The sequence below is a fragment of the Serratia sp. LSHTC3 genome, from assembly GCF_057197125.1.
This window is the reverse complement of record NZ_JBXUNP010000005.1, coordinates 1-112,286: the sequence shown is the minus strand read 5'-3', so window position 1 is coordinate 112,286 and position 112,286 is coordinate 1. Positions and strand designations below refer to the sequence as shown.

General features: G+C 60.5%; 112 protein-coding genes (1 of these 112 running past the window's edge). 44 read left to right on the top strand and 68 right to left on the bottom strand.

Annotation, left to right across the window (positions count from 1 at the left end; all coding sequences use genetic code 11):
• The 5 genes from lon to bolA all read right to left on the bottom strand — a co-directional run.
• Positions 1-1,055: the 5' end (the start) of an endopeptidase La gene (gene lon / locus AC2CGI_RS18835; protein ID WP_076740503.1), read on the bottom strand. Its footprint begins 1,300 nt before the window's first position; only the first 1,055 of its 2,355 coding nucleotides appear in the window; its start codon is at positions 1,053-1,055; its stop codon lies beyond the left edge, outside the window.
• A gap of 194 nt (positions 1,056-1,249) precedes the next feature.
• Positions 1,250-2,521, bottom strand: a complete 1,272-nt coding sequence (clpX, locus tag AC2CGI_RS18830) for an ATP-dependent protease ATP-binding subunit ClpX (RefSeq protein WP_004940354.1) — start codon at positions 2,519-2,521, stop codon at positions 1,250-1,252.
• A gap of 143 nt (positions 2,522-2,664) precedes the next feature.
• On the bottom strand, positions 2,665-3,288 hold the full coding sequence (clpP, locus tag AC2CGI_RS18825; protein ID WP_015376845.1) for an ATP-dependent Clp endopeptidase proteolytic subunit ClpP: 624 nt from the start codon (positions 3,286-3,288) through the stop codon (positions 2,665-2,667).
• Between the two features lie 438 nt (positions 3,289-3,726).
• Entirely contained in the window at positions 3,727-5,031 is a 1,305-nt protein-coding gene (gene tig / locus AC2CGI_RS18820) for a trigger factor (protein WP_031300019.1), read from the bottom strand.
• 367 nt (positions 5,032-5,398) lie between these two features.
• Positions 5,399-5,713 (bottom strand): transcriptional regulator BolA, encoded by a 315-nt coding sequence (bolA, locus tag AC2CGI_RS18815; RefSeq protein WP_004940361.1) that lies wholly within the window; start codon positions 5,711-5,713, stop codon positions 5,399-5,401.
• A gap of 314 nt (positions 5,714-6,027) precedes the next feature.
• On the opposite strand from bolA, the gene AC2CGI_RS18810 reads away from it, so the two are divergent.
• From AC2CGI_RS18810 to AC2CGI_RS18775, 8 genes are all read left to right on the top strand, one after another.
• The gene (locus AC2CGI_RS18810; protein WP_076740504.1) at positions 6,028-6,606 is read left to right on the top strand and encodes a lipoprotein; all 579 of its coding nucleotides are present in this window, start codon (positions 6,028-6,030) and stop codon (positions 6,604-6,606) included.
• Positions 6,607-6,657: 51 nt separating this feature from the next.
• Positions 6,658-8,136 (top strand): muropeptide MFS transporter AmpG, encoded by a 1,479-nt coding sequence (gene ampG / locus AC2CGI_RS18805; RefSeq protein WP_015376843.1) that lies wholly within the window; start codon positions 6,658-6,660, stop codon positions 8,134-8,136.
• A 440-nt stretch (positions 8,137-8,576) separates the two neighbouring features.
• On the top strand, positions 8,577-9,527 hold the full coding sequence (cyoA, locus tag AC2CGI_RS18800; RefSeq protein ID WP_076740505.1) for a cytochrome o ubiquinol oxidase subunit II: 951 nt from the start codon (positions 8,577-8,579) through the stop codon (positions 9,525-9,527).
• A 3-nt stretch (positions 9,528-9,530) separates the two neighbouring features.
• Positions 9,531-11,522: a cytochrome o ubiquinol oxidase subunit I gene (gene cyoB, locus AC2CGI_RS18795; RefSeq protein ID WP_004940366.1), complete on the top strand. Its 1,992-nt coding sequence runs from the start codon at positions 9,531-9,533 to the stop codon at positions 11,520-11,522.
• Entirely contained in the window at positions 11,512-12,126 is a 615-nt protein-coding gene (locus AC2CGI_RS18790; protein WP_004940367.1) for a cytochrome o ubiquinol oxidase subunit III, read from the top strand. Before cyoB ends, AC2CGI_RS18790 begins: the two co-directional genes overlap by 11 nt.
• Positions 12,126-12,464, top strand: a complete 339-nt coding sequence (locus tag AC2CGI_RS18785; protein ID WP_004940369.1) for a cytochrome o ubiquinol oxidase subunit IV — start codon at positions 12,126-12,128, stop codon at positions 12,462-12,464. The genes AC2CGI_RS18790 and AC2CGI_RS18785 overlap by 1 nt, the downstream gene beginning before the upstream one ends.
• Positions 12,465-12,481: 17 nt before the next feature.
• A complete protein-coding gene (cyoE, locus tag AC2CGI_RS18780) occupies positions 12,482-13,372 on the top strand; it encodes a heme o synthase (RefSeq protein WP_015376842.1) in 891 nt (296 codons plus the stop codon).
• 198 nt (positions 13,373-13,570) lie between these two features.
• The gene (locus AC2CGI_RS18775) at positions 13,571-14,935 is read left to right on the top strand and encodes an MFS transporter (protein ID WP_076740506.1); all 1,365 of its coding nucleotides are present in this window, start codon (positions 13,571-13,573) and stop codon (positions 14,933-14,935) included.
• Between the two features lie 34 nt (positions 14,936-14,969).
• Here the strand turns inward: AC2CGI_RS18775 and AC2CGI_RS18770 are convergent, their stop codons facing one another.
• Positions 14,970-15,461 (bottom strand): YajQ family cyclic di-GMP-binding protein, encoded by a 492-nt coding sequence (locus tag AC2CGI_RS18770; protein WP_004940373.1) that lies wholly within the window; start codon positions 15,459-15,461, stop codon positions 14,970-14,972.
• 182 nt (positions 15,462-15,643) lie between these two features.
• Here AC2CGI_RS18770 and panE point away from each other — a divergent pair, with 182 nt between their 5' ends.
• Together panE and yajL are read left to right on the top strand one after the other, a co-directional pair.
• Positions 15,644-16,555, top strand: coding sequence for a 2-dehydropantoate 2-reductase (gene panE, locus AC2CGI_RS18765; RefSeq protein ID WP_004940375.1), 912 nt, complete (start codon positions 15,644-15,646; stop codon positions 16,553-16,555).
• A complete protein-coding gene (gene yajL / locus AC2CGI_RS18760; RefSeq protein ID WP_004940376.1) occupies positions 16,518-17,108 on the top strand; it encodes a protein deglycase YajL in 591 nt (196 codons plus the stop codon). The genes panE and yajL overlap by 38 nt, the downstream gene beginning before the upstream one ends.
• A 66-nt stretch (positions 17,109-17,174) precedes the next feature.
• Here the strand turns inward: yajL and thiI are convergent, their stop codons facing one another.
• On the bottom strand, positions 17,175-18,623 hold the full coding sequence (gene thiI, locus AC2CGI_RS18755; protein WP_015376839.1) for a tRNA uracil 4-sulfurtransferase ThiI: 1,449 nt from the start codon (positions 18,621-18,623) through the stop codon (positions 17,175-17,177).
• A gap of 160 nt (positions 18,624-18,783) precedes the next feature.
• Here thiI and xseB point away from each other — a divergent pair, with 160 nt between their 5' ends.
• The 4 genes from xseB to AC2CGI_RS18735 all read left to right on the top strand — a co-directional run bounded on the left by xseB (position 18,784) and on the right by AC2CGI_RS18735 (position 22,955).
• A complete protein-coding gene (xseB, locus tag AC2CGI_RS18750; RefSeq protein WP_015376838.1) occupies positions 18,784-19,047 on the top strand; it encodes an exodeoxyribonuclease VII small subunit in 264 nt (87 codons plus the stop codon).
• A gap of 5 nt (positions 19,048-19,052) precedes the next feature.
• Entirely contained in the window at positions 19,053-19,973 is a 921-nt protein-coding gene (ispA, locus tag AC2CGI_RS18745) for a (2E,6E)-farnesyl diphosphate synthase (protein ID WP_076740507.1), read from the top strand.
• Positions 19,974-20,007: 34 nt separating this feature from the next.
• A complete protein-coding gene (gene dxs, locus AC2CGI_RS18740) occupies positions 20,008-21,873 on the top strand; it encodes a 1-deoxy-D-xylulose-5-phosphate synthase (protein WP_033642060.1) in 1,866 nt (621 codons plus the stop codon).
• A gap of 107 nt (positions 21,874-21,980) precedes the next feature.
• A complete protein-coding gene (locus AC2CGI_RS18735; RefSeq protein ID WP_075684440.1) occupies positions 21,981-22,955 on the top strand; it encodes an aldo/keto reductase in 975 nt (324 codons plus the stop codon).
• Between the two features lie 32 nt (positions 22,956-22,987).
• On the opposite strand, the gene pgpA is transcribed toward AC2CGI_RS18735, so the two are convergent.
• The 6 genes from pgpA to nrdR all read right to left on the bottom strand — a co-directional run bounded on the left by pgpA (position 22,988) and on the right by nrdR (position 27,103).
• Positions 22,988-23,482 (bottom strand): phosphatidylglycerophosphatase A, encoded by a 495-nt coding sequence (gene pgpA, locus AC2CGI_RS18730; protein ID WP_004940382.1) that lies wholly within the window; start codon positions 23,480-23,482, stop codon positions 22,988-22,990.
• A complete protein-coding gene (gene thiL / locus AC2CGI_RS18725) occupies positions 23,475-24,467 on the bottom strand; it encodes a thiamine-phosphate kinase (RefSeq protein WP_015376834.1) in 993 nt (330 codons plus the stop codon). Before thiL ends, pgpA begins: the two co-directional genes overlap by 8 nt.
• Before the next feature lie 51 nt (positions 24,468-24,518).
• Positions 24,519-24,935, bottom strand: a complete 417-nt coding sequence (gene nusB, locus AC2CGI_RS18720; protein WP_004940384.1) for a transcription antitermination factor NusB — start codon at positions 24,933-24,935, stop codon at positions 24,519-24,521.
• Positions 24,936-24,955: 20 nt separating this feature from the next.
• Positions 24,956-25,426 (bottom strand): 6,7-dimethyl-8-ribityllumazine synthase, encoded by a 471-nt coding sequence (gene ribH / locus AC2CGI_RS18715; RefSeq protein WP_004940385.1) that lies wholly within the window; start codon positions 25,424-25,426, stop codon positions 24,956-24,958.
• A gap of 107 nt (positions 25,427-25,533) precedes the next feature.
• Positions 25,534-26,643 (bottom strand): bifunctional diaminohydroxyphosphoribosylaminopyrimidine deaminase/5-amino-6-(5-phosphoribosylamino)uracil reductase RibD, encoded by a 1,110-nt coding sequence (gene ribD / locus AC2CGI_RS18710; RefSeq protein ID WP_076740508.1) that lies wholly within the window; start codon positions 26,641-26,643, stop codon positions 25,534-25,536.
• A 10-nt stretch (positions 26,644-26,653) separates the two neighbouring features.
• Entirely contained in the window at positions 26,654-27,103 is a 450-nt protein-coding gene (gene nrdR, locus AC2CGI_RS18705) for a transcriptional regulator NrdR (protein ID WP_004940387.1), read from the bottom strand.
• A gap of 174 nt (positions 27,104-27,277) precedes the next feature.
• Here nrdR and AC2CGI_RS18700 point away from each other — a divergent pair, with 174 nt between their 5' ends.
• Positions 27,278-27,838 carry a SadB/YajI family lipoprotein gene (locus AC2CGI_RS18700; RefSeq protein WP_015376832.1) on the top strand — a complete coding sequence of 187 codons (561 nt, stop codon included), beginning with the start codon at positions 27,278-27,280 and terminating at the stop codon, positions 27,836-27,838.
• Between the two features lie 65 nt (positions 27,839-27,903).
• On the opposite strand, the gene secF is transcribed toward AC2CGI_RS18700, so the two are convergent.
• From secF to queA, 5 genes are all read right to left on the bottom strand, one after another.
• Complete coding sequence (gene secF, locus AC2CGI_RS18695; RefSeq protein ID WP_004940389.1) at positions 27,904-28,872, bottom strand: protein translocase subunit SecF; 969 nt, start codon at positions 28,870-28,872, stop codon at positions 27,904-27,906.
• A 10-nt stretch (positions 28,873-28,882) separates the two neighbouring features.
• A complete protein-coding gene (gene secD, locus AC2CGI_RS18690) occupies positions 28,883-30,730 on the bottom strand; it encodes a protein translocase subunit SecD (RefSeq protein WP_076740509.1) in 1,848 nt (615 codons plus the stop codon).
• A gap of 24 nt (positions 30,731-30,754) precedes the next feature.
• Positions 30,755-31,087 (bottom strand): preprotein translocase subunit YajC, encoded by a 333-nt coding sequence (gene yajC, locus AC2CGI_RS18685; protein WP_004940391.1) that lies wholly within the window; start codon positions 31,085-31,087, stop codon positions 30,755-30,757.
• A gap of 33 nt (positions 31,088-31,120) precedes the next feature.
• On the bottom strand, positions 31,121-32,245 hold the full coding sequence (gene tgt / locus AC2CGI_RS18680; protein ID WP_004940392.1) for a tRNA guanosine(34) transglycosylase Tgt: 1,125 nt from the start codon (positions 32,243-32,245) through the stop codon (positions 31,121-31,123).
• 72 nt (positions 32,246-32,317) lie between these two features.
• Positions 32,318-33,388 (bottom strand): tRNA preQ1(34) S-adenosylmethionine ribosyltransferase-isomerase QueA, encoded by a 1,071-nt coding sequence (queA, locus tag AC2CGI_RS18675; RefSeq protein ID WP_004940394.1) that lies wholly within the window; start codon positions 33,386-33,388, stop codon positions 32,318-32,320.
• A 120-nt stretch (positions 33,389-33,508) separates the two neighbouring features.
• Here queA and AC2CGI_RS18670 point away from each other — a divergent pair, with 120 nt between their 5' ends.
• The 3 genes from AC2CGI_RS18670 (at position 33,509) to ggt (ending at position 36,921) form a co-directional block, all read left to right on the top strand.
• The gene (locus AC2CGI_RS18670; protein WP_015376830.1) at positions 33,509-34,090 is read left to right on the top strand and encodes an ACP phosphodiesterase; all 582 of its coding nucleotides are present in this window, start codon (positions 33,509-33,511) and stop codon (positions 34,088-34,090) included.
• Positions 34,091-34,320: 230 nt separating this feature from the next.
• Positions 34,321-34,923 (top strand): peroxiredoxin C, encoded by a 603-nt coding sequence (locus AC2CGI_RS18665; protein ID WP_004940403.1) that lies wholly within the window; start codon positions 34,321-34,323, stop codon positions 34,921-34,923.
• A 234-nt stretch (positions 34,924-35,157) separates the two neighbouring features.
• Positions 35,158-36,921 (top strand): gamma-glutamyltransferase, encoded by a 1,764-nt coding sequence (gene ggt / locus AC2CGI_RS18660; RefSeq protein WP_015376829.1) that lies wholly within the window; start codon positions 35,158-35,160, stop codon positions 36,919-36,921.
• Between the two features lie 53 nt (positions 36,922-36,974).
• Here ggt and malZ read toward each other — a convergent pair whose 3' ends face one another.
• On the bottom strand, positions 36,975-38,798 hold the full coding sequence (gene malZ / locus AC2CGI_RS18655; RefSeq protein WP_015376828.1) for a maltodextrin glucosidase: 1,824 nt from the start codon (positions 38,796-38,798) through the stop codon (positions 36,975-36,977).
• 246 nt (positions 38,799-39,044) lie between these two features.
• Between malZ and AC2CGI_RS18650 the strand changes: the two genes are divergently transcribed.
• Together AC2CGI_RS18650 and AC2CGI_RS18645 are read left to right on the top strand one after the other, a co-directional pair.
• Positions 39,045-40,301 (top strand): mechanosensitive ion channel family protein, encoded by a 1,257-nt coding sequence (locus AC2CGI_RS18650; protein WP_076740510.1) that lies wholly within the window; start codon positions 39,045-39,047, stop codon positions 40,299-40,301.
• A 132-nt stretch (positions 40,302-40,433) separates the two neighbouring features.
• Complete coding sequence (locus AC2CGI_RS18645; RefSeq protein WP_049242823.1) at positions 40,434-40,697, top strand: hypothetical protein; 264 nt, start codon at positions 40,434-40,436, stop codon at positions 40,695-40,697.
• Positions 40,698-40,729: 32 nt separating this feature from the next.
• Here the strand turns inward: AC2CGI_RS18645 and proY are convergent, their stop codons facing one another.
• The 5 genes from proY to phoB form a co-directional block, all read right to left on the bottom strand.
• Complete coding sequence (gene proY / locus AC2CGI_RS18640; RefSeq protein ID WP_004940425.1) at positions 40,730-42,136, bottom strand: proline-specific permease ProY; 1,407 nt, start codon at positions 42,134-42,136, stop codon at positions 40,730-40,732.
• Between the two features lie 73 nt (positions 42,137-42,209).
• Complete coding sequence (gene brnQ, locus AC2CGI_RS18635) at positions 42,210-43,526, bottom strand: branched-chain amino acid transport system II carrier protein (protein ID WP_015376824.1); 1,317 nt, start codon at positions 43,524-43,526, stop codon at positions 42,210-42,212.
• A gap of 485 nt (positions 43,527-44,011) precedes the next feature.
• Entirely contained in the window at positions 44,012-44,974 is a 963-nt protein-coding gene (locus AC2CGI_RS18630; protein ID WP_004940432.1) for a PstS family phosphate ABC transporter substrate-binding protein, read from the bottom strand.
• 14 nt (positions 44,975-44,988) lie between these two features.
• Positions 44,989-46,305, bottom strand: a complete 1,317-nt coding sequence (gene phoR, locus AC2CGI_RS18625; protein WP_004940434.1) for a phosphate regulon sensor histidine kinase PhoR — start codon at positions 46,303-46,305, stop codon at positions 44,989-44,991.
• Positions 46,306-46,329: 24 nt separating this feature from the next.
• The gene (phoB, locus tag AC2CGI_RS18620; protein WP_004940438.1) at positions 46,330-47,019 is read right to left on the bottom strand and encodes a phosphate response regulator transcription factor PhoB; all 690 of its coding nucleotides are present in this window, start codon (positions 47,017-47,019) and stop codon (positions 46,330-46,332) included.
• 215 nt (positions 47,020-47,234) lie between these two features.
• Between phoB and sbcD the strand changes: the two genes are divergently transcribed.
• The 3 genes from sbcD to licT all read left to right on the top strand — a co-directional run bounded on the left by sbcD (position 47,235) and on the right by licT (position 52,795).
• Positions 47,235-48,467 (top strand): exonuclease subunit SbcD, encoded by a 1,233-nt coding sequence (gene sbcD / locus AC2CGI_RS18615; protein ID WP_076740511.1) that lies wholly within the window; start codon positions 47,235-47,237, stop codon positions 48,465-48,467.
• Positions 48,464-51,715 (top strand): exonuclease subunit SbcC, encoded by a 3,252-nt coding sequence (sbcC, locus tag AC2CGI_RS18610; protein ID WP_076740512.1) that lies wholly within the window; start codon positions 48,464-48,466, stop codon positions 51,713-51,715. Before sbcD ends, sbcC begins: the two co-directional genes overlap by 4 nt.
• A 231-nt stretch (positions 51,716-51,946) precedes the next feature.
• Positions 51,947-52,795, top strand: a complete 849-nt coding sequence (gene licT, locus AC2CGI_RS18605) for a BglG family transcription antiterminator LicT (protein WP_015376821.1) — start codon at positions 51,947-51,949, stop codon at positions 52,793-52,795.
• Here the strand turns inward: licT and AC2CGI_RS18600 are convergent.
• The 3 genes from AC2CGI_RS18600 to mak form a co-directional block, all read right to left on the bottom strand.
• Positions 52,792-53,178 carry a type II toxin-antitoxin system VapC family toxin gene (locus AC2CGI_RS18600; RefSeq protein WP_015376820.1) on the bottom strand — a complete coding sequence of 129 codons (387 nt, stop codon included), beginning with the start codon at positions 53,176-53,178 and terminating at the stop codon, positions 52,792-52,794. The genes licT and AC2CGI_RS18600 overlap by 4 nt on opposite strands.
• Positions 53,175-53,408, bottom strand: coding sequence for a type II toxin-antitoxin system Phd/YefM family antitoxin (locus AC2CGI_RS18595; protein WP_004940455.1), 234 nt, complete (start codon positions 53,406-53,408; stop codon positions 53,175-53,177). The genes AC2CGI_RS18600 and AC2CGI_RS18595 overlap by 4 nt, the downstream gene beginning before the upstream one ends.
• 102 nt (positions 53,409-53,510) lie before the next feature.
• Positions 53,511-54,425 (bottom strand): fructokinase, encoded by a 915-nt coding sequence (mak, locus tag AC2CGI_RS18590; protein ID WP_031300025.1) that lies wholly within the window; start codon positions 54,423-54,425, stop codon positions 53,511-53,513.
• Between the two features lie 217 nt (positions 54,426-54,642).
• On the opposite strand from mak, the gene rdgC reads away from it, so the two are divergent.
• Complete coding sequence (rdgC, locus tag AC2CGI_RS18585) at positions 54,643-55,554, top strand: recombination-associated protein RdgC (RefSeq protein ID WP_004940461.1); 912 nt, start codon at positions 54,643-54,645, stop codon at positions 55,552-55,554.
• A 65-nt stretch (positions 55,555-55,619) separates the two neighbouring features.
• On the opposite strand, the gene ppnP is transcribed toward rdgC, so the two are convergent.
• The 14 genes from ppnP to AC2CGI_RS18515 all read right to left on the bottom strand — a co-directional run bounded on the left by ppnP (position 55,620) and on the right by AC2CGI_RS18515 (position 70,362).
• Entirely contained in the window at positions 55,620-55,910 is a 291-nt protein-coding gene (ppnP, locus tag AC2CGI_RS18580; protein ID WP_004940463.1) for a pyrimidine/purine nucleoside phosphorylase, read from the bottom strand.
• A gap of 211 nt (positions 55,911-56,121) precedes the next feature.
• Positions 56,122-56,799 carry an AroM family protein gene (locus tag AC2CGI_RS18575; RefSeq protein WP_004940465.1) on the bottom strand — a complete coding sequence of 226 codons (678 nt, stop codon included), beginning with the start codon at positions 56,797-56,799 and terminating at the stop codon, positions 56,122-56,124.
• Between the two features lie 4 nt (positions 56,800-56,803).
• Entirely contained in the window at positions 56,804-57,733 is a 930-nt protein-coding gene (locus AC2CGI_RS18570) for a DUF1177 domain-containing protein (protein ID WP_076740513.1), read from the bottom strand.
• A gap of 34 nt (positions 57,734-57,767) precedes the next feature.
• Entirely contained in the window at positions 57,768-59,324 is a 1,557-nt protein-coding gene (locus tag AC2CGI_RS18565; protein WP_044031846.1) for an OPT/YSL family transporter, read from the bottom strand.
• A gap of 219 nt (positions 59,325-59,543) precedes the next feature.
• Positions 59,544-60,317 carry an IclR family transcriptional regulator gene (locus AC2CGI_RS18560; protein WP_076740514.1) on the bottom strand — a complete coding sequence of 258 codons (774 nt, stop codon included), beginning with the start codon at positions 60,315-60,317 and terminating at the stop codon, positions 59,544-59,546.
• Between the two features lie 253 nt (positions 60,318-60,570).
• Positions 60,571-61,362, bottom strand: a complete 792-nt coding sequence (locus AC2CGI_RS18555; RefSeq protein WP_076740515.1) for an energy transducer TonB — start codon at positions 61,360-61,362, stop codon at positions 60,571-60,573.
• Between the two features lie 2 nt (positions 61,363-61,364).
• Positions 61,365-62,696 (bottom strand): HlyD family type I secretion periplasmic adaptor subunit, encoded by a 1,332-nt coding sequence (locus AC2CGI_RS18550; RefSeq protein ID WP_015376814.1) that lies wholly within the window; start codon positions 62,694-62,696, stop codon positions 61,365-61,367.
• Complete coding sequence (locus AC2CGI_RS18545; RefSeq protein WP_076740516.1) at positions 62,693-64,471, bottom strand: type I secretion system permease/ATPase; 1,779 nt, start codon at positions 64,469-64,471, stop codon at positions 62,693-62,695. Before AC2CGI_RS18545 ends, AC2CGI_RS18550 begins: the two co-directional genes overlap by 4 nt.
• Positions 64,472-64,543: 72 nt before the next feature.
• Positions 64,544-65,110 (bottom strand): heme acquisition protein HasA, encoded by a 567-nt coding sequence (locus AC2CGI_RS18540; protein WP_004940479.1) that lies wholly within the window; start codon positions 65,108-65,110, stop codon positions 64,544-64,546.
• Positions 65,111-65,188: 78 nt separating this feature from the next.
• Positions 65,189-67,876, bottom strand: coding sequence for a TonB-dependent receptor (locus AC2CGI_RS18535; protein ID WP_076740517.1), 2,688 nt, complete (start codon positions 67,874-67,876; stop codon positions 65,189-65,191).
• 156 nt (positions 67,877-68,032) lie between these two features.
• Positions 68,033-68,986 (bottom strand): FecR family protein, encoded by a 954-nt coding sequence (locus tag AC2CGI_RS18530; RefSeq protein WP_076740518.1) that lies wholly within the window; start codon positions 68,984-68,986, stop codon positions 68,033-68,035.
• Positions 68,987-69,062: 76 nt separating this feature from the next.
• Positions 69,063-69,563 carry an RNA polymerase sigma factor gene (locus AC2CGI_RS18525; protein WP_021504701.1) on the bottom strand — a complete coding sequence of 167 codons (501 nt, stop codon included), beginning with the start codon at positions 69,561-69,563 and terminating at the stop codon, positions 69,063-69,065.
• A 146-nt stretch (positions 69,564-69,709) separates the two neighbouring features.
• Entirely contained in the window at positions 69,710-69,910 is a 201-nt protein-coding gene (locus AC2CGI_RS18520) for a YaiA family protein (protein WP_004940491.1), read from the bottom strand.
• Between the two features lie 47 nt (positions 69,911-69,957).
• A complete protein-coding gene (locus AC2CGI_RS18515) occupies positions 69,958-70,362 on the bottom strand; it encodes a nuclear transport factor 2 family protein (protein ID WP_048322316.1) in 405 nt (134 codons plus the stop codon).
• Positions 70,363-70,458: 96 nt separating this feature from the next.
• Between AC2CGI_RS18515 and AC2CGI_RS18510 the strand changes: the two genes are divergently transcribed.
• Entirely contained in the window at positions 70,459-71,202 is a 744-nt protein-coding gene (locus AC2CGI_RS18510) for a helix-turn-helix domain-containing protein (protein WP_076740519.1), read from the top strand.
• A gap of 36 nt (positions 71,203-71,238) precedes the next feature.
• Here the strand turns inward: AC2CGI_RS18510 and aroL are convergent, their stop codons facing one another.
• The 4 genes from aroL to AC2CGI_RS18490 all read right to left on the bottom strand — a co-directional run bounded on the left by aroL (position 71,239) and on the right by AC2CGI_RS18490 (position 75,676).
• Positions 71,239-71,763 carry a shikimate kinase AroL gene (gene aroL, locus AC2CGI_RS18505; RefSeq protein ID WP_004940499.1) on the bottom strand — a complete coding sequence of 175 codons (525 nt, stop codon included), beginning with the start codon at positions 71,761-71,763 and terminating at the stop codon, positions 71,239-71,241.
• Between the two features lie 109 nt (positions 71,764-71,872).
• Complete coding sequence (locus tag AC2CGI_RS18500) at positions 71,873-72,391, bottom strand: GNAT family N-acetyltransferase (protein ID WP_004940503.1); 519 nt, start codon at positions 72,389-72,391, stop codon at positions 71,873-71,875.
• A 53-nt stretch (positions 72,392-72,444) separates the two neighbouring features.
• On the bottom strand, positions 72,445-74,568 hold the full coding sequence (locus tag AC2CGI_RS18495) for a TonB-dependent siderophore receptor (protein WP_076740520.1): 2,124 nt from the start codon (positions 74,566-74,568) through the stop codon (positions 72,445-72,447).
• Positions 74,561-75,676, bottom strand: coding sequence for an ABC transporter substrate-binding protein (locus tag AC2CGI_RS18490; protein WP_015376806.1), 1,116 nt, complete (start codon positions 75,674-75,676; stop codon positions 74,561-74,563). Before AC2CGI_RS18490 ends, AC2CGI_RS18495 begins: the two co-directional genes overlap by 8 nt.
• Positions 75,677-75,895: 219 nt before the next feature.
• On the opposite strand from AC2CGI_RS18490, the gene AC2CGI_RS18485 reads away from it, so the two are divergent.
• Positions 75,896-76,357, top strand: coding sequence for a GNAT family N-acetyltransferase (locus tag AC2CGI_RS18485; RefSeq protein ID WP_021504707.1), 462 nt, complete (start codon positions 75,896-75,898; stop codon positions 76,355-76,357).
• On the opposite strand, the gene AC2CGI_RS18480 is transcribed toward AC2CGI_RS18485, so the two are convergent.
• Positions 76,358-76,915: a class I SAM-dependent methyltransferase gene (locus AC2CGI_RS18480; protein WP_015376804.1), complete on the bottom strand. Its 558-nt coding sequence runs from the start codon at positions 76,913-76,915 to the stop codon at positions 76,358-76,360.
• Between the two features lie 241 nt (positions 76,916-77,156).
• Positions 77,157-77,441: a YdgH/BhsA/McbA-like domain containing protein gene (locus AC2CGI_RS18475; RefSeq protein WP_004940519.1), complete on the bottom strand. Its 285-nt coding sequence runs from the start codon at positions 77,439-77,441 to the stop codon at positions 77,157-77,159.
• 309 nt (positions 77,442-77,750) lie between these two features.
• Here AC2CGI_RS18475 and AC2CGI_RS18470 point away from each other — a divergent pair, with 309 nt between their 5' ends.
• Positions 77,751-78,926: a low temperature requirement protein A gene (locus tag AC2CGI_RS18470; RefSeq protein WP_033634036.1), complete on the top strand. Its 1,176-nt coding sequence runs from the start codon at positions 77,751-77,753 to the stop codon at positions 78,924-78,926.
• 198 nt (positions 78,927-79,124) lie between these two features.
• Here the strand turns inward: AC2CGI_RS18470 and AC2CGI_RS18465 are convergent, their stop codons facing one another.
• Entirely contained in the window at positions 79,125-80,486 is a 1,362-nt protein-coding gene (locus AC2CGI_RS18465; protein WP_076740521.1) for an esterase-like activity of phytase family protein, read from the bottom strand.
• A 426-nt stretch (positions 80,487-80,912) separates the two neighbouring features.
• Between AC2CGI_RS18465 and aqpZ the strand changes: the two genes are divergently transcribed.
• Positions 80,913-81,608: an aquaporin Z gene (gene aqpZ / locus AC2CGI_RS18460; protein WP_004940529.1), complete on the top strand. Its 696-nt coding sequence runs from the start codon at positions 80,913-80,915 to the stop codon at positions 81,606-81,608.
• 57 nt (positions 81,609-81,665) lie between these two features.
• Here the strand turns inward: aqpZ and AC2CGI_RS18455 are convergent, their stop codons facing one another.
• Positions 81,666-82,436, bottom strand: coding sequence for a class I SAM-dependent methyltransferase (locus AC2CGI_RS18455; RefSeq protein WP_015376801.1), 771 nt, complete (start codon positions 82,434-82,436; stop codon positions 81,666-81,668).
• A 117-nt stretch (positions 82,437-82,553) separates the two neighbouring features.
• On the opposite strand from AC2CGI_RS18455, the gene AC2CGI_RS18450 reads away from it, so the two are divergent.
• The 3 genes from AC2CGI_RS18450 (at position 82,554) to AC2CGI_RS18440 (ending at position 84,849) form a co-directional block, all read left to right on the top strand.
• Positions 82,554-83,357 carry a helix-turn-helix transcriptional regulator gene (locus tag AC2CGI_RS18450; RefSeq protein ID WP_075684456.1) on the top strand — a complete coding sequence of 268 codons (804 nt, stop codon included), beginning with the start codon at positions 82,554-82,556 and terminating at the stop codon, positions 83,355-83,357.
• 107 nt (positions 83,358-83,464) lie between these two features.
• On the top strand, positions 83,465-84,205 hold the full coding sequence (locus AC2CGI_RS18445) for a DUF2076 domain-containing protein (RefSeq protein ID WP_004928461.1): 741 nt from the start codon (positions 83,465-83,467) through the stop codon (positions 84,203-84,205).
• Between the two features lie 95 nt (positions 84,206-84,300).
• Entirely contained in the window at positions 84,301-84,849 is a 549-nt protein-coding gene (locus AC2CGI_RS18440) for a GNAT family N-acetyltransferase (RefSeq protein WP_015376798.1), read from the top strand.
• Here AC2CGI_RS18440 and AC2CGI_RS18435 read toward each other — a convergent pair.
• The 5 genes from AC2CGI_RS18435 to AC2CGI_RS18415 form a co-directional block, all read right to left on the bottom strand.
• Complete coding sequence (locus tag AC2CGI_RS18435) at positions 84,840-85,091, bottom strand: hypothetical protein (protein WP_004928468.1); 252 nt, start codon at positions 85,089-85,091, stop codon at positions 84,840-84,842. The two genes, AC2CGI_RS18440 and AC2CGI_RS18435, sit on opposite strands and share 10 nt — an antisense overlap.
• Positions 85,092-85,177: 86 nt before the next feature.
• Complete coding sequence (locus tag AC2CGI_RS18430; RefSeq protein WP_130054876.1) at positions 85,178-85,630, bottom strand: thiol-disulfide oxidoreductase DCC family protein; 453 nt, start codon at positions 85,628-85,630, stop codon at positions 85,178-85,180.
• 75 nt (positions 85,631-85,705) lie between these two features.
• Positions 85,706-86,035 (bottom strand): hypothetical protein, encoded by a 330-nt coding sequence (locus tag AC2CGI_RS18425; RefSeq protein ID WP_015376796.1) that lies wholly within the window; start codon positions 86,033-86,035, stop codon positions 85,706-85,708.
• Positions 86,036-86,189: 154 nt separating this feature from the next.
• Positions 86,190-86,816, bottom strand: a complete 627-nt coding sequence (gene ycaC / locus AC2CGI_RS18420; RefSeq protein WP_004928476.1) for an isochorismate family cysteine hydrolase YcaC — start codon at positions 86,814-86,816, stop codon at positions 86,190-86,192.
• A gap of 118 nt (positions 86,817-86,934) precedes the next feature.
• Positions 86,935-87,816, bottom strand: a complete 882-nt coding sequence (locus AC2CGI_RS18415; protein WP_015376795.1) for a pirin family protein — start codon at positions 87,814-87,816, stop codon at positions 86,935-86,937.
• Positions 87,817-87,941: 125 nt separating this feature from the next.
• Between AC2CGI_RS18415 and AC2CGI_RS18410 the strand changes: the two genes are divergently transcribed.
• Complete coding sequence (locus tag AC2CGI_RS18410; RefSeq protein WP_015376794.1) at positions 87,942-88,850, top strand: LysR family transcriptional regulator; 909 nt, start codon at positions 87,942-87,944, stop codon at positions 88,848-88,850.
• On the opposite strand, the gene AC2CGI_RS18405 is transcribed toward AC2CGI_RS18410, so the two are convergent.
• Both AC2CGI_RS18405 and AC2CGI_RS18400 read right to left on the bottom strand, forming a co-directional pair.
• Complete coding sequence (locus AC2CGI_RS18405) at positions 88,851-89,234, bottom strand: VOC family protein (protein ID WP_031300031.1); 384 nt, start codon at positions 89,232-89,234, stop codon at positions 88,851-88,853.
• A gap of 2 nt (positions 89,235-89,236) precedes the next feature.
• Positions 89,237-90,019, bottom strand: coding sequence for a DeoR/GlpR family DNA-binding transcription regulator (locus AC2CGI_RS18400; RefSeq protein WP_021504716.1), 783 nt, complete (start codon positions 90,017-90,019; stop codon positions 89,237-89,239).
• A 171-nt stretch (positions 90,020-90,190) separates the two neighbouring features.
• Here AC2CGI_RS18400 and AC2CGI_RS18395 point away from each other — a divergent pair, with 171 nt between their 5' ends.
• Positions 90,191-90,808 (top strand): hypothetical protein, encoded by a 618-nt coding sequence (locus AC2CGI_RS18395; RefSeq protein ID WP_076740523.1) that lies wholly within the window; start codon positions 90,191-90,193, stop codon positions 90,806-90,808.
• 36 nt (positions 90,809-90,844) lie between these two features.
• Here the strand turns inward: AC2CGI_RS18395 and AC2CGI_RS18390 are convergent, their stop codons facing one another.
• From AC2CGI_RS18390 to AC2CGI_RS18375, 4 genes are all read right to left on the bottom strand, one after another.
• Complete coding sequence (locus AC2CGI_RS18390) at positions 90,845-91,108, bottom strand: putative hemolysin (RefSeq protein ID WP_004940597.1); 264 nt, start codon at positions 91,106-91,108, stop codon at positions 90,845-90,847.
• A gap of 50 nt (positions 91,109-91,158) precedes the next feature.
• A complete protein-coding gene (locus AC2CGI_RS18385) occupies positions 91,159-91,647 on the bottom strand; it encodes a YjjA family protein (protein WP_015376789.1) in 489 nt (162 codons plus the stop codon).
• Between the two features lie 126 nt (positions 91,648-91,773).
• Entirely contained in the window at positions 91,774-92,364 is a 591-nt protein-coding gene (gene pagP, locus AC2CGI_RS18380; RefSeq protein WP_015376788.1) for a lipid IV(A) palmitoyltransferase PagP, read from the bottom strand.
• A gap of 156 nt (positions 92,365-92,520) precedes the next feature.
• The gene (locus AC2CGI_RS18375; RefSeq protein WP_015376787.1) at positions 92,521-93,000 is read right to left on the bottom strand and encodes an adenine nucleotide alpha hydrolase family protein; all 480 of its coding nucleotides are present in this window, start codon (positions 92,998-93,000) and stop codon (positions 92,521-92,523) included.
• Between the two features lie 675 nt (positions 93,001-93,675).
• Between AC2CGI_RS18375 and AC2CGI_RS18370 the strand changes: the two genes are divergently transcribed.
• Positions 93,676-95,355 carry an alpha-keto acid decarboxylase family protein gene (locus AC2CGI_RS18370; RefSeq protein ID WP_076740524.1) on the top strand — a complete coding sequence of 560 codons (1,680 nt, stop codon included), beginning with the start codon at positions 93,676-93,678 and terminating at the stop codon, positions 95,353-95,355.
• Between the two features lie 55 nt (positions 95,356-95,410).
• Here AC2CGI_RS18370 and AC2CGI_RS18365 read toward each other — a convergent pair whose 3' ends face one another.
• On the bottom strand, positions 95,411-96,514 hold the full coding sequence (locus AC2CGI_RS18365; protein WP_050501289.1) for a DUF1615 domain-containing protein: 1,104 nt from the start codon (positions 96,512-96,514) through the stop codon (positions 95,411-95,413).
• A 178-nt stretch (positions 96,515-96,692) separates the two neighbouring features.
• Here AC2CGI_RS18365 and tehB point away from each other — a divergent pair, with 178 nt between their 5' ends.
• On the top strand, positions 96,693-97,556 hold the full coding sequence (tehB, locus tag AC2CGI_RS18360; RefSeq protein ID WP_076740525.1) for an SAM-dependent methyltransferase TehB: 864 nt from the start codon (positions 96,693-96,695) through the stop codon (positions 97,554-97,556).
• On the opposite strand, the gene AC2CGI_RS18355 is transcribed toward tehB, so the two are convergent.
• Both AC2CGI_RS18355 and ada read right to left on the bottom strand, forming a co-directional pair.
• Entirely contained in the window at positions 97,551-98,264 is a 714-nt protein-coding gene (locus AC2CGI_RS18355; RefSeq protein WP_076740526.1) for a 2OG-Fe(II) oxygenase, read from the bottom strand. The genes tehB and AC2CGI_RS18355 overlap by 6 nt on opposite strands.
• Entirely contained in the window at positions 98,261-99,316 is a 1,056-nt protein-coding gene (ada, locus tag AC2CGI_RS18350; protein WP_049242853.1) for a bifunctional DNA-binding transcriptional regulator/O6-methylguanine-DNA methyltransferase Ada, read from the bottom strand. Before ada ends, AC2CGI_RS18355 begins: the two co-directional genes overlap by 4 nt.
• Positions 99,317-99,553: 237 nt before the next feature.
• Here ada and leuE point away from each other — a divergent pair, with 237 nt between their 5' ends.
• Together leuE and AC2CGI_RS18340 are read left to right on the top strand one after the other, a co-directional pair.
• Positions 99,554-100,192 (top strand): leucine efflux protein LeuE, encoded by a 639-nt coding sequence (gene leuE / locus AC2CGI_RS18345; protein ID WP_004940625.1) that lies wholly within the window; start codon positions 99,554-99,556, stop codon positions 100,190-100,192.
• A 159-nt stretch (positions 100,193-100,351) separates the two neighbouring features.
• Positions 100,352-101,851: an aldehyde dehydrogenase family protein gene (locus AC2CGI_RS18340; protein WP_004940628.1), complete on the top strand. Its 1,500-nt coding sequence runs from the start codon at positions 100,352-100,354 to the stop codon at positions 101,849-101,851.
• Between the two features lie 33 nt (positions 101,852-101,884).
• On the opposite strand, the gene feaR is transcribed toward AC2CGI_RS18340, so the two are convergent.
• The 3 genes from feaR to AC2CGI_RS18325 all read right to left on the bottom strand — a co-directional run bounded on the left by feaR (position 101,885) and on the right by AC2CGI_RS18325 (position 104,077).
• Positions 101,885-102,784: a transcriptional regulator FeaR gene (gene feaR / locus AC2CGI_RS18335; RefSeq protein ID WP_021504724.1), complete on the bottom strand. Its 900-nt coding sequence runs from the start codon at positions 102,782-102,784 to the stop codon at positions 101,885-101,887.
• A gap of 139 nt (positions 102,785-102,923) precedes the next feature.
• The gene (locus AC2CGI_RS18330) at positions 102,924-103,565 is read right to left on the bottom strand and encodes a DsbA family protein (protein ID WP_076740527.1); all 642 of its coding nucleotides are present in this window, start codon (positions 103,563-103,565) and stop codon (positions 102,924-102,926) included.
• Between the two features lie 107 nt (positions 103,566-103,672).
• A complete protein-coding gene (locus AC2CGI_RS18325; protein WP_015376778.1) occupies positions 103,673-104,077 on the bottom strand; it encodes an Exc2 family lipoprotein in 405 nt (134 codons plus the stop codon).
• 193 nt (positions 104,078-104,270) lie between these two features.
• Here AC2CGI_RS18325 and AC2CGI_RS18320 point away from each other — a divergent pair, with 193 nt between their 5' ends.
• Entirely contained in the window at positions 104,271-104,519 is a 249-nt protein-coding gene (locus AC2CGI_RS18320) for a hypothetical protein (RefSeq protein WP_004940639.1), read from the top strand.
• Here the strand turns inward: AC2CGI_RS18320 and AC2CGI_RS18315 are convergent.
• Complete coding sequence (locus tag AC2CGI_RS18315) at positions 104,516-105,283, bottom strand: NAD(P)H-dependent oxidoreductase (RefSeq protein ID WP_076740528.1); 768 nt, start codon at positions 105,281-105,283, stop codon at positions 104,516-104,518. The genes AC2CGI_RS18320 and AC2CGI_RS18315 overlap by 4 nt on opposite strands.
• Before the next feature lie 84 nt (positions 105,284-105,367).
• Between AC2CGI_RS18315 and AC2CGI_RS18310 the strand changes: the two genes are divergently transcribed.
• Complete coding sequence (locus AC2CGI_RS18310) at positions 105,368-105,748, top strand: winged helix-turn-helix transcriptional regulator (protein WP_004940645.1); 381 nt, start codon at positions 105,368-105,370, stop codon at positions 105,746-105,748.
• On the opposite strand, the gene AC2CGI_RS18305 is transcribed toward AC2CGI_RS18310, so the two are convergent.
• A complete protein-coding gene (locus AC2CGI_RS18305) occupies positions 105,745-106,326 on the bottom strand; it encodes a flavin reductase family protein (protein WP_076740529.1) in 582 nt (193 codons plus the stop codon). The two genes, AC2CGI_RS18310 and AC2CGI_RS18305, sit on opposite strands and share 4 nt — an antisense overlap.
• A gap of 207 nt (positions 106,327-106,533) precedes the next feature.
• On the opposite strand from AC2CGI_RS18305, the gene AC2CGI_RS18300 reads away from it, so the two are divergent.
• The 5 genes from AC2CGI_RS18300 to AC2CGI_RS18280 all read left to right on the top strand — a co-directional run bounded on the left by AC2CGI_RS18300 (position 106,534) and on the right by AC2CGI_RS18280 (position 112,139).
• Complete coding sequence (locus tag AC2CGI_RS18300) at positions 106,534-108,102, top strand: ABC transporter substrate-binding protein (RefSeq protein WP_076740550.1); 1,569 nt, start codon at positions 106,534-106,536, stop codon at positions 108,100-108,102.
• 279 nt (positions 108,103-108,381) lie between these two features.
• On the top strand, positions 108,382-108,906 hold the full coding sequence (gene cybB, locus AC2CGI_RS18295; protein WP_015376774.1) for a cytochrome b561: 525 nt from the start codon (positions 108,382-108,384) through the stop codon (positions 108,904-108,906).
• A 53-nt stretch (positions 108,907-108,959) separates the two neighbouring features.
• Positions 108,960-110,246, top strand: coding sequence for a hypothetical protein (locus AC2CGI_RS18290; RefSeq protein ID WP_015376773.1), 1,287 nt, complete (start codon positions 108,960-108,962; stop codon positions 110,244-110,246).
• Positions 110,243-111,418: a hypothetical protein gene (locus tag AC2CGI_RS18285; protein ID WP_076740530.1), complete on the top strand. Its 1,176-nt coding sequence runs from the start codon at positions 110,243-110,245 to the stop codon at positions 111,416-111,418. The genes AC2CGI_RS18290 and AC2CGI_RS18285 overlap by 4 nt, the downstream gene beginning before the upstream one ends.
• A gap of 16 nt (positions 111,419-111,434) precedes the next feature.
• Positions 111,435-112,139 carry a hypothetical protein gene (locus AC2CGI_RS18280; RefSeq protein WP_004940661.1) on the top strand — a complete coding sequence of 235 codons (705 nt, stop codon included), beginning with the start codon at positions 111,435-111,437 and terminating at the stop codon, positions 112,137-112,139.
• The last annotated feature ends 147 nt before the right edge of the window (positions 112,140-112,286 follow it).

The window sequence follows — 112,286 nt, the reverse complement described above, 5'->3', positions numbered from 1 at the left end:
AGGATCGGCCCCTTGATTTTGCTGACGCGGCTCTGTACCGCGAGGTACTCGAGGATGCGATCTTTCACGCGCTCCAGGCCGTAGTGATCGGTATCGAGCACTTCCTGCGCCTTGTTCAGGTCTTTTTTCACCTTGCTGCGCGCATTCCACGGCACCTGCAGCATCCAGTCGATGTAGCCGCGCACCACGGTCGCTTCCGCCGACATCGGCGACATCATCTTCAGCTTTTGCAGTTCCGCTTCGGTTTTTTCGCGCGCCTCTTTCGGCATTTTCGCCGCATCGATCTTGCGCTTCAGCGCTTCGTGCTCGTCCGGCGCGTCGTCCATCTCGCCCAGTTCTTTCTGAATCGCCTTCATCTGCTCATTCAGATAGTACTCGCGCTGGCTCTTCTCCATCTGCTTCTTGACGCGGTTACGGATGCGTTTCTCAACCTGCAGCAGGTCGATCTCCGATTCCATCATCGCCATCAGGTATTCCAGACGCTCGGTGATGTCGGACATCTCGAGCACCGACTGCTTGTCGCTGAGTTTCAGCGGCATGTGGGCGGCGATGGTGTCCGCCAGGCGCGCGGCGTCGTCGATGCTGTTGAGTGACGTCAGCACCTCCGGCGGGATTTTTTTATTCAGTTTGATATAGCCTTCAAACTGATTGATCGCGGTGCGCACCAGCACTTCCTGCTCGCGCTCGTCGATAGCCGGCGACTCAAGGTATTCCGCCTGCGCGGCGAAATGCTCACCGCTGTCGGACAGCGTAGTGATGCGTGCGCGCTGCAGCCCCTCGACCAGCACTTTTACCGTGCCGTCCGGCAGCTTCAGCATCTGCAGGATCGACGCTACGGTGCCGACCGAGAACAAGTCGTTAATGCCAGGTTCATCCGTTGAGGCCTCTTTCTGTGCCACCAGCATGATCTTCTTATCGTGATCCATTGCGGCTTCGAGGCACCGAATCGATTTTTCCCGGCCAACAAATAACGGGATCACCATGTGCGGATAAACCACCACGTCGCGCAATGGCAAAACGGGGATTTCAATGCGTTCGGAACGCTCAGGGTTCATAGAGCTCTCTCTTAGTTTAATTTCCGCCAGGTTGAGGGGGAATCTCATGAGACGCAAGCATCTAACGTTTCATAAAATCTGGTTAATGAGTATATGGGGATGAATCTCTTACATTCAACGGCAAGAATGCAGGAAAAAGAAATGGGGGATGAAATCCCCCATTTTGCTGATAACGCGCTGGTTTAACTGGCTAATTATTCGCCAGACGCCTGGGCTTCAGGCTTGCCGTAAATCAGCAGCGGTTTGGATTGGCCGGCGATCACCGACTCGTCGATCACCACTTTGTCTACGCTGTCCATCGACGGCAGATCGTACATGGTGTCGAGCAGCGCGCCTTCCACGATGGAACGCAGGCCGCGGGCGCCGGTTTTGCGCGCCATGGCTTTCTTGGCGATGGCGTTCAGCGCTTCGTCGCGGAACTCCAGCTCCACGCCTTCCAGATTGAACAGCGCCTGATACTGCTTGGTCAGGGCGTTCTTCGGCTCTTTCAGGATCTGAATCAGCGCGTCCTCGCTCAGCTCGCTCAGGGTCGCCACCACCGGCAGACGGCCGATGAACTCAGGGATCAGACCAAACTTGATCAAATCTTCCGGTTCGGCCTGCAGCAGCAGTTCGCCTTCGGTGGCCTTCTCGGACTCGCCCTTGACGGTCGCGCCGAAGCCGATGCCGGAGCCGGTGTTGACGCGTTGACCGATCACCTTATCCAAGCCGGCAAATGCGCCGCCGCAGATAAACAGGATCTTGGAAGTATCGACCTGCAGGAATTCCTGTTGCGGATGCTTGCGCCCGCCCTGCGGTGGAACCGCGGCGATGGTGCCTTCAATCAGCTTCAGCAGCGCCTGCTGCACGCCTTCACCCGAGACGTCACGCGTGATCGACGGGTTGTCAGACTTACGGGAAATCTTATCGATTTCATCGATATAAACGATGCCGCGCTGCGCTTTCTGCACGTCATAGTCACATTTTTGCAACAGCTTCTGGATAATATTTTCCACGTCCTCGCCCACGTAACCGGCTTCGGTCAGCGTGGTGGCGTCGGCCATGGTGAACGGCACGTCCAGGAAGCGCGCCAGCGTTTCCGCCAGCAGAGTCTTGCCGCTGCCGGTCGGGCCGATCAGCAAGATGTTGCTCTTGCCCAACTCGATACCGTTGCTGGTATCGCCGTTGCGCAGGCGTTTGTAGTGGTTGTACACCGCAACCGCCAGCACTTTCTTCGCCTGCTCCTGGCCGATGACGTAGTCATCCAGGTGGTGGCGAATTTCGTGTGGCGTCGGCAGCGCACTGCGCTCACGATGCGGGGCAACTTCTTTAATCTCTTCGCGAATAATGTCGTTACACAGATCGACACATTCATCGCAGATATACACTGACGGCCCGGCAATCAGCTTACGCACTTCATGCTGGCTTTTGCCGCAAAAAGAGCAGTACAGCAGCTTTCCTGAACCGTCTTTGCGCTTATCTGTCATCAGTCAAACCTCTTCTTTAGTCTTGTCCCGCAGGAAAATCACGGCGGCAGTGCGCCCAAACTCATATCGGGAACGCCGAGGGGCTACAACAGAACGAGCCCCTGCCCACTCTGATTACTATAGTCCATCGGCGCCGCGTGGTTCTAGCTGCGGTGTGTCAGAATGCCGTCAACCAGGCCGTATTCCACGGCTTCGTCCGCGGTCATAAAGCGATCGCGCTCGGTATCGCGCTCGATCTGCTCCAGCGGCTGGCCGGTATGCTCGGCCATCAGTTCGTTCATGCGCGCTTTCACCTTGAGGATTTCACGCGCGTGGATTTCGATGTCCGTCGCCTGGCCCTGGTAGCCGCCCAGCGGCTGGTGAATCATCACGCGCGAGTTCGGCAGGCAGAAACGTTTGCCTTTGGCGCCCGCGGTCAGCAGGAAGGAGCCCATCGAGCACGCCTGGCCCATACAGATGGTGCTGACGTCCGGCTTGATGAACTTCATGGTGTCGTAAATTGACATGCCCGCGGTAATTACCCCACCCGGCGAGTTGATGTAGAGGTAAATGTCTTTTTCCGGGCTTTCCGCTTCGAGGAACAACATTTGCGCCACGATCAGGTTGGCCATGTGATCTTCCACCTGGCCGGTCAGGAAAATGATGCGCTCTTTCAGCAGGCGGGAATAAATGTCGTAAGAACGCTCCCCGCGTGAAGTCTGCTCTACCACCATCGGCACCAGCGCCATGTTCGGTGCAAATTGATCTCGTTCGCCACTGTATGACATTACCGTCTCCTAATAGAAATTGCCTTGGCGGCCAGGGTGTCACCCTAATACGCCGATTCTACTTGAGAACGGCCATGATGACTATGCTCAAGCATTCGACCCGCGCCGCACGTACCCGACGGTTGTTTTATCCCGCGCACTTTGGCAAACAGCCCCAGAATCATTCTTTACAGATGGGGGGAGCCCGGCGCGATTTCAAGCCCAGAGGCCGATTTTCTCCGCGCGCCGGAAACGATGCCGTTATTCTGACCTTTATCATGCCAGCCAGTTCCCCAGGCAACAGGGTAAATATAGTGCATATTATCCCGCTTAACCTGAGATTAATCAGCAACGTGGCAAAAAGAAAAGCCCGCAACCTGAGGTTGCGGGCTTTTTCATCGTGCGCCGGTTCGCCAGGCGAAACCGGGGGCGCCGTTCATCGCGCCCGACACGCCGGCATTACGCCTGTTGAGTCTGGTTCATCAGCTCGCTGAAGGTAGTGGCTTTTTCAGTCACTTTCGCTTTCGCCAGCAGTGCTTCAACCGCTTGCTCTTCCAGAGCCACGTTGCGCATGTTGTTCATCAGCTCTTTGTTTTTGCTGTAGAACTCGATGACTTCGCTCGGATCTTCGTAGGCGGAGGCCATTTCTTCGATCAGCGTCTTCACGCGGTCTTCGTCAGCTTTCAGGTCGTTGGTGCTGATCACTTCACCCAGCAGCAGGCCAACCACTACGCGGCGTTTCGCTTGCTCTTCGAACAGTTCACGTGGCAGTTCCAGCGCTTGCTTCTCGTTGCCGCCGAAACGCTGTGCAGCCTGACGACGCAGCACGTCGATTTCGCCGTCGATCAGGGCAGCAGGCACGTCGATTTCGTTCGCGCTCACCAGGCCTTCGATCGCCTGAGACTTGATGCGGTTACGCACGGCGCCTTTCAGCTCGCGCTCCATGTTCTTGCGAACCTCGGTGCGCAGGCCGGCAACGGAACCGTCCGCCACGCCGAAACGCTTGATGAACTCTTCGGTCAGTTCCGGCAGCTCGCGCTCTTCAACTTTCTTCAGCACGATAGCGAATTTGGCCGCTTTGCCCTTCAGGTTTTCCGCATGGTAGTCTTCCGGGAAGTTCACGTCGATGGAGAACTCTTCGCCCGCTTTGTGACCGACCAGGCCTTCTTCGAAGCCTGGGATCATGCGGCCCTGGCCCATTGCCAGCACGAAGTCGGACGCTTTGCCGCCTTCGAACTCTTCACCGTCGATAGAACCGGTGAAGTCAACGGTCACGCGATCTTCAGCTTCCGCCGCGCGATCGGTTTCTTTCCAGGTGGCCTGCTGCTTGCGCAGGGTATCCAGCATCGCGTCGACGTCTTCGTCGTTCACTTCAACTACGGGTTTTTCGACTTCGATGTTTTCCAGGCCTTTCAGCTCAACTTCTGGATACACTTCGAATTCAACGGCGAAAGTGAAGTCTTCACCTTCTTTGTACTCGCCCGGCACGTAGTTTGGTGCGCCGGCCGGATTAATCTTTTCTTTGATGATCGCGTCAACGAAGCTGCGCTGCATCGCTTCGCCCAGCACGTCCTGACGAACAGAGGCGCCGTAACGCTGTTCCACGATGTTCATCGGCACTTTGCCTTTGCGGAAGCCGTCGATACGCACGCTTTTCGCTGCGTTGATCAGCTCTTTCTTCACCGCCTGCTTGATAGTATCAGCCGGTACAGTAATAGAGAGACGGCGCCCAAGGCCTTGAGTGGTTTCTACTGAAACTTGCATCTTGTTACCTCAAAAAAATCACAGTGCTCGGTCAACTCCGTTCCAAGAACCAGGACGGCTACAGATAAGAACCGAGTTCCCTGATGACAGAAGCGTCCCGAAACCATTCCGGAAAAATAAGACGCGACATTATAGCGGCGCATGCGTGGCGAGTCGAGGAAAGCTAGGCGGCGCAGGCGCGCTAAAACTCACACTTTTGCCGATTCGATCGCCCAAAGGCCGCCAAAACAGACCGAACGTTGGCCACATTGCGCGTCGGCCGTGTCGTCGTCAAAAACAGAAACGGCCCGCAGGCCGTTTCAAAATTCGTCAGTAGTAATACCCTAATTCAAGGGCAAAGTTCCACTGATACCTGAAAATTTCCCCCTCAGGCCAGCGTGCCGGCGCCGCGGCACGGCGGCGAGGCCGGCACGGTATCCTGCAGACCTTCCCACTCTTTGAGCGTATAGGTGTGCAGCGCCAGCGCGTGTACGCCGTCCGCCAGCTCCTCCGACAATACGCCGTAGATGGAGCGGTGGCGCGTCAAAAAACGTTCGCCGACGAAGCGATCGCTGACCAATACCACTTTGAAATGGCTTTCTGAACCCGCCGGAACGTTATGACGATAGCTTTCATCAACGACTTCCAGATACGCGGGCTCAAACGCCGCCCTTAACTTTGCTTCTATTTGCTCGCGAATCATAGGATCTCCTTACAACACCGGCAGAGGACCGTGCCCATCTAGTTCAATATTAGCCGGTTTTCCCCCGTTTAGACCATCGCCGGGACAAATTTCTCTTTTCTGCGGTCAAATGATGAGCGCCATCCCCGCCGCTTGGGGGATTATCCGATTGAGCGGGCCAAAAAAGCGTGTTTTTATCAACGGCAGGTAAAAATTTGTCACTCAGGCGCCTTCCGCGCTTCCACCGCACGGCGGCGATGCTATGATGTCGGCAATTTGTTGTCGGCTATCCCGCTCTGATTATTACTAAATCCATCGAGAATGAGACAGAAAACATGTTAAAGAAACTTTGTCTTCCTTTGCTGGCCGCCCTGCTGCTGGCCGGCTGCGCGACCAGCAGCAACACCCTGAACGTCACGCCGAAAATCGTTCTGCCGCAGCAGGATCCTACCCTGCAGGGCATCACTGTCAGCATCAACGGCGCGGATCAGCGCGCCGACCAGGCGCTGGCCAAGGTGAACCGCGACGGCCAGTTGGTCACGCTAACGCCATCGCGCGATCTGCGTTTCCTGCTGCAGGAAGTGCTGGAGAAACAGATGGGCGCACGCGGCTACATGATCGGTGCCGACGGCCCGGTGGCGCTGCAAATCGTCGTCAATAACCTGTACGCGGACGTCGCCGAAGGTAACCTGCGCTACAACATCACCACCAAAGCCGACATCTCGATCATCGCTCAGGCGAAGAACGGCAACAAGCAGGTGAAGAATTACCGCTCGACCTATAACGTGCAGGGCGCCTTCACGGCGACCAACGAGAAGATCACCGACGCCGTCAACTCCGTGCTGGGCGACGTGATCGCCGACATGGCTCAGGACACCAGCGTCAACGATTTCATCAAGCAAAACGCGCGCTAATCGGCGCGCCTGGCGCCGCCCGGCGGATCGGGCGGCGCAGACAGGGAACTCATGTCGAAACACTATCTGAACATCTTCACCCAGCGTAACTCCGCCATTCTGCTGCTGCTGGGCTTCGCGTCGGGTCTGCCGCTGGCATTGACCTCCGGCACGCTGCAAGCCTGGATGACCGTCGAAAATATCGATCTGAAAACCATCGGCATCTTCTCGCTGGTAGGCCAGGCCTACGTCTTCAAATTCCTCTGGTCGCCGTTCATGGACCGCTATACCCCGCCGTTTCTCGGGCGGCGGCGCGGTTGGCTGCTGATCAGCCAGCTGTTGCTGGTGGCGGCGATTGTGGCGATGGGCTTTATGCAACCCGCGCAGCACCTGTGGTGGCTGGCGGCGTTGGCGGTGCTGGTGGCGTTCTGCTCCGCCTCGCAAGATATCGTGTTCGACGCCTATAAAACCGATCTGCTGAAAGCCGAAGAACGCGGCACGGGCGCGGCGATCTCGGTGCTGGGTTATCGGCTGGCGATGCTGGTTTCCGGCGGCCTGGCGCTGTGGCTGGCGGATCGCTATTTCGGCTGGCAAGCCACCTACTGGCTGATGGCCGGATTGATGCTGATCGGCGTGGCCGCCACGCTGTTGGCGCCGGAGCCGGATGAAAGCATCCCGGCGCCGCGCACCATGGAACAGGCGGTCGTCGCGCCGCTGCGCGATTTCTTCGGCCGCAACAACGCCTGGCTGATCCTGCTGCTAATCGTGATGTACAAAATGGGCGACGCCTTCGCCGGCAGCCTGAGTACCACCTTCCTGATCCGCGGCGTGGGGTTCGACGCCGGTGAAGTCGGGCTGGTGAACAAAACCCTCGGCCTGTTCGCGACCATCGTCGGCGCCCTGTTCGGCGGCGTGCTGATGCAACGTCTCAGCCTGTTCCGCGCGCTGATGCTGTTCGGCGTCCTGCAGGCGGTCTCCAATCTCGGGTATTGGATCCTGGCGGTGACCGACAAGAGCCTGCTCACCATGGGCAGCGCCATCTTCCTCGAAAATCTGTGTGGCGGCATGGGCACCGCGGCCTTCGTGGCGCTGCTAATGACGCTGTGCAACCGGTCGTTCTCCGCCACCCAGTTCGCGCTGCTGTCGGCGCTGTCCGCCGTAGGGCGCGTCTATGTCGGCCCGATCGCCGGCTGGTTCGTTGAAGCCCACGGTTGGCCGTTGTTCTACCTGTTCTCTATCGCCGCTGCCCTGCCCGGCTTGCTGCTGCTCGGTATCTGTCGTCAGACGCTGGAGCACACCCAGCAGCATGGCAATTTTATGCCGCGCACTGAGTTTTCAGAATCTTACCGTTGGGCGCTGCGCTTACTGACGCTAGGCTGTTCGCTGTTGGGCCTGTGGTTGCTGTTGCTTATCACCAATGCGCTGGATTGGACTCAGGCCCCGCAGTTGGCCGATCGGCTGCTGCAGGTCGGCGCCGCGTTGAGCCTGCTCGGCGTCGCCATGGGCAGTACGTTGGATTACCTCGCCCTGCGCCGCACCCGTTTGGCATAATCTGACCGGCCGGTGATTTCACCGGCCGAAAAAAAAGCGATCCGGGGATATATTTATTTCGGTAAAAAAAGATAATCGGCGCGGAAATTATTTTTTTATCCGACTGCCGCACTCGGAAATAAAATTAAATTCACCTTTAAGACACAATTATTTTACATTAAATAAACCTTTTCTGCGTATTTCCCCGCCGCGCATTTCTTCGCCAAATTCATCATACCTTTAGTTTTCCTTAACATACGGGCTGCTCGTCACGATTCAGCGTGCCAACGCGTTGTTGTCATTGGTAAATTGTCACGCAGGGTTACATCTGTGACCCCCTTAACAGAAAGTGTCAACAAGCCGCTGACACTCCCTTAAGCATGTTTACAGTACTGCAACCTTCCCGTAAAATGCCCGCACACATGAAACGACAATTGAGCCTTTGTTATTGAGGTCGTTAGATGAGACTTAAGAAATACAATAAAAGTATTGGGATGCTGTCATTAATCGCAGGCACTGTATTGCTCAGTGGCTGCGATATGGTTTTGATGAATCCCAAAGGAGCAATTGGTGTTGAGCAACGGACACTGATTATCACTGCAATCGCATTGATGTTGATCGTAGTGGTGCCAGTTATCTTCATGGCGTTCGCCTTTGCCTGGAAGTATCGCGCTTCCAACAAAGACGCCAAGTACAGTCCGAACTGGGCCCACTCCAACAAGATCGAAGCGGTCGTCTGGACCATTCCTATCATTATCATCGCCATCCTTGGCACCATTACCTGGAAGACCACCCACGAACTCGATCCGTTCAAGCCGATTGTCACCGACAAGAAGCCGATGACGATCGAAGTGGTGTCGCTCGACTGGAAATGGCTGTTCATCTACCCGGAACAAGGCATTGCGACCGTTAATGAGCTGGCTTTCCCGAAAGATGTTCCAGTCGAATTCAAGATCACCTCTAACTCGGTAATGAACTCGTTCTTTATCCCGCAGTTGGGTGGACAGATTTATGCGATGGCCGGCATGCAGACCAAACTGCACCTGATCGGCAACGAAGCCGGTGCCTACAAAGGCATCTCCAGCAGCTACAGCGGCGCAGGCTTCTCCGGTATGAAATTCACCGCGATCGTTACCCCGACCGAAGGCGACTTCGATCAGTGGGTGGCCAAGGTGAAGGCATCGTCTAAAAACCTGAACACCACCGACGACTTTAACAAACTGGCAGAGCCGAGTGAAAACAACCCGGTTGAGTACTTTGCCGCTGTCAAACCGAATTTGTTCAAAGAAACAATTGCCAAATTCATGGGCGACATGGATATGCACAAGGGCGCTGGCGCGCACGAAGGCATGGAAATGAGCCAAGGTATGGACATGGGTGAACATGCTGCTCACGCCGGAGCCGAGGAATAACTGATGTTGGGAAAATTAACACTTGATGCGGTTCCGTACCACGAACCGATCATCATGGTCACCGTAGCCGCAATTATTGTCGGGGGCCTGGCAGTGCTGGCGCTGCTGACGTATTTCGGTAAATGGAAGTGGCTGTGGAGCGAATGGCTGACTTCGGTCGACCATAAAAAAATTGGTATCATGTACATCATCGTGGCGATGGTCATGCTGCTGCGCGGCTTTGCCGACGCCATCATGATGCGTAGCCAGCAGGCGTTGGCGTCCGCCGGCGAAGCCGGGTTCCTGCCGCCGCACCACTACGACCAGATCTTCACCGCGCACGGCGTCATCATGATTTTCTTCATGGCGATGCCTTTCGTGGTTGGCCTGATGAACGTCGTGGTGCCGCTGCAAATCGGTGCGCGCGACGTCGCCTTCCCGTTCCTGAACTCCCTGAGCTTCTGGTTCTTCGTGGTGGGCGTGGTGCTGATCAACATCTCCCTGGGGGTCGGTGAGTTCGCTCAGACCGGTTGGCTGGCGTATCCGCCGCTGTCGGGTAAAGAGTACAGTCCTGGCGTCGGGGTCGATTACTGGATCTGGAGTCTGCAGATTTCCGGTCTGGGTACCCTGCTGACCGGCGTGAACTTCTTCGCCACCATTCTGAAGATGCGTGCCCCTGGCATGCCTATGATGAAGATGCCGGTGTTCACCTGGGCGGCGCTGTGTACCAACGTCCTGATCATCGTTTCTTTCCCAATTCTGACCGTCACCATCGCGCTGCTGACCCTGGATCGCTATCTGGGCACCCATTTCTTCACCAATGATATGGGCGGCAACATGATGATGTACATCAACCTGATTTGGGCCTGGGGTCACCCAGAGGTGTATATCCTGGTTCTGCCGGTGTTCGGCGTGTTCTCCGAAGTCACCGCGACCTTCTCCAGAAAACGCCTGTTCGGCTATACCTCACTGGTATGGGCAACCATCGCGATCACCGTTCTGTCGTTCATCGTCTGGCTGCACCACTTCTTCACCATGGGGTCCGGCGCGAACGTTAACGCCTTCTTCGGTATCGCCACCATGATCATTTCCATCCCGACCGGGGTGAAAATCTTCAACTGGCTGTTCACCATGTATCAGGGCCGCATCAAGCTCAACTCCGCAATGCTGTGGACCGTTGGCTTCATCATCACCTTCTCCGTGGGTGGTATGACCGGCGTTCTGCTGGCAGTGCCGGGCGCGAACTTCGTGCTGCACAACAGCCTGTTCCTGATCGCGCACTTCCACAACGTCATCATCGGCGGCGTGGTGTTCGGTTGCTTCGCGGGCCTGACCTACTGGTTCCCGAAATCCTTCGGCTTCACGCTGAACGAAAAATGGGGCATCCGCGCGTTCTGGTTCTGGATCATCGGCTTCTTCACCGCCTTCATGCCGCTGTACGCATTGGGCTTTATGGGCATGACCCGTCGTATCAGCCAGAACATCAACCCTGAGTTCCACCCTCTGCTGCTGGTTGCAGCCGGCGGTGCGGCGCTGATCGCCTGCGGCATCCTGTGCCAGCTGACCCAGATCTTCGTCAGTATCCGTGACCGCGAACAGAACCGCGATCTGACCGGTGACCCATGGGGTGCTCGTACTCTGGAGTGGTCAACTTCGTCTCCACCGCCGTTCTATAACTTTGCCGTAGTGCCGCAGATTCATGACCGTGACGAATTCTGGGACATGAAAGAAAAAGGTGAAGCCTATAAGAAACCGGCTAAATACGAACCGATTCATATGCCTAAGAACACCGGCGCCGGCGTTATCATCGCCTTCTTCAGCCTGGTATTCGGTTTCGCAATGATTTGGGAAATCTGGTGGATGGCTCTGGCCGGCTTCATCGGTATGATCGTTGTCTGGATCGGCAAGAGCTTCGATCACGATGTTGACTACTATGTGCAGGTTGATGAAATCGAGCGCATTGAGAACCAACACTACGAACAAATCCGTAAAGCAGGCGTGAACCATGTCAACTGAAACTCTGACCAATCATAACGCAGCCCATGCAGAGCATGGGCACCACGACGCGGGAGAGACCAAAGTCTTCGGATTCTGGATCTACCTGATGAGCGACTGTATTTTGTTTGCGAGCTTGTTCGCGACTTATGCAGTCCTGGTGAACGGGACCGCTGGCGGTCCCTCAGGCAAAGACATCTTCGACCTGAAGTTTGTTCTGGTCGAAACTTTCCTGCTGTTGTTCAGCTCCATCACCTACGGCATGGCGATGATCGCCATGAACAAGGGTAAAGTTGGCGGTGTAAACACCTGGTTGTTCCTGACCTTCCTGTTTGGTCTGGGCTTCGTGGCGATGGAAATCTATGAATTCCATCACCTGATCGCCGAAGGCTTCGGGCCAGATCGCAGCGCGTTCCTGTCCAGCTTCTTCGCGCTGGTCGGCACCCACGGTCTGCACGTGACTTCCGGCCTGATTTGGATCATCGTGCTGATGATTCAGGTGAGCAAGTTCGGCCTGACCGCGACCAACAAAACCCGCCTGATGTGCCTGAGCCTGTTCTGGCACTTCCTGGACGTGGTCTGGATCTGCGTATTTACCGTTGTCTACCTGCTGGGGGTTATGTAATGAGCCATTCATCCCATGAAACCTCTCACGGCGGCGCAAGCCACGGCAGCGTGAAGTCATACCTGATCGGCTTTATCCTGTCGATCATCCTGACGGTAATTCCATTTGCGATGGTAATGAACGGCACTGCCTCTCATTCCACCATCCTGGCGGTTGTTGTCGGTATGGCGGTTATCCAGGTGATTGTTCACCTGGTTTACTTCCTGCACATGAACACCTCATCGGAAGAGCGCTGGAACCTGGTGGCATTGCTGTTCACCGCTATGATCATCGGTATCGTTGTTGTAGGTTCACTCTGGATTATGTACAACCTCAACATCAATATGATGGTCGATTAAGAGCTGAGCTGCACGTGATGATTAAGCAATACCTGCAAGTCACTAAACCAGGAATTATTTTCGGCAATTTAATTTCTGTCGTTGGGGGATTCCTGCTCGCTTCCAAAGGGAGCATCGACTATCCCCTGTTTCTCGCCACCCTGGTGGGTGTCTCGTTGGTGGTCGCGTCGGGCTGTGTGTTTAACAACTACATCGACCGCGACATCGACAAGAAAATGGAGAGAACGAAGAATCGGGTGCTGGTAAAAGGCCTGATCGCGCCGAGTGTCACCCTGGTTTATGCGACCGTGTTGGGTATTGCGGGCTTCGCGTTGCTGTATATCGCGGCCAACCCGCTGGCCATGTGGCTGGCGGTGATGGGCTTCGTGGTTTATGTCGGCGTTTACAGCCTGTACATGAAACGCCATTCGGTCTACGGCACGCTGATCGGCAGCTTGTCGGGCGCCGCGCCGCCGGTTATCGGCTACTGCGCGGTGACCAACGAGTTCGACGCCGGCGCGTTGATCCTGCTGGCTATCTTTAGCCTGTGGCAGATGCCGCATTCTTATGCGATCGCTATCTTCCGCTTTAAAGATTACCAGGCGGCCAACATTCCGGTGCTGCCGGTGGTGAAAGGCATTTCCGTCGCCAAGAACCACATCACGGTCTACATCCTGGCATTTATGATCGCCACGCTGATGCTGACCCTGGTGGGCTACGCCGGCTACAAATACCTGATCGTCGCTGCGGCGGTGAGCGTATGGTGGCTGGGCATGGCGCTGCGCGGTTATAAAACCGAAAACGACAGCGTCTGGGCGCGCAAACTGTTCGTGTTCTCCATCGTCGCCATCACCTCGCTGAGCGTGATGATGTCGATCGACTTCAGCGCCACGGCGGCGCCTGAAGCGCTGGTGACCTACGTTTGGTAAGCCAAATCATCTGTGAATGGGCCGCTTTTGCGGCCCATTTTATTTGTCACGCCGAAAAGCGGCCAAACTGTAATATCTGTTAAACAACATTCGATTTACCCCCCCTGCCCCGCACACTAAAATGACGCAGCTTTACAGAAATCATGCCATCAGGCGCTGTCTCAACGTCTGATGGCATGGTTTTTACCGAGGTTTGATGTGAACGATAATTCAATGACCCCGCAGGAGCGTCGCGCCACCTGGGGATTGGGCACCGTCTTTTCCCTGCGCATGCTCGGCATGTTTATGGTATTGCCGGTGCTGACCACCTACGGCATGGCGCTCAACGGCGCCAGCGAAGCGCTGATCGGCATCGCCATCGGCATCTACGGCCTGGCGCAGGCGGTGTTTCAGATCCCGTTCGGCCTGGTGTCCGATCGCATCGGCCGTAAGCCGCTGATCGTCGGCGGCCTGCTGATCTTTGCCCTCGGCAGCGTGATCGCCGCCGCGACCGACTCTATCTGGGGCGTGATCCTCGGCCGCGCGTTGCAAGGCTCCGGCGCGATCGCCGCCGCGGTAATGGCGCTGCTCTCCGATCTGACCCGCGAGCAGAACCGCACCAAAGCGATGGCGTTCATCGGCGTCAGCTTCGGTATCACCTTCGCCATCGCCATGGTGTTGGGCCCTATAATTACCCACGCCTTCGGCCTGCATGCGCTGTTCTGGATGATCGCCGTGTTGGCGCTGGCCGGCATCGTCATCACCCTGGCGGTAGTGCCTTCCGCCGATACCCATCTGCTGAACCGCGAGTCCAGCATCGTGCGCGGCAGTTTCCGCAAAGTGCTGAGCAACTCGCGCCTGCTGAAGCTCAACTTCGGCATCATGTGTCTGCATATCCTGCTGATGTCGAGCTTCGTGGCGCTGCCGCTGGCGATGGAGAAAGCCGGGCTGGCGGCCAGCGAACACTGGATCGTCTACCTGGTGACCATGCTGGTGTCGTTCGCCGCCGTGGTGCCTTTCATCATCTATGCCGAAAAATATCGCCGCATGAAGCAGGTGTTTATGGGCTGCGTGGCGGTGCTGTTTTGCGCCGAAGTGCTGCTGTGGCTCTCCGGCGCGCACCTGTGGGGCATCATCGCCGGCGTGCAGCTGTTCTTCATGGCCTTCAACGTGATGGAAGCCATTCTGCCTTCGCTGATCAGCAAAGAATCACCGGCCGGCTATAAGGGCACCGCGATGGGAGTCTACTCCACCAGCCAGTTTATCGGCGTAGCGATCGGCGGCAGCCTCGGCGGCTGGCTGTACGGTTTGCAGGGGGCAGGCCTGGTGTTTATCGCCGGCGCGGTATTGGCCGCCGTTTGGTTCCTGGTCAGCAGCACCATGAAAGAGCCGCCGTATGTCAGCAGCCTGCGCATTACGCTGTCTGAACTGGCGGTGAAGGATTCGGCGCTGGAAAGCCGTCTGAGGGCGCAGCCCGGCGTGGCCGAGGCGATCGTGGTGCCGGAGGAGCGCAGCGCCTACGTCAAGGTGGACACCAAGCAGACCAATCGCGGTCAGTTGGAAGCGCTGGTCAATTCGCTGTAAAGAAACGGGGCCGGCAATGCCGGCCCCGTCGAGATTAATCGCGGAAGTTCTTGAACTGGAACGGCTGCCCCAGATCGCCGCCGCGCACCAGCGCCATCACGCTCTGCAAATCGTCGCGTGACTTGCCGGTCACCCGCACTTCTTCGCCCTGGATCTGCGCCTGCACCTTCAGCTTGCTGTCTTTGATCAGCTTGACGATTTTCTTCGCTACAGAGGTTTCAATCCCCTGCTTCAGCTTGGCTTCCACGCTGTAGGTTTTACCGCTGTGGGTAAACTCTTCCGGGATCTCCAGCGCGGCGCCGTCGATGCTGCGCTTGCTCAGCTTTTCGCGCAGAATGTCGAGCAGCTGCTGCACCTGGAAATCAGACTCGGTGGCAACCTTGATGCTTTGATTCTTCTCGTTTAGCTCAAAGCTGGCCGGCACGTTGCGAAAATCCCAGCGGGTGCCGAGATCGCGGGTGGCGTTCTCAACGGCGTTACGCACTTCCTGCATATCAATTTCGGAAACGATGTCGAAAGATGGCATACTTCTTCCTCCTGAATGAGTGCCTAATAGCTTAGGCGATTTTGATGCCGAGCATGATAACCGCTTTGCCGCCTCAGACAAAATCTGCTGAACGCACGCAGGGATAGCGCTTCAGGCTGCCATAAAGCCTATAGTTAGATCACGGTAATTGAGCGGTATTCCCGTGTTTCCAAGGAGACTGAATGAAAATAACCATTCTTGGTTGCGGCGCGCTCGGACAACTGTGGCTCTCCCGGCTGTATCAGCAGGGCCACGATGTACAGGGATGGCTAAGAGTGCCGCAGCCTTTTTGCGCCGTGAACGTGATCGAGCCGGAAGGCGTCTCGTTTAATCGCAATTTGCCCACCAACGATCCTGAGCACCTCGCGCAGAGCGAGCTGCTGCTGGTGACGCTGAAAGCCTGGCAGGTCTCCAGCGCGGTCAGTGCGCTGCTGCCGAAGCTGAACCCTCAGTGCGCCATTTTGCTGTTGCATAACGGCATGGGTACCCAGGAGGAGCTGCCGCAAAACGGCCAGCCCATCCTGCAGGGCACCACCACCCACGCCGCGCGCCACGAAGGCAGCACCATTATTCACGTCGCCACCGGCATCACCCACATCGGCCCCACCTCACCGGCCGCCCAGCATCTCAGCCACCTGGCGGAAGTGCTGCATCAGGCGCTGCCCGACGTCGCCTGGCACAACAACATCGCCTCGGCCAACTGGCGCAAGCTGGCGGTCAACTGCGTGATCAACCCGCTGACGGCGCTGTACGGCTGCCGCAACGGCGATCTGCAGCGCTACCCGGAGCAGATCGAAACGCTGTGTCGTGAAGTCGCCAGCGTGATGGCGATGGAGGGCTACCACACCTCCTGCGAAGGCCTGATGCAATATGTGATGGACGTGATCCACAGCACCGCCGACAACGTTTCGTCGATGCTGCAGGATATCCGCAGCCAGCGGCATACCGAGATCGACTACATCACCGGCTACCTGCTGCGCCGTGCGCGCAGTCACGGCCTCACGCTGCCGGAGAATGCGCGGCTGTTTGAATTGATTAAACGAAAGGAAAATGAATATGAGCGTATCGGCGCTGGTTTGCCTGGCACCTGGTAGCGAAGAAACCGAAGCCGTCACCACCATTGATCTGCTGGTGCGGGCGGGCGTTAAAGTCACTACCGCCAGCGTCGCCGGTGACGGCGAGCTGACTATCGTTTGTTCGCGCGGCGTCAAGCTGCTGGCCGACGCGCCGCTGGTGGCGATCGTTGATGAGCCTTTCGACGCCATCGTGCTGCCCGGCGGCCTGAAGGGGGCGGAATGCTTCCGCGACAGCCCGTTGCTGGTGGAAAAAGTGCGGCAGATGCACCTGCAGGGGAATATCGTCGCCGCCATCTGTGCGGCGCCGGCGCTGGTGCTGCAGCACCACGATCTGTTCCCGGTCGGCAACATGACCGGCTTCCCGGGCCTGAAAGACCAGATACCGGCGGAAAAATGGATGGAGCGCCGTGTGGTGTACGACGCACGCGTCAAGCTGCTCACCAGCCAGGGGCCGGGCACCGCGATGGAGTTCGCGCTGAAGCTGATCGATCTGCTGCTCGGCAAGGCCAAAGCGGCGGAGATCGCCGCGCAGCTGGTGCTGATCCCTGGGATGTACGATTTCCGCGACTGAGCGGCTTGCCGATAAAAAAAGGGCTGAACACCAGTTCAGCCCCTCTCGTTTACGCCGCTGCCCGCGTTACGGGCGATAAACTTTCACGTTGCTGAAGCCCTGCTCCAGCAGGTACAGCGCCTGCAGGCGGCTCATCACGCCGCGCTCGCAGTACAACAGATAAGTTTTGCTCTGATCCAGATCGCCGAACTGGGTGCTCAGCTTGTAGAACGGCAGCGCTTTCACTTCAACCTGTTCCAGCTGCAGCGGCTTCTCTTCCTGCTCGTCGTTGGAGCGGATATCCAGGATCACCTCGTCGGCGCCGAAGGCCGCAACGGTTTCCACTTCGGTCACCTGCTCCTGCGCCTGCTCGGCGATGGAGCGAATATCGACGTTCTTCGCTTCGCTCACCACCCGATCGAGAATGCTGAAATCGAAGTGGCTCTCTTCCTCTTCGATCTTGGCCTTGACGGCTTTCACCGTCGGGCTCTTCGAAATCACGCCGCAATATTCCGGCATGGTTTTGGCGAAGTCTTCGGTGCCGATTTCGCGCGCCAGCTTGATGATGTGCTCTTTATCGTGCGAAATCAGCGGACGCAGGATCAGCGTATCGGACGCATTGTCGATCAAGCGCAGGTTGGTCAGCGTCTGGCTGGACACCTGCCCCAGCGCTTCACCGGTCACCAGCGCCTGCACGCCATAGCGTTCGGCCACTTGCGAAGCGGCGCGCACCATCATGCGCTTGAGCACCACGCCCATCTGGCCGTCATCGACCTTCTCCAGGATCTCGCCCACCACCGGCTCGAAGTCGATGGCGACGAAGCGCACCTTGTGCGAGCTGGCGAAACGGTTCCACAGGTAGTGCGCCACCTGCTTCACGCCAATCTCATGCGCGGCGCCGCCCAGGTTAAAGAAGCAGAAGTGCACGCGGCAGCCGCGACGCATCAGCATATAGCTGGACACGCCCGAGTCGAAACCGCCGGAAATCAGCGACATCACGTCTTCCTGAGTGCCGACCGGGTAACCGCCGATGCCTTCGAGGCGGCGTTTAACCAGCATCAGCTTGTCGTCTTCGATCTCGAGGTTTACCGTGACCTGCGGGCGGGTCAGGTTAACGCGCGCGCTGTCGATATGCTGGTTCAGACCGCCGCCGACGTAACGCTCCACGTCCTGCGAATTGAACGCCTGCTTGCCGCGACGCTTGACGCGCACGCAGAAGGTTTTGCCTTCCAGCTGGGCGCGGTAGGCTTCCAGAGTCTGCTCGAAGATGTGGTGGATATCGGTATAAGCGCGATCTTCCACTTCCAGAATATGGTGGATGCCGGGAATGCGCGTCAGCGCGTCGGCAATGATCGGCCGCTGGTTTTCATCTTTGGCGCGAACTTCGATATGATCCCAGTGACGGACGACCGCCAGCGTTTCATCATACTGCTTCAGGACGTTGCGAATATTGGTCGAGAGAATCTTGATAAAGCGCAAGCGCACAGATTGGCTCTTGATGGTGATTTCCGGGAACAATTTAATGATAAACTTCATGGCGGTCTTTGTTGTCAGATAAGAATTACGGCGCGGAGTATATCACCATATCGCCGTGCTCTGCGCACAAAACCACACATGAGCGCCATGATTTGCTAATCAAGATCCGCTAGGATAGGCTCTGGCGCCACGGTTCACATGATGACGTAAAAAGAAAATTATGCCGAAAAAACCAGCACAATCAGCCAGTACAGAGCAAACAGCCAGCTTTGAAAGCGCCCTCGGCGAGCTGGAAAGCATCGTGACGCGTCTGGAGTCGGGCGAACTGCCGCTGGAAGACGCGCTGAACGAATTCGAACGCGGCGTGCAGCTGGCGCGCCAAGGCCAGCAGAAACTGCAACAGGCGGAACAGCGTGTGCAGATACTTCTTAACGACAGCGCCGACGATGCGGCGCTGGCGCCTTTCACACCAGATGCCGAGTAACCGACATGTCTGAGATCGCCCCATCGGCCGCTTTTGCCGATCAACTGCAGATTTTCCGCCAGCGCGCCGATCGCGCGCTGCTGGACTTCATCGCCCCGCTGCCGTTCAACGACGGCAACATGGTGGCGGCGATGCGTCACGGCGCCTTGCTGGGCGGCAAGCGTCTGCGTCCGTTCCTGGTGTACACCACCGGCCAGATGTTCGGCGTGTCGCTGAGCAACCTGGACGCGCCGGCGGCGGCGGTGGAATGCATCCACGCCTACTCGCTGATCCATGACGATCTGCCGGCGATGGACGACGACGATCTGCGCCGTGGCCAGCCGACCTGTCACATTAAATTCGGCGAAGCCAACGCGATCCTGGCCGGCGATGCGCTGCAAACGCTGGCGTTTTCGATCCTGGCCGATGCCGAAATGCCCGACGTGGCGCTGCGCGATCGGCTGGCGATGGTTTCCGAACTGGCGAGCGCCAGCGGCGTAGCCGGCATGTGCGGCGGCCAATCGCTGGATCTGGAAGCCGAAGGCAAGCGCGTCGATCTGCAGGCCCTGGAGCAGATCCACCGCCACAAAACCGGCGCGCTGATCCGCGCCGCGGTGCGCCTGGGCGCGCTGAGCGCCGGCGAAGCAGGGCGAGCGGCGCTGCCGCAGCTGGATCGTTACGCCGCTGCGGTTGGCCTGGCGTTCCAGGTGCAGGATGACATTTTGGACGTTGTCGGCGAGACTGAAAAGATCGGCAAGCGCCAGGGCGCGGACCAACAACACGGAAAGAGTACCTACCCGGCGTTACTCGGGCTTGACAGCGCGAAAGCAAAAGCGTGGGATCTCTATCAGGAAGCATTAGCTGCATTAGACACTTTGGCAGCGCAATCTTATAACACAGCGCCATTGCGAGCGTTAGCCAGCTTCATTATTGAACGCGACAATTAACGTGTGACGTTAACTCCTCTGATATGAGTATCGAATGAGTCTTGATATAGCCAAATACCCAACCCTGGCGCTAGCGGAAAACCCCGAGGAACTCCGCTCACTGCCCAAAGAGAGCTTGCCGAAGCTGTGCGATGAGCTGCGGCAATACCTGCTGAACAGCGTCAGTCGTTCCAGCGGCCACTTTGCCTCCGGGCTGGGTACCGTCGAACTGACGGTGGCGTTGCATTTCGTCTACAACACGCCGTTCGATCATCTGGTGTGGGACGTCGGCCATCAGGCCTACCCGCACAAAATTCTGACCGGCCGCCGCGATCGGATCGCCACTATCCGGCAAAAGAACGGCCTGCACCCCTTCCCGTGGCGCGCCGAAAGCGAATACGACGTGCTGTCGGTCGGCCATTCGTCAACCTCGATCAGCGCCGGCCTCGGCATGGCGGTGGCGGCAGAGCGTGAAGGCAAAGGCCGCCGCACGGTGTGCGTGATCGGCGATGGCGCCATCACCGCCGGCATGGCGTTCGAAGCGATGAACCACGCCGGCGACATCAATCCGGACATGCTGGTGGTGCTGAACGACAACGAGATGTCGATCTCGGAAAACGTCGGCGCGCTGAACAACCATCTGGCGCAGCTGCTGTCCGGCAAGCTTTACTCCACCCTGCGCGAAGGCGGCAAGAAAGTGCTGGCCGGCGTGCCGCCGATCAAGGAGCTGGTGAAACGCACCGAAGAGCACCTGAAAGGCATGGTGGTGCCGGGTACGCTGTTCGAAGAGCTGGGCTTCAACTACATCGGCCCGGTAGACGGGCACGACGTACAGGGCCTGGTCGCCACGTTGAAAAACATGCGCGATCTGAAAGGCCCGCAGCTGTTGCACATCATGACCAAGAAAGGCCGCGGTTACGCGCCGGCGGAGAAGGATCCGATCAGCTTCCACGCGGTGCCGAAGTTCGATCCCGCCAGCGGCACGCTGCCGAAAAGCGCCGGCGGTCTGCCGACCTATTCGAAAATCTTCGGCGACTGGCTGTGTGAAACCGCCGCCAAAGACAGCTCGCTGATGGCAATCACGCCGGCGATGCGCGAAGGCTCCGGCATGGTGCAGTTCTCGCGCGACTATCCGCAGCAATATTTCGATGTGGCGATCGCCGAGCAGCACGCGGTCACCTTCGCCGCCGGGCTGGCGATCGGCGGCTACAAGCCGGTGGTGGCGATCTACTCCACCTTCCTGCAACGCGCCTACGATCAGTTGATCCATGACGTGGCGATCCAAAACCTGCCGGTGATGTTCGCCATCGATCGCGGCGGCATCGTCGGCGCCGACGGCCAGACCCACCAGGGGGCGTTCGATCTGTCGTTCATGCGCTGCATCCCGACCATGGTGATCATGACGCCGAGCGACGAAAACGAATGCCGCCAGATGCTGTATACCGGCTATCACTACAACGACGGCCCGAGCGCCGTGCGCTATCCGCGCGGCACCGGCACCGGCGCGGCGCTGGAGCCGCTCAGCCTGCTGCCGATCGGCAAAGGCGTGGTGCGTCGCCAGGGGGAGAAGATCGCCATTCTCAACTTCGGCACCCTGCTGCCGGAGGCCGCTGCGGCGGCGGAAGCGCTCAACGCCACGCTGGTCGACATGCGCTTCGTCAAACCGCTGGACGAGCAGCTGGTGCTCGAACTGGCCGCCAGCCATGAAACGCTGGTCACGCTGGAAGAGAACGCCATCATGGGCGGCGCCGGCAGCGGCGTCAACGAACTGCTGATGGCCAAACGCCGTCCGGTGCCGGTGCTGAACCTCGGCCTGCCGGACAGCTTCGTCTCGCAGGGCACCCAGGAAGAGCTGCGCGCCGATCTGGGGCTGGACGCCGCCGGCATTCAGCGCCAAATCGAAACCTGGCTGGCGCAGTAATCGCCGCCCGCGCCTGAAAAAACGCCTCCGCTCCCGGGGGCGTTTTCGTTTCCGCCCTCCGGGATCCGCGCTACAGTTACTGTCTGAGCTGTGAATGGGAGGCAAACATGAAGTACCTGAAACTGGGCAACACCGATCTGAACGTCTCACGCATCTGCCTGGGTTGCATGACCTACGGCGAACCGAACCGCGGCAATCACGCCTGGACGCTGCCGGAAGAGAGCAGCCGCCCGCTGCTGAAACAGGCGCTGGAAGCCGGCATCAACTTTTTCGACACCGCCAACAGCTATTCCGACGGCAGCAGCGAGGAGATCCTCGGCCGGGCGCTGCGCGACTATGCACGCCGCGAAGACGTGGTGGTCGCCACCAAGGTCTATTTCCCGCTGAGCAACCTGGAGCGCGGTTTGTCGCGCGCCAAGATCATGCAGTCCATCGACGACAGCCTGCGGCGCCTGGGCACTGACTATGTCGATTTGCTGCAAATCCACCGCTGGGATTACGAAACGCCGCTGGAAGAGACGCTGGAGGCACTGCACGACGTGGTGAAAGCCGGTAAGGCGCGTTACATCGGCGCCTCTTCCATGTACGCCTGGCAGTTCGCCAAAGCGCTGTATACCGCCGATCTGCACGGCTGGACGCGCTTTGTCAGCATGCAGGATCAATACAACCTGATCCAGCGCGAAGAAGAGCGTGAAATGCACCCGCTGTGCGCCGCCGAAGGCATCGCCGTACTGCCATGGAGCCCGCTGGCGCGCGGCCGCCTGACTCGCCCCTGGGGCGAAACCACCGCGCGGCTGGTCTCCGACCAGTTCGGCAAAAGCCTGTACGAGGAAACTGAAGGCATCGACGCCATCATCGCCGAGCGCGTCGCCAGCCTCGCCGAAGAACGCGGCGTTTCACGCGCGCAGATCGCGCTGGCCTGGCTGCTGAACAAACCGGCGGTCAGCGCGCCGATCGTCGGCGCGTCACGCAGCGAGCAGTTGGATGACGCCATCGCCGCGGTCGATTTGAGTTTGTCGCCGCAAGAGGTGGCGGAACTGGAGACGGCTTACGTGCCGCATCGGGTGACGGGGTTTGAATAAGAGAAGCGGGCGCGAAGAACCGCGCCCGGCGGTCAGAACAGCCCGATCGGCCAGTGGTGGCCAATCAGGTAGATGATGCCCGCAGACAGCACGCCGGCGATGATATCGTCGACCATAATGCCCATGCCGCCATGCACGTTGCGGTCGAACCAACGGATCGGCCACGGCTTCCACATATCCAGAATGCGGAAGATGACGAAACCGGCGGCGACCCAGCGCCAGTCGTTGACCGGCAGCGCCATCAGCGTGATCCACATGCCGACGAACTCATCCCAGACGATGCTGCCGTGATCGTGCACCTTCATGTCTTTTGCCGTGCGGTGGCAAATATAGACGCCGATACAGATGCTGAACATCACCGCCAGCGAGTAGAGCTGCCACGGCAGCTGGATCAGCAGCAGCCAGAACGGGATCGCCGCCAGCGATCCCATGGTGCCCGGCATCACCGGCGACAAACCGCTGCCAAAACCGGTGGCCAGCAGGTGCCACGGATTGCTCATCCGCAGCCGACGCTTGGCTTCATCCATGAGTGCCCGGCTCCGCATTGAAATGATCGAACCCGGCCCAGTCCAGCTCTACCGCTTCGTCGTTGCGATAATAGCGGATGCCTTCAGACAGCGGACCAATTTGGCCGATGCAGGTGTAGTCGGCGCCGAGGTGGCTCAGCGCCACTTCCAACGCGCCGCGGTTGATTTCCGGTACGGTGAAGCACAGCTCGTAATCTTCGCCGCCCGCCAGCGCCCAACGCAGCGCCTGCTCGGCATCCGCGTGGCTGCTCAGCGCCTGCGACATCGGCAGCTCGTCCAGCACGATGCGTGCGCCACAGTCGCTGGCCTTCAGGATGTGTTTCAGATCGGAAATCAGGCCGTCGGAGATGTCGATCGCCGAGCTGGCCAGATCGCGCAGCGCCTGCCCCTGCAGCACCCGCGGCTGCGGGCGCAGATGGCGAGCGATCAGGTAATCGCGCGCCGCCGCCTCCGGCACCGCCAGACGATCCTGCAGAATCGCCAGACCGGCGGCGCTGTCGCCCAGCGTGCCGGTCACGTAGATCCAGTCGCCGATGCGCGCGCCGCTGCGGGTTAACGCCCGGCCGGCCGGGATCAGCCCCTGAATGGTCAAGGTCATGCTCAGCGGGCCGCGCGTGGTATCACCGCCGATCAGCTGCATGCCGTAATAGTTGAGCTGATCAAACAGGCTGTCGCTGAAGGCCTTCAGCCAGGGCTCGTTCACCTCCGGCAGGGTCAGGGCCAGCGAAAGCCACGCCGGATCGGCGCCCATCGCCGCCAGATCGCTCAGATTGACCGCCAGCGCTTTATAACCGAGATCGGCCGGATCGATGTCCGGCAAGAAGTGCACGCCCGCCACCAACGTATCGGTACTGACGGCCACCAGCTGTTTTTCCGGCACTGCCAGCAGTGCGCAGTCATCTCCAATGCCCAACTGTACATCCCGGCGCACGCGCTTAAACCGGTCAAAATAGCGGGCAATGAGGTCAAATTCGCCGCATGCCATATCGATATTCCACGAGAAGAAATTAAGGCCGGGGATACCGGCCTTAATGTTTTACTTTTTCTTGCGAAGGGTTGGCGCCACTTTATCCAGCACCCCGTTCACAAACTTGTGGCTGTCTTCCGCGCCGAAGGTTTTCGCCAGCTCGATCGCTTCGTTGATCGCCACCTTGTAAGGGACATCCTCGCGCATTTTCAGTTCAAACAGCGCGACGCGCAGCACTGCGCGCTCCACCTGGCCCAGCTCTTCGAGCTGACGCGACAGGTATGGCGCCATCAGTTCGTCCAGCATACCTGCATTCACTGCCGCGCCGGACAGCAACTCGCGAAAATAGGCGACGTCAACATCTTTGACATCCTGCTCCGTCAGGAACTGGTGTTCAACATCGGCAAGGTCGTTTTTAGACAACTGCCAAGAGTAAAGCGCTTGAACAGCGCACTCACGAGCGCGGCGACGAGCAGCAGGTTTCACGGAATTCCCCTTAACTAAATTCAGGCTTTAATAGCTTTGATAACATTAATCATTTCAAGTGCGGTCAACGCGGCTTCAGCGCCCTTGTTGCCCGCTTTGGTGCCGGCGCGTTCGATCGCCTGTTCGATGCTTTCGGTGGTCAGCACGCCAAAGGCAACCGGGATTTCGGCATTCATCGCAACGTTGCCGATGCCGGAGCTGGCTTCGCCCGCCACATATTCGAAGTGCGCGGTGCCCCCACGGATAACGGTGCCCAGCGCGATAACCGCGTCGTATTTGCCGGTTTTGGCCAATACGCTCGCCGTCAACGGCAGCTCGTAAGCGCCCGGGACCCAGACAACGGTGATGTTGTCGTCAGCAACCTGACCAATGCGTTTCAGCGCGTCGATGGCGCCTTCCAGCAGGCTGTCGTTGATGAAATTGTTAAAACGTGCAATTGCGATCGCCACACGGGCATTTGGAGTAGCAACAACACCTTCGATAACTTTCATGGGCTTTCCTTAAAAATGGGTTCAATACCCCGCAGGGGGGCGGATTCTATCATATTCTTTCATCGCCTGCGCGGCGCTTTTGTAAAACCGGCGCGCAGGCGCGAGATTCAGTGTTTCGCCCGCAGGCACAAACGCAGATCGGGGCCGACCTGGCGCACGTCGCTTAAGACGAATTCCGGCGCGTCGGCCAACCGCTCCAGGCCCGGCAGGTGGCACAGGCCACGGCCATTATCGCCCAACAGTTTCGGCGCGATGTACAAAATGAGCTCATCCACCAGGCCGGCCTGCAGCAGCGCGCCAGCCAGCGATGCGCCCGCCTCCACCCAGATTGAATTCACCTGGCGCTTGGCCAACAGCATCATCATCACCACCAGATCGACGCCGCCGCCGTGCGCCGGGCAGATAAACTGCTCAACGTCTTGCGGCCAGGCCTGTTCATCCGCCTGCAGGCGCGCCAGCCAGGTGGCGCCCGGCTGCTGCACCACGCGGTGCTGCGGGGTAATGCGGTTTTGGCTGTCGAGCAGGATGCGCAGCGGCTGACGCAGATTTTCGCGCGGATAGAGGCGCTGGGTCTCGGCATCCAACTCATCCCAACGCACCGTCAGCGACGGATCGTCCGCCAGCACGGTGGCGCTGGTGCTGAGGATCGCGGCGCTCTGCGCGCGCAGGCGCTGCACGTCCTGACGCGCTTCGGGTGAGGTGATCCACTGGCTCTCGCCGGAGGCCATCGCCGTGCGCCCGTCCAGCGACGCGCCCAGCTTCAGTTGCACATAGGGAAAACCGGTGCGCATGCGTTTGAGGAAGCCCAGGTTGACCGCTTCGGCTTCGGCCAGCATCAGGCCATGACGCACCTCGACGCCGGCCTGCTGCAGCTTGTACAGCCCGCGCCCCGCCACCTGCGGATTGGGATCTTGCATCGCCGCGACCACTCGCGTTACGCCGGCGGCCACCAGCGCATCGGCGCAGGGCGGCGTGCGGCCGTGATGGCTGCACGGCTCGAGCGTGACATAGGCGGTGGCGCCGCGCGCCTTGTCGCCCGCCATACGCAGCGCGTGCACTTCCGCGTGCGGCTCGCCGGCGCGCAAGTGATAGCCTTCACCGACAATTTCGCCATCGCGCACGATAACGCAGCCGACGTTCGGATTGGGCGCGGTGGTGAAACGCCCCAGGCGCGCCAGTTCGAAGGCGCGCGCCATGTAAAATTCGTCGTGATGCATGAAAGATCCTTTAGTCTTGCAGGCGGGCGATCTCTTCGCCGAACTCGCGCACGTCTTCGAAGCTGCGGTATACCGACGCAAAGCGAATGTAGGCCACCTTATCCAGCTTTTTCAACGCGTCCATCACCAGGTTGCCCACCAGTTTGGTCGGCACTTCGCGTTCGCCGGTGGCGCGCAGTTGGGATTTGATATGGTTAAGGGCGTTTTCCACGTCGTCCGAGCTTACCGGGCGCTTTTCCAGCGCTTTCAGCATGCCGCGGCGCAATTTGTCTTCGTTGAACGGCTCGCGCACCTCATCGCTTTTAATCACTCGCGGCATCACCAACTCGGCCACCTCGAAGGTGGTGAAGCGTTCATTGCACACCAGACACTGGCGGCGGCGGCGCACTTGCGAACCGTCCCCCACCAGGCGGGAATCAATGACTTTGGTATCAACGGCGGCGCAGAAAGGGCAATGCATAACACGTCCTGATAAACGTTTTTATAGATAAATGCAGTTTACCCCGAAGTGCAGCCACAACAAAGGGCGGCGGCCATTTGTTGCGACACGCAGCCGGGAAGCGGCGCCGATATGACTTTCCCCTCCGGGCGGACTAAGCTGATAATAGGAGATTCAGCATAGGAAATCGCCGTCATGACAACCTGTTACCCCAAAATCGCCCTGCTCGCCGCCGCCGTGTTGCTGGCAGGCTGCGCGCACAACGCCGCCGTCCCTCAACTGCGCCATCAGGTCGCCGCGCTGAACCAGAAAGTGAGCGTGCTGACCGATCAAACCACCGCGCTGGAGCGGCAGAATATGCTCAATCAGCACTCCGACAACGGCGTCTACCTGCTGCCGGCGGCCCGCAGCGCCGCCCGTTTGCAAAGCGGCATCGGCGAGCTGAGCGTTTCGCTGAGCCACATCAAGAGCGAAGCCAACGGCACGCAGGCGCAGCTGCATGTGCGCACCCTCTCACAGGCCACGCTGCCGCCGTTCAACGCGGTGGTGGAATGGGGCCAACTGGACGACGCCACCGGGCGGCCGTTGACCGCCGAGGCGCTGTCGCAACCGATCGCCAGCGCCGACTCGCTGCTGCCGAAACCCGGCCAGGACTTTGAGCTGCGCTTCAGCGGCCTGACGCCGGAACAGCTGGGCTATATCCGTCTGCACAGTCTGGTTTCGACCGCCCAACCGGCGGTGGTGCAGCAACACTGAAAACTCGAGGCAAAAAAAAGGAGCGCCGGCGGCGCTCCTTCTCATTTCGCTGAATACTGCGGCGGTTAAGGCAGAATCGAAGGCTGATCCGCGCCCTCTTTTTCCACTTTTTGCTGCAGCATGTGCTCGCGTTTCATCCCCAGTTTCAACGCCAGCGCGGACGCGACGTAGATGGAGGAGACGGTACCGATCGACACGCCGATCAGCATCGCCAGCGAGAAGCCTTGCAGCATCGCGCCGCCGAAGATGTACAGCATCAGCACCACCATCAGGGTAGTACCGGAAGTCATCAGCGTACGGCTCAGCGTCTGGGTCAACGACACGTTCATGATCTCGTAAGGCGTGCCGCGGCGGATCTTGCGGAAGTTCTCACGAATACGGTCGGAAACCACGATGCTGTCGTTCAGCGAGTAACCGATAACCGACATCAGGGAAGCGACGATGGTCAGGTCAATCTCGATGTGGAACAGCGACAGCACGCCCAGCGTGATGATCACGTCGTGCGCCAGCGCGATAACCGCCCCCAGCGCCAGGCGCCATTCGAAGCGGAAACCAACGTAGATCAGGATACAGATCAACGCCACCAGCAGCGCCATGCCGCCGGTTTGCGCCAGTTCGCTGCCCACGCTCGGGCCGACGAACTCGATACGCTTCACGGTGGCGTTTTTATCCACCGAGTCGTTGATCACGCCGATCACCTTGTTGCCCAGTTCCTGGCCTGCGGTGCCGGTCGCCGGTGGCATGCGCACCATCACGTCGCGGCTGCTGCCGAAGTTCTGGATGATCGGATCCTGGAACCCGGCCTTCTCCAGCGTATCGCGCATCAGGTCGAGGTTAGCCGGCTTCTCCAGGTTGATTTCAATCACCGTACCGCCGGTGAAATCCAGACCCCAGTTAAAGCCGCGCACCGACATGGTGACGATCGACGCGACCAACAGCAGCAACGAGATGCCGAAGGCCAAATAGTCCCAGCGCATAAAGTCGTAGACTTTACGGCCGTAGTTGAGTTGCTCAACAGTATAATCCTGTGCCACAACGCACTCCTCAGATAGACAGCTTGTTAATGCGTTTGCCGCCGTAAAGCAGGTTGACGATGGCACGGGTACCGACAATCGCGGTGAACATGGACGTCGCCACACCGATAGCGGTGGTGATCGCAAAGCCTTTGATCGAACCGGTGCCCACTGCGTACAGGATGACCGCGGTGATCAGGGTGGTGATGTTGGCGTCGACGATACTGGAGAACGCGCCTTTATAGCCCTCATGGATCGCCTGCTGAACGGACCGGCCGTTCTTCAGCTCCTCCTTGATACGTTCGTTAATCAGTACGTTGGCGTCGACCGCCACCGCCAGCGTCAACACGATCCCGGCAATGCCCGGCATGGTCAGCGTCGCCCCCGGCAACAGGGACATCACGCCGACGATCAGCACCAGGTTGGCGACCAGCGCCGTGGTGGCGATCACGCCGAACTTACGGTACCAGACCACCATGAAGACGATGGACGCCACCAGGCCCCACAGACAGGCTTCCAGACCTTGGGTGATGTTCTGCTGACCCAGGGTTGGACCGATGGTGCGCTCTTCGACGATCTGAATCGGCGCGATCAGCGCACCCGCACGCAGCAGCAGCGAAAGCTGACGCGCTTCGTTCGGGTTGCCGATGCCGGTGATGCGGAAGCTGTTGCCCAGACGCGACTGAATGTTCGCCACGTTGATCACTTCTTCCTGTTTCACCAGCACCGCACGGCCGTTGGCGTCTTTCTTGCCGCTGTCCTTATACTCCACGAACAGGGTCGCCATCGGCTTGCCGATGTTGTCCTTGGTGAAGTTGGACATCGACGTGCCGCCGGCGCTGTCCAGCGAGATGTTAACCTGCGGCTGGTTGTATTCGTCGGTGCTCGAAGTGGAGTCGGTGATGTGGTCACCGGTCAGGATCACGCGCTTGTACAGCACGAGCGGCTGGCCGTCACGGGTGTATTTCACCTCGGAGTCGCCCGGCACGCGGCCGTTGGCCGCCGCAGTGGCATCCGCATTGGTGTTCACCAGACGGAACTCCAGGGTCGCGGTGGCGCCCAGAATTTCTTTGGCGCGCGCGGTGTCCTGAATGCCCGGCAGCTCAACCACGATGCGGTCGGCGCCCTGGCGCTGCACCAGCGGTTCGGCGACGCCGAGCTGGTTGACGCGGTTACGCAGGATAGTGATGTTCTGCTGTACGGCGTATTCGCGCGCTTCGCTCAGACGGGCGTCCGTCAGGTTGGCTTTCATGGTGTTGGCGCCGTTGGCGGACAGCACCAGATCGCGCTGACGCGGGCCGATGTAGCTGATGGCCTGGTCACGGGCCGCATCGTCGCGGAAGCGAACTTCCACGCCGTTGTTGTCCAGCTTGCGGATAGACGCGTAAGGAATGCCCTTCTCACGCAACTCGCTGCGCAGGGTATCCATGGTCTGTTCCTGCAGCTTGCTCAGCGCGGTGTCCATGTCCACTTCCATCAGGAAGTGCACGCCGCCGCGCAGGTCCAGGCCGAGTTTCATTGGCTCTGCGCCCAGCATGGCCAGCCAGGTCGGCGTGGCCGGCGCCAGGTTCAGCGCCACGACGAATTTGTCACCCAGCTCGGTCACCAGCGCTTCGCGGGCGCGCAGCTGAACGTCAGGATCTTTAAAGCGAGCCAGGATGGCGCCATTTTCCAGCGCAATCGACTTGCTCGCGATGTTGTCTTTTTCTAATACGGTACGGACCTGGTCCAGCGTAGTTTCACTGGCGGCGACGCCGCGCGCGCCAGTGATTTGTACGGCCGGATCCTCACCGTAGATGTTGGGAAGCGCATAAAGCAGACCGACGAGGATCACAACGATCAACATCAGATACTTCCACAAAGGATAACGGTTTAGCACGGCAATTCCCTTCGGGAAAAAAGATTACAGGGCCTTCATGGTACCTTTCGGCAGAACGGCCGCCACGAAGTCACGCTTGATCATCACTTCCGTGGTGTCGTTCAGCGCGATGGCGATGATGCCGGTGTCGGCCACTTTGGTCACGCGACCGATCAGGCCGCCGGTGGTCAGCACTTCGTCGCCTTTACCGATGGAGTCCATCAGCTTCTTGTGATCTTTCGCGCGTTTCTGCTGTGGGCGCAGGATCATGAAGTAGAAGATCAGGCCGAACACCACCAGCATAATGATCAGAGAGTACGGGCTTCCCTGAGCCGGAGCCCCTGCGGATGCGACGGCGTCAGAAATGAAAAAGCTCATTGAAATTCCCTCATTAAGTTATCAATTATTAGATCAAGCGTTTAAAGGCGGAATCGGCTTGCCGATCCGACCATAGAAATCCGCAACAAACTGCTCTAATTTACCCTCTTCGATAGCCTGGCGTAAACCCGCCATCAGGCGCTGGTAGTGACGCAGGTTATGAATCGTGTTCAGTCGAGCACCCAATATTTCGTTGCAACGGTCGAGATGGTGCAAGTAGGCGCGGCTGTAATGGCGACACGTGTAGCAATCACAGTCCTTATCCAGCGGAGAAGTATCATCCTTGTGCTTGGCATTACGGATTTTTACCACACCGTCAGTCACGAACAAATGGCCGTTGCGGGCGTTGCGGGTCGGCATGACGCAATCGAACATGTCGATGCCGCGGCGCACGCCTTCCACCAAATCTTCCGGCTTGCCGACGCCCATCAAATAGCGTGGCTTATCTTCCGGAATTTGCGGGCAAACGTGTTCAAGAATGCGATGCATATCCTCTTTCGGCTCGCCTACAGCCAAGCCGCCCACAGCGTACCCGTCAAAGCCGATATCCACCAGCCCTTTGACGGAAACATCACGTAAATCTTCGTAAACGCCGCCCTGAATGATGCCGAACAGCGCATTTTTATTTTCCAGTTCGTCGAAACGCTTGCGGCTGCGCTCCGCCCAGCGCAGCGACATTTCCATCGAACGCTTGGCGTAGTCCCAGTCGGCCGGGTATGGCGTGCATTCGTCGAAGATCATCACGATGTCGGAGCCCAGGTCATACTGGATCTCCATCGATTTTTCCGGGCTCAGGAACACCTTGTCGCCGTTGATCGGGTTGCGGAAGTACACGCCTTCCTCTTTGATCTTGCGCATCGCCCCCAGGCTGAACACCTGGAAACCGCCGGAGTCGGTGAGGATCGGGCCCGGCCACTGCATGAAATCGTGCAGATCGCCGTGCAGCTTCATGATCTCCTGGCCCGGGCGCAGCCACAGGTGGAAGGTGTTGCCCAGCAGGATCTGCGCGCCGGTCTCTTTCACTTCTTCCGGCGTCATGCCCTTGACCGTACCGTAGGTACCGACCGGCATAAAGGCCGGGGTTTCCACCACGCCGCGGTCGAAAATCAGGCGGCCGCGGCGAGCGCGGCCATCGGTAGTTTGTAGTTCGTACTTCACAAAGCCTCCAGCATCAGAGAAACAGTCTGATGTCGTTGAAACGGGGCCGCGCCGTGCGCGCAGCCCGGGAATTTAGCCGCCGACGGATTCGTTTTCCGCCTGCGGATTACGGCTGATGAACATCGCATCGCCGTAGCTGAAAAAGCGATACTGCTCGGCTACCGCCTGCTGATAGGCGTTCATGGTATTTTTATAGCCGGCGAAGGCCGACACCAGCATGATCAGGGTAGATTCCGGCAGGTGGAAGTTGGTCACCAGCGCGTCGATCACCTGGTAGTGATAGCCCGGATAGATAAAGATGCTGGTGTCGCCGAAGAACGGCGCAATCAGCGCCTCTTTGCTGGCCGCCGCGGCGCTTTCCAGCGAACGCACCGAGGTGGTGCCCACCGCCACCACGCGCTTGCCGCGCGCTTTGCAGGCCAGCACCGCATCCACGACCTCCTGCGGCACTTCGGCGTATTCGGCGTGCATCACGTGATCTTCGATAGTTTCCACGCGCACCGGCTGGAAGGTGCCGGCACCGACGTGCAGCGTCACGAACGCCATTTCCACGCCCTTGGCGCGCAGCGCCGCCAGCAGCGGTTCGTCGAAGTGCAGGCCGGCGGTCGGCGCGGCGACCGCGCCCGGCTTCTCGCTATAAACCGTCTGATACAGCTCGCGGTCGGCGTCTTCATCCGGGCGAGCGATATACGGCGGCAGCGGCATATGGCCGGCGGCGTTGAGGATAGTGAACACGTCGCGCTCGTCGTTGAAGCGCAGCTCGAACAGCGTCTCGTGGCGAGCCACCATGGTGGCGGCGATGCTCTCGTCATCCCCCAGCAGCAGCTCGGCGCCCGGCTTGGGCGCTTTCGACGCGCGCACGTGCGCCAGCACGCGATGGTCGTCCAGCACGCGCTCCACCAGCACTTCAATCTTGCCGCCGCTGACCTTGCGGCCGAACATGCGCGCCGGGATCACGCGGGTATTGTTGAACACCAGCAGATCGCCGGCCTCCAGCTTGTCCAGCAGATCGGTGAATACACCATGCGTCAGCGCCCCGCTCGGCCCGTCCAGCTGCAGCAGGCGGCATGCGCTGCGCTCGGCCTGGGGATAATGGGCAATCAGGGATTCGGGAAGTTCAAACGAAAAATCAGCGACGCGCATGGGTATTCACTTCTTCAATTTAGGACTGGTTGGTAAAAAACAGGCGGCCTAGTCTAAAGCCGGGGGCGGTCAGCGGCAAGAAATAAGGAGGATTTGCCTGACTTCAGGTATAGTTGAGGGATGAATTTTCTCGCTCATCTTCACCTGGCCATGCTGGCGGACAGCTCGCTGCTGGGCAACCTGCTGGCCGACTTCGTGCGCGGCAATCCCGCCGCCGACTACCAGCCCGATGTGGTGGCCGGCATCATGATGCACCGCCGCGTCGACGTGTTGACCGACAGCCTGCCGCAGGTGAAAGCCTGCCGCGACTATTTCAGCGCCCCCTACCGCCGCGTGGCGCCGATCACCCTCGACGTGGTGTGGGACCATTTTCTGGCGCGCCACTGGCAGCAGCTGGAGCCCTCGCGCGATCTGCACCAGTTCACCCAGGAAGCCCGCAGCCAGATCGAACCTTACCTGCCGCTCACGCCGCCGCGTTTTCAGAACCTGAACGGCTATCTGTGGCCGGAGCGCTGGCTGGAACGCTACGCCGAATTGCCGTTCATCGCCCGGGTGCTGCAGGGCATGGCCAGCCGCCGCCCGCGTCTTGAGGCGCTGGCCGGCTCGTTCGCCGATGTCGAACAACATTATCATCAGCTTGAAACACAATTCTGGCAGTTTTATCCGCAAATGATGCGGCAGGCGAAGGAAAAAACGCTCTGAGGTCAAGCCCAAGCGTTTGAAATTGCAGCGCCTTGCAAGAATTTACGTTTTGCCGCTTGCCCTTTTGTGGGAAAAGGTTATTTTTAAAGCTCGATAAATTATATCAACGACTTTGATAGGTGAAAGCTATCTCATCGATTGGTCTTTTACCCTTTATTCACCAAGTCACGGCCCCTATACTGGCCCTTGTTTTTTACATCCACCCTTTAACACCTATTACAGGAGTAATTATGGTCCTGGTAACTCGTCAAGCCCCTGACTTCACTGCAGCTGCCGTACTGGGTAGCGGCGAAATCGTTGAAAACTTCAACCTGAAGAAGCACCTGAACGGCAAACCAGCCGTGCTGTTCTTCTGGCCAATGGACTTCACCTTCGTATGCCCTTCCGAGCTGATCGCTTTCGATCACCGCTATGAAGAGTTCCAGAAGCGTGGCGTTGAAGTGGTTGGCGTTTCCTTCGACTCAGAATTCGTTCACAACGCATGGCGTAAAACCCCTGTCGACAAAGGCGGCATCGGTGAAGTGAAATACGCAATGGTTGCTGACGTTAAGCGTGAAATCCAGAAAGCTTACGGCATCGAACACCCGGAAGCCGGCGTTGCGCTGCGCGGCTCCTTCCTGATCGACAAAGACGGCATCGTGCGTGCTCAGGTGGTTAACGACCTGCCAATCGGCCGTAACATCGACGAAATGATCCGTACCGTTGACGCGCTGCAATTCCACGAAGAGCACGGTGAAGTGTGCCCGGCTCAGTGGGAAAAAGGCAAAGCAGGTATGGGCGCTTCCCCAGACGGCGTGGCAAAATACCTGTCTGAAAACGCTGCCAAGCTGTAATTTCAGCCTGATAGTGAATCAACCGGCCCCCGCGGCCGGTTTTTTTATGCTCCATTTTGGGGCAGCCCGCCCGCCTTCAGTGCTTTATTTCCCTGTTTCCGCTCACATTTCCCACCCTGTTCACCGCGCGTACGCCCATCTGCGGCTACTATCAATAACGCTGGCTCGCGCTTTGCAAGTGAGTAACGGCAAGCAAACACAACACAATAAAAAACTGACAGGGTAGGAATAACTATGTTTTTACAGAAATGGAGCAAACCCCTGACCATGGCGGCGCTGCTGGTCAGCGGCAGCCTGTATGCGGCATCCAACCCGGCGGTGGAGGCCCAAAACGGCATGGTGGTCACCTCGCAGCATCTGGCCTCACAGGTCGGGGTGGATATCCTGAAAATGGGCGGCAACGCCATCGACGCCGCCGTGGCGGTCGGCTATGCGCAGGCGGTGGTTAACCCCTGCTGCGGCAACATCGGCGGCGGCGGCTTTATGACCGTCCACCTGGCGGACGGCACCGATACCTTCATCAACTTCCGCGAAACCGCGCCGGCGGCGGCCAGCGCCAACATGTATCTGGATGCCGACGGCAAGGTGAAGAAAGATGCCAGCCTGTACGGCTATCTGGCGGCGGGCGTGCCGGGCACCGTGCTGGGAATGGAAACCGCGCGTGAGAAGTACGGCAAACTGAGCCGTGAACAGGTGCTGGCGCCGGCGATCAAGCTGGCGCGCGAAGGCTTTGTGCTGACCCGCGCCGATACCGATATTCTCGACACCACCGTTGCACGTTTCAAACAGGATCCCGAGTCGGCCAAAATCTTCCTGCGCCCGGACGGCAGCCCGCTGCAGCCGGGGGACAAACTGGTGCAAACCGATCTGGCCAACACGCTGGAGGCCATCGCCAAAGGGGGAACCGACGCCTTCTACAAAGGCAAGATCCCGCAGGCCGTGGAGGCAGCGGCCAAACAGGGCGGCGGCATTTTGACGGCGGCCGACTTCGCCAACTACAAGGTCACCGAAACGCCGCCGATCACCTGCAGCTATCGCGGCTACAAGTTCGTGTCGGCGCCGCCTCCCAGCTCCGGCGGCGTGACGCTGTGCGAAATCCTCAACGTGGTGGAAGGCTATGACCTGAAAAGCATGGGCTTCAACTCGGCGGCGGCCATTCATACCATGACCGAGGCGATGCGCCATGCCTACATGGACCGCAACACCTACCTCGGCGACCCGGAATTCATCAAGAACCCGATCGACCGGCTGGTGAGCAAGAGCTACGCCGAGCAGATCCGCAAGAAAATCGTCGCGGACAAGGCCACGCCGTCGGAAAACGTGCAGCCCGGCATGGAACCGCATGAGAAGCCGGAAACCACCCACTATTCGATCGTCGACCATGACGGCAACGCGGTCTCCACCACCTATACCGTCAACGGCCGCTTCGGCGCCGTGGTGATCGCACCGGGCACCGGCTTCTTCCTCAATGACGAGATGGACGACTTTACGGTCAAAGTGGGCGAGAAAAACCTGTATGGGCTGGTGCAGGGCACCGCCAACAGCATTGCCCCCGGTAAGCGCCCACTATCGTCGATGAGCCCGACGCTGGTGACCAAGGACAACAAGATCTTTATGGTGCTGGGCTCGCCGGGCGGTTCGCGCATTATCACCATCACCCTGCAGACCGCGTTGAACGTGATCGACCACGGCATGGCGCCGCAGGAAGCGGTAGACGCACCGCGCATCCATCACCAATGGTTGCCGGATGAGGTGTACTACGAACAGCGCGGCGTTTCCGCCGATACGCTGAAGCTGCTGAGCGGCATGGGTTATAAGATGGTCGAGCAAACGCCGTGGGGCGCCGCCGAACTGATTCTGGTCGGTTTACCGGGCGCGGCGGGCGTCAGCCCGGCCAACTCCGGCAACGATTCGGCAGTTTCCGGTAAAGTGCGTGAAGGCTACCTGTACGGCGCCAACGACGTGCGCCGTCCGGCAGGCTCCGCGGTAGGTTACTGATGTAAATACCCACTCACCTTAATCGCGGGGGCGTTTCTGCCCCCGCACTCCCTTTAGCCCTCGCAGCGCCATACGGTGGCCGACTCTTCCGCCAACTGCAGGCGCAACCCGCCCGCCGTTTCGCTCAACTCTCCCCGCCCTTCCACACGCCGCCACGGGCCACGCGCCAACAGCGGGTTATGCGGCAGCTGCGCCTGGCCGCTGCCGTCGCGCTGCAGCGCCACCAACACCTGCTCCTGCTGATACAGACGCACGAACACCAGCGTTTCGCCGCTGGCGTACAGCACCTGACAGCCGCCGCGGCGCAAGGCCAGGCTCTGTTTACGCAGCGCCGCCATGCGCTGGAACAGCGCCAGCAGCGGCCGATCCCAGTCGCCGACGTCCCACGGGAACGGCTTGCGGCAGAACGGATCGTTGCCGCCGTCCAACCCAATCTCATCGCCATAATAGAGGCAAGGCACACCGATCCAGCTCAGCAGCCACACCGCCGCCATCTGCATGCGCGCCGCGTTCCCCTGCAACAGCGTGAGGAAACGCGCGGTATCGTGGCTGTCCAGCTGATTGAACTGGATCAGCTGGCGGCTGTGCGGCAGCCCGGCGCGGTAACCGTCCATCCACTGCGCGCACCCGGCGGCGTCCAGCCGCACCGGGTGGTAGGCCACGTCCAGCCCCGCTAAAAACGCCCGCACCGGCAGCGCGAATCCCATGTAGTTCATCGCCGCATCCTCCACGCCGGCGTGCAGCCAGCGGCGCGCGTCGCCGAAGTGCTCGCCCAAGACATAGGCCTGCGGATTCTCCTGCTTCACCGCCTGATAGATGCCCGCCAGGTGGCGCAGATTGCCGGTGGCGCCGCCGTTCTCCCCCAGCATATGCACCACGTCCAGCCGCCAGCCGTCGATGCTGTACGGCGGGCGCAGCCAGTGACGCACCACGCTGCCTTCCCCCTGATAAATCGCTTCCGCCACCTGCGGCTCGGCGAAGTTGAGCTTCGGCAGGCTGGCGTTGCCCTTCCAATCGAGCGCGCGGCCGTCCGGGTAGAAGTTGAACCAGCCGCGATACGGCGAATCGGGGTGGTGACAGGCGCCGTTTTCGCCCTGACGATGGCGGTCAAACCACGGGTGCGAATCGCCGGTGTGGTTGAATACCCCATCCAGCACCAGTTTCATGCCTACCTTGTGAGTGCTTACTCGCAAACGCTGCAGCGCCGCGTTGCCGCCGAAGTGCGGATCGACCTGGTAATAGTCCTCGGTATCGTACTTATGCACGCTCGGCGCGGTAAAAATCGGGTTCAGGTACAACGCCGTCACGCCCAGCTGCTGCAGGTACGGCAGTTTGCCGCTGATGCCGTCCAGATCGCCGCCGTAAAAGGTCGAGGCGGCGTGGCGATCCTCCAACGGGTGCTGCCAGTCGCGCCGAATCACCTCGGCGCCGGCCGCATGATGGCGATAGCTGCCGCTCTGGATGCCGTGCTCGCCGCCGCTGCTGGCGAAGCGATCGGGGAAAATCTGGTAGAACAGCTGATCCGCCACCCACTCGGGGCCATTATCAGGATCGTCGACGGCGAACTGCGCCAGCTGGCCCGGCGGCGTTGACGACCAGCCCTGCGGGCCGAACCACTGTTGGCGATCGGCCCACAGCAGCTTGAAGCAGTATCGCCGCGTCGGCTCGCCCTCATTCAGCGTCAGGCTGGCCTGGTAGCGCCGCATCCCCTCGTGGCGCTGCGCTTTCATCACCAGCAGCCACTCTTCATTGTCCGGTTCGGCGCGCAAAAATACCCGTTCAGGCAGTTCATCCCCTTGTAACCACAGCGTGATATCCAAACGTTGCCCTTGCTTTACAACAAAAGGCGGGACCGGTTGATGCCAGGCGTTAAGCATACTGTTCTCCTGCTGTACCAAACGAAATCGACGGCGTTCTTCAAGAAACGAACAATGCCACGTTAAGTGCAACTCCCCCTCCTCTCTGGCCGCAAAACCCGGGGATGAGCCGGGGGGCGGAGACCGAAAAATAACGCTAACTTGATGTAAAAAAAGGTAAACAGGTACAAATCCTGCACGTTACCCCTTAGGCTAACGCGTTTTAAGTTTACAGGATATTTTTTGCGCATTTTTTAAGGAGCGGTAATGCAACAACAGATAACGCGCTGGCTGGAACAGTTTGGTTTGGAATTCGGCGGAGTGATGTCGCTGTTGATGGTATTGGGGTTGATTGTTCTGATCTCGGTAGCGATCCACCTGGTGCTGCACCGGGTGGTGTTGGCTGCTCTTCAGCGCCGTGGCCAGCAATCGCAGCGTGTCTGGCAACAGGCCATCACCCAATACAAACTGTTCCAGCGCGTGGCGCTGCTGCTGCAAGGGGTGATCATCAGTATCCAGGCGACGCTGTGGCTGCAGAGCGGCAGCCAGACCCAGGCGGTGATCGTCACCGCCGCGCAGGTGTGGATCCTCGCCTTCACCCTGCTGTCGCTGTTCTCGCTGCTGGATACGCTGCTGGCGCTGCTGCGCCAAAGCCCGATTTCCAATCAGCTGCCGCTGCGCGGCATTTTCCAGGGCCTGAAACTGGTGGCGGCGATCCTGATCGGCATCATGATCGTCTCATTGCTGATGGGCAAATCGCCGCTGCTGCTGCTCAGCGGCCTGGGCGCCATGACCGCGGTCTTGATGTTGGTGTTCAAGGATCCGATCCTCGGGCTGGTGGCCGGTATTCAGCTCTCCGCCAACGATATGCTCAAGATCGGCGACTGGCTGGAAATGCCGAAATACGGCGCCGACGGCGCGGTCACCGACATCGGCCTGACCACGGTCAAAGTGCGCAACTGGGACAACACCGTCACCACCATCCCCACCTACGCGCTGATCTCCGACTCATTCAAGAACTGGCGTTCGATGTCGGAATCCGGCGGGCGCCGCATCAAGCGCAGCTTGAATATCGACACCAGCAGCGTGCACTTCCTGTCGGAAGAGGAACAGCGCCGCCTGCAGCGCAACCCGCTGCTGCACAGCTATCTGAATAACAAAACCCAGGAGCTGAGCCAGCACAACCAGGAGATCGCCGTCGATCTGGCCTCGCCGCTCAACGGCCGCCGTCTCACCAACCTCGGCACGCTGCGCGCCTATCTGGAAGCCTACCTGCGCGCTCATCCGCGTATTCACCTGAACATGACGCTGATGGTGCGCCAGCTGGCGCCGACGCCGGAGGGCCTGCCGCTGGAAATCTACGCCTTCACCAACACCACGGTCTGGGCGGAGTATGAAAGCATTCAGGCGGATATTTTCGACCATATCCTGGCGGTGATCGACGAGTTCGGCCTGCGCGTGCATCAGACGCCGACCGGCAACGACCTGCGCGGCATGCTGCGACAAAGCGCGAACGCTTCCTGACGTCGGCTGACGTAACTGTGTCTGCTGGTAATTATTCGCTTTCAATTGCCAGCAGATATCTCCATCCCCTTCTTTTCCCCGGTGAAAACGGCGTTAATGCGCCATCACCTTCACCACCGAGAGGGAAAGCTCTTGCTGAAACGGTTACGTCATCGGCTGTTCACCCTGATGGCCACGCTGCTGTTTATCGGCTGCCTGCACAGCGCATCGCTGGATGAAAGCCGCATGCCCCGCAATCTGCAACCTTCGCTGAGCGCTCTGAGCAGCAACCTGCAGGACATTCGCGAAGTGCTGGCACGCTGCGCCGGCGAGGAAGAGGAGGAACGCCTGAACGACGGCGGTATGCGCATCGAAGCGCGCGCCGCCGGGGATGAGGAAGTGGAAGATAACCCCTAAAAAAACACCGGCCTCAGCCGGTGTTTTTCCATTTAGTCTTGCTGCGTCGCCAGCAGCGCGCGTTTTTTCTGGCGGTTGACCTTGAACCAGTACCCCGCCAGCAGCAACACCACCCAGACCAGGCCGGCGTACAGCGAGACGCGCGTGGTCGGGAAATAGCCGATCAGGCCGATGATGAATACCAGGAACACGATCGCCACCACCGAGGTGAACACCCCGCCGCGCAGCGGGAACGCCAGCTGCTTCACCTGCTCTTTGCTCAGGCTGCGGCGGAAGGCGATTTGGGAGAACAGGATCATGATCCACACCCACACGGTGGCGAAGGTCGCCAGGGAGGCGATCACCAGGAACACGCTCTCTGGCATGATGTAGTTGAGGTACACCGCCAGCAACAGCGCCAGCATCATCACCACTACCGTCACCCAGGGAATGCCGCGTTTCGACACCTTGCTGAACATCTTCGGCGCGTGCCCCTGTTCGGCCATGCCGTGCAGCATGCGACCGACGCCGAACACGTCGCTGTTGATCGCCGACAGCGAAGCGGTGATCACCACGAAGTTGAGGATGCCTGCCGCCACGGTGATGCCCATATGCTGGAAGGTCAGCACGAACGGGCTGCCGTTGGTGCCCACCTGGTTCCACGGGTAGATCGACATGATGACAAACAGCGTACCGACGTAGAACACCAGAATGCGCCACGGCACCGAGTTGATGGCTTTGGGAATCGATTTTTTCGGATCTTTGGCTTCGCCGGCGGTGATGCCGATGATTTCAATGCCGCCGTAAGCGAACATCACCAGCTGCAGCGACAGGATCATGCCGATAACGCCGTTGCTGAAGAAGCCGCCGTTCGACCACAGGTTATGAATGCCGGTCGGTTGCCCGCCGTTGCCGATACCCCAGATGATGATGCCGATGCCGGCCGCGATCATGATGATGATGGTGGCGACCTTGAAGAACGAGAACCAGAACTCCAGCTCGCCGAACACCTTGACGCTCATCAGGTTGATGGCGCCGATGATCAGCACCACGCTCAGCACCCAGATCCAGTGCGGCACTTCCGGGAACCAGACGCCCATATAGATGCCGAAGGCGGTCACGTCGGCGATGGCGACAATCAGGATTTCAAAGCAGTAAGTCCAGCCGGTGATGTAACCCGCCATCGGGCCGAGGTAGTCCTGCGCGTAGCGGGAAAATGAGCTGGCCTGCGGGTTATTGACCGACATCTCTCCCAGTGCGCGCATGATGATGAAGGCCACGATGCCGCCGATCAGGTAAGCCAGCAGCACGCTCGGGCCGGCCATTTTGATGGCGTCCGCCGAGCCGTAGAACAACCCGGTGCCGATGGCCGACCCCAGCGCCATAAAGCGAATATGGCGCGTACTGAGGCCGCGTTTCAGCTTATTGTCGGAGGCGGTGGTGGGTGACTGTTGTTGCATGAAGATGACCCATAGTTTTAAACGTAAAAAAGCCACGGACATGTCCGTGGCCCTGGATTAAGCCGGGGGATTATCAGTGCGCGGTCACTTGGGAACGCGTGCACACCCGATCATAAATCGCGACCAGCACCAGCATCAGCAGCGAAGGCGGCAACCATGCCAACCCCTGCTCCGCCAGCGGCAGGTGAGTGGTCCAGGCCGGCAGCAGTTGCTGGAAGCTGGACGCTTTCACCGCGTCAAGGATACCAAACAACAGGCTGACAAGCATCACCGGCGCGATGATACGCGGCGCGCTGTGCCACCAACGCAGGGTGAAGCTCAGCACCACCAGCACGATGCACGGCGGGTAAATCGCGGTCAGCACCGGAATGGAGATCTGGATCAGGTGGCTCAGGCCGAGGTTGGACACCACCATCGAGAACAGTCCCAGGATAAACACCAGCGTCTTGTAAGAGAACGGCAGGTATTGCGCGAAGAACTCGGCGCAGGCGCAGGTCAGGCCTACCGCGGTCACCATGCAGGCGATGAAGATCAGCGCCGCCAGGAAGAAGCTGCCCAGGCCGCCGAAGGTGTTCTGAACGTAAGCGTGCAGGATCACCGCGCCGTTGGTGGCGTCAGGCACCAGCGCGCCGCTGCCGGAACCCAGCTTGAACAGGCTCAGGTACACCAGCGTCAGGCCCACGCCGGCGATCAAACCGGCCAGAATGGTGTAACGGGTCAACAGGCCGGCGTCTTTCACGCCGCGCGAGCGCGCCGCGTTGACGATAACGATGCCGAACACCAGCGCGCCCAGCGTATCCATGGTCAGATAGCCGTTAACGAAGCCGGAGGAGAAAGGCACGCTCTGATAAGCCGTCGTCGCCGGAATCGGCGCGCCGGCAGGCCACAGCAGCGCGGCGATGCCCAGTACGGCCAGCGCGACGATCTTCAGCGGCGCCAACACATGGCCAACGGTATCGAGCAGGCGGCCCGGATACAGAGAGATGCCGATCACCAGCGCGAAATAAACCAGGCTATAGATGAACAGCGGCATGGCGCCGTCGCCGGTCAGCGGGGCGATGCCCACCTCAAAGGACACGGTGGCGGTGCGCGGCGTGGCGAACAGCGGGCCGACGGCCAGGTAGCAGACGGTCGCCAGCAGCAGGCCGGCGCCGCGGCCGATCGGCGAACTGAGGGCGTCGATGCCGCCGCCGACGCGCGCCAGCGCGATGACGGTGATGACCGGCAGGCCCACGGCGGTGATCAGGAAGCCCAGCGCCGCAGTCCATACATGTTCACCGGACTGCAAGCCGACCATCGGCGGGAAGATGATGTTCCCGGCCCCGACGAATAAGGCAAAGGTCATAAAGCCCAGTGCCAGGATATCTTTTGACGTTAAACGATGACTCATACGATGTCGTGTTGCCTGTTCAAATGAAAAATAGTGTCCGATAGCGTGGTGGCGAAACGCCCCACCCGGTTGCCGGCATGCCCGATCGTCGCCGCGCCAAATAAGCACCCTAAACGCAGTCGATCCGGCGTTTATGTCCCTATTCGAAAGTGGCCGCTCATGAAGATGGGCAAAATTTTAGGAGTTATAAAAATGGAGGTTTAATCCGACAACGAAGGCTAAGGTAAACGTTTATAGCGCTTCAAGGCAAGACGCACGGCGAAAAGCAGAGCTATCGACCATATAAACTTTAGCCACCAGTCGATCATATTGGCTATCAATAAATATACACTACATGATTTGTATCATTTTTGAACAACGAATTCACGAAACGTGAAGCATATATCACTTTACCGCGCGAAAACGCCAATAAATGCCCGATTTTCGCGTGGTATAAGCTCCGTTTTGCCGTGAAAAAAGGCGAAAATTACGCCGCTTTTTGTCGCTTATTGCACCGTGGCCGGCGCGAGCGGTGGCAACCCGAGCGCCTGGCGGGTCTTCTGCAGCGCGGCCGGCGGCAGTGGCAGATAGCCGTCGTGATTGACCAGGCTTTGCCCTGGTGTCGACAGCACGCGATCGAGAAACGCGGCGGTCAGCGGCTCCAGCGGTTGATGGGGGGCTTTATTGATGTAGATATACAGATAGCGCGACAGCGGGTAGCGATCGTTGCGCACGTTGGCGGCGGTAGGCGCGACATAGTCTTCTCCCGACTCCGCCAGCGGCAGCAGCCGCACGCCGCTGGCGCGAAAACCGATGCTGGCGTAGCCGATGCCGTTGAGCGAACCGGCCACCGCCTGCACCACCGAGGCCGAACCGGGCAGCTCATTGACGCGCGGCATGAAATCGCCGCCGCACAGCGCGCGCAGTTTGAAATAGCCGTAGGTGCCGGACGCCGAGTTGCGGCCGAAGCGTTGCAGCGAGCGCGTCGCCCAGTCGCCGCGCAGCCCCAGCTCGCCCCAGCGCGTCAGCGGCTGGCTTTCGCCGCAGCGCCGGGTGGCGGAGAAAATGCGGTCGAGCTGCTGCAGGTTGAGGCCGCGCAGCGGATTGTCCTGATGCACCAACACCACCAGCGCATCCACCGCTACCGGCACCGCCAGCGGCGCATAGCCGTAACGGTGTTCGAACGCCGAAACCTCGGCCGCCTTCATCGGCCGGCTCATCGGGCCCAGCTGCGCGGCGCCCGCCGCCAACGCGGTCGGCGCGGTCGACGAACCGGCGGCCTGGATCTGCAGGTTGACGTTGGGATAATGCTGGCTGAAATCCTGCGCCCACAGCGCCATCAGATTCGCCAGCGTGTCGGAGCCGACGCTGGACAGGTTGCCCGCCAACATGCCGTCAGGCTGCGCCAGCGCGCCGCGTCCGGCCAGCAGCGCCAGGCAAAGCAACAGCCCTCGGGTGATTCGGGTCATACCGGTGTCTCGCGTTAATTTTTCACCGCATTCTCTGATAAAGCGGCGGGAACAATCAACCGATTGGGCAAGGTAAAGATAAAGCGGGTGCCGATCCCCGGTTCGCTGAGGATCTCCAGCCGCGCGTCGTGATGGCTGAGCGCGTGCTTGACGATCGCCAGCCCCAGCCCGCTGCCGCCGGTCTGGCGCGAGCGGGCCTTGTCGACGCGGTAGAAACGCTCGGTCAGGCGCGGCAGGTGCTCGGCGGCGATGCCAGGCCCGTTGTCGCTGACCTGGAACTGCGCGCCATGCGCCGTCTGCTGCCAGCTGACTTCGATATGGGTGCCCTTCGGCGTGTGGTTGACCGCATTGTACACCAGGTTAGACACCGCGCTGCGCAACTGGTCTTCATTGCCGAACACGTTGAGCTGTTCGTTCACCCGGAAGGTGATCTCGTGATTGCCGCCGCTCAGCGATTGCGCCTCACGCTGCAACACCCGCAGCATCAGCGGAATATCCACCCGCTCGTTCATGTCGACATTGGGCGCCGCCTCGATGCGCGACAGCGTCAGCAACTGCTTGACCAGCCCGTCCATCCGGCGGGTCTGCTCTTGCATGGTGCTCAGCGCCTTGCTGCGCAGCGAACCGTCCTGCTCTTCGTCGCCCATCATCTCCAGATAGCCCTGCAGCACCGTCAGCGGCGTACGCAGCTCATGGCTGACGTTGGCGAAGAAGTTGCGCCGCGCGCCCTCCAACTGACGCATCTGGGTGACGTCGCGCGCCACCATCAGCAATTGCCCTTCGGAATAGGGCATCACGCGGAATTCGACGTAGTGTTCGTTGTTCAGCTGCAGCGTCAGCGGGCGCGAAAACTCCTGCTGTTGCAGATAGTGGCTGAATTCCGGATAACGCAGCAGGTTAAGGATGTGCTGGCCGTTGTCTTCCGGCCAACGAAAGCCGAGCAGATGCTGCGCCAGCCCGTTGCACCAGAAGATATTGCCTTCGACGGTGGTCATCACCACCGCGTCAGGCAGCGATTCGGCCCCGCTGCGAAAGCGCTTGATCAGCAGCGCCAGCTCGCGCCGGCGGCGGCGGTTGCGCTGCTGCATCTGATACAGGCCATAGAACAGCGGCTCCCAGCTCCAGCGGCCGGGCGGCGGCGTCATGCTGCGGTCGATCCACAGCCAATGGGAGAGTTTGAGCTGGTTGTAGAAATTCCACACCAGCGCAGCCAGCGCAGAAGCCAGCAGGAACCAGGGCAGATAACCAAAAATCAGCCCCAGCAGTAAGGCGGGCAGACAGAAAAGAGCCAGCTCCAAAGCCAGCCTCTTCCACGACAGACGTTCTAACACGGCATATTCTCCAGCGCGGCGCGATCAGTAGCGCGTTGAGAACCGGTAGCCGGTGCCCCGAACGGTTTGAACCATTTTATCATGCCCACTGGTTTCTAACGCCTTGCGGAGCCGACGGATATGCACGTCAACGGTACGGTCTTCCACATAAACGTTAGTGCCCCAGACGTGATTAAGCAACTGCTCGCGGCTATAAACCCGCTCCGGGTGGGTCATAAAGAAGTGCAGTAGCTTGAACTCGGTCGGCCCCATGTCCAGCGCCTGATCGTTCGCCATTACGCGGTGGGAGGACGGATCCAGGCTCAACCCTTGCATTTCAATCACTTCTTCCACCGCCATCGGCGAAATGCGGCGCATGACCGCTTTGATGCGCGCCACCAGCTCCTTGGGCGAGAACGGCTTGGTGATGTAATCATCCGCCCCCACTTCCAGGCCGCGCACCCGGTCTTCTTCTTCGCCGCGCGCGGTCAGCATCATCACCGGGATATCGCGGGTCAGCGCTTCGCGCTTCATATGTTTGATAAACTGAATGCCGGAACCACCGGGCAACATCCAGTCAAGCAACACCAAATCAGGGAACGGCTCAGACAGACGCGTCACGGCGCTGTCATAATCTTCGGCTTCCAACGGTTGGTAACCATTCTGTTCCAACACAAAGCACACCATCTCACGGATCGGCGCTTCGTCTTCCACCACCAGTATGCGTCTTGCCATCGTCAATCCTGCCAATGTGTTAGCGACTTTTCGGGCGCCATTATGCGTCAGTTTTGTGACACTTTTATGAAAAAAACCGGCTGTTATAGGCAGTAAGCATAGCGATTATTTCCCGCAGTAACGAAAAATCATCCGGTTGTCATCATCATTGCGCCGGGACAGCCGCCGCCGCGGCCTTTATAATCATCGCCATTATCTTTACATCCGGGAGTGTCATGCGCCTGATCCACACCTCTGACTGGCACCTTGGCCAGTACTTTTTCACCAAAAGCCGCGCCGCCGAGCACCAGGCTTTTCTGAACTGGCTGATCGAACAGGTAGATCAGCAGCAGGTGGATGCGCTGATCGTCGCCGGAGATCTGTTCGATACCGGCTCGCCGCCCAGCTATGCCCGCGAGCTGTACAACCGCTTCGTGGTGGAACTGCAGCGCACCGGCTGCCAGCTGGTGGTGCTGGGCGGCAACCACGATTCGGTCGCGACGCTGAACGAATCGCGTGAACTGCTTTCCTGCCTGAACACCACGGTGATCGCCAGCGCGCAGGGCGCCCCGGAACAGCAGATCGTGGTGCTTAACCAACGCGACGGCCAGCCGGGCGCGGTGCTGTGCGCCATCCCGTTCCTGCGGCCGCGCGATCTGCTCACCAGCCGCGCCGGCGAATCCGGCGCGCAGAAACAGCAGGCGTTGCAGGAAGCCATCGCCGAACATTACCAAACGCTGTATCAGGCGGCCTGCGAGCGCCGCGACCAGTTGGGCCTGCCACTGCCGATCGTCGCCACCGGCCACCTGACCACCGTCGGCGTTACCACCTCCGACTCGGTGCGCGACATCTATATCGGCACCCTCGACGCCTTCCCGGCGCAGGCCTTCCCCCCCGCCGACTATATCGCGCTGGGCCACATTCACCGCGCGCAGAACGTCGCCAAATCGGAGCATATTCGCTATAGCGGCTCGCCGATCCCGCTGAGCTTCGATGAGCTGGGCAAAGCCAAAAGCGTCTTCCTGGTGGATTTCGCCGACGGCGCTTTGCAGCAGGTAGAAACGTTAACGATCCCGCAGTTTCAGCCCATGCAACTGATCAAAGGCGATCTGGCCGAGATCGAACGGCAGCTGCGGCAATTTGCCGACTATGCCGGCGAGCTGCCGGTGTGGCTGGATATCGAAGTGGCGACGCAGGGCTACCTCAGCGACATCCAGCGCCGCATCCAGCTGATGGCGGATGCGCTGCCGGTGGAAGTGGTGCTGCTGCGGCGCAGCAAAGAGCAGCGCCGCCAGGCGATCGCACAGCAGGATAAGGAAACGCTCAACGAGCTGAGCGTCAACGAGGTGTTCGAACGCAGGTTGGCGCAGGAGGCCGACATGCCCGAAGCGCGCCAACGGCGGATGCACCAACTGTTCCGCCAGGTGGTCGAGGCGGTGCAGCACAACCCTGAAGAGAGCAACCCATGAAAATCCTCAGCCTGCGGTTAAAAAACCTCAACTCGCTGCAGGGCGAATGGAAAATTGACTTCACCGCCGAGCCGTTCGCCAGCAACGGTCTGTTCGCCATTACCGGCCCGACCGGCGCGGGCAAAACCACCCTGCTGGACGCCATTTGCCTGGCGCTGTACCACCAGACGCCGCGTCTCAACGTCACGCCAAGCCAGAATGAACTGATGACCCGCCACACCGCCGAATCGCTGGCGGAGGTCGAGTTCGAGGTCAAGGGCATCGGCTATCGCGCCTTCTGGAGCCAGCGCCGCGCCAAAAACGCGCCGGACGGCAATCTGCAGGCGCCGAAGGTCGAACTGGCACGCCGCGAGGACGGCAAGATCCTGGCGGACAAGGTGCGCGACAAGCTGGAGCTTACCGCCGCCATCACCGGGCTGGACTTTGGCCGCTTCACCAAATCGATGATGCTGTCTCAGGGGCAGTTCGCCGCCTTCCTCAACGCCGACGCCAACGATCGCGCCGAGCTGCTGGAAGAGCTGACCGGCACCGAAATCTACGGGCGGTTGTCCGAACAGGTGTTCGAGTCGCACAAGCAGGCCAAAACCGACCTGGATGCGTTGCACCAACGCGCCAGCGGCATCGAACTGCTGAACGACGAGCAGCGCCAGTCTCTGACCGAACAGCTGGCGGCGCTGAGCGCGCAGGAAATCGCTCTCGGCGAACAAACCCAGCGCCAGCAACAGGCGCTGAGCTGGCTGCAGCAATGGCAACGCCTCCGGCAACAGCAAAGCGAGGGGCAATTGCGGCTGGACACCGCCCAGCGCGAGCAGGCGGAGGCCGCCCCGCAGCTGCAGCGGCTGGCGCTCAGCGAGCCGGCCGAGAAATTGCGGCCGCTGCGCGGTGAACGCGATCGCTGCCGCGCCGAGCTGCAGACGATACAACAGCAGGCAGCCCATCTGACGCAACAGCAGGAACAGCAGTCGGCGCAGTTGACCCCGCTGCAGCAGGCGGTGGAGAAAACCCGCCAGGCGCAGCAAGCGCATGCCGAACACATGCGGCAACAGCAACAACTGATCGACGAGCAGGTCGCCCCGCTCGACCATCAAATAACCCAACTGCAGTCGACACAGGCCGAGCGGCGACAGGCCGGCGATGCCGCCGCACAGCAGTGCGCCCAGCAGCAGACCGCGCTGGAGCAGCTCACCGCTCAGCGCAGCCAACTGACGAGGCAGGCCGCACAGCATCAGCAGCAGTTGAACACGCTGACCGAAGCGCTGGCCGTTCAACAGCAACAGCAGCAGGCGCTGGAGGCGCAAACGCCGCTGGCCCCGCTGCGCCAGCGCCTGGGCGTCCTGGCGGATCTGCGCCCGACGCGCCAGCAGCTGTTTACTCTCGCTTCTTTATCGCAGCAAATCGTTAAACGGCTGGAACAACAGCGGCAAGAGCTAAACAGCGGTCAACATGAACTTACCCAGTTGGAACCACAGCTAGAACTCATCCGTCAGCGATTTAAGCAGCAGAAAGCCCACCAGGCCGATGTTGAAAAAACCTATGCGCTGGAACAACGGATCGTGGGTCTGGAGGCCGAGCGCGCCCGTTTGCAACCCGGCGCCCCCTGCCCGCTGTGCGGCTCATGCGAGCACCCGGCGGTAGAACAATACCAAGAGGTAAAACTGTCAGAAACCGCGCAACGTCTGGAGCAAATGAAAGTCCAGACCGAAGCATTGCAAAAACAAGGCGTCGAGCTGCGAGCCCGTTACGACAACCTGCAACAGCAATTGCAGCGTCAGCAGCAAACCATCGCGCAGGATGAACAACAGCTGGCCGGCCAACAGCAGCAGTGGCGGCAGCTCAGCGCGCCGCTGGCGTTCGACTTTACGCTGGCGGATGGCGAGCAACTCAGCGCCTGGCTTAGTTGCTGCGACGACGAAGAACGGCGCGGGCAACAGGCGCTGCAGCAGCATGAACAGGCGGCGCAGGCGGTACAGCAAGCGAAGGATGCGCTCATCGCTCTGCAAACGCAGCAGCAGCAGACGCAGCAACAGCTGGCGTTGCTCGAAGAACGCTTTACGCTGCTGCAGAAAGCCCACGCCGACAGCCTGCAACAGCAGCAAGAGCTGCAACAACGCTGGCAAGAAGGCGAGAAGACCCTTGCCGAACGACGCGCGCAGCGGCTGACGCTGTTCGGCGAACAGCAGGTCGCCGAGGTGCGCGAACAGCTGCGCGCCAAACAAACCGCCTGTGAACAGGCCAGTTTGCAGGCCGCCGAGCAGTGGCAAAAGGCGCAGGAACTGCGCGAGCGCCTGGCCGGCCAGCAGGCCGGGCTGCAACAACAACACACCCAGATGCAGGAGCGGCTGCAGCAGGCGCAGCAGCAGTGGCAGCAGGCGCTGGCCGACAGCGAATTCGCCGATGAAACCGCCTTCGCCGCCGCGCTGCTGGACGATGTCCTGCGCCGCGAATTGCAGCAGCGCAAAGAGCAGTTGCAACAGCGGCAGGTAGAAGCCACCGCCCTGCTGACACAGGCGACGCAAACGCTGGAGCAGCACCGGCAGAACCGCCCTGAAGGGCTGGATGAAGCCAACGCGGATCTCGATGCGCTCACCCAATCGCTGGCCGAACTGGCACAGCAGTTGAAAACGTTGCAGCTGCGTCAGGGCGAACTGCGCAATCAGCTGGAAAGCGACGCCGCCCGCCGCCTCAATCAGCAGGCGCTGTTCGAGCAAATCGCCCGCAGCCAGCAAGACTACGACGACTGGAGCTACCTCAACCAGCTGATCGGCTCGAAAGAAGGCGACAAGTTCCGCCGCTTCGCTCAGGGGCTGACGCTCGATCATCTGGTTTACCTGGCCAACAATCAGCTCGGCCGGCTGCACGGGCGCTATCTGCTGCAGCGCAAGACCAGCGACGCGCTGGAACTGCAGGTGGTCGACACCTGGCAGGCGGACGCGCTGCGCGATACCCGCACCCTGTCCGGCGGCGAGAGTTTCCTGGTCAGCCTGGCGCTGGCGCTGGCGTTGTCCGATCTGGTCAGCCACAAAACCAGCATCGACTCGCTGTTCCTCGACGAAGGTTTCGGCACGCTGGATGCCGAAACCCTCGATACCGCGCTGGACGCGCTGGACAGTCTGAACGCCTCCGGCAAAACCATTGGCGTGATCAGTCACGTCGAGGCGATGAAAGAGCGTATTCCGGTGCAGATCAAAGTGAAAAAGGTCAACGGGCTCGGCGTCAGCCGGTTGGAGGCGCACTTCAGGCTGGAATGATCCCGCGGCTTGCGGCGCAGAAGTGTGACCGCGGCGGCACTCCGCGGTGAAAAGCGTTGAGCCGCGGCGGGCACGGGTTATTATGCCAGCATAACAGGATTGTTACTGTATCCCCTCCGCCGCTCAGGCCGCAGGACAGAAACATAAAATACAGGCAAAACCTGACGCCCGGGATCGCTTCCGGGCGTCAGGTTTTTTCGTTTTCAGGATGCTGAAACACCGGGAAAAACCATGAAAATCGCTAAGATACTCAATAATAACGTGGTGATTACGCTGGACGACCGTCAGGCAGAGACGGTGGTGATGGGAAAAGGAATCGGCTTTAAAAAGAAGCCCGGCGATACGCTGGACGAAAGCCTGATCGAAAAGGTGTTCACCCATAACGGCGGTGAAATCGCCGAGCGCTATAAAGAGCTGCTCGCCGAGATCCCATTGGCCTGCGTCACCACTGCCGACAGGATCATCACCCTCGCCCGTGAACGCCTGCCGGGCAAGTTGCATAACATCGTCTACATCACGCTGACCGATCACATCCATTTCGCCCTGCAGCGCCATGCGCAAGGGCTGGATATCAAAAATGCGCTGCTGTGGGAGATTAAAAAACTCTACCCGGCCGAATTCGCCGTCGGGCTGGAGGCGCTGGCTCTGATCGCCCAGCGGCTGGATACCGCGCTGCCGGAGGACGAAGCCGGATTTATCGCCCTGCACCTGGTCAACGCCCAGCTTAACGACGAGATGCACAACACGCTGCACATTACCCGCGTGATGCAAGAGATCCTCAACCTGGTCAAATACCATTTCCGCTTTGATTACAACGAGGAATCCCTGAGCTACCACCGGTTCGTCACCCACTTGAAATTTTTCGCCCAGCGCCTGCTGGGGAAAAACTATGTCGACAGCGACGACGACTCGCTGTATCAGGTGGTGAAAGAGAAGTACCGCGAGTCATTCGCCTGCGCCGGCAAGATCAACCGCCACATCGAAAAGCACTATCAACACCAGCTCACCACGGAAGAGATGATGTTCCTGACCATTCATATCGAACGGGTGCGCAGCGAAAGCGAGGAAAAGCCGGTTTAACGGCGGGCGTCCGCCACCCGCACGCCGTACTGCGGAAACACCGCGTCGGCGGAAATCAGCGTCAGCCCTTCGGCCTGCGCCTGCGCGATCAGCATGCGATCGAAAGGATCCTGATGATGGGGCGGCAGCTGCCCGGCCTGTTGGCAATGAAAGGCGTCCATCGGCAGCGACAGAAAATCTTCGGCCTCGATGATCGCAAAGATGTCTTCCGGCAACGCCAGCTTGCCCAGCGCCTGCTTGATCGAGATCTCCCAAATGCTGGCCGCGCTGACGTACACCGCATTGCCCGGATCGGCGATCTGCCTTTTGGCGTTCGCGCCCAGGCAGGCGTCATCGATCAGCCACCACAGCAACGCGTGGGTATCCAGCAGCAGGCGCTTCATTCATCGCCCTCAAACAGCGCCGCAATGGCCGCATCCCCGGCGTTGAAATCCGCCGGCACGGTGAACCTGCCCTTGGCGGCGCCAGGGCGGCGCGCTTCCCCCTTGATGGCGACCAGCTGTACGTACGGCTTCCCTGCTTTTGCAATAATCACGGTTTCTCCCTCTGCGGCTCTGTCCGCCAGTTGGCTCAGATTGGATTTGGCTTCGTGCATATTGGCCTGAATCGGCATACGCGTCCTCCTTAGCTAAGTTAGCTAAAGCATAAATCGCCGTCCAGTTTTTGTACAGTGAAGGTTTTAAAGCGCGAGCAGCCTCGCGCTTTGTTGCAACGCTTAGCGCTGCTGTTGCGGCCACAGCCAGGCCGCACCGCGCACGCCGCTGGAATCGCCGTGAACCGCCTTGCGGATCGGCGTTTCACACTCGCCGCCGAACACCCAGCCTTTCACCAGTTGCGGCACCGTGCGATACAGACGATCCACGTTGCTCATGCCGCCGCCGAGCACTACCACGTCCGGATCCAGCATGTTGATCACGTGCGCCAGCGATTTCGCCAATCGCATTTCGTAGCGGCCAATCGCCTGCTCCGCCAACGCATCGCCCCGCTCGCTCAGCGCCATGATCTCATGCCCTTGCAGCGCATTGCCGCTCAGGCGCGCATAGTCGGTGGCGAAACCGGTGCCAGAAATAAAGGTTTCGATGCAGCCCGGCTTGCCGCAGTAGCACGGCACTTCGCGGGCGTAGCGCAGCTCATCGTCATCCTGCCACGGCAGCGGATTGTGCCCCCATTCGCCGGCGATGCCGTTGCCGCCGGCATGCGCCTGGCCGTTCAGCGCCACGCCGGCGCCGCAGCCGGTGCCGATGATGACCGCAAACACGGTTTTCGCGCCGGCGCCGGCGCCATCGGTGGCTTCCGACACCGCCAGGCAGTTGGCGTCGTTGGCGATGCGCACCTCGCGCGCCAGCAAGGCCGACAGATCCTTATCCAGCGGCTGACCGTTGAGCCACACCGAGTTGGCGTTCTTTACTCGCCCGGTAAACGGCGACAGCGTGCCGGGAATGCCGATCCCGACCGATCCTCGTTCGCCGGTATGATCCTCCGCCAGTTTCACCAGCCCGGCGATCGCCGCCAGGGTTTGCCGGTAGTCATGGCGCGGCGTGGCGATGCGATGGCGAAACAGCTCCCGCCCGTCATTCGCCAACGCGATCACTTCAATTTTCGTTCCACCCAAGTCGATGCCAATGCGCACGTATTTTTTCTCCTCGATGCCGCGCAGCGTTGTCACAGCCTAATGTAAGCGCGCGAATGAATCACCTGTTTCCCATTCTCCGTCCCGTCCTTCCCTGGTGCGCAAAGCGACGCAATTCGGAGAGAATGGGGCGATTTTTCAGCGTCAATTCGTTATCATGCCGCCCTGCTTTTGACGAATCAGCGTGCCGAACGCACGCCCAGCCAGGGATAACATTATGCTGTGGTTTAAGAATTTGATGGTTTACCGTTTGAGCCGCGAAGTGGCGTTAAACGCGGATGAAATGGAAAAACAACTCAGCGCGTTCGCCTTCACGCCGTGCGGCAGCCAGGACATGGCGAAGACCGGCTGGGTCTCCCCGATGGGCTCGCACAGCGATGCGCTGACGCACGCGGTCAACGGCCAGATCGTCATCTGCGCGCGCAAGGAAGAGAAAATCCTGCCGTCGCCGGTGATCAAGCAAGAGCTGCAGGCCAAGATTGAGCGCCTGGAGGCGGAGCAACACCGCAAACTGAAGAAAACCGAGAAGGACGCGCTGAAGGATGAAGTGCTGCACAGCCTGCTGCCGCGCGCGTTCAGCCGCTTCAACCAGACCTTCATGTGGATAGACACCGTCAACGATCTGATCATGGTCGACGCAGCCAGCGCTAAACGCGCCGAAGACACGCTGGCGCTGCTGCGTAAAAGCCTCGGCTCGCTGCCGGTGGTGCCGCTGACCATGGAAAGCCCGATCGAACTGACGCTGACCGAATGGGTGCGTTCCGGTGAGATGCCGGCCGGCTTCGCCATTCAGGATGAAGCGGAACTGAAAGCGATTCTGGAAGAAGGCGGCGTGATCCGCTGCAAGAAGCAGAATCTGATCAGCGACGAAATCGCGGTGCACATCGAAGCCGGCAAGCTGGTGACCAAGCTGGCGGTGGATTGGCAGGAGCGCATCCAGCTGATGCTGTCGGACGACGGTTCGCTCAAGCGCCTGAAGTTCGCCGACACGCTGCGCGAACAGAACGACGACATCGATCGCGATGACTTCGCCCAGCGCTTTGACGCCGACTTTATCCTGATGACCAGCGAGCTGGCGGCGTTGATCAAAAACACCATCGAAGCGCTCGGCGGCGAAGCCCAGCGTTAATCCCGCCGCAGAAACGACCAGGGCCCAGCCTTCGCTGAGCCCTGCGTTCCCCTAACGAGCAACGTTTATTTGCTCAGGTAGCGGCACAGATAGGCGGTGGCGTCGGCCACCTGCAGGTTGAACTCGCTGTGCCCCGGCACGAAGAACTTCTCGCCCGGCGTAAACACTTGCCAGTCCGGCGCTCCCGGCAGCAGCACTTTCAGCGCCCCGGTGATCACCGTCATTTCTTCCGGCTGCGCGGTGGAGAAGGTGTATTCGCCCTCTTCCATCACACCCACGCTGGTAAGACCGATGCTGCTACTGTCAAAACCGATAGACTTCACTTTTCCGGCAAAATACTCATTCACTTTCAGCATAGACTGGCACCCGCGTAATCATCTTGATGGAAAATCCATATTGGGGGATTGCGGTTGATCTGTCACTGGTTTTTCGCGCGAAATGCGATCGCGGCGCAGAGTAAAACGCTACAGGCCCTCTCGCCGACAGTCAGGGCTGCTGAAGCCCGGGGCGCCTCACGGGCGCAAAACGCCCGTAGTCGCGTCGAGCGCAGATTTATGGCTATTTGAATCAGTCGATTAACTCTGCGGCCAGCTTGGCGACCAGTACGTTCGACAGCAGCACCGGTACCGACAGACGCGCCTGCAGAAAAGCGCGGTGACGCTGGTGATAACCGATACAATCGAGCACCACCACCTCCGCCCCCTGCCGCAGCAGGGTGCAAGCCGCCTGCTCCAGCGCAGCGTCATCCGCCAGATAGGGGCTGGCGACGGCATAGCTCGGCGGCGCCGCCAGCTGCCGCCATTTGCGCGCCTGCTGCCCAACCTGTTCAGCCACCGGCACCACGATGCCGACACGGTGTGTGCCGACGATCGCAGAGATCAACGGCGGGATAATGCGATCCGGTTCCAGCAACAGCACCCGTTCCGCCTGCAATCGACCGAATTCGCCGGTGCATAGCAACAGAATCACCTCGCATCCCGTCGCTTCCAGTTCGCGGATCTTCTCCTGCAACCCGCTTTCGACGCGAGCGGCGCCGAGCGTCACCTGCGTACCGTCCAAAAGACGCGACACCAGCAGCTTGTCGCCCTGTTGCGGTGCATAACGCTCGGCGATCTGCCCGATATCCAGGCCGTCCAGCAAACCGACGTGCCTCACTCGCTCCGCCGGCAGATAAGCAGACAGCAGCGGCATGATATCGCTGCGCGGCGCCTGACCGATGGTCAGCGTGGCGAATGAAGCCGTCATGGGTCTATCTCCTTTTTTGCAGGTGGCTCAGACTGCCGTACAGCGCCAGCAGCCGGTCGTATTCGGTGGCATCATAGAACCGGCAGGTACCGCGGCCGAATTCTTTGGCGACTTCCACCGCGAATTTGACCGCCAACGCGATGTCCGTTTCGTGGCTGGCTCCGGTACCGCAGCCCGGCACCACTGATTCGCTGCAGATCGCCACGCCGACCACCGGCGCTGCAGTAGCGGTCGAGGGCTGCAAGATGCTGTTGAGGTGATGTACACCGTTGCCGTAAGGGGTGATGTCCTGCGTGGTGATCGGGAAAGTCACCGCCGGCCGGCCGCTGGTCATCTCCATGATGCGCAGCAGATCTTCCGCCACCCGCAGGATGTACCCCTCTTTCACCGTCGGCGACAGCGCATAGCCTTTATGATTGATGATGCGGTTGCCTTTGGTGGTGTCGATCGACAGGATGGCGTCAGCCTCCGGCACCACTTCGTTATCGTTCATCGTCACGTCATCGATCGGTGAATCCATAAAATCAACCGGATCGTGCGGCCGGGTCGGCGCGTTCGGGCAAATATGGGTGGTGACGATCACATCGCCCGGCAGCATGTCGCCCTTGCGCTGCATCTCCGCCAACTTCAGCGCGGCGGCAATGGCGGCGATCGCGCCGTCGCCGTCGGACACCAGCCCGATTCGCGTCGGCCGCGCGCCAATGCCGCCCAGGCGGCCGATAATGCCCAGCGTCGGCGCCGCACCACCGCCGAATTTTCCTGCACTGCCGGGGATCTCGATACGCACGAAATCGGTGCCGCCCTTCGGCCCCTCGGCGCGCAAGGTGCTGGCCCGGATCGCCGGGTAAGACGCAAACAGGTCGACGACGTCTTGGCCGCTGACGAATGCGCTATCAATCAATTCAAAAACCTGCAGCGTTTGTTGCAAACTCATGGTCGTTTTACCTCACCAATGTCATCGGCAGGAGCTATTTGCCCTTGCTGGAAAAAATCGAGCTGAAGAAGTTGTAGAGCGCATCGCCGGCGATAAATCCGGCCGCCATAATCTCCATCGGCGTGCGGCCACGATCCCCCCAACGTCGCAGGATCGCCACACGCAGCGCGATGCCGACCAGCACCGCCCACCCGGCCAAGGCGTTGTTGATCAGCAGGCCGGTTGCCAGAAGCACGCCGAGCTGGCGTTTAGGGCCGCCGACCAGCTGCACCAAGGCGCCGGGGATCGCCCAGATCAACAGACTCCAGGCGATGCCCGGCTGCGCGCCGGCCTCGATGGTTTTGGCGTAAACGCGCGCGACCGGCGGGATCAGATCCTGCAGGAAATAGCTGTGGTAAGAGAGGTAAACCACCGGAATGGCGATGATGAAAGCGATCAACGCCGCAAACAGCTGAATGCGACGCCCCAGCAGCTCTTGCTGCAGATCCTCACCGTAGCCGCGCAGGATGAAGCCGGCTTTCAAATCAAAGCCCATGTCGGCGAAGGCCGGCCCGGTGGCGGCGGTAAAACCGGTCAGGATGCATAGCGCCAGCGGTGGGAAACCGATCAGGATACCGACTATCAGGGTGATCAACGCCACCGCGAACGCGGGAAACCAGCCGGAGTGCATGGCAGCGATACCGACGATCAACTCATGAACGAAAGCGGCAAACGCCGCGTAAATCACGAACAGCGCCAACATCGGCAGCGACATCTCGCTAAACAGCCCGCCGACCAGGGCCAAAAAAGCGGCGATGACGATATAGCCGACCGCGCCCAGACCGAGCGCTTTGCTTACGGCGCTGTCGGGTTGGGTATAACCGGCGCTATCAGCGCGGCGGCTGCGGATCACCTGCGCGACCTGGATCAGCGCCACCAGGCCAGCGCCAACCATCACGCCGTGCGGAATAAAATGGGCGTTAATATCGAATCCGGCCACCGGCTCGGCGTAGGCCCGCAGCAATAGCCCGACGCCGAACATGCTCAGCGCCCAGATATTGCCGATAAAGGCGGTGCCGAAAGCCGCCATGGGGATCTTGAGCATTGATCCAGCGATGCCCACCACTACGCCCACCACCAGGAGCCAGGCCTGCTTGCCGCCGCGATCGCCGGCTTTAATCGCCTCTGCGGCGGCGACGCCCGGCGGCCAGGCATTGGCGGCGGGGAACACTTTGGTATCGAACAGACGATAAAGCAGATAGGCGTCGAGCAGCATCGCCGCCGCCACGCCGCAGAACATCGGTAAAATAAGCTGCGGTTGCCCCATCACGTAAGGCACCGCAATCGGCATCAGCAGACAGTTGGCTGCACCGAAAGTGGCGGAGGAGATCACCGTTTGCGCCAGGTTCTGGGTATGCACCGAACGATAGCGTTGGAACATCTGTAGCGGGATGCGCGCCAACAGCATGGCGATCAGCGCGCCGATGATCGAAGTGTTGGGCGTCACGCCCAGCGTGGTGATCAGTTGAACGCCGATGATCGCCCCCATCACCGAAAGTAGCGCCATGACCAACAGCGTGCCGGCCGCTTTTAGCGGATTATTTGATTTCATGCTTGGTTTCCCTGAATATTCCCTGCCGCATGACGGAAATAACGCCAGGCGATAGCTCGCCGCAGCAGTTCCATTATTTGGAACTGTTGGCGTCATAACGTGATTATTTTCTTATTCAGCCTGCCTATTTCTTAACAATAAAATACGGTGGAATATAATTAATGAGCCCCCTGGTGTCGGCACTCGTTAATTATGATGTAACATGATAGCTCCGGCGCGTTATTTGATCTGCTGCCAATAATCATCGCCATATTTTTCCGCCAGTTGGCGGCTGACTGCGATTAATTCGGCCAGGACTTCCGGTACGAACGGCTGTTCCTCGCCCTGCGAAGGGAAGGACAGACACAGTCCCACCGTCTCGCTGCCGTGCTTGTTCACCAGCGCGGTCGCCAGCGAACTGATGCTGTTCAAAGTTTCATTCCGCGCCAGCGACCATCCCTGGCGCCTCACCTGCTGTAACTTCTGCAACAGCGCATCCAGCGTTTGCGGCGCATTGGGCGAAGCCGCCCGGTAACCGCCGGCATAACGCGCTCGAACCTGTTCGTCGCTTTCACGCGCCAGTATCGCCCTGCCGACCGAGGTTTCCGCCGCCGGTGAACGGTAACCCGCCGGAGTGACCACCTGCAAAAAGTGGCGGCCGGGAAACATGCGCATCACCATGATCTCCTGCCCCTCCAATACCGAAAGGTAGCCGGTACACGCCGTCTGGCGGCACAGCTGCGCCATACTGGCCGCCAGGCTGTCCACCAGCGGCATCGACAGATAGTGGCTGGATACCGCCAGCAACAGCGCGCCGATGCGGTAACGCCGGCTATCGGGATCGCGCTCCAGCATGCCCTGATTTTCCATGGTCTGCAGCAGGCGCGACACCGTGCTTTTCGGCAGCGCCAATTGATCCACCACGTCGCTGAATGCTATACCCGGCTGGCCATGCATCACGCGTTGTTGAGAAAAGAGTTTTAATACCGCAGCGGCATTTTCCAGCGTTGTCATGATCCGCCTTGTTCCACTATATGGAACTCAGTTCCTGTTTTATAATTAAAAACTAAAACCCGAACTCCACAGCGTCAAGCTGTTTATTTTTTATCAGCAGAAAAATAAAAGGCATTCGTGCTTTTTAAATTAAAATATCGCGCAGAACGCCAACTTCGTCACGTTGATTAAAATAACGATACGCTTTGAAAATAATGAATAGCAGGACAAGCTGCTGAAAAATGGTTTTGTTCGGGGGATATCTCGTCGCGACTCAAAAACCCGCGCCGCGCAAACTGAAATCGATCGGCAGCGTCAATTCCACCGTGCCGTTGACGTAGGCGTCCGACGGCGGCGTGGGCAGCGGCGAAGCGCGTTTGACCAGCGCCTGGATTTCACGATCCAGCGACGGTAGCCCGGCGCTGCTGACCAGCGTCACCGCCAGCACGTGGCCCTGTCTGTCCAACGTGAAACGCACCTGCCCGACGCCCTGGCGCTTCAGCCGCAGTGCGTCTTTGGGGTAACGCTTAAAGCGATTCAGGCGGCCGCTGATGCGGCTGCGCCAGTTGTCCTCCCCCGCCTGAGCATAGGGCGTCAGGCGGGTTTGCGGCGCGGCCGTTTTATCCGCGCGGCCCGGCGGCGGCGCGCCGACGCTTTGTTCCTGAACCTTCGGCGGCGCGATGATTCTCTCGTGCGGCGGCGTGCGGGGCAGGTTGTTTTTCTTCACCGGCTTAGGTGGTTTTTTCTGTTTCAGCGGCACGGCGATGTTCGGCTGCGCGGCGTCAGGCGCTTTCACTAGCGGCAACGGCTCCGGCGGCGCCGGCGGTTCAACCTGAGGCGGCGGCGTCCTTTGTCCCGGCGGTTGTTTCGCCTCGGCCGGGGCCTGCGGCGCGGCGGCCATCAGCACCATCACCGCCGGCGGCGGCACCCACGGCGGCTCGGCCTTGTATCTCCAGGACCAAAACAGCGCGGCAACCAGCAGATGCAGCGCCAGCACCAACACCAGACAACGGCGCCAGGGCATGGCGGTGCCGGGCGCGGCGAAAGGCAGCGGCGAAACCGACATGCTCACTCTTCCGTCAGCGCCAAATGGAGGCGATCGGTCAGCGGTTTGAACAGATAGTTCATCATCGAACGCTCACCGGTGCGGATGAAGCCTTCGACCGGCATCCCCGGGCGGATCTCCAACCCGCTCAAGCGTTGCAATCCTTCTTCGCTGACCTTGGCGCGCACGCTGTAATAAGGCGCGCCGCTTTTCTCGTCGGTCAGGCGATCGGCCCCGACCAGCGTCACTTCACCCTCGACGCGCGGCGTGGTGCTTTGGTTGAACGCCGAGAACAACAGTTCGACCGGCAGTCCCACCTGCACCTTGTCGATCAGTTCGACCGGAATACGCGCCTCCACCTGCAGCCCGCGATCGCTGGGCACGATCTCCATCAGTTGCTGACCGGCGCCGATCACGCCGCCTTCGGTGAACACGCTCAACCCCACCACGGTGCCCGCCACCGGCGCTTTCACCTGCGTATGCCCCAGATCGGCCTCCGCCTTGGCCAGGCGGTTATCCAGCTCGTCCAGCTTCATCCGCACCTCGGCCAGCTGGCTGCTGACCTCTTTTTGATACTCCTCCCGCCGCTGGATCGCCCGCAGTTTCAGCTCCAGGATCTGGCGCCCCAGACGGCCGATATTGCCGCTGTCCTCGGATGCCTGGCCGTCGATCTGCGCATGCTGCCCCTCCAGATCCAGCAGCCGATTGCGCGCCACATACCCTTGCGCCGCCAGCTTGCGCATGCCGCCCAGTTGCTCCTGCAGCATGGCCTTTTGCCGTTGCTTGCTGGCGTAAGACTGCCGAACCCCTTCCAACATCGCCTGCGATCCGGCGATGCTTTCCGCGATCGCCGCCAGCTCGCTCTGCAGCGCCGCACGGCGGCTGGTGAGCAGCTGTTGCTGCAGCAGCATCAGTGACATCACCTCCGGCTCTTCTCGCCGCGCTTGCAGCGATGGCGGGAAAGCGATCGCTTGCAGACCGTCGCGCTCGGCTTGCAGCCGCGCCTGCTGCGCGGCGTTGCTCAACTGCTGGCTGCGCAGCGCATCGCGCTGGGTGCGGCTGTCGACGGTATCCATCAACAACAGCACCTGCCCGGCGCTGACCCGGTCGCCCTCATGCACCTGAATCTGCGACACCACGCCGCCGCTCGGGTGCTGCACCGCCTTGCGGTTGCCGGCCACCACCACGCTGCCGGAAACCGGCACGCCTTTGTCCAGCGGCGCCAACAGCCCCCACAGCAGGAAACCGCCAAACCCCAACAGCACCAGCCAGCCTCCCAGCCGCAGATAACGGCCTTCGTCGAACTGCCGGGAAAGGGCGTCGATATCGCCGGGGATCACACTCTGATTGCTCATACTTTTCGTTCACCGCTGGCCGTTTTGGCGAAGTTGGCGTAATTGACGTTGAAGCCGCCGTTGCTGCGCCCGGCATTGGCCGGTGCGGCGGCGGGCGCAAAACCAGGCAGTTTTTTCAGGATGGCGTCGCTGGGGCCGAAGTGCTGTATCTGGCCGGCGCTCAGCACCAGCAATTTGTCGGTGGTCGCCAGGATCGCCGGTTTATGGGTCACCAACACGATGGTGGTGCCGCGCGCCTTCAGCGCTTCGATCGCCCGCTGCAGCGCCCCTTCCCCTTCGCGATCGAGGTTGGCGTTCGGTTCGTCCAGCACCACCAGCGCCGGAGATCCATACAGCGCGCGCGCCAGCGCCACCCGCTGACGTTGGCCGCCGGACAGGCCGCTGCCGCCTTCACCCAGCTCGGTCTCATAGCCTTTCGGTAAATGCAGGATCAGCTGATGCACGCCGGCCAGCGCCGCCGCGGCCACCACCTTCTCGGCGTCGACCTGCCCAAAGCGGGCGATGTTATCCGTCAGGGTGCCGGCGAACAGCTGGATATCCTGCGGCAAGTAGCCGATATGCGGCCCGAGTTGTTGCTTGTCCCACTGCTGAATGTCTGCACCGTCCAGCCGCACGTCGCCGCTGAGCGGCGTCAGCGCGCCAACCAGTTGGCGCATCAGCAGGGTTTTGCCGGAGCCGGACGCGCCAATCACGCCCAGCACCTCGCCGGCCTCCAGGCGAAAACTGACGCCGTGCAACACAGGCGCCGTGCCGCCTGGCGCACTGGCGGTCAACTGATTCACGGCCAATTTACCGCCGGGCGCCGGCAGCGGCAGACTCGGTATTCGTGGCGGGTTAGCGGCCAGCATCACCTCCAGCCGCTGCAGGGACTGGCGCGCCGATGACCACTGCTTCCAGGCGCCGATCAGCTGATCGATCGGCCCCAGCACCCTGCCGATCAGGATCGATCCGGCGATCATCATGCCCGGCGTAATGTCGCCGTTGACCGCCAGCAGCGCGCCGCAGCCCAACATCAGCGACTGCAGCGCCAGCCGCACGGTTTTCGACCAGGCGGTGACCGCGGCGATTTTCTCGCTGGCGCGGTTCTGCAGCAGCAGGAACTGCTGATGCTGCCGCAGCCAGCGCAGGCGCAAGTCGGTCAACATGCCCATGGCGGCGATGGCTTCGGCATTGCGCAGGTTGCCGTTGGCCTGCTGCGTGGCGCTCAGCGCGACGCGGCCGGCCTCCGCCAGCGGCGCCTGCGACACCCGCTGGTTGAGCCAGGCCAGCAGCACCAGCACGATCACCCCAGCGCTGGCCAACGCGCCAAGCCAGGGGTGGAGCAGGAAAACCACCAGCAGATAAACCGGGAACCAGGGCGCATCGAAAAAGGCGAACAGCGCATTGCCGGTGGCGAACTGGCGCAGGTTGGTCAGATCGTTCAATGCCTGCCCCGCCAGCGGGTTGCCGGTTTTCAAATTGGTTTCGAAGGCGGCGTCGTAGACTCGCTGATTGAGGCGCATATCCATCTGGGCGCCAAGGCGGATCACCACCTGGCTGCGCACCCACTCCAGCAGGCCCATAAACAGGTAAAGGCCGACCACCATCAGGGTCAGCATCGCCAGCGTCATGCGGTTGCCCGACGGCAACACGCGATCGTAGACCTGCAGCATGTACAGCGCCGGGGCCAGCATCAGCAGGTTGATCACTGCGGTAAACAGTGCAATGCCCCAAAATCCGCGCCGGTATGCGGCCAGCACGCCCATCACTTCTCCGCGCCTGACGGCGTTTTTCATGGCGTTTTCCATCGGCTAAAAACGAGAAAACGCCCGCCGGGGCACACGGCGCCGGCGGGCAAACGGCCGCGATCAGGCCGCCAGCAATTCCGGGCTGTCGGCGTGTTGCACGCCCACCGCCGTCGCCGCCGCCACCTGATCGAAGGTGGAGTTGACGCTCAGACCGTAGTCGTCGAGGATGCCGTTCAGCGCGGTTTCCAGCGCGCCGGTATCGCCGGACATCAGGCCGTACACCACCTGGTGCACCACGCCATCGTGGCCCTGCGCCTGCAGGCTGCTGAGATTCAGGCCGCCGAAGCTGACGTCAGGCACCTGGATGTTGTACGGCGTAGAGCCGCCGCCGTTAAGGCCGTCGCCGAACGACAGGGAATCCAGTTGACCGTACAGGGTGTGCGCCGGTGCGTTAAACAGGGTGTAGGTCAGGTTGCCGCCCGCCACGAACGAGGTGATGTTGTTGGCGGTGCTGGTCACGGCATATTGGCTGCCGGACAGGCTGCCGCCGTAGAAACCGCCGCTGTTGGAGTCGGTGACATTACCGTTGGTGTGGTTGATATCGCCAAACGACGACGCCCACTCGTTCAGATAGTTATGGATGCTGTAGCTGCCGAAACTGCTGTCATAATTGACTGAAAATGCCATTTCTCTATCTCCATTGATGAACGGCGCCCCTTGCGAGGCGACCTCTGTGCTCAACGATGAGCAACGCCCTTTTACTGCTTAAAAACGGTACTCCACCCCGCCCTGCACGCTGCGGCCGCGCCCCAGGGTATTGGCCAGCGTCTCGCCGTAGCTGACGACGTAGGCGCGGTTGGTCAGGTTCTCCACCGAGCCGCGCAGCGTCAGGCTGTCGGTCAGTTTGTAGCTGGCGTACAGATCGAACAGGGTGTATTTCGGCCAGTCGGCCAGATACGGGTAGTTGGACGGCACCGAGCTGTCCTGATAGCCCGGCGCGAAGCGCACGGTCACCCCGGCGTCCAGCTTGCGATCGAAAGCGCGGCCGCCCAGCGTCACCGAACCGCGATCGCCCGGCAGGTAAGCGGCGGTGCCGAACTGCGAGCCGCCGTCGCAGGACACGGCGTCATTCGCCGTCGGATCCTGCTCCGCGTAGAAATTGCCCGGCCGGGAGTTGGCGCCGTAACGCAGGCGATTGCCCAGCCAGGCGTTCCTGGAGCAAAACTCGTTTTTACCGATCATGTGGGTGTAGGTCAGGTCGGCGTAGAACACCCCGGCGTCATAGTTGAGCTGGTACTCCAGCCCGCGGAAACGGGTTTTCGACAGATTGTTGACGTAGGCGGCGTTGCCGATGCTCGGCTGCACCAGCCCCGGCTTGTCCCGGTTAATCGCCAGGTTGATGTAGTTATCCACTTTGGTGTCGAAATAGGCCACCTTGGCCACCAACCGATCGCCCTCAAACCACAGGTCAGGCTGCTGTACGTTGAACCCCACTTCCCAGGCGCGCGAGCGCTCGGCCTGCAGGAACGGGTTGGGATATTGCGTAGAGGTGCTGTGCGCGCTGCCGTTGGTCAGCGTTTCAGTGATCGCCGGCGGCCGCCAGGATTTGCCGTAGGTGGTATACAGCTCCAGCCACTCCACGCCGGGGCGCACCGCCAGCGCCAGCGTCGGCGACAGCTTGCCCTGATCGCGATCGACGTTCCACTCCTGCTGCGTGGTCGTCGCCAGGCAGTTGCGCAGCCGCAGCTGTTTGCAGGGATTCTCCGCCGTATACGGGAAGTCGGCGTAGCTCAGGCCGGTCTGGCCGCGCAGGCGATAGCGGTCGTAACGCAGCCCGCCTTCCAACGTCAGCCAGCCGTCGTAGTCATAGGTCAGATTGGCGAACAGGCTGGCTACCGAACGGTTGCCGGCCGGCGTCACCCCATCCATGCCTTGGCGGGAAGAGTCGCTGGTGGCTTTGTCGTAATAGAACTCCAGCCCGTAATTGGCGCGGAAGTCATGCCCCGGCGCCAGGCTGAAGCGCGAGGTGTTTTGCGCCTGTGCGCCATAGGTACGCAGGCGGGTGCGCGTCGCGTAGCCGTTGTCCAGCAGCGAACTGGTGCTGTAGGTGTCGCTGTCATCCTGAGTATCGACGTAATACAGCTTGGCCTGAAAATCGAGCCAGTCGACGTCTTCCGGCGCCAGGCTGTAGTCGAACGCCGCGTTGCGCGCCATCACGTCGGTGTAGCCGGTGCGCTTCCAGCCCAGTTCGTAGGGCGGGCGAGTGCCCAGGTTAGTCAAGGTGCCGGCGATCGGCGATGCGGTCTGGGTCTGCAGATAACTCAGCTGCAGGCGCTGGTTGGCGGGCAGATTCCAGCCCACCTTGGCCAGCCGCGAGTGCATGCGGTAATGGGTGTCGGGGATTTTGTTGTTCTTGATGCTCTCGGCGTAGCGATCGTAATTGCCGGTGTCGTTATTGATGCGAATGTTGCCAATGTCGCCCTTATTGCCGGGCCAATAGTCGCCGAGGTGGCGTTCGCTGGCGGCCAGCAGGATATCGCCGGTTTCGTTGCCCAATGCCAGTATGCCGCTGCCGATGAAGTGGGTGCCGTTATCGCCGGTGCTGGCGTGCAGCTTGCCGCCCAGCTCTTTGCCCGGCGCCAGGAAATCGCTCGCGCTGACGGTATTGAAGGTGGCGATGCCGCCGAGCGTGCCGGCGCTGCCCATACCGCCGCTGGTGCCCTTGTCGATGGTCACGCCGGACAGCAGTTCAGAATCGATGTACATGGTGCCGTTACGCTGGCCATGGCCGCTCTTTTGAAAATTCTGCCGCATGCCGTCGATGTTCATGTTCACCCGGCCATAGTCTTGTATGCCGCGGATGTTGACCGACAGCGCCGGATCTTGCTGGCTGACGCTGGAATAGGCCCCCGTGGTCTGTTCCAGAAGATCGGCCGCGTGCCGCGCCGGGCGGTTGTCCATCTGTTCGCGGCTAATGACGCTGACCGAGCGCGGTTCGTCGTAAACCCAATCGTTGGCGTTGATGCCGCCGGCGCCCAGCACCGTCAGGCTGTCCAGCGCCAGCGCGCCGCCCTCTCCGTTCGCCGTCGGCAGCCGGCTCAATACGATCTGCCCCTGCGGCTGCAGGCGGAAAGCCACCGGATTGCCGCCGATCAAGCGCCTCAGGCCCTGTTCAACGCTCATGCTACCGTTCAGCGCCGCCGCCTGCATGCCATCGAGCTTCACCTCGTCGAAAAACACCTGCATGCCGGCCTGCTCGGCAAAGCGCAACATGGCGCTCTGCAGCGGCTGCGCCGCAATGTTGAAATGCTTTTGCTGTGCGGCCTGCGCACCATTCGCCTCAGCCTGGACGGCGAGCGCCACAGCCGGCTGAGTCAACATCATCGCCGCCAGCGCGGCGCGTACCGCCGTGGCCAAGCGGCCGGCCGGCGTGGTTCCCTTGTGAATAAGCATGCGTGTGTGTTCCACCCGAAAGAATGTCAAACCAAGTGATAATGGAAATCAATATCGTTTAAACATAAGGACGTTCTGGGAGGCAAAAACCCGTAAAGATTTTTTACAGAAAGTGAAAATAGCGGCGAAACGGGCATCCCGGCCCGCCTGCGCCGCTCAGTAAAGCAGCGTGATGCCGGGGAGATTCAGCTGGCGGGCGGAGAGTTCCTGACGAATGGCGCCGACGCCGTCGTCGAGTTTATTGAGCGCGAATACGCCGCTGACCGTACGCGATCTGAGTTCGGAATTGATCGCTACGATGCGGGTCTCGCGATAGCGGTTGAGCTGCGCGAGCGCCTGCGTCAGCGGTTGGCGGTCGATCACCAGCCAGCCGCGCCGCCAGGCGTCATCACCGGCCGTTTGCCGCGTCAGCTGCAGCTGCCCGTTGCGGTAATGCGCCGCCTGGCGTTGCGCGACCACCAGCGAACGCTCACCGCGCTCAAGCGTTACCCGCACGCTGTGCTGATGCACGCTGACGTCGACGCCCTGCTCGGTGCGCGCCACGCTGAACTCGGTGCCCAGTGCCTGGGTGACGCCGTTTTCCGCCTCCACCCTGAACGGGCGACTTTCCGGCCCGCCCAACGGCGCGACGACAAAATAGGCGGCGCCGCTAAGCAGCCGCACCTTGCGTTCGCCTGCGGAATACGCCAGTGCGATCGCGCTGCCGCTGTCCAGCGCCACCCGGCTGCCGTCCGGCAACGCAACTTCGCGCACCTCGCCGCGAACGGTTTGATAATCCGCCTGCATGCCAATCCATAGATCCGGCCCGCGATAAACGCCGAAGGAAACGGCGATCGCCACCGCCGCCGCCACCGCCCAGCGGGGCCACCTGCGATGGGATGACGTTTTCAGCGTCGCCACCTGCGGTTGTAACGCCTGCCGCTGCTCAGGCGGCAGCTGTCCCAGCGTCGTCCACAGCAGGCGAGCCTGACGCAGCGCCGCCGGATGCTGCGGATCGGCGGCCAGCCAGGCGTCCAACGCTCGCCGCCGATCGGCCGGCAGCGCCCCTTCGGCCAGGCTCACGGCCCAGGCGGCCGCCTGCTGTCGCGCCTGTGCGGTTAGCGGTTTCATAATGGCATAGACCTCTGTTTTTTCTGGTTATAGGTTAAGACGTCTGAGCGCGGATAAACCCGTAAAAAAATTGCCATTATTGTTCTTCCATCCGCGCCATCAGCCGCTCGAGCGCGCTGGCCAGGTGTTTTTCTACCGTGCTGAGCGACACGCCCAGCTGCGCCGCCACCTGCGCCTGGGTCAGGCCATCGAGCCGGTTGAGCCGGAAAATCTGCTGCGTGCGCGGCGGCATGTCCGCCAGCGCCTGCTGCAACAGCTGCAGCAATTGGCTATCGATCGCCAGTTGTTCAAGCGCCGGTTCACCGGAGGGATACTGCGCCAGAATGTCGTCTTCGACCGCTTCGGTCTGCCGCCGCTGCTGCTGGCGCAGATGGTCGAGCATCAGGTTTTTGGCGGTTTTATACAGGTAGGCTTCGATATCGAGAATGTTACCCTGCGGATATTGCTCGGTAAGGCGGGTAAAACTTTCCTGCGCCAAATCCGCGGCCAGCTGTGGGTCGCGCAGTTTGGCGTTCAAATAGGCTTGCAGCGGCCGCATATGGCGCAGAAACAGCGCCTGCAACTCGGAATTGGACATCTCTTTTCCCAGAAGTGAAACACCCAATAGGGGCGATAAAAATCACATAAATGATTATCATTATCAATATTGTTCTGGGAAATATGTGCTAACGCGGGGGGATAAACAGGAAACCGGCCTGACGCCGGTTTCCGCTGGGCTGCAGGTCAGAGCTCTAACGCCTCGTCTTCATAGCGATGCTTGGCGTCGAGCGCTTCCTGCTCGGTTTCATGTTCACTGAGCAGCGTATTCGGCTCAATGTCGTCGGTGCGCACCTCAAAGCGGCGCAGATGCAGGTTCGGGTCCCCCCGAAACACCTCTACGACGCGGGCACTCCGTGGATAAGCAGGTTGATCATTTTCGCGCATGCCGTTCTCCCGTGTGTTTCACACAGTAGCAAGTATAGCAGCCGCCCTCATTCCGACACGCGCGAGCCAAGATCGCGATCGCCGGGAGCGCCCGCCAACAGCTCGGTCAGTTCTTCGCAGGCGCAAATACGCCCTTCACGCACGGTGAAGTGCGCCAGCACCCGCACGCGGCTGCAGGTACCGTCGCGCTTTTCCACCTCGACCAGATGGTGGGTCAGCACCGCCTCGCCCTGCTCCGCCGCCGCGATGATGCTCAGCGTCATGCGGCGGGTTTGCCGCTTCAGCAGCGCCATATGCTGCTCAAACTGCTCGAAGTGCAGCACCTTGCCATCCACCTGCTGGCGGTAGTCTGCGCTGAAGCGGGCGGCGAGCTGGGCCGGCCGATGCTCCGGGTTGGCGACGATCTGCTGCAGCGTATCGAGCACCAGATTCAGCGGGGTAAGTTGAGTCATCACATTTCTCCGAAATAGGGTGAACGGCGATCCTATCCCGGCCAGGCGATGGCATAATAACCACATCAAGACTTTCAATAACGTTAAACGGCCAACATGACGCAGATCCGCAGCCAACGCCTTCAGCATGAAAAAAAGCACCTGACGCCCTGGCACCGGCACGAAGGCGGCCAGATCTATCTCTTGACGCGCGGCATGCTGGCAATGGAACTCCCGGGCCAGCAATGGGCGATCACCGGCGGCACGCTGGGCTGGCTGCCGCCGGGATGCGCCCATCAGGCGCTGGCCTGTGGCGACGTGGCGGGCTGGAGCCTGTATCTGCCGATGGAAAGCGTGCCGGAGATGCCGCCGCTGCCGCAACTGTTCACGGCCTCTGCGTTGTTGCAGGCCCTGGTGGAGCGCATCGCGCAGTTCCCCGCCGGCCCGCTGAGTGCGCCGCAACGGCGGCTGCTGCAGGTGCTGCTGGACGAAATGCACGCGGCAAGCCGCGCGCCGTTGCAATTGCCGCTGCCGCAGGACGCCCGGTTGCTGAACATCGCCCGAGCGCTGCTGAACGATCCCGCCAGCCCGCGCAGCCAGCGCGACTGGGCCATCTGGGCCGGGCTCAGCCCGCGCACCCTGAGCCGCCGTTTTCTGCAGGAAACCGGCATCAGCTTCGCGCTGTGGCGCCAGCAGGCGCGGGTATTGCGTTCACTGGAGGGGTTATCACGCGGCGAAGCGGTTGGCGAGGTGGCCGACGCCTGCGGCTATGATAACGTCAGCGCCTACATCGCCGCCTTTCGCCGCCGCTTCGGCGTCACGCCCGGGGCCTACTTTGCGGCCGCTCGGCAAACGGAATAGAAAAACGGGCGCACAGCGCCCGAAGAGAAGAAAAGGTTATTTCACCGTCTCACGCGGCAGCACAGCGAGGATTTGTTCCACCACCCGCTGCGGATCGGCGGCGCCGTCCATCACGTAATGTGCGGCATCCTGATACAGCGCTTCCCGCGCGGCCAGCACCTCGCGCATCTCTTCGGCGATCGGCCTGCCGGTGAGCGTCGGGCGCTGCGCATCTTCCGGGTACTCTTCCAACCGCTGCGCCAACACGCTGGCCGGCGCGCGCAGGTAGATAACGGTGCCATGCTGGCGCATAAACTGACGATTCTCTTCCGCCAGGATCGCGCCGCCGCCGGTGGCAACTATAGTTGACGGCTTAGTCACGGTTTGCAACGCGACGGTCTCACGGCGGCGGAACCCCAGCCAACCCTCGCGCTCGACCATTTCCGCCACGCTCATCTGCGCCGCCTGCTGCATAAACAGATCGGTATCGACGAATTGATAGCCCAACGCCAGCGCCAATGCGCGGCCTACAGTGGTCTTGCCGGCTCCGCGAGCGCCTATCATGAACAGGGTTTGTGTCATTACGGGTTGTCCCTTATGCGGTGACTTGAGTGCATTGCATACCAAAATGCCGAGCGGGTGCGATGGCGTGGTGGCAGCATCATACCCTGCCCGCTCTGTATTTCAATATTTACGATAGTGTAAATTCCATGGCACAGCGACTGCCGACGGCAAAGCCGTGCGCCAGATCCTCATCCAGATGCCGCCGCAAGGCGGCCGTGAGCTGCGCGCCCTCAAGCGGCCGGAATCCCAGCCGCCGGTAGTAAGGCGCATTCCACGGCACCTCAATGAAGGTGGTGAGCGTCAGGCGGCCGGCCCCCTGCCGTTTGGCTTCTTCCGCCACCGCGCCGATCAGGCGGCGGCCGACGCCCTGCCGCTGCCAGGTGCCGGCGACCGACAATTCGGCGATGTGCCAGTCTTCCCCCTGAGCCAGCACGGCGATGAAACCGGCGCACTCGCCGTTGTCGCTTTCCGCCAGCCATTCACGGCGCTCGGCGATAAACGCGGCATGCTGCTGCGGGGCCATCACCTCGCCTTCGGCAATAAAGCGCCATTCCGGCTGTTGGCGAAACAACTGCGCCGCCGAGCGTTCAACCGCCATCAGATGCGCGATATCCCGCTGCTGCGCCAAACGAATCTGCAGGCTCATGGGTTCTCCTTAACGTTGGGGCGGTTATTTAAGCAAATTTCACCGCCCGTGGCTTAGAAATCGACACTGCCGCGCAGCACCACCTCACGCGGTTCCCCCACCGCCACGCGCAAATTGCCGCCGCTGGATGGGTAGTAGGTTTTATCGAACAGGTTCTTCACGTTCAGTTGCCATTTCACCCGATAGCCGTTGATCGGCATGGTGTAAGCGGCGAACGCATCGGCAACGGTGTAGTTATCCAGGTAGAAACTGTTGGCGGCGTCACCCGGGCGGCGCCCTACGTAGCGCGCACCGGCGCCAATGCGCACCTCATCGCCGCTGTAGAGACCCGGGCTGCCCAGGTTTTGGGTCAGGAACAGCGAGGCGGTGTGGCGCGCCACGTTGGTCATCTCTTTGCCCTTGTTGTCCGGATCGTCCACCACCCGTGCGTCGGTATACGCATAGGAACCGATCAGGCTCAGCGAGTCGGTGAGATTACCGGCCACGTCCAGCTCCACGCCCTGCGAACGCACGCGCCCGGCGGTGCGCGTCACGGTTTCGCCCGCCACCAGCTCACTGACCATCACGTTGCGCTTGGTGATGTCGAACAGCGCCAACGTGCCGGTAACACCGTTCGGCAGCGCCAGCTTGCCGCCGACTTCCCACGACTTGCCCTGCTCCGGCGGCAGCGAATCAATCTGGGTGGCGATGGAAGAGTTCGGCTTGAACGACTCGGTATAGCTGCTGTACAGCGACACGTAAGGCGTCAGCTTGTAGACCACCCCGGCGCGCGGCACCAGCTTGCCGTCCGAGCTGTCGGTATTGGTCTGGAACGGCCGCCCCTTGCCGGCATAGACGTCGAAAGCGTCGTAGCGCAGCCCGCCCATCACCAGCCATTTATCGGTCAGTTGGATGGAATCCTGCATAAACCAGCCGTAGCTGGTGAGATTTTCCCGCTGGTCGCTGTCTTTGGTGCTGACCGCGGTCGACGGCGGCATCAGGCCGTATACCGGATGATAAATATTGAAATCGCTGTTCTTTTTACCGCGAATCATGTCGCCGCGGTAGGTACGGTTATCTTCAAAATCAAAGCCGAACAGCATCTGGTGGTTGATGCTGCCCCAGTCCACGTCACCATTGAACGTCAGCTGCACCGCGTTGGCGTGGCTGACGGCATGGGCGGTCGAGTCGGCCTGGCGGCTCAATGCGCCGCTCTCCGGGTCCAGCGCCGTGGCGCGCGCCTGGTTGTCGCTGTAGCTGTTGCGGCTGTAGGCGTAGGTCAGCGAGCTTTTCCAGCGCTCATTGAGCGTTTGATCGATCTGCAGGGTGACGCTGTCCTGATCGCCGCGGGTGGCGTTATAAGCCTCGTCGAAACGGCGATCGCGCGGCGTATTCACCGGTTTGCCGGTGCGCGAATCGATAATGGTGCCGCGATCGAACGGCACCAGATATTCCATATGTTCATAGGCCAACCGCACGGTGGTGTTCTCGCCGTACCACATCAGCGAGGGCGCGATCACCGTCTGGCGATTGCGGCCAAAGTTGCGCCAGTAATCGGTTTCATCGTGATCGACGATCATCCGATAGGCAAACCCCGACGTGCCGAGCGGCCCGGTAACGTCGAGCTGGCCACCGCCGCCGTTGAAACTGCTGCCCCAGCCTTCCACGTGGGTATGCTGCTGCAGCTGGGGCTTTTTGGTGATCATGTTGATCATCCCGCCCGGCTCGCCCATGCCGTACAGCATCGAGGCCGGCCCCTTGAGCACCTCCACCCGCTCGGTGGTCGGCGTAAAGTTGCGCGCCTGCACCGAGCGCACGCCGTCGCGCAGAATGGAGCCGTCGCGGTTGTCGCCGAAGCCGCGTTTCATTACCGCGTCCTGGGTGCCCCCCAGCGTGTTGGCCTGGGTTATGCCGCTGACGTTGTACAGCGCTTCGTCCAGGCTGCTGACCGCCTGATCGGTAATCACCTGTTGCGGCACCACGTCGATCGCCTGCGGCACGTTCAGCAGGTTGGTTTCGCTGCGGGTGCCGGTAACGCTGGTCAACGGCTGATAGCTCTGCACGCCGTCGGCGTCTTTGCGGCCGACCACCACCAGGCTCTCTTCCTGCGGCGCGGCTTTTTCCGCCGCCCACGCCGGCGATGTCGCGCAGGCTGCCAAAGGCAATGCGCACCACCAGCCGCGCTTGTTGTTATTCATTATCTAACTGACTCCAATAGGTCCCTGAAAAAGGTAACGGCAAAAACTGCTGATACAGCTGTTGGAAGGTCTGCTGCGGGTTGATGTCGGCGAACAGATCCGGGTAAAACGCTTTGGCGAACATCTCGACCAGCACGACATGGTACGGGCTGAGGTAAAAGTTGTGCCAGACGCTCCAGGCGCGGTGGTTTTTCACCGCCTGCAGGCTGGCCAGCATCGGCTGTTTGGCGATCAGTTGGCGGAAGCTGTCGGCGGCCTCTTGTCGGCTGACCTGCGGCCCGAGGCGCAGATCGGACAGCCGTTTGCCCTGCGGCCCAGCCATGCCGGTGGCGAGGTACACGTCGGGATTGGCGCTCAGAATGGTTTCCGGGTTCAGCTCGCCATACACCCCTTTGACGCTGGCGTTGGCGATGTTGTCGCCGCCGGCGAAGGTCAGCAAATCGCCGAGGTTGCCGTGCGCGGCGGTGGTGCAACAGGTGTCGCGCCGCCCCAGATGCAGGTGCAGCATCACCTTGGGCTTCGGCCCCTGATAGCCCGCCAGCCGTTGCCGGATCACCGTCATATGCTGCTGATAAAACGCGATGAACTGCTCGGCGCGTTGCTGGCGATTAAGCACTTCGCCCAGCAGCCGCACGCTCGACACGGTGTTGTTCAGCAGATCGATGCGCAGATCGACGTAGATCACCGCCACGCCGGCCTTGCTCAGTGCGGAAACCAGCAAATCGTTGTCGCCGTCTTCACGCGCGTAGCGCGCCAGGATCACCAGATCCGGCTTCAGCTGCAGCAGGCTTTCGATGTTGACCTGGCGAAAGTTATTGCCGCTGATGACGGGGATCTGGGCTATCTGTGGAAACTTCTGCGTATACAGCTGCCAGCTTTGCGCATCAAAGCGCGCCAGATCCGCCGGCCAGCCGACGATGCGCTGCGCCGGGTTGCCCGGCTCCAGCAGCGCCAGCGTATACAGCATGCGGCTCTCCCCCACCACGATGCGCTGCGGGTTGTCCGGCACCGCGACCTGGCGGCCGGTGATGTCGGTTACCGTCTTCGCCTGGGCGGAGAACATGCCGAACCACAGGGAAAGCAGCAGTAAAATGAGGGAAGTGCGCATGATTGAGCCGAAACGGGGGAAATAGTGTGCGCATGATAATCACTCTCATTAGCACTTGCAATCCCACGCCGCCATTGCCAAAAGAAATCTGGGAAACGGTGCCGGGCATGCGGTGAAACACCGTGAAACCGCTAAAATAGCGGCTTTAAAAAGTTAAAAAAATGGCGGAAAAATCGGTTAAATAGGAGGGGGAAACAGCAAAAAAACCGGGAGACCTCCATGACTCAACGCATCATTCCGCTGTCGGAGTGCCCGCAGTTTGCCGATGTGTGCGCCGCCTGGGCTTTCGGGCAATGGGGTTCACAGCGCGGCGGTTCGCTGGCGCGCACCCAGCTGCGTTTCGCCCAATGCAGCCGGCCAAGCGACGATCACCTGACGCTGATGATGATCGACGGCGATCGTCCGGTCGGCATGGCCAGCCTGTGGCCCAGCGACGATCACCAGCGCCAGGATCTCACTCCGTGGCTGGCCGGCGTCTTCGTGCATCCCGATCACCGCCGCAAGGGCATCGCCCACCGTCTGGAGATGGCGATCGTCGAGGCGGCGCGGCAACGCCATCACTCGGTTCTGCATCTCATTACCGACAAGTCGGAAGCGCTGTACGCCGGCTGGGGTTGGCAACCTCTGGAGCGCCGGCGGCAGCATGACGAAGAGGTGGTGGTGATGGAGAAAAAACTGTAGCTAACGCGGCGTACAGACATACACCAGCGCCGGCGGGAAGTTGCGCACCACCCGCAGGCGCTTCCAGTGAAAATAGCGCGACAGCAATTTTTCCGACAGGTGGCTGTATTGGAACAGCACCAGCGTGCCGTTGCGCGCCAGCAGCCGCTGCCGGGCCTGCTGAAGAATGCGCACGCTGATCCTGACCGGGATCGACAGCAGCGGCAGGCAGGAAAACACCACGTCGTAATCCGTGGCCATCCGGGTCGCAGAGTGGCCCATCACCTTCAGCCGCCGATCGTCTATCCCGCGCAGCCGATGCACGAAATGGGGTTGGATCTCGAAGGCCTCCAGCGCCGCATCGGCGCGCATCCGCCCCAGAATACGTTTGGTCAACACCCCGTCGGCCGCGCCCAGTTCCGCGATCGACAGCGCCCGGGTCCATTCAACCTGATTCAGCATCGCCTGACACAGCCACGGGGAAGAAGGCGCCAGCGTACCGACGGTGCGCGGTGAAGCCATAAATTGCTGCAGGTAAGCGAAGTGATTCATCAGTTGCAGCCGGGTCGCATTTAACATTGAGGCCTCCTTGGGTTAAGCCCTCAATGTGAGCCGAATTTCTTAAGTAATCATTAACATGATTCCGAAAGCGGCAGACACAGTTGTAATAAAATGCAACCTCATCAACGGCACGCAAAGAAAAACGGCCGTAATAATGACCTGAGAATAAATCGTTTATACACCGACTATTCAGATAATTATTGCGACCGTTTATTTTATTGGCCGCGTTGCCGCGGCCAGAGCGTAAAAAAACCAATGCTTAGCGATAAATTTCCGCATTGCCGCGCCAGTTGCTGGAATCCCCGGGGGTGTCCAGACCGATAATGCGATAATGGCTGGCGCCGTCCGCCGCGGCTTTTTCTTTAAGGGCGGTGATGGCATCATGCGGTGAGCCGCTAATGCCGGAAACCGACACGACGCCGATGCTTTGCAGATTGGCGGCCTGCTCGCTGTTGACCTGTTTCACCGACGACAGCGGCGCGGCGAAAGTGGAGAAAGAAGCGGCGGCGATCAATACGGCTGCGATGCTTGGGATGAGTTTCATGATTGACTCCAGGTGTTCTTGTTTATTAGCTCGTGGTCAGTGATGTTAATTATCCGCTAGCCAATGAAAACGGACGTCATGCAACGTAAAGAACATCAATCATTGTGAGGAGAATAAGGAGGAAGTAAGAGCGGGTGTGTATTTTCAGGCGGGAATGACTTTATAGACCTCACCTTACCCCTATTTGATGAACAATTAAAGACGGTGCGAGATAAAGCATGCGCGCCGCGTCTATTTAAGATTTTTTACCCGCCGGAGCGCGCTGAGCTACGCTGATTTTGTGGCTTACCCTTTTAAGGAAGAACGCTTATGTCGCAAAACCTGCTGCGCGTGCGTGACGGTCAGGGCGCTTCGGTCTCATTTTCCGAGCTGCTGTTCGATCTGATCTACGTTTTCGCCGTGACCCAACTTTCCCACTATCTGTTGCATCACCTGACGCTGACCGGCGCGCTGGAAACCCTGCTGCTGTGGTTTGCCGTCTGGCTGGCCTGGCAATACACCGCCTGGGTCACCAACTGGTTCAATCCGGATACCCGCCAGATCCGCCTGCTGCTGTTCGCGATCATGCTGCTGGGGCTGTTCGCCGCCGCCGCGCTGCCGCAGGCGTTTGGCGAGCGCGGCCTGATCTTCGCGCTGTTTTATGTCGCTATTCAGGTCGGCCGCTCCGCCACGGTATTGCGCCTGCTGGCGCCTGGCCACCCATTGAAACAAAACTTTCGCCGCATCCTCGGCTGGCTGTGCATCTCCGCCGTCTTCTGGATCGCCGGCGGGCTGGCGGAAGGCCATACTCGCCTGGCGCTGTGGGCGATCGCCGTCTTGTGCGAATACGTCTCGCCGATGTTCGGTTTTCGCCTGCCGGTGCTGGGGCGCTCGGACAGCAGCAGCGAATGGACCATCGAAGGCCACCATCTGGCGGAGCGCTGCCAGCTGTTCGTGATCGTGGCGCTGGGGGAAACCATTCTGATCACCGGCGCCACCCTGAGCGAAATGGAAAGCTGGAGCCTGCCGGTGCTCATCGCTTCGCTGGTGGCCTTTCTCGGCAGCCTGGCGATGTGGTGGGTTTACTTCGACACCAGCAGCAAAGCCGGCAGCCACGCCATCAGCCAGGCGGAAAACCCCGGCCAGCTGGGCGCTTATTTCCACTACGTGCACGTCGCGCTGGTGGGAGCCATCATCGTCTGCGCCGTGGCCAACGAGCTGGTGATCGCCCATCCTGACGGCCGCATCCAACACGCCACGGCGGCGGTGCTGCTGCTCGGCCCGGCGATTTACCTGTTCGCCAACGCGCTGTATAAACGGTTGGTGTATCGCCGCTTCCCGCTGTCGCACCTGGTTGGGCTGCTGGCGCTGGCGGTATTGGCCCCCGCCGCCTATTTAACCGATCTGCTGATGGTCAATGGCCTGACGACGCTGATCATGGTGGTGGTGGCGGTGTGGGAGAGCATCTCGCGCGGCAGAGCGCCGCAGCGGCACGCGGAGACCTGAAGCAAACGGGGGCGTCACCGCCCCCGCTGTGAGATTGATGACAAACCTCATGCCATTGCCGGGTTTGCAGAGAGCAGCGGATAAAAAAACAAGGAAAATCAATTTATTGATTTTCGGCTGATGGCCACAAAGGAGGAAAAACCACGTTTTTTCCTCCTTTTTCAACGGTCTGACGGGGGCGCTGTCGCCCCCTCTCGATCACTTCAAGGGTTGCGGCAAGGTGAGCACCCAGAGCTCACTCAGCGACTCCGGTTGCTCCAGAGGGCGCAATTCGATACGGGCATCGGTCTTGTCGCCGTCGAGGATCAACCGCCCTCCTTTCTCCAGCTGATAGTCACCGATTTTTTTGCTCTTTGGCGACGCATCCACCAGCTTCGCCTGCAAGCCGAAATCGTTGTCATTGATCACCGCCAGCGTGCGATCGTCGATCAGCGCCAACCCTTCCGCTTTCTCCTGGCGCCAGCCCAACTGGCGCAGATCCGCCACTTCCCGTTTCTGCGCCAGCTTCACGCCGCGTTTAGCCAGCTCTTGCGCATCGTCGAACTCCAGCGCTTTACCCTGGCCGTCAAACGTACTCAGATCGCTGGCCTGCGCGAGATCCACCAGATAGATCTTGTTGATCATCGTTTTATCTTTATCGGTTCCCTGTTCAATCAACAGGATGCGCTGGTTGTCCAACGCCACGATATCGCCAATCTTGGCGTCCTTGGCTTTTTTATAGCGGTCGATATCGATGGGATAGCCATACATCGCAGTTTTGCCACTGCGCGGATCGAAGCTCACCAGCCGGGTAAACTGCGCCTTGTTTTTGCTTTTACCATCAACATCCAGCGTGCTCTGCACCGCCGCCAGAATGCGCCCATCCGGCATCCGGGTCAGCCCCTCAAAACCGCGGTTAGGCTGGCGCCACTTCAGGATGCTCGGCAAACCGCTCGCCACCGCCTGCTCGCCGGCCTGCGGCGTTGGGCCATATTTGGCGAGAATTTTGCCTTTGTCGTCGACATGGATCAGAAACGGGCCATACTCGTCACACAGCCAATAGCCGCCGTTGCCGTCACCGATGATACCTTCGGTATCCAACCCACGGCGATCGCCGGACAGCGGTTGCAGCGCGTCGTTCAACGCCACTTCGTTCGTGGAACCAATCAGCTCGCTCGGCAGCGGCAGCCCGCTAATCGGCCCTTTTTCGTCATGCAAGGGCCGCGCATTCTCGGCCACGGCCTTGCCGCCGCCGATACGAATGTCCATCAACAGAGGCGTGAATTGCGGATTGGCGAAAATCTTGGCTTCTTGCTTGCCCACCGCAGGGGCATCAGCATTCGGGCCGCGATCGGTCAGCGTCGTCAGCACCAGATCGTCGCCCTGCTTGCGATTGAACGACAGCCCTGAGCCGATCCCCACCGGCAACCCCTGCGGGAAATGCCTGGCAAACGCCCCCTGATAGGCGACGCGTTCCCCGCCGGGGAAGCCGACCACATAACGCGCCACCTCAATATCTGCAGCGTAGGTGAATACCGGAAACAGCGAAGCCAACAGCAGGGAGAGCGATTTTATTCTCATGTTTTTTACCCGAGGTTGAATGAAGCGTTATCAGGCAGAAGAAGATATTAATTTAGCATGACACTTAGATGACAACAGGCGCTTCGTCAAATGTAAAACAAGCAATAAGGTTGGCTGGCAAATAGAAATTAGCAATTAACCTGAGCGTATTGAATGGAGAAAACCGCTGGAAAAAACCGCCCGAAAATAGCCCGCCATTTTGCTTAGGGTAAATTCTTATAGCAAAGATAAAAAAATCGGCAAACGCGCGTCAGTACGGGGAAAAACGGTGTTTTTCTCATAGACAAAATAAAATACCGGGGATTTAATACCGCCGTTATTCAAGGTGCATTAAGAAAATTCTATAGAATATCTGCATGAACTCAAAAAGCTGTTCTATAGTTTTTAGTGCTAACGCCCGTTAGTCTATTCCGCAGGATGGAATCTATGTCAAAGCGACTTTTTGCTGAATTTTTTGGCACATTTTGGTTGGTGTTTGGTGGTTGTGGTAGCGCAGTATTGGCAGCGGCATTCCCACAGCTGGGTATTGGTTTCCTCGGCGTCGCGCTCGCTTTCGGTCTGACCGTGGTGACGATGGCCTATGCCGTCGGCCATATTTCCGGCGGGCATTTTAACCCGGCCGTCACCGTCGGCTTATTCGCCGGCGGCCGTTTCGCGGCGAAAGACGTTATTCCTTACGTTATCGCTCAGGTCATCGGCGGTATCGCCGCAGCGGCGGTGCTGTATTTGATCGCCAGCGGCAAAGCCGGTTTCGACGCCACCGCAGGCGGCTTCGCCTCCAACGGTTACGGCGAACACTCACCGGGCGGTTATTCTCTGCAAGCCGCGATCGTGATTGAGCTGGTACTGACCGCCTTCTTCCTGATCGTTATTCACGGCGTGACCGACAAGCGCGCGCCGGCAGGCTTTGCCCCGCTGGCGATCGGCCTGACGCTGACGCTGATCCACCTGATCAGCATCCCGGTGACCAACACCTCCGTCAACCCGGCGCGCAGCACCGGCGTAGCGATCTTCCAGGGCACCTGGGCGCTGCAGCAGCTGTGGGTCTTCTGGCTGGTGCCGCTGGTCGGCGGCATTATCGGCGGCCTGATCTACCGCTGCCTGCTGGAAGACAAAAAATAAGCGTATCGCAGTCGATCGCGTTTCACGGGGCAGCCTTCATCGGCTGCCCCGTTGCTTTCAGCCCTTCGTCACTTCAAACATCATGATATCGCTGGTAAAGGAGCCGTCCGGCTGAATGGCGAAATGCGCCGCCACCTCTTCCGACACGCTTTGCTGCAGCGCGCGGATCGCGGTGACGAAATGCGCCGGCGTGCGCATGCGCGCCACCCAACTGCCGAACTCCAGCATCAATCGATCCGCCGTCACTTCGCGTACCATCAGCCCGGCCTCGGTCAGCAACGTCAGCCACTCGCCCGGCGCATAGTTGCGCACGTGCGAGGTGTCGCGCAGCACTTCCACGGTTTGCAGGTAGATATCCAGCAGCGGATGCCCCGGCGAGACCACGTCCATAAAGATCGCGCTGCCGCCCGGTTTGAGTACCCGCCTGACCTCGCGCAGCGCCTGGCCGACGTCGTGCCAGTGGTGCGCCGAATAGCGGCTGATGACCAGATCGAAGCTGGCGTCTTCAAACGGTAAAGACTCCGCCACGCCCTGCTGCTGCTGAATGTTATTCAGGCCTTTTTCCGCCGCCGCCTGCTTCACCACCGCCAACATTTGCGCCGACAGATCGTAGGCCACCACCTGCGCCACCCTGGCAGCCGCCGTGAAGCTGGCATGCCCGGCGCCGCAGCCCAGATCGAGCAGGCGCGCGCCGGCGTGCGGTTCCAGTAACTGTGCAAGGCGTTGCAAATCCTTGCCCTGCGCGTGTACCGCGCTGGTTAAGTAGGCGTTGGCCTGCTCGCCGAACTGCCGGTCTACCGCGTTTTTATGGCTGTTGCTGATGCTCATGTTTGCTCCCGTTATTATCCGGCTTGCGCCTGTGCCTGAAGGCTTTCGGCTACTATAATCAGGCTACTATACGGGTACAATATGAGCAGTTATCCTGGTATAAATAGGTACCACGCTATGTCATCAGAAGCCTTATCCGGGCCAAAGGCCCTCGGCGCGTTCCTGCGGGCGCACCGCGAACGCATCACGCCGGAAATGCTCGGCCTGCCCAGCTCCTCGCGCCGTCGCACCAGCGGCCTGCGGCGCGAAGAGCTGGCGCAAATCAGCGGCATCAGCGCCACCTGGTATACCTGGATCGAACAGGGCCGCGAGGTATCCATTTCCCCCTATACGCTGGCACGCATCGCCAAGGCGCTGCGGCTCGGCCCGGCCGAACGCCATTACCTGTTTACCCTGGCGCGCATCGCCGACCCCGAGCAGGAAACACACCGCGAAACCGCCAACGACGCGGTGCTGCAAAGCGTGCACCAGATGACGGTGCCCTGCTACCTGCTGGACGTGACCTGGAACGTCGTCGCCTGGAACCCGCAGGCGGCGGCGCTGTTCAGCGGCTGGCTGGATGTGGCCAACAGCCCCAACCTGCTGCACTTCATGTTCTTCCACCCATTGGCGAAAACGCTGGTCAGCGATTGGGAAGAGCGCGCGCGCCGCGTGGTGGCCGAGTTTCGCGCCGAGACCAGCCATCATCAAAATACCGAAGAGATGCGCGCCTTCGTGCGCAACATGACGCACAACAGCGCAGACTTTAATCACTGGTGGAAGCAACATGACGTCATGGCGCGCGAAGGCGGCGAACGCGCGTTCGAGCATCCTCAGCTAGGCACACTGCGCTATCGCCAACTGACCTTCCACCCGGCAGAGCACGCCGGTCTGAAGCTGGTGATGCTGATCCCGCTGCCGCAATTGGTAACAAATTCATAGGCAAGTTTACCCGCCATTTATTTATTGGTTCATGTAAACGCGCTAGGGTGATTAATATCGATGATAATGATCATCCAGCACCGTTATTTATCTCCTGAGGTACTCCTATGCAATCCGAAGAACAACGCCTTATCGATGGTCTGTTTGGCCGCCTGAAAGAAGCCGAGACCAAGACGGGCCCACGGGATCTCCAGGCAGAGCAGCAAATCAACCAGCATATTCGCGAGCAGCCTTCCGCCCCTTATTACATGGCGCAGGCGATGATCATTCAGGAAGCGGCGCTCAAGCAGATGGATCAGCGGGTCAAAGAGCTGGAGGCCCAGGTGGCGCAGCTGCAGCAAACCGCCAACGGCCAGCAGAGCAGCGGCGGCTTCCTGGCCGGTCTGTTCGGCGGCGGCAGCCGCACGCCAAGCCCGCGTGAACAGTATCAGGCGCAGCAGCAAAATACGGCGGCCTGGAACAACGCGCAGCAGGGGGGCTACGCGCAGCAGCAGCCTGCCTATGCCCAACCGCAGCAGGCGGCGCCCTCACGCGCCGGCGGCTTCCTGGGAGGCGCCTTGCAAACGGCGGCGGGCGTCGCCGGCGGCGTGGTGTTGGCCGACATGCTGACCGGCATGTTCCGCCATTCGCAACCACAGGAAATCGTAAATATTATCGAGGAAACCCCGGCGCCGCTGGACGACAGCGCAATGCGCAATTTCGACGCCTCCAACAACCTTGATACCTTCAACAACGGCGATGGTGGCAGCTTCCTGAACCAGGACAACGGCTTCCAGAACGCCAGCTATCAGGACGACACGGATTACGCCGACGACGATTACAGCGACGACGACGACTCCTTCCTGTAATTCACTTCGCCCCCTCTCACCCGCAGAGGGGGATTTCCCGTTTCACCAATCTGGTCTACAGTGAACACTGTTCATTTATCCAGCCGGGAGAAACGATGATGAGCCTTACTCCTTCAGACCCTTTTTTCAGCGAACGCCTGCAGATGCGCCCGCCGGTGATGGCGGATCTCGAACGCTTCTACGCCATCTTCGGCGATCCGCAAACCCAGCGTTTCAATCCCGCCGGCCCGCTCACCAGCGAAGCGCAGGCTATCTCGGCGCTGCAAGAGAGAATTTCCGGGTGGCAACAACACGGTTACGGTTCCTGGGCGATCGCCCTGCGCGAACGGCCGGATTGGATCATCGGCTTTGGCGGATTGTCCTGGAAACCGCTCGGCGCGCAGCGCACCGTGAACCTCGGCTATCGATTCGATACTCGCGTCTGGGGCATGGGGTTGGCCACCGAGATGGCGCGGGCGTCGCTGCAATATGGTTTTGTCGGATTGGCGATGGAGGAAATTTCCGCCATTGTGCGCGCGGAGAATCAGGCGTCGTGGCGAGTGCTGGAAAAGATCGGCATGCGGCGGGTGGATACGCTGGATGACGTGCCCGGCGCGGCGCCGAGCCTGGTGTATACACTAAAGCGCGGCGACTATCAGGGCTGATCGTCGCTGATTCTGGCCAATGCCATGCGATAAGATTTGACCTTCTTACGCTTTTTCAGCCAGGTGGTGGTCGACACGATGAACACCGCGCCCGACATCGCCAACACGCCGGTCGGGTGGCCGTAAAACACCATCAAGGCAAAGTACACGGCGGAAACGATCGCCACCCATTTCGCCGTATTGCCCATGTCGTTTTTCTCCTGGGTCAAACGGCGAATGCGCTCTTCTTCACTGATTCCCATACGCGCTCCTTGTTGGTTGAATGTTCCATTATATGGAGCTGGAGTGCTGATATTTCAAGCGGTTGGATGGTAAAGAAGCGTAAAGCTCAGGCCGGCGGTTCCCGTCGCCGCGGCAGATAGCGCCCGGGCTGATCGGCACCCGGCAGACCGGCGCCGTCGTTGCGGCCAAACAGCCGGTAGCGATTGCCGGCGACCGCGTCGTACACCTTGTCCGCCAGCTTCGACGGCAGATAACGCCCCAGCGCCAGCGCGCGGTATGGCCAAGCCAATTGGCGCAGCGCCTGAAACAACGCCGCCGAACGCAGCCAATAACGCCCCTGCTCAACATAGACCACGGAATCGAAACGATCGGTCTGCAACCCCAACGCCAGCAGGATCGCCTGTCCTTCGACGGATTGCACCGTCGCCAACAGAATGCGCCGTTGCCGATCGGCCCGAATCAAATATCTCACCAGCCCGTGACACAGATTGCATTCGCCGTCGAACAACAGCACGCGATCGCCGGGCTGGAGATAAAGCAGCTGTGATAAAGGGGTCATCCCGCCTCCCGAAAAACGCTCTCCTTAGCCTAACGCGCCTGGTGCGCCCAGGCCAGAGCGGGATGACAGGGCCCGTTAAGGCGCAGGCGGTGCGTCAGGCACGGCCACCACCGCGACGCGCACTTCGTAATGTTTGGCGCTGCCCGCCGGGATCACCGCCGTCAGTTTGTTGATGGTTTCCACCGGATTGTCGCTGGCCGAGGTGGCGCAGAACAGCTCGCCGCCGTGGCAGAACCCCGGCTTGGGCGGGTGCCCGCCCGGGAAAGGCGGCATGCGCATCGGCGCATCCATCAAAGGCGGCAACGCGTTGGCCGCAGGCTTCTCAGGCGCCGACATCGCGCTCGCGCTGAACAATAGCGCCATGCCCATGCAGGGCAGCGCCAGGATCTTGATTGCTTGTTTCATTGAATTAGCCTCATTTGCCGGGTTCGGGATTACGCTACCCCGCCCCCGGCCAATGAGAAAGCCGCTTTTCGCTACCTTTTCGCCCCGCTGCGCTTTGCTTACATCCCGCGTCTAACGTGATGAAAGGCGAAAGGTTGAGTAAAGGGCCGTCGCGTTACTTACCGTTGGTCAGCGTGTTGTAGCTGGTCATCAGATTGCGGTAGTCCGGAATATGGTTGGAGAACAGCGTGCCCAGGCCTTCGATGTCGTTGCGCCAGTCGCGGTGCAGTTCGCAGGCGACGCCGAACCAGGTCATCAACTGCGCGCCGGCGGCTTCCATACGGCTCCAGGCCGACTGACGGGTCAGTTCATTGAAGGTGCCGGAGGCGTCGGTCACCACAAACACTTCGAACCCTTCATTGAGCGCAGACAGCGCCGGGAATGCCACGCACACTTCGGTCACCACGCCGGCAATGATCAGTTGCTTGCGGCCGGTGGCTTTTACCGCTTTGACGAAGTCGTCGTTGTCCCAGGCGTTGATCTGGCCAGGGCGCGGAATAAAGGGAGCATCGGGGAATTGGGCTTTCAGTTCCGGCACCAGCGGGCCGTTGGGGCCGTTTTCAAAACTGGTGGTCAGAATGGTCGGCAGGTTGAAATACTTCGCTAAATCACCCAGCGCCAGCACGTTGTTTTTAAACCGATCGGGATCGATGTCGCGCACCAGCGAAAGCAGCCCTGCCTGATGATCCACCAGCAATACGGCGGCCTGATCTTTGTCGAGGCGTTTGTAATTTGCAGTCATGGTTTTACTCCTGTGGGGTTTGATGTTGCGGATGAAATGCCCCGCCGGTGTGGCGGGGCGTTGAGGTTTAAGTGTGGCATCTGGAACCGAGAACACTTCCCGCCCCAGATGCCAAGGTTCAACCGGCGCTCGCTTCGGCGTTCATGCTGCCGAACTTGCCGCTGTTGAAATCGCGGAACGCCTGCTGGATTTCCGCTTCGCTGTTCATGACGAACGGGCCGTAGCCGACGATAGGCTCATCGATCGGTTCGCCGCTCAGCACCAACAGCGCGACGTCGTTGTTGGCTTCGATAGTGATCGAGTCCCCCGCCCGGTCGAAACGCACCATCTGGGTTTCACGCACCACATCTTCGCCGTTAACCAGGATCGCGCCGTGCAGCATCACCAGCGCCAGCGTATGGCCTTCTTTCACCGTCAGCGTGGTGGTATGGCCGGCATTCAGCTTCATATCCCACACGTTGAGCGGGCTGAAAGTGCGCGCCGGGCCGGCATGGCCGCCGAAGTCACCGGCGATCACCCGCACCTGCCCTGCGCCGTCCGCCAGCGGGACCACCGGAATATCGGCGTTCAGCAGCGTCTGGTAACCCGGCTCGGCCATTTTGTCCTTGGCCGGCAGGTTGACCCACAGCTGCACCATTTCCATGGTGCCGCCGTTGCGCGAGAAGTCCCGCGAATGGAACTCTTCGTGCAGGATGCCGGAGGCGGCGGTCATCCACTGGACGTCGCCGGGGCCAATCACCCCGCCGCTGCCGGTCGAGTCGCGGTGTTCCACTTCGCCCTGATAGACGATGGTCACCGTTTCAAACCCGCGATGCGGGTGCTGACCCACGCCACGGGTGCCGGAGGCGGAACGGAATTTGGTCGGCGCCGCGTGATCCAGCAGCAGGAACGGGCTCATTTCCGCCCCCAAATCGTTATAAGAGAACAGCGAATTCACCAGGAAACCGTTACCGACCCAGTGTGCTTCCGGGCTGTTGTGAATACCGAGGATTTTTTTCATCTTGAACTCCCGTTTCAGACCTCACGGCCTTAAGTTGATGTCAGAAGTTTAATCCGCCGGGGTTTGCTGCAGTAGTAGGCAAGATGTACACTCAGCGTTCTACTGATAGAACGATAAGGGATACGATGCTGACCGATCTGAACGATCTGTTTTTCTTCGCCAGCGTGGTCGATCACCAGGGATTCGCCCCCGCCGGCCGGGCGCTGGGCATTCCCAAATCCAAGCTCAGCCGCCGCGTGGCGCTGCTGGAGGAGCGGTTGGGCGTGCGCCTGATCCAGCGCTCGACGCGGCGCTTCTCGGTGACCGAGGTCGGCCAAACCTATTACGCGCACTGCAAGGCGATGCTGGTGGAAGCGGAAGCGGCGCAGCAGGCGATCGAGCAGACGCGCGCCGAGCCCTGCGGCACGGTGCGCATGTCCTGCCCGGTGGCGATCCTGCACACCCGCGTCGGCAGCATGGTGGCGGCCTTTATGGCCGATTATCCCAAGGTGACGGTGCATCTGGAGGCCACCAACCGCCGGGTGGACGTGGTGGGGGAAGGGTTGGATCTGGCGATCCGGGTGCGGCCGCCGCCGCTGGAGGACAGCGATCTGGTGCTGAAAATCCTGGCGCAGCGCACCTGGTGCGTCGCCGCCAGCCCGGCGCTGGTGCGCACCCTCGGGCCGGCGCACACGCCGGAAGACCTGCGTAAATACCCGACGCTCGATCTCGGCCCCGCGCGCGGTCAGCACCAATGGCGGCTGAGCGGCCCGCAGGGTGAACGGGTGGAGTGGGAGCACACGCCGCGGCTGGTCACAGACGACATGCTGATGCTGCGCACCGCCGCCATCGCCGGCGCCGGCATCGTCCAACTGCCGGCGATGATGATGCGCGACGACATGCTGCGCGGCGAGCTGGTGCAACTGTTGCCGGGCTGGCAGCCGCAGGGCGGCGTGGTGCATGCGGTTTACCCGTCGCGCCGCGGCCTGCTGCCGGCGGTGCGGCTGCTGCTCGACTATCTGGGCGAGCAATTCGCCAGCATTGAAGAAGAGTGATCAGGCGGTGATTTCGATCGCGTTGCCGTCTGGATCGCGAATGACGGCCTCGTAGAAGCCGTCGCCGGTCCAGCGCGGCGCGGACAGCAAAATGCCCTCCTGCTGCGCGCGCTGCGCCAACCGATCGACCTGCCGCTCATCCCCGAGCGACAGTGCGATGTGCGCCCAACCGACCCGCTCCTCCTGCTCCTGCGCCGGCAGCAACGTCGGCACGCGCATGATCTCCAGCGACGGCCCGGCCGCCAGGCTGACGAAGCGGGAAACGAACCCCGGCCGGTTGCGGCTGATATACTCCTCCCCCGCGGCACCATTGAAATAACGCTGCCAAAATGCCAGCTGCGCGTCGATGTCACGGGTCCACAGAGCAACATGGGCTATTTTCATCATCATTCTCCGGTCGGTAAATCGCTGTGCCAAACCTGGCCGCCGCCCTGCGCCACCTGCAGCTCAAGCTGCGGGTGCGCGCCGCGCGCCGTCACCAGATGATCCACCCGCCCGGCGGGCAGGAAGGGGTAAGGGGCGTAGGTATTGAGCTTGTCGCGGGTGCACAGCACCGCCACGCTGCCGGCGCGCGTCAACAGCCGCTTTTTGAAGGTGGCGTCCTGGTAGCTCAGCGCGGAGAAGCCGCCGGCCGGGTCGTAGGCGCAGATGCCGGTAAACACCAAATCGAAATGGAAACCGTCGATCTCTTCCGCGGCCTTGGCGTCCACGCAGCCGCCGACCTGCGCATCCAACTCGCCGCCGATCAGGATGGTGCGGATCCCCGGCCGCTCCAGCATTTTGCCGGCGATGCTCAATGCATTGGTCACCACCGTCAAACGCCGGTCGCGCGGCAACAGATCCGCCAGATACAGGTGGGTGCTGCCGGCGTCGAGGAAGATCAGCTGTTCTTCACCGATCACCCCCAGCGCGGTCTGCGCCAGCGTCAGCTTCTCGTCACCGCTGAGCGCAATGCGCGTCGCAACGGGGCCTTCGGCCGGCGTCGGCGCTAACGCGCCGCCATAGATGCGTTTACACAGGTTCTGCGCCGCCAGCTGGCGCAGATCGCGGCGAATGGTCGCTTCGGTGGTGTTCAGCCGCTGCGCCATCTCCAGGGCCAGCACCCGCCCCTGTTGGCGGAGCGTGTCAAGAATGGCCTGGTGACGCTCATTCGGTAACAGTTTGGACATCATTTCAATCCGGTGACGCTAAAGTGATCACAAATGTACACAAACAAACACAAACGTACAATGCAGAGCGGAAGAAAAATCGCCGGGCAGGATTTTCGCCTGCGGGATGTTGGCTATACTGAGGCAAGCGAAGTTACCGCAGACGTAACGGCTTGGACGCTAAGGGAAACGATGTTATTGACGATCGCAAGGTGGCTGTTTCAACTCCCCGGGAAGCTGTTCGGGCTGATTTTCAAAAATCGCCTGAGGATATTTTTGTTCTTCATGCTGGTCGCCGTTGGGGTGCTCGGCGCCAAGCGCTATCTGCGCGCCCACCAATATGACGACGAGTTCAGTCTCGCCGCCCCCGCCGATTACAATCGCGCCATCAAGCGCGAAATGCCGCTGCGGGAGGCGCGCGAACAGTGCGGCGGGCCGCTGCATGACAATGCCGGGCAGCCGTGGCCCGCCTCAGCGGGTTATCTGCATCAGCCAACGCGCCTGCCCGCATCCGGCCTGCATCGGCTGACGTTGGATAATCAGGGCAACGATTTCGCGGTGCTGGTCAAGCTGGAAACGCCAGCGGCGCCGCAACAGCTGGCGGAAGTCTTTATTCCGCCCGCCGGCAGCTTCGAGGTGAAAATCAATGCGAACGCGGAACACGTGATGAAAATCAAGAATATCAAGACCGGCTGCATGTTCCGCTCACGGCCGTTCAACCTGGATAAACAGCGTGATTGGCGCATGCCGCTGACGCTGCAGAAGGACGGCAGCCTGCAGCTGCAGCCGATAGGCGGTCGCCAATTCTGATCGGGCGCCGGGCAGCAGAGCCGGCGCCGCATAGGGTTACTTTTTCACCGGATGATCGCGGCGGAACAGTTCCCAGCTTTCAATTTCCTGCCCACTCGGCAAGGTACAGGTAGAATACTGGCCTGCCGCATTCTCTTTGGCGTTCAGCTTGCCGCCGATTTGGGTGCAGTACACGTCGGCCGGGTTCGCCATGCCGATCGGTTTCACCTGCGGCGGTGGCGGCGCATCGTTGGATTTCACGGAACACCCCTGCAACATCGTCATCCCTGCCAGCAGGGAAAGCATCAACGTTTTTTTCATTTTTCCAGCTTATACAAAAACGAACGGCGGAGCGCTCCGCCGTTCTTTGATCATGAAATAAAGGATTTGCCCTGTTTCAGCACCAGATCGCAGGCTTTTTGCTTCACCTTCTCGGTGATCTGCGAGGTGCCCAGGCTGTTCAGATCCAGGCTCTTGCCTTCGCCGGTCTGCAGCAAGCCGCCCAGGCCCTGCTGATAATCCTGGCTCTTGGCGTTTTCGGTGCTGGTGATGCCCAGCTTGCTGAGCAGCTGATCTTTCACCCCTTCGGCACCGTTAGCCGACAGCACGTTGTTTTTCACGCAGTACTGCAGGATACCGGCGGCATTGGTCATGCTGCTGGAGCTCAACGCCTTGTCGCCGCCGTTCAGCAGGCCGGTCAACGAGGAGAGCGACATGCCGCCGCTGCTGTCGCCGCCCGACTTGCTCAGTTCGCCCGCCGCGCTGCTGAGGGAATCCATCAGCCCGGCGGCCTGGGTGGCGCCGCTGGCCAGGGTCGCGGACAGCGCCAAAGCCAGCAATAAACGATGTTTGGTGATCATAGTGGTGAAACTCCTGTCATAACGGCATGCAATCGGCGCAGCGCGCCGGGATACCTCTCCGACGCCGCCTGCGGCGACAAGTTCCTTTTATCTCGCCGCCGCGCCGTTTTTCGGAATTCAGGAAGTTTAGAACTGCCAGCGCAGCCAGGCGAAGAACACGTTGCCGTTGTTATAGGTGCCGGGAATGTAGGTCGCCTGGAACGTCAGCCGCTGATAGCCGATAGAGGCCAGCGGCAGCGGCGCCGGGATAGGGATGTAATTCCAGTTGTCGCGCGCGGTGACGCTGGCGGTGAAGCCCAGCCCCAGGCGGAAATCCTTGTCATCCAGCGGGCGCCAGATCTTCTCGTAGGCGTAGCCGCCGATCGGCTCCCATTTGTTGAAGGAATCCTTGAACGCCATGATGTAGATGCCGTGCCAGTCACCGTCGCTGTCGTAGCGGGAGATGCCGTAACCGGCGCCCCACGGGCGTTCGTTGTACTTATCGATATGCTCATCATCATAAGTCCAACGGTTGTGCCAGGTGATGGCCGGGATATAGAGATCGTGGTTAGGCGAGTTGTTCCAGGTCTCCGCCACGTTATGGGTAAAACGCTGCCATAGACCCGGTTTTTCAGCCTGCGCGGTATTGCCACTTTCTGTACCAACCTCAGCGTAAGAAGGCAGTGCAGGAAATATCAACGCCAGAGAACATGCCAAAAGAGTCCGTTTGAGAAACATCGTAAAGCTCCTGTAAAAATACGGCCGCAGATTTTTACCGATAGCCCAGGCAAGATCAAGCTGTATCTAATTTATCCAACGCCCGTTGTGCTTTGGTTAAGTTTAGCACCGGAAAATTCCCGATAACTTTTAACAGGCTGCACCGGCCTGCGTATGCTATCGCCTTTCGGGCGGCAAAGCCGTGGGAAAAGTCCGCTTTGTCGCACACGACTCGCGGGCAAGGTGCTTGACCAACACATCGACATCGAGACGATTCACAAACTCCAGGGAATAAGAGGAATAGAGACCGAACAGGCGATTTTGGTGCCCGACCACCACCAGATCGATACCGGCCTGATGAATGAAATCGCTGACGTCCTTAAAGCGCCGGATAGTGACGATTTCCTTGACTGCAACCGGCGCCTCGACGGCGCTCACCAGCCGGCTCAGCATCGCCTTGGCGGCGATCACCTCCTGCGCCTGGCGATCTTTGACCAGCGCATCGCTGCCGTACTCCAGCTCCGCATAGTCGGCGTTAAGGTGGCCGACGGTGATGGCGATCGGCAGCCCACCCACCATCGCCACCGTTTTACGCAGCAACGGCAGCCCATCGCGCTCATCGTGAATCAGTACCAGAATGTGTCGATAGCCTTTCATCACACGCCCCCCTCTCAGGCCAGCACCGCTGGGACATGAGCCCCTCTGGTAGGTATACGCCATCTGTGCGCACGTAGAGAAAAGTTTACGTATCACTTCCCACAGAATGTGACGACCGCCACGTTATATTAGCGCCCGTGACGGCGTATTTTAACGCCGGCCCGACGTGGCGCGCATTGCGGCATCTGTAAAGCAAAACTGACAACCATGACCGAATAAAAAAACCTCATTGTTAATTTTTTGTTTTTAATTGGTTGCAGGATAGTTTCTTGAAATAAGCGTGCGGCGGATCACCAAAATGCACCTTTACATGAAGTTGTGCTCTTCTTTCTCAGGCAAAAAGCGTTGCACCGCTTAATGGGATTTAACACGGCTTCAAAAGTACCGGATGATTCACCCTGCATCATGATAAATACCAATCCGCCGCCGTTTTTCTGCTGATATGCCGTCAACGAAAAATACCGCACCGTCCTCCTGCATAATAACCACACTATTTATACATTATTCAATCGCGTAAAGCGCCGAATACAAACCGCCTCTTCCTCGGCCGCTCCTCCTATCTTGAACAAGCCGACACTTTAAATAACTGTTAATGCTAACGACACAACATCGCCAGCAATTTATTTTTGCTGATTTTCGCCTGACAAAATAAAGATAAATAATCCGGAGCAATCAATGAAAATAACTATCGGGTCATTCATTCTGCAACAGCTTCACGCCCTGAACGTCGATCGTATTTACGGCGTGCCCGGCGACTATAACCTCAGCCTGCTGGAGCTGTTGGAAAGCGACGAGCGGCTGGCGTTTGTCGGCAACTGCAATGAATTGAACGCCTCCTACGCCGCCGACGGCTACGCACGGCTGAAAGGCGCCGGCGCGCTGATCGTCACCTACGGCGTCGGCGATCTGGCCGCGCTGTCCGGCATCGCCGGCGCCTATGCCGAATCTTCGCCGGTGGTCTGCATCGCCGGCACGCCGCCGCTGCACGCGATGAAGAATCATCAGCTATTGCACCATACCCTGGGCGACGGCAATTTCGACAACGTCATGAACTGCTTTAAACAATTCACCGTCGCTCAGGCTCTTATCACGCCGGAAAATGCCGCGCAGGAAATTCCACGCGTTATTTCTCGCGCCTGGATAGAGAAGAAACCGGTGTATTTACAGCTGCCGTCTGATATTTGCGACGTCGAAATTGAAATCACCGCAGCCGCAGCAGCGCCGCAATTGCCGGCGAGCGATAAATACAATGTGCAATTGGCGGCAATGGCGCTGTTAACCAAAATAAAGCGCGCGCAGCGCCCGATCATATTGGTCGACCAAATGGTGGATCGCTACCAGTTGCAGCAGTTGGTTATCGATGTCGCTCACCGCTTCGCCATACCGCTGACCAATATGCCAACCGCCAAATGCATTATCCCGGAAAACACTGCCGGCTGGATGGGCGGCTACAGCGGCAACCTGTCGCGCCCCGAATTGTATGAACGCATGGCCCACTCAGACTGCGTGCTGAGTTTCGGCGTGCGTCTGGTGGACTCCACCACCGGCTATTTCTCGCAGCAAATTCCCGCCGCCGCTCAGGTGGATATTCAGCCGTTCTCGATGACGTTGGACAACACCTCCTACCCGGCGGTAGCGACGGCGGATCTGCTGCAGGCGCTGCTGGATCTGAGCGAAGACGCGCCGACGCAGCTTTTATCACCGCTGGCCGATCCGCGTGACAAGCTGGCGACGCCGAGCGACGCGCCTATCGACCAGGCCTATCTGTGGCGGCGGATCCAACGCTTCATCCGGGCGGATGACGTGGTGGTGGTGGAAAACGGCACCTCCGGCGCGGCCATCGGCGGCATGCGCATGCCGGACGGCGTCAAGGTGGTCAACCAACCGATTTGGGGCTCGATCGGTTATACCCTGCCGGCGCTGCTCGGCACCCTGATGGCGGCCCCTGAGCGCCGTCACCTGCTGTTCATCGGCGACGGCTCCTTCCAGCTTACCGCGCAGGAAGTGTCCACCCTGCTGCGCTGCGAACAAAAGCCGATCATCTTCCTGATCAACAACGACGGTTACACTATCGAACGCTATATCCTCGGCGAAAACTCGTCCTACAACGACATCAGCCCGTGGGACTACGCCAAACTGCCGGCGGTATTGAATACCCAGGCGCAGCCGTTCAGCGTGGCGGTGGAAACCACACAACAGCTGGAAATGGCCCTGGAACACGCCTCGCGGCAGGATCGGCTGGCGTTTATCGAGGTGAAAGTGCCGATGATGGACACGCCGCCGGTGATGAAAGAGTTCTGCAACCGCTGCAACAGTTTTAACTTCGGCCTGACCAACCCGCGCCGCAGCGCCTGAGGCGCGATCATCGCGCCGCCGGTGGTTCAGGCCACCGGCGGCGTTTTTCATACCGTTACCCGCCGGCACGCGCCATGCAGCGCTGCCGGCGTTCATCCACCCGCTTGGCGAACCAGGCGGTGGTCAGCTTGCGGGTGATTTTCGGGCTTTCCAGCTGAATACCCGGCAGCATCTCACGCGGCAGCTTGCCGCCCGCCAACGCAAAGACCTTCTTATACAGGTCGGTATCTGCAAAGTCAGCCGTATCGCCTTTCTCAAGCGCCCGGCGAATGGCGCTGTCGCTCATGTTCAGGCGCTTGCCGAGCGTACGCACCGCCAGCTCGGTCGAGCCGGGCTTGTCGCTGCTGAAATCGATCAGATCGCCGTCCAGCGCCAGCGGAATGGCGCTCGCCCGGCTGACCGCGTTTTGGAACGCCGCGTTGCGGCTGGCGTACCAGCCGGCGTTGAAGTCGGCAAAGCGGTAAATCGGCCGGCTGTAATCGGCCGGGTACCCCAGCAAATGCATAATGCCGAAGTACATGCCGCCGCGCCGGCTGAAAACTTCGCGGCGAATCGAGCCGTCGACCGGATAAGGATACCCTTTGGCGTGCGCCTCGGCGAAGGCGATGCTCACCTGCATCGGGCCGCCGGTATGTACCGGGTTCAAATGGCCGAACAGCTTCTGTCCCATCGGCACGCGGTCGATCATGTCATCGAAGATATCGCTCAGATCCTTCTCCGTGCGCACCTTATCCAGACGCTCGCTGTAGCTCTGGCCGTTCGACGACGAGATCTTCAACGCGGTATGCACCAAAAAGTTCGGGATGTGCATCTGATCGGCACGGCGGTCGATCTCTTTCCAGGCGATCTTCGGCAGCCCCGGCACCTGCGGGTTAGCCTGGAACGTCGACTCTTGTTCGGTCACCGCCAGCACCGAACACAGGTTCTCATCGCTCGGTTCAATGCCCTGCGCGGCGAAGGCGGCGGTAATATCGGTGGCCCAGCCCTGACGATCGCCGGCGTTGGCCGGGATCAGCGTCATCAGTCGGGCTTTGACGTCGGCGGGGCGCGCCGCCGGCGCCGTGGTGGTGGTTTTGCTGGTACAGCCCGCCAGCGCCAGCAGCGCGGCCAGGCTCAGCCAACGGAAGGGCATCGGGTGGAATAAACGAGATATCGGCATCTTTTCCCTGAACGTGATGACATGAACAGCACTGAAATTAGCCCAGCCGCCGCGCACAATCCAGTATAAAGATATCGCCGCGCCTTTCCGTCAGGCCGCTATGTTCAAACGATCGATAAAGATGTATTTTATATGCATCATATAAATCACTTTGTTTGCCCAGCCAGAGGAGCCCCCTATGGAGCAGCAGCTGCTTTGCTATAAAACCCTGCCGGAATGGAACAGCGACACACTGCCGGAAGCCTTTCGCCAGCGCCACAACACCCAGAGCGGCACCTGGGCGAAGCTCACCGTGCTGAGCGGCAACCTGACGTTCGCCATGATGACCGAAGACGGCGCCACCACCGAGACCTGGCAGTTTAGCCCCGAAAGCCAGCCGCCGTTTATCACGCCGCAGCAGTGGCATCGCATCGTTTCCTTCTCGGACGACATGACCTGCCGGCTGGCGTTCTACTGCACGCCGGAAGATTACTACCACAAGAAATACGAACTGACGCGCACCCACTCCGAAGTGATCGAGGCGGCGGCGCGCATCGCACCGGGCAAGGCGCTGGATCTGGGCTGCGGCGGCGGCCGCAATTCGCTCTATCTCAATCTGAAAGGTTTCGACGTCACCGCCTGGGACAAGCACGCGCCGTCGATAGCTCGCCTCAATCAGATCATCGACGCCGAGCAGCTGACCCGCCTGAGCGCCGGGGTGCAGGATCTCAATACTCACCGCTTCAGCGGCGAGTACGACTTCATCCTGTCCACCGTGGTGTTGATGTTTCTCGAGCGCCAGCAGATCCCGCATATCGTGCAAAACATGCAGGACAGCACCGTGCCCGGCGGCCATAATCTGATCGTGGCGGCGATGGATACCGAAGATTATCCCTGCCCGCTGCCGTTCCCGTTCACCTTCAAGCCGGGCGAGCTGAAGCTCTATTATCGCGACTGGCAGATCCTCAAATACAACGAGGACATCGGCCAACTGCACAAGACCGACGCCGCCGGCAACCGCATCTCGCTGCGCTTCGCCACCCTGCTGGCGCGCAAGCTATAACGCGTCGTGAAAGATCACCCCTAGCGTGTGGCGTTGGCCGGTGCGTATCCGGCTGACGCCGTGGCGCAGATTGACCCGATAGTAGCCTCTCGCCCCGGCCACCGGCCGATGGTGCACCGCGAACACCACCGCGTCACCCTGCTGCAAGGGCACCACCTCCGGCCGGCTCTGCATCCGCGGCCGCTGCTCGGTCAGCACAAACTCGCCGCCGGTGAAGTCCTGCCCGGGGGCGGAAAGCAGGAACGCCACCTGCAGCGGAAACACCCGTTCGCCGTACAGATCCTGATGCAGGCAGTTGTAATCCCCCTCCGTGTAACGCAACAGCAGCGGCGTTGGCCGCCGCTGGCCGGCCTGATGGCATTCAGTCAGGTAGGTCTCGTGTTCGGCGGGATAGCGCGCCGCCAGACCCAGCATGGCGTTCCAGCGATTGGCCAACGGCGCCAACCGCGCGTACAGCAGGCCGCGCACTTCGGCCACCGGGGGCGGTAACGGATACGCAAAATACTGGTACTCGCCGCGGCCAAAACCGTGCCGCGCCATGACGATGCGGCTGCGAAAATGTTCGCCATGCGGATAAAGCGCCGCCAATTGCCGGCACAGCTCGGCGCTGAGCACGCCCGGCAGGCGCGCCCCCCCTTGCGCATCAAGTTCGCGTTCGATCGCCGCCCAGTCCAATTCGGCCAACCGCGCCGCCAGCGCGCCGCTCATCGCTGCGCCTCCTTTTCCAGCAAGGCTTTCTTGCGCTCGACGCCCCAGCGATAACCGGACAAGGCGCCGTCGTTGCGCACCACCCGGTGACAGGGGATTGCCACCGCCAGCACGTTGGCGGCGCAGGCGCCGGCCACCGCGCGCACCGCCTTCGGCGCGCCGATGCGCCGGGCGATATCGGCATAGCTGACGGTTTCGCCGACCGGTATCGCCTGCAGCGCCCGCCAGACCCGCTGTTGAAACGCAGTGCCGCGAATATCCAGCGGCAGCGCCAGCCCGCTCTCCGGCGCTTCGATCAGGCCCACCACCTGCGCCATCAGCGCTTCATACTGCGCGTCACCGCCGATCAGCTCGGCGTTGGGGAATTTATCCTGCAGATCCTGCACCAGCTGCTGCGCATCGTCCCCCAGCAGAATGGCGCAAATACCCACCTCGCTCTGCGCCGCCAGGATCTCACCCAGCGAACAGCGCCCAACAGCAAAATGGATGCGCATGCCTTTGCCGCCCGCCCGGTAGGCTTTCGGCGTCATGCCCAGCGCGGCGTTGGCTTGCTGGTAAAAGCGGCCGTTGGCGCCATAGCCGGCGTCGAATATCGCGTCGGTCACCGTCTCCTGCTGTGAAAGACCGGTGCGCAAGCGCTGGCTGCGCTGCGCGTCGGCGTAGCCTTTCGGCGTCAGGCCGGTGATCGCTTTGAACAGCCGGTGGAAATGGTATTGGCTCAACCCGACGTGGCGCGCCAGCGTCTGCAGCGACGGCGCTTTCTCCGCCCGTTCGATATAGCGGCAGGCCTCGGCTATCTGCCGCGCATGCTGCTCCGTCAACGGCGTCAGCCCCTGGCGGCAGCGTTTGCAGGGCCGATAACCCGCCGCCTCCGCCTGTTCCGCATCGTCGAACAGCTCCACGTTTTGCCGATTCGGCTGGCGTGACGGGCAGGAAGGCGAGCAATACACGCCGGTGGTTTTCACCGCGTAGATAAAGCGGCCGTCGGCGTGCTTGTCGCGGCTGACGATCGCCAGCCAGCGCGGATCGGCGCTGTCGATTACGTTTTTCATCATCCGTTCCTCACTGCGGTTTCGATGTTAACCAGCATAGTGACGGGCCGTTGGCGAAACACGCCGACTCTTGCTTTTTAATTCGACGCCGACGTTTTCAACAATGTTTCGACAATTTTTAACCAACAACATGAAGTTTATTACGTTGCCAACCCGCTTGCACGGCGTTAGGATCGCGGCCGGCCACGGGCGTGGCCAGTGTTTTTGCCTGTTAGTTGCGCGCATGGAGAGGTTATTGTGTTAGAGAGTTTTGGCGTCCTGAATTTATGGACCTATTTGGCCGGGGTGGTCTTCATCATCATTCTGCCGGGGCCGAATACGCTGTACGTGCTGAAAACCGGCATATCGCGCGGCGTGCGCGCCGGCTACACCGCGGCGCTGGGCGTGTTTATCGGCGATGCGATCCTGATCTTCTGCGCCTATATCGGCGTGGCGTCGCTGATCCGCACCACGCCGTTCCTGTTTACCCTGGTGCGTTTTCTCGGCGCGATTTACCTGCTGTTCCTCGGCGCAAAAATCCTCTACGCCACCTTCGTGCAGAAGGCACAGGCGCAACAGCAGCAAATTGAAGGCGGCCACAGCATTCTGCGCAAGTCGCTGACGCTGAGCCTGACCAACCCGAAAGCCATTCTGTTTTACGTGTCGTTCTTCGTGCAGTTCATCGACTTCAACTACGCGCACACCGGGCTGTCGTTCACCATTCTGGCGCTGATCCTCGAAGCCGTCAGCTTTATCTACATGAGCACGCTGATCTTCTCCGGCGCGATGCTGGCGCATTTCTTCAACCACAAGAAAGGCCTGGCGAAGCTCGGCAACGGCCTGATCGGCCTGCTGTTCCTCGGTTTCGCCACCCGTCTGGCGACCCTGAGCTCGTGATCCCTCCCGGCCGGCGCCCGCCGGCCGCGGTTTACTCTCCCGTCACGGCAAAATGACACGCAGGACAAACCGAATGTCAGGCAGACCAAAGCCGCCGCTTTCCCACTGATCTAGACTTGCAGGGTTAACGATAACCTGATGAGCCTGATCGGAGGATGTATGTCTGACAATACCGTAGCCGTGCTGGATAGCGTGTCGCGTTTTCTCGATCGTCAGCATGGGCTGTATATCGACGGCCAGTGGCGCGCGTCCGCCGCGGAAGGCCGCCTGGCGGTGTACAACCCCGCCAATGGGCAGCAGATCGCCACCACCGCCGACGCCAATGAACACGACGTCGCGCTGGCGGTGCAGTCCGCCCACAAAGCCTTCAGCGAAGGCGTCTGGGCGCAGCGTCTGCCGGTAGAGCGTGAACGCATCCTGCTGCGCTTCGCCGATCTGGTGGAGCAGCACGCCGAAGAATTGGCGCAGCTCGAAACCCTTGAACAGGGCAAATCCATCAACATCGCCCGCGCCTTCGAAGTCGGCAGCACCCTGAACTGGATGCGCTACACCGCCGGGCTGGCGACCAAAATCACCGGCCAGACGCTGGATGTCTCCATTCCGATGCCACCGGGCGCCAAATATCAGGTTTATACCCGCAAAGAGCCGATCGGCGTGGTCGCCGGCATCGTGCCCTGGAACTTCCCGCTGATGATCGGCATGTGGAAAGTGATGCCAGCGCTGGCCGCGGGCTGCTCCATCGTCATCAAGCCCTCGGAAACCACCCCGCTCACCCTGCTGCGCATCGCCGAACTGGCGAGCGAAGCCGGCGTGCCGCCGGGCGCGTTCAACGTGGTCACCGGCCGCGGCACCGTGTGCGGCAAGGCGCTGACCGAACATCCGCTGATCGCCAAAGTCAGCTTTACCGGCTCCACGCCGGTGGGCAAAAGCATCGCGCGCGCGGCGGCGGATCGCCTGACCCGCGTGACGCTGGAGCTGGGCGGCAAAAACCCGGCCATCGTGCTGAAAGATGCCGATCCGCAGCAGGTGATCGAAGGCCTGATGCTCGGCAGCTTCCTCAACCAGGGGCAGGTGTGTGCCGCCAGCTCGCGAATCTATATCGAAGCGCCGATTTATGATCGGTTGGTGGCCGGATTCGAACAGGCGGTGAAATCGCTGTCGGTCGGGCCGGGGATGGATACCGGCGCGCAAATCAACCCGCTGGTGTCGCTCGCGCACCGCAACAAGGTGGCGGCCTACCTGGACGACGCCCGGGCGAAAAACGCCGAGCTTATCGGCGGCGCGGCCGGGCCGGACGCCAACGGCTTCTACATTCCGCCGACCCTGGTGATCAACCCGGACGATCGGCTGAACCTGACGCGCGAGGAAGTGTTCGGCCCGGTGGTCAACCTGATCCGGGTGGCGAGCGCCGAAGAAGCGCTGAGCAAGGCCAACGACACCGACTTCGGGCTGACCGCCAGCCTGTGGACCACCAGCCTGCAGCAGGCGATGGCGCTGACGCCGCGCATTCAGGCCGGCACCGTGTGGGTCAACACCCATACGCTGATCGACCCGAACATGCCGTTCGGCGGGTTCAAACAGTCGGGCAGCGGCCGTGATTTCGGCCCGGATTGGCTGGACGCTTACACCGAGTCGAAATCGGTTTGCATCCGCTATTGAGTGAAGCGGCGCGGGCCTGGCCCGCGCCCTGGCTTACTGATACTGCCGGCGGTACTCGCTCGGCGACATGCCGAAACGCTGCTTGAAAGCGGTCGAGAAATGGCTGTGATCGGCGAAGCCCCAGTCGAGGCTGACTCCGGCCAGCTTTTCTTGCCCGGCGGCGCTGCGCAGCGCCTGCGCGCACAGATCCAGCCTGCGGTTCCTGATGTACTGGGCCACCACCAGCCCCTGGCGGGCGAACAGCCGATACAGACTGCGCAGCGACACCCCCAACTCGGCCGCCACCCACTCAGGGCGCAGCTGCGCCGACTGAATATGCCTGTCGATCAACGCCAGCGCCTTGTCGAAGACCGGTTGTTGCCCCTCCGGACGCGCCTGTTCGAGCGCCAACGCCGGGCGCAGCAGCGCCGCCAGCGCATTCAGCACCGCCTCGCTTTCCGCCGCGGCGAGCTGAGGATCCTGCATGCTGCTCAGCACCAGCTGGCGGCTGAGGCGCACCGCGCTGAGCTCGGCCCCGAGACGCTGCGCACCAGGCGGCGGCAGCGGCAGGCAGCCGCGCGGCAACAACAGGGAGATTTGGCGCGAATCGCGCTGGAAGGTGAAGCTGCTGGGCCGTGAGGCATCGATCAGCGTCATGTCGCCGGGGGAGAGCAGCGTTTGGCGATCGCCCTGCTCCATCAACGCACTGCCGCGCAGCTGGATGACGGTGAAAAAGTGCGCGCCGTCGCTGCGGGCGATCTCACGCGGCGTGCGGTACAACCGGGCCTGAGACACGTCGACCACGCTCAGGCGCAGGGCATGGGCGCGAAACTCCTGCATCGCCCCGCGAAAGCCGGGCCCCAACGTTTTCGCGCAGAATCGGCCGCAGGCGGTGTTGATTTTCCCCAGCCACTCTTCGAAGCCGACGTCCCGGAGCGTTGCCAATGCCGTCATGATCTCTCCCTTCAAACAGCAGCGGAGCTGCGCCGTTGAACAGAAAAACACCATAACAATCCGTTAACACACAATCAATGGCGAGCGGGGGATTTGGCACCGCGATCACAGATCATCGGGTGCCGAAGGGAGAACCACCTTAAGGCTGTTTGTCCAACAGGTAACGCACCACCGCCGCGTACTCTTTGGCGTAGCCTTCAACACTGGTGGCGGCCATGCCGGCATTGTCTATCTTGTATTGGCCGGCCACGTAGAACGACGGGGTGCCGCGCACGTCAAACGCTTTCACCGCTTCATTCTGCTTGGCGATCAACCCTTTGACCAGCAGGCTGTGGCGCGCGTTTTCATAGGTGGCGGCATCGATGCCGGCCGCCGTGAACACCCGCTGAATATCGTCGGCGCCGTTGACGGCGTGCTGTTTTTGCACCGCGTCGAACATCGCCCCTTCAATCTTGTCTTCCACGCCCAGCACCGTCGCCACCGCCCAGGCTTCAGTCAGCGCATTGCCCAGTTTGCCCATCAGGCTGACGTGATATTTGGTGACCTTCTCGCCCGCGGGCAGCGCCTGCGCCACGGTGCTGCCTACGCGGTAGGTTTCGGCGAACTGATAGCAAGGCCCGCAGTAGAAGGAGAAGAACTCCACCACCGCCGGTGCGGCGGCCACCGGCTTATCCAGCCGGGTATATTGCTCGCCCGCACGGTAATCCGCGGCCTGAACCGCGGGCAGCGCCAACATCAATACGACGGCGGCGGCGAACGAACGCTTAACTTTTGCCAACATAAACACTCCTGGTTTCTTCTATGAACATCGTCCTTAGCGGCGGTTTTTATAATCAAATAACCGCCAGAAGACCAGTTTTTATTACCTTCTATTTGTGAGGGATTAAGTCAGCGCCCTTCGTAGCCGTCCCAATAGGCGCCTACCGCTTCCTGCGACAGCACCTGGCGGCGTTTAGGATTGTCGGTGCTGCTGTAGGCGCGATTGATGAAAATGGTTTTGTGTTCCATGTTCTGCTGGAATTCCGCGCTGGCCAGGTAGTCGGCCTTTTTCTGCGCTTCGCTGCGCGCCACGCCCGCCGCGCGATCCTTTTTCCCCTGCTGATAGAACTGTTCGAACATCGGCACGGCGTTTTTAATGCTGCCGTTCACATCGGTGCGGAATTGCGGATCGAAGTCGTCGCGGGTTTGATAAACGTAGTGTTTGGCATGCTGCTCTGCGCTGCTGAGGGAGTGGGTGCAGGCGCTGAGCGCCAACAGCGGCAACAGCAGCGCCGCGCTTTTCAGTCTTTTCATGTCGTCTGTCCCTGTCAGTGAGGAAGGTTCCTTTAGCGCCAAGAGCATAGCGCCGGCCCCCGGTGAACGTCAAACGACAAAATACGCATCACTTTGTTTTATATTAATATTATATACATTGATTGGTATTCATTGCCTGAAACACTATGCTTTAACAGAACAGGGTAAACACTCACCGACAGCGAGGCGGCCAATGAAACCGATCGACAAAAGCGTGGGGGAGTACGACCTCACGGCGGAAAAAAAAGCGGGCATGATCACCGGCACCATCCGCGGTGAACTGCCGGACAGCGACGCCAATCTGCCGCTGCTGCCCTTCTCCGGCACCTTCGCCGGCCCGAGCGTGGCCGAAGCCATCGCCGATATTCAGCAGCAGTTCCCCGACATCGAACCGGCGATTATCGACGATTTGCGCGAGGAACTGCTGAAGGCCGGGTTCTAAGCCGGATCTCGGTGCCGCACGAACGGACTGTAGACCGGCGCGCCGGGCTTCAGCGCCAAATCGGCGTCAAAATCTTCATTACGGTTGAACGGCACCGCCGGCCAGGCGGCAAGGTCGCTTATGCCAGCCCGATATGCCTGCGTCACCTGCGCCAACGCGGCGTTTTGCGCCTGCCGCTCCTCGCCCGCCAGCCCGCCGCGCACGCCATAGACCAGGAACGGCTCCAGCACGCTAAAGCCGATATAGTGCAGCGCATGCATGATCGGCCACAGCATCAGCCGCATGTCGCCGTCGCGCCCGTCCGACGCGCAGGCCTGTGCGGAAGCGCCGGCGGTGACGGTCAGCAGCGCCCGCTTGCCGCGCATCACGCCGTTCTCATGGCGGTGGCGGCTGTCGTAGAGCCCGCCGTAAACAAACACCCGATCCATCCAGCCCTTGATGATGGCCGGCGCGCCGAACCACCAGAAAGGAAACTGCAGCACCAGCGTATCCGCCCAGCGCAGCAGCTCGATATGCCGCCGGATCTCCGCCGGCAGCGCCTGGATCGTCCAGTGATGGCGCTGCTCCTGCATCGCATCGAACCGGTCCGCCTGCTTTCTGCTGGGGTAGTGGCCGGCGCCCTCGCGCGGATCAAACCCCTCCTGATACAGATCGACCGTTTTCACCTGATGCCCCTGCGCCAGCCAGGCCTGCCGCGCCTGTTCGGCCAAATGGGCATTGAAAGAATGCGGCTCGGGGTGAGCCAGCACAATCAGCACGTTCATCCTGTTTCTCCCGTTGTAAGGTGGTGCTGTTATGCTGTGGCTTTATCGCCCCCTTGGCAATTACGCACCTGAAGGTAACCCCCAATGGCTTATCCCGGCGACGTCTATTCGAGCAAGTGCTCCGCGCGCGATGCGCTGGCGCTGATTTCCGGCAAGTGGGTGATGCTGATCCTGCCCGCGCTGGCGCAGCGGCCGATGCGCAACGGCGAGCTGCTGCGCCGCATCGACGGCATTTCGCAGAAGGTGCTGACGCAAACGCTGCGCCAGCTGGAACGCAACGGGCTGCTCGAGCGGCTGGATTTAAGTGAAAAGAATCAGGCCCATGTGGAATACCGCCTCAGCGCCGTCGCCTGCTCGCTGGTCGAGACACTGACGGCGCTGGATAAGTGGGCGGAATACCACTTCCCCGAGCTGGACGCCGCCCGCGAGCGCTATGATGCAGACCGCAAACGCGAGGCCGATTAAAGCGGTTTGGCCCGCAGCGTCTCGCCGCTGCGCACGAAGTTGCCCGCCCCCAGATGATGAATGGTGTGCAGATCCGCATTGGCGGCGGTGAAGTGCCAGTGCCCCTGTTGGAACACCCGCTCGTCCGCCGCCGCGCTCAGCACCTCGCCGAAGCAGGTGTCGTATTTTTCCTGCGCGCCGCTTTCCGGCAGCAGCCGACACTCCAGCCACGCCACGCAACCCTCTTCGATCAGCGGCACCTGCAGCGCTGCACTCGGCGCCGCTGCGATATGGAAACGGGAAAATTTGTCTTCATCCAGCCCGGACACGCTGCCGACCGCGTAGGTGGCGTCAATGAACATCGCCGCCGGCACGCAAATGCCGAATGCGCCGCTCTCCTCGATCATTTGCCGGCTGTGCGCCCCTTTGTCCACCACGATGGCGATGCGCGGCGGGCTGAACTCCACCGGCATCGACCAGGCGGCGGCCATCACGTTACGTTTGGCGCCGTCGCGGCTGCGGCTGGTGATCAAGACCGTCGGGCCATGGTTCAGCAGGCGGCTGGCGTGTTCGAGGGCAACAGGGCGAAAGTGGCTCATCGGGAAATCCTTGCGAGTGACTGTTTGCCCAGCAGTGTAGATCTGCGCCGCAATGGCAGGCAACGCGGGGCGCACAGAATGCACCGATGAGGCGCTTGTTCCCGATCTCGCCATCCGTTATCTATAGTTAGATCAATTCGCCGGTAACGGCTCATTCCACCTGAGGATCTTGCCTTGACGTTTTTAAAACACCCTATCGCCGGATTGATGCTGGCCGGCTGCGGCCTGTTGTCGGCGGGCGGCGCGCTGGCCGCTTCCGATGCGCTGGTGTACTGCACCGTCGCCTCGCCGGAATCGTTCAACCCGCAGCTCTCCAGCTCCGGGCCGACCTTTATCGCCACCTCGCAGGTGCTGTACAACCGCCTGGTGACGCTGCGCGAAAGCGATAAAACGCCCGCCCCTTCGCTGGCCACCGAGTGGAGCGTCAGCCCGGACGGCAAGACCTACACCTTCACCCTGCGCCAGGGCGTGAAATTCAACAGCAACAAATACTTCACCCCAACGCGCGACTTCAACGCCGAAGACGTGGTGTTCACCGTGATGCGGCAGAAGGATCCCGCCAACCCGTATCACAAGGTCTCCGGCGGCAACTATGAATACTTCACCGACATGGGCCTGGATAAGCTGATCACCAAGGTGGAAGCGGTGGACGAGCACCACGTGCGCTTCACGCTGAGCCAGCCCAACGCCGCCTTCGTCGCCGACTGGGCGATGGATTTCGCCTCGATCCTGTCCGCCGAGTACGCCGACGCGATGCTGAAAAAGGGCACGCCGGAATACGTCGACAACTGGCCGATCGGCACCGGGCCGTTCGCGCTGCAGCAGTACAAGCAGGATTCGCTGATCCGCTACATCGCCAACCCGCACTACTGGCAGGGCGACGTGGCCAGCAAGCACCTGATCTTCTCGATTACGCCGGATCCGCAAACCCGGCTGGCCAAGCTGAAAACCAACGAATGCCAGATCATCCCGGCACCGCTGCCGGAGCAATTCGCCGCCATCAAGGCCGACGGCAACCTGCAACTGCACGACATTACCGGGCTGAACGTCGGCTATCTGGCGTTCAACACTCAGAAAAAACCGTTCGATAACCTGCTGGTGCGCCAGGCGCTGAGCTACGCGGTAGACAAGAAAGCGATCGTCGCCGCCGTGTTCAAAGACAGCGGCACCCCGGCCAACTCGCTGCTGCCGCCGGGCATGCTGGGCTACAACGATAAACTGCCGGAGTACGCCTACGATCCGCAGAAGGCGCGCGAACTGCTGAAGCAAGCCGGGCTGGAGCAGGGCTTTGAGACCGACATCTGGTCGATGCCGGTACAGCGCCCTTACAACCCGAACTCGAAGCGCATCGCCGAGATGATTCAGAGCGACTGGGCGAAGGTGGGCGTGAAGGCCAAGATCGTCACCTGGGAGTGGGGCCAGTATCTGGCCGGGCTGCGCAAAGGCGAGCAACAGAGCGCGCTGTACGGCTGGGTGTCCGACAATGGCGATCCGGATAACTTCGCCACCCTGCTCGGCTGCGCCGGCGTGCAGAGCGGCGCCAACGTGGCGCGCTGGTGCGATAAGGATTATGACAGCCTGATCCAGCAGGCGATCCAGGAGAACCAGCCGCAGGCGCGCGCCAGGCTGTATCAACAGGCGCAGGTGATCTTCGCCAAACAGGCGCCGTGGCTGCCGCTGGCCACCGGCAAAGTGTTCTACGCCACCCGCAGCAACCTGAGCGGCTACGTGGTGGACGTGAACGGCAGCGACTTCGCCAAGGCCAAATTAAACTGATCCCAGGCGCCGCGGCGAGAGCTGCGGCGCTACCCGCCTCATCGCTTAATAAGCTGCCAGCCTCTGAACCTACCGCGCATTAACTTCACAACTTACGATGCTAACTGCCCCCCCCTGTCGCCAGGCACTTAACCCACTAAATTCATAGCTTAATAAGCGGCGTAATCCCTGGCATTTTGCTTAAACTGCATGCAGGCGCTTTCCTCGCCTGTAACATTTAGTTACCATCGGCACACAGACCCTTTAACATCAAAAGGTAACCCGGTGCAGAACACCTACATGCCGTGGCAAATTCGCCTGCACTGGCTGGTGGCGATCCTGCTGGTCATCACCTGTGTCACCATCGAGCTGCGCGGCTATGCCGAACCGGGCAGCGCCCCCTGGTACGCGCTGGTTGTCACCCACTTCAGCTGCGGCGTAACGGTGTTTGCGCTGATGATCGCCCGTCTGTTCCTGCGCTGGCGCTACCCCTCGCCCGCCATCGCGCCCAAACCGCCGAAGTGGCAAACCGGCCTGGCGCACCTGACGCACGCCCTGATTTACCTGCTGCTGCTGACGCTGCCAGTGCTGGGGGTGTATTCGCGCTATCTGGGCGGCAAGGAGTGGTATCTGTTCGGCCTGTCGATGCCGTTCGCCGACGTGGCCGATCGGCCGCAGGCACGAATGATTATCGGCTGGCACAAAACGCTGGCGTCATTCGGCTACTGGCTGATCGGCCTGCATACCGCCGCCGCGCTGTTCCACCACTATATCGTCAAGGACAATGCGCTGGTACGCATGCTGCCGCTGATGAAAAAACGCTGAATACCCGGCGCCAGGGATGAATTTTCGGGCCACGCCCACTGACAGGGAATGACATGCAAACCCAATTTTTTAATGTGACCGTCGAACAATGCGCCTGCCAGCAGACGGCGCCCGACAATCTGGTGAGGATCATCGCCTCCGGCCAGACGTTCTTTTTTTACCGCGACGACTTCAGCGACAGCGAAAATCTGCTGGCCAGGCTCGCCGCCGGCGATCGGGTGAAGATCGGTGCCCACCGCCTGCAAGACGGCAGCTACTGGCTGCACTGGCTGCTGCACGGCACGAAAGGCCGGCTGGAGCCTGACAGAACGCTGAAATACAAGCTGAAATACTTCGCCCTGCTGCTGCTGGGCGCGGTGCTGGCCGGCGGTTTCCCGGCGGCCTTTTTCATCATGGACGGGGAAGATTCCTGGCTGACCATCGTCCTGTTCTTTATCGCCATCATCGCCGGCCTTATCGGCATCGGCATGGCGCTGTTCGTCGGTTCGGAGCTCCTGCTGATCGGACACCGCGGCCGCAGGCGCCTGCTCCGGGCGCTGGATCGCGTGCTGCTGGGGCAAGACGTCACGCCGCCCGGCTCGCTCAGCCTGAAAATCCCCGGCATCAAATACCGGGCCGTCCGCGCAGACGCTGTGCCGGCGACCGCACCGCTGCAGACCGCGCCCCCTCTCCCGGACGGCGTCGAGACCTCCGGCATCGAGACGGTCAACGCCCTGAACTACGAACTCTGCCACTATGAGATCCCGCGGCAGGTGCAGTATTTGGATACGTATGCGTGGCGTCAGAAGGAGACGCACTTCGCGTTGACGACCCGCGCGCTCAATGTCCCCAATACCAAACTGCATCCGGTATTTCGTCGGCAACATCCGCTTTTCATCGCCAAAGGCGATCCGCTGCAGGTGCTGTATTGCGAGAACGACGTCATTCCCGAGTTGCCCAAAGTGCGTGGGATCATCAATCATCGCGATCGCCAAACCTATCTCATCGGCGGCAGCCGCTACTTCACCGAAGCCGGTCTTAACCTGTGCGCGCGCGTTGTCTTCATTTTTGGGGCAATCGTGGCGTGTTTTGTACTCGGCATGATGGTGGTGGATAACGCCGATACCCCGGCCGGCTTTCACCTGGATGCCTGGACCCTGAAGCGTCTCGGCAGCGAATTGCCGCCGATTATTCTGCTGCTGATGCTGATGGTCAGCGGCCTGGCGCTGTTGATCGAGGGGTTCGCCCAGATCTGCCGCCTGTACTCTTTTGACCAGCACCGCACGTTTAAAACGTTTAAATACCTGAGAAATCTGCGCCGCAGTTTATGGCGGCAGGCTCAGGTGACGGAGCTGAAATGATGACGTTAGCGCTTTATAAAAGACCCCTTATTATCCTGACGCTGTTTTTGGCCAGCGCGCTGGGCGTCTATTTGCTCGCCCCTGAGCAACGCTATGCGCAGTGGCAATGGACTCAGGGCGACCAGGCGTTGCCGACGATAGCCCGTTACGATCTCATCCACAGCTACCCGGCGCAGGACGGCGCCCTGCTGCTCACCAGCAAAAGAAGTGAAGACCGCGCGTACAATAGCTTTTACGGCTGGGCGGCCAACTACCTCAGCCAGGTGCTGTTTGCCGGCCCAAAAGGGTTACAGATGCTGGGGGAACTCGACGACTTGATCCATGATGCGGTTTGCGGCGAGCAGGAGTGCGTGCTTTTTCTCTCTAAGGGCCGCAGACTGGTTGATGTGCAACGAGGCACCATCGGGGCGCTGATCCCCTGGCCGGAGGGCGACGACAACCGGCCTTCCTTTGTCGGCGGCAAACTGGTGGCGCAACCGGGAAAACGCGCGCTGTATCTCATCAGCACCGAAGGCGTATTCTACAGCCCGGACTTCGGCGCCCATTGGCGGCAGACGCTGGATCTGTCGGCGCTGCTGGACGCGCGGCAACTGCTGGGCTTTGAGCGCGGCGAGGAGGACTCACCGACGGCTTACGCCTCCGGTAAGCGCAAATCCGTACCCGAGATCTTCACCGCCGTTGATGGCGATCGCGTGCATTTCTGGATGAACCCGGTGCTCGGATCCGGCGCGTTACACATCGCCGTTAACGGTAAAACCGGCGAGGTGATTGAACTGCATTGGCTGCTGGTGCGCGTGGAGGAAAGCGCGCAGGCTCCGGATGGCGGCATCTACCTGATCGCCCAAACGCTGGACAGAGGAGTGTATCAGCTTCTGCGTTATCAATCCGACGGGCAGTTGAAGGTGCTGCTGGAGACCGGCGATAAATCGCTGTATCAGCTCTGGGCGGGCAACGATAAGCTGGTCGCCCAAACGGATAACGGCGATGCCCGTCTTTCGCTGATTTTCGATCTGCGCTCATCCGAAGTGCGCTACCGACAGCCGTTGGAGTACCGCTACAACGGGCGCGACGACGCACGCCAAACCGTGATCGAACCGGAAAGCCACTATGGCGATGACGGGGAGACCCCGGCGCTGCCCTACTTCATTCGCTATCGCTCCACCACGCCGTGAACATAAGGAACTTGCCATGCTGTTAGGTTATGGCGCCGGCGTCGCCGGCCTGCTGGCGCTGTTATTGGCCCTGCTGCTCGCCGGCATCCTGCTCGCCTGGTGGGGCTGGCGATATGCCGCCGCCCGCTGCGGCCGCCCGCGCCCGCCGCTTTCCTGGGGCGGCTATCTGTTGGCCTCGGCGCTGGCGATCTACCCGGTAGCGTTCGCGCTGATGCTGATCGACATTGCCATCCAGGATCTCAAGAGCCAGCGGGCGGAAGAACGCTGGAATCGGCGCAGCTACCTGACGCTCGAGGCGGCCAGGCCGTTCGGCGAAATCACCCTGCCAAAGGGAAGCTGGGTAAACCGGCAGGAGCCGCGCCAGCCCGGCACCGAAGACAGCCCCATCACGATGGACGGTGTAACCGCCGTGCGCTTCCCTCAGCCGCAAAGCGTGGCCGGCGTGCCGATCATCGCTTTTGAGGTTTTACCGCCGGTGATGGAGCTGGCAGATGCGCATACCTTCACCCGTCCAACCGGCCAAAGGGCGCACTGCGAAGCCGGTTGGCTGGTCTCTTTCTCTTTGCCGTCGGATCAGCCGACCCCGCAGTGGGAGGAGTGGCAGGCCGGGCTGCCCGCAGCGGCGTTTCGGCCCAGCGGCTGGCTCTTTAAGGAGTGCTTCTCCGGCAGCCCTATCGCAGTACTGACCTTGCAGCACGGCGAAGTCAGGGTGCTGCCTTAAGCGTTAGACCGTGGCGTAATTTTCAAAAGGCCGTTCCGGCAGATCTCAGTGAAGACAGCACCAACGCTATCCCTTGAAGATCAGTCGGGAGTTGGTCTGATTGCGAAAGCGCAGCTGATCGATACCGATCTGCGAGCGATTCGCCGC

Excerpts from the sequence above, each read along its gene's own strand:
- clpX (WP_004940354.1), bottom strand. The coding sequence starts at position 2,521 with ATGACAGATAAGCGCAAAGACGGTTCAGGAAAGCTGCTGTACTGCTCT.
- clpP (WP_015376845.1), bottom strand. The coding sequence starts at position 3,288 with ATGTCATACAGTGGCGAACGAGATCAATTTGCACCGAACATGGCGCTG.
- tig (WP_031300019.1), bottom strand. The coding sequence starts at position 5,031 with ATGCAAGTTTCAGTAGAAACCACTCAAGGCCTTGGGCGCCGTCTCTCT.
- bolA (WP_004940361.1), bottom strand. The coding sequence starts at position 5,713 with ATGATTCGCGAGCAAATAGAAGCAAAGTTAAGGGCGGCGTTTGAGCCC.
- AC2CGI_RS18810 (WP_076740504.1), top strand. The coding sequence starts at position 6,028 with ATGTTAAAGAAACTTTGTCTTCCTTTGCTGGCCGCCCTGCTGCTGGCC.
- ampG (WP_015376843.1), top strand. The coding sequence starts at position 6,658 with ATGTCGAAACACTATCTGAACATCTTCACCCAGCGTAACTCCGCCATT.
- cyoA (WP_076740505.1), top strand. The coding sequence starts at position 8,577 with ATGAGACTTAAGAAATACAATAAAAGTATTGGGATGCTGTCATTAATC.
- cyoB (WP_004940366.1), top strand. The coding sequence starts at position 9,531 with ATGTTGGGAAAATTAACACTTGATGCGGTTCCGTACCACGAACCGATC.
- AC2CGI_RS18790 (WP_004940367.1), top strand. The coding sequence starts at position 11,512 with ATGTCAACTGAAACTCTGACCAATCATAACGCAGCCCATGCAGAGCAT.
- AC2CGI_RS18785 (WP_004940369.1), top strand. The coding sequence starts at position 12,126 with ATGAGCCATTCATCCCATGAAACCTCTCACGGCGGCGCAAGCCACGGC.
- cyoE (WP_015376842.1), top strand. The coding sequence starts at position 12,482 with ATGATTAAGCAATACCTGCAAGTCACTAAACCAGGAATTATTTTCGGC.
- AC2CGI_RS18770 (WP_004940373.1), bottom strand. The coding sequence starts at position 15,461 with ATGCCATCTTTCGACATCGTTTCCGAAATTGATATGCAGGAAGTGCGT.
- panE (WP_004940375.1), top strand. The coding sequence starts at position 15,644 with ATGAAAATAACCATTCTTGGTTGCGGCGCGCTCGGACAACTGTGGCTC.
- yajL (WP_004940376.1), top strand. The coding sequence starts at position 16,518 with ATGAGCGTATCGGCGCTGGTTTGCCTGGCACCTGGTAGCGAAGAAACC.
- thiI (WP_015376839.1), bottom strand. The coding sequence starts at position 18,623 with ATGAAGTTTATCATTAAATTGTTCCCGGAAATCACCATCAAGAGCCAA.
- xseB (WP_015376838.1), top strand. The coding sequence starts at position 18,784 with ATGCCGAAAAAACCAGCACAATCAGCCAGTACAGAGCAAACAGCCAGC.
- ispA (WP_076740507.1), top strand. The coding sequence starts at position 19,053 with ATGTCTGAGATCGCCCCATCGGCCGCTTTTGCCGATCAACTGCAGATT.
- dxs (WP_033642060.1), top strand. The coding sequence starts at position 20,008 with ATGAGTCTTGATATAGCCAAATACCCAACCCTGGCGCTAGCGGAAAAC.
- AC2CGI_RS18735 (WP_075684440.1), top strand. The coding sequence starts at position 21,981 with ATGAAGTACCTGAAACTGGGCAACACCGATCTGAACGTCTCACGCATC.
- pgpA (WP_004940382.1), bottom strand. The coding sequence starts at position 23,482 with ATGGATGAAGCCAAGCGTCGGCTGCGGATGAGCAATCCGTGGCACCTG.
- thiL (WP_015376834.1), bottom strand. The coding sequence starts at position 24,467 with ATGGCATGCGGCGAATTTGACCTCATTGCCCGCTATTTTGACCGGTTT.
- ribH (WP_004940385.1), bottom strand. The coding sequence starts at position 25,426 with ATGAAAGTTATCGAAGGTGTTGTTGCTACTCCAAATGCCCGTGTGGCG.
- ribD (WP_076740508.1), bottom strand. The coding sequence starts at position 26,643 with ATGCATCACGACGAATTTTACATGGCGCGCGCCTTCGAACTGGCGCGC.
- nrdR (WP_004940387.1), bottom strand. The coding sequence starts at position 27,103 with ATGCATTGCCCTTTCTGCGCCGCCGTTGATACCAAAGTCATTGATTCC.
- AC2CGI_RS18700 (WP_015376832.1), top strand. The coding sequence starts at position 27,278 with ATGACAACCTGTTACCCCAAAATCGCCCTGCTCGCCGCCGCCGTGTTG.
- yajC (WP_004940391.1), bottom strand. The coding sequence starts at position 31,087 with ATGAGCTTTTTCATTTCTGACGCCGTCGCATCCGCAGGGGCTCCGGCT.
- queA (WP_004940394.1), bottom strand. The coding sequence starts at position 33,388 with ATGCGCGTCGCTGATTTTTCGTTTGAACTTCCCGAATCCCTGATTGCC.
- AC2CGI_RS18670 (WP_015376830.1), top strand. The coding sequence starts at position 33,509 with ATGAATTTTCTCGCTCATCTTCACCTGGCCATGCTGGCGGACAGCTCG.
- AC2CGI_RS18665 (WP_004940403.1), top strand. The coding sequence starts at position 34,321 with ATGGTCCTGGTAACTCGTCAAGCCCCTGACTTCACTGCAGCTGCCGTA.
- ggt (WP_015376829.1), top strand. The coding sequence starts at position 35,158 with ATGTTTTTACAGAAATGGAGCAAACCCCTGACCATGGCGGCGCTGCTG.
- malZ (WP_015376828.1), bottom strand. The coding sequence starts at position 38,798 with ATGCTTAACGCCTGGCATCAACCGGTCCCGCCTTTTGTTGTAAAGCAA.
- AC2CGI_RS18650 (WP_076740510.1), top strand. The coding sequence starts at position 39,045 with ATGCAACAACAGATAACGCGCTGGCTGGAACAGTTTGGTTTGGAATTC.
- proY (WP_004940425.1), bottom strand. The coding sequence starts at position 42,136 with ATGCAACAACAGTCACCCACCACCGCCTCCGACAATAAGCTGAAACGC.
- brnQ (WP_015376824.1), bottom strand. The coding sequence starts at position 43,526 with ATGAGTCATCGTTTAACGTCAAAAGATATCCTGGCACTGGGCTTTATG.
- AC2CGI_RS18630 (WP_004940432.1), bottom strand. The coding sequence starts at position 44,974 with ATGACCCGAATCACCCGAGGGCTGTTGCTTTGCCTGGCGCTGCTGGCC.
- phoB (WP_004940438.1), bottom strand. The coding sequence starts at position 47,019 with ATGGCAAGACGCATACTGGTGGTGGAAGACGAAGCGCCGATCCGTGAG.
- sbcD (WP_076740511.1), top strand. The coding sequence starts at position 47,235 with ATGCGCCTGATCCACACCTCTGACTGGCACCTTGGCCAGTACTTTTTC.
- sbcC (WP_076740512.1), top strand. The coding sequence starts at position 48,464 with ATGAAAATCCTCAGCCTGCGGTTAAAAAACCTCAACTCGCTGCAGGGC.
- licT (WP_015376821.1), top strand. The coding sequence starts at position 51,947 with ATGAAAATCGCTAAGATACTCAATAATAACGTGGTGATTACGCTGGAC.
- AC2CGI_RS18600 (WP_015376820.1), bottom strand. The coding sequence starts at position 53,178 with ATGAAGCGCCTGCTGCTGGATACCCACGCGTTGCTGTGGTGGCTGATC.
- AC2CGI_RS18595 (WP_004940455.1), bottom strand. The coding sequence starts at position 53,408 with ATGCCGATTCAGGCCAATATGCACGAAGCCAAATCCAATCTGAGCCAA.
- rdgC (WP_004940461.1), top strand. The coding sequence starts at position 54,643 with ATGCTGTGGTTTAAGAATTTGATGGTTTACCGTTTGAGCCGCGAAGTG.
- ppnP (WP_004940463.1), bottom strand. The coding sequence starts at position 55,910 with ATGCTGAAAGTGAATGAGTATTTTGCCGGAAAAGTGAAGTCTATCGGT.
- AC2CGI_RS18575 (WP_004940465.1), bottom strand. The coding sequence starts at position 56,799 with ATGACGGCTTCATTCGCCACGCTGACCATCGGTCAGGCGCCGCGCAGC.
- AC2CGI_RS18570 (WP_076740513.1), bottom strand. The coding sequence starts at position 57,733 with ATGAGTTTGCAACAAACGCTGCAGGTTTTTGAATTGATTGATAGCGCA.
- AC2CGI_RS18565 (WP_044031846.1), bottom strand. The coding sequence starts at position 59,324 with ATGAAATCAAATAATCCGCTAAAAGCGGCCGGCACGCTGTTGGTCATG.
- AC2CGI_RS18560 (WP_076740514.1), bottom strand. The coding sequence starts at position 60,317 with ATGACAACGCTGGAAAATGCCGCTGCGGTATTAAAACTCTTTTCTCAA.
- AC2CGI_RS18555 (WP_076740515.1), bottom strand. The coding sequence starts at position 61,362 with ATGTCGGTTTCGCCGCTGCCTTTCGCCGCGCCCGGCACCGCCATGCCC.
- AC2CGI_RS18550 (WP_015376814.1), bottom strand. The coding sequence starts at position 62,696 with ATGAGCAATCAGAGTGTGATCCCCGGCGATATCGACGCCCTTTCCCGG.
- AC2CGI_RS18545 (WP_076740516.1), bottom strand. The coding sequence starts at position 64,471 with ATGAAAAACGCCGTCAGGCGCGGAGAAGTGATGGGCGTGCTGGCCGCA.
- AC2CGI_RS18540 (WP_004940479.1), bottom strand. The coding sequence starts at position 65,110 with ATGGCATTTTCAGTCAATTATGACAGCAGTTTCGGCAGCTACAGCATC.
- AC2CGI_RS18535 (WP_076740517.1), bottom strand. The coding sequence starts at position 67,876 with ATGCTTATTCACAAGGGAACCACGCCGGCCGGCCGCTTGGCCACGGCG.
- AC2CGI_RS18530 (WP_076740518.1), bottom strand. The coding sequence starts at position 68,986 with ATGAAACCGCTAACCGCACAGGCGCGACAGCAGGCGGCCGCCTGGGCC.
- AC2CGI_RS18525 (WP_021504701.1), bottom strand. The coding sequence starts at position 69,563 with ATGTCCAATTCCGAGTTGCAGGCGCTGTTTCTGCGCCATATGCGGCCG.
- AC2CGI_RS18520 (WP_004940491.1), bottom strand. The coding sequence starts at position 69,910 with ATGCGCGAAAATGATCAACCTGCTTATCCACGGAGTGCCCGCGTCGTA.
- AC2CGI_RS18515 (WP_048322316.1), bottom strand. The coding sequence starts at position 70,362 with ATGACTCAACTTACCCCGCTGAATCTGGTGCTCGATACGCTGCAGCAG.
- AC2CGI_RS18510 (WP_076740519.1), top strand. The coding sequence starts at position 70,459 with ATGACGCAGATCCGCAGCCAACGCCTTCAGCATGAAAAAAAGCACCTG.
- aroL (WP_004940499.1), bottom strand. The coding sequence starts at position 71,763 with ATGACACAAACCCTGTTCATGATAGGCGCTCGCGGAGCCGGCAAGACC.
- AC2CGI_RS18500 (WP_004940503.1), bottom strand. The coding sequence starts at position 72,391 with ATGAGCCTGCAGATTCGTTTGGCGCAGCAGCGGGATATCGCGCATCTG.
- AC2CGI_RS18495 (WP_076740520.1), bottom strand. The coding sequence starts at position 74,568 with ATGAATAACAACAAGCGCGGCTGGTGGTGCGCATTGCCTTTGGCAGCC.
- AC2CGI_RS18490 (WP_015376806.1), bottom strand. The coding sequence starts at position 75,676 with ATGCGCACTTCCCTCATTTTACTGCTGCTTTCCCTGTGGTTCGGCATG.
- AC2CGI_RS18485 (WP_021504707.1), top strand. The coding sequence starts at position 75,896 with ATGACTCAACGCATCATTCCGCTGTCGGAGTGCCCGCAGTTTGCCGAT.
- AC2CGI_RS18480 (WP_015376804.1), bottom strand. The coding sequence starts at position 76,915 with ATGTTAAATGCGACCCGGCTGCAACTGATGAATCACTTCGCTTACCTG.
- AC2CGI_RS18475 (WP_004940519.1), bottom strand. The coding sequence starts at position 77,441 with ATGAAACTCATCCCAAGCATCGCAGCCGTATTGATCGCCGCCGCTTCT.
- AC2CGI_RS18470 (WP_033634036.1), top strand. The coding sequence starts at position 77,751 with ATGTCGCAAAACCTGCTGCGCGTGCGTGACGGTCAGGGCGCTTCGGTC.
- AC2CGI_RS18465 (WP_076740521.1), bottom strand. The coding sequence starts at position 80,486 with ATGAGAATAAAATCGCTCTCCCTGCTGTTGGCTTCGCTGTTTCCGGTA.
- aqpZ (WP_004940529.1), top strand. The coding sequence starts at position 80,913 with ATGTCAAAGCGACTTTTTGCTGAATTTTTTGGCACATTTTGGTTGGTG.
- AC2CGI_RS18455 (WP_015376801.1), bottom strand. The coding sequence starts at position 82,436 with ATGAGCATCAGCAACAGCCATAAAAACGCGGTAGACCGGCAGTTCGGC.
- AC2CGI_RS18450 (WP_075684456.1), top strand. The coding sequence starts at position 82,554 with ATGTCATCAGAAGCCTTATCCGGGCCAAAGGCCCTCGGCGCGTTCCTG.
- AC2CGI_RS18445 (WP_004928461.1), top strand. The coding sequence starts at position 83,465 with ATGCAATCCGAAGAACAACGCCTTATCGATGGTCTGTTTGGCCGCCTG.
- AC2CGI_RS18440 (WP_015376798.1), top strand. The coding sequence starts at position 84,301 with ATGATGAGCCTTACTCCTTCAGACCCTTTTTTCAGCGAACGCCTGCAG.
- AC2CGI_RS18435 (WP_004928468.1), bottom strand. The coding sequence starts at position 85,091 with ATGGGAATCAGTGAAGAAGAGCGCATTCGCCGTTTGACCCAGGAGAAA.
- AC2CGI_RS18430 (WP_130054876.1), bottom strand. The coding sequence starts at position 85,630 with ATGACCCCTTTATCACAGCTGCTTTATCTCCAGCCCGGCGATCGCGTG.
- AC2CGI_RS18425 (WP_015376796.1), bottom strand. The coding sequence starts at position 86,035 with ATGAAACAAGCAATCAAGATCCTGGCGCTGCCCTGCATGGGCATGGCG.
- ycaC (WP_004928476.1), bottom strand. The coding sequence starts at position 86,816 with ATGACTGCAAATTACAAACGCCTCGACAAAGATCAGGCCGCCGTATTG.
- AC2CGI_RS18415 (WP_015376795.1), bottom strand. The coding sequence starts at position 87,816 with ATGAAAAAAATCCTCGGTATTCACAACAGCCCGGAAGCACACTGGGTC.
- AC2CGI_RS18410 (WP_015376794.1), top strand. The coding sequence starts at position 87,942 with ATGCTGACCGATCTGAACGATCTGTTTTTCTTCGCCAGCGTGGTCGAT.
- AC2CGI_RS18405 (WP_031300031.1), bottom strand. The coding sequence starts at position 89,234 with ATGAAAATAGCCCATGTTGCTCTGTGGACCCGTGACATCGACGCGCAG.
- AC2CGI_RS18400 (WP_021504716.1), bottom strand. The coding sequence starts at position 90,019 with ATGTCCAAACTGTTACCGAATGAGCGTCACCAGGCCATTCTTGACACG.
- AC2CGI_RS18395 (WP_076740523.1), top strand. The coding sequence starts at position 90,191 with ATGTTATTGACGATCGCAAGGTGGCTGTTTCAACTCCCCGGGAAGCTG.
- AC2CGI_RS18390 (WP_004940597.1), bottom strand. The coding sequence starts at position 91,108 with ATGAAAAAAACGTTGATGCTTTCCCTGCTGGCAGGGATGACGATGTTG.
- AC2CGI_RS18385 (WP_015376789.1), bottom strand. The coding sequence starts at position 91,647 with ATGATCACCAAACATCGTTTATTGCTGGCTTTGGCGCTGTCCGCGACC.
- pagP (WP_015376788.1), bottom strand. The coding sequence starts at position 92,364 with ATGTTTCTCAAACGGACTCTTTTGGCATGTTCTCTGGCGTTGATATTT.
- AC2CGI_RS18375 (WP_015376787.1), bottom strand. The coding sequence starts at position 93,000 with ATGAAAGGCTATCGACACATTCTGGTACTGATTCACGATGAGCGCGAT.
- AC2CGI_RS18370 (WP_076740524.1), top strand. The coding sequence starts at position 93,676 with ATGAAAATAACTATCGGGTCATTCATTCTGCAACAGCTTCACGCCCTG.
- AC2CGI_RS18365 (WP_050501289.1), bottom strand. The coding sequence starts at position 96,514 with ATGCCGATATCTCGTTTATTCCACCCGATGCCCTTCCGTTGGCTGAGC.
- tehB (WP_076740525.1), top strand. The coding sequence starts at position 96,693 with ATGGAGCAGCAGCTGCTTTGCTATAAAACCCTGCCGGAATGGAACAGC.
- AC2CGI_RS18355 (WP_076740526.1), bottom strand. The coding sequence starts at position 98,264 with ATGAGCGGCGCGCTGGCGGCGCGGTTGGCCGAATTGGACTGGGCGGCG.
- ada (WP_049242853.1), bottom strand. The coding sequence starts at position 99,316 with ATGAAAAACGTAATCGACAGCGCCGATCCGCGCTGGCTGGCGATCGTC.
- AC2CGI_RS18340 (WP_004940628.1), top strand. The coding sequence starts at position 100,352 with ATGTCTGACAATACCGTAGCCGTGCTGGATAGCGTGTCGCGTTTTCTC.
- feaR (WP_021504724.1), bottom strand. The coding sequence starts at position 102,784 with ATGACGGCATTGGCAACGCTCCGGGACGTCGGCTTCGAAGAGTGGCTG.
- AC2CGI_RS18330 (WP_076740527.1), bottom strand. The coding sequence starts at position 103,565 with ATGTTGGCAAAAGTTAAGCGTTCGTTCGCCGCCGCCGTCGTATTGATG.
- AC2CGI_RS18325 (WP_015376778.1), bottom strand. The coding sequence starts at position 104,077 with ATGAAAAGACTGAAAAGCGCGGCGCTGCTGTTGCCGCTGTTGGCGCTC.
- AC2CGI_RS18320 (WP_004940639.1), top strand. The coding sequence starts at position 104,271 with ATGAAACCGATCGACAAAAGCGTGGGGGAGTACGACCTCACGGCGGAA.
- AC2CGI_RS18315 (WP_076740528.1), bottom strand. The coding sequence starts at position 105,283 with ATGAACGTGCTGATTGTGCTGGCTCACCCCGAGCCGCATTCTTTCAAT.
- AC2CGI_RS18310 (WP_004940645.1), top strand. The coding sequence starts at position 105,368 with ATGGCTTATCCCGGCGACGTCTATTCGAGCAAGTGCTCCGCGCGCGAT.
- AC2CGI_RS18305 (WP_076740529.1), bottom strand. The coding sequence starts at position 106,326 with ATGAGCCACTTTCGCCCTGTTGCCCTCGAACACGCCAGCCGCCTGCTG.
- AC2CGI_RS18300 (WP_076740550.1), top strand. The coding sequence starts at position 106,534 with ATGCTGGCCGGCTGCGGCCTGTTGTCGGCGGGCGGCGCGCTGGCCGCT.
- cybB (WP_015376774.1), top strand. The coding sequence starts at position 108,382 with ATGCCGTGGCAAATTCGCCTGCACTGGCTGGTGGCGATCCTGCTGGTC.
- AC2CGI_RS18290 (WP_015376773.1), top strand. The coding sequence starts at position 108,960 with ATGCAAACCCAATTTTTTAATGTGACCGTCGAACAATGCGCCTGCCAG.
- AC2CGI_RS18285 (WP_076740530.1), top strand. The coding sequence starts at position 110,243 with ATGATGACGTTAGCGCTTTATAAAAGACCCCTTATTATCCTGACGCTG.
- AC2CGI_RS18280 (WP_004940661.1), top strand. The coding sequence starts at position 111,435 with ATGCTGTTAGGTTATGGCGCCGGCGTCGCCGGCCTGCTGGCGCTGTTA.